Source organism: Alloalcanivorax mobilis (assembly GCF_002864685.1).
GTDB classification, from domain to species: domain Bacteria; phylum Pseudomonadota; class Gammaproteobacteria; order Pseudomonadales; family Alcanivoracaceae; genus Alloalcanivorax; species Alloalcanivorax mobilis.
This window is the reverse complement of sequence record NZ_NMQZ01000005.1, coordinates 1-113,328: the sequence shown is the minus strand read 5'-3', so window position 1 is coordinate 113,328 and position 113,328 is coordinate 1. Positions and strand designations below refer to the sequence as shown.

Annotated in this window: 104 protein-coding genes and 1 riboswitch (1 of these 105 only partly in view); of the genes, 47 read left to right on the top strand and 57 right to left on the bottom strand. The window is 65.5% G+C overall.

Going from position 1 to position 113,328, the window contains the following annotated elements:
* The 3 genes from CGS25_RS04590 to CGS25_RS04580 form a co-directional block, all read left to right on the top strand.
* Positions 1-593: the 3' portion of an FAD-dependent oxidoreductase gene (locus tag CGS25_RS04590; protein WP_101674724.1), read on the top strand. Its footprint begins 613 nt before the window's first position; 593 of the gene's 1,206 nt are visible here — the last part of the coding sequence; its start codon lies beyond the left edge, outside the window; its stop codon occupies positions 591-593.
* Positions 593-1,399, top strand: coding sequence for an aldo/keto reductase (locus CGS25_RS04585; protein WP_101674723.1), 807 nt, complete (start codon positions 593-595; stop codon positions 1,397-1,399). The genes CGS25_RS04590 and CGS25_RS04585 overlap by 1 nt, the downstream gene beginning before the upstream one ends.
* Positions 1,400-1,738: 339 nt before the next feature.
* Positions 1,739-2,422: a TetR/AcrR family transcriptional regulator gene (locus CGS25_RS04580; RefSeq protein ID WP_101674722.1), complete on the top strand. Its 684-nt coding sequence runs from the start codon at positions 1,739-1,741 to the stop codon at positions 2,420-2,422.
* 70 nt (positions 2,423-2,492) lie between these two features.
* Here the strand turns inward: CGS25_RS04580 and CGS25_RS04575 are convergent, their stop codons facing one another.
* From CGS25_RS04575 to CGS25_RS04565, 3 genes are all read right to left on the bottom strand, one after another.
* Complete coding sequence (locus CGS25_RS04575) at positions 2,493-4,427, bottom strand: TRAP transporter permease (protein WP_101674721.1); 1,935 nt, start codon at positions 4,425-4,427, stop codon at positions 2,493-2,495.
* A gap of 84 nt (positions 4,428-4,511) precedes the next feature.
* Positions 4,512-5,711 (bottom strand): TAXI family TRAP transporter solute-binding subunit, encoded by a 1,200-nt coding sequence (locus CGS25_RS04570; protein WP_101674720.1) that lies wholly within the window; start codon positions 5,709-5,711, stop codon positions 4,512-4,514.
* Positions 5,712-6,218: 507 nt separating this feature from the next.
* Positions 6,219-7,298, bottom strand: coding sequence for a phosphotransferase family protein (locus CGS25_RS04565; RefSeq protein WP_089033545.1), 1,080 nt, complete (start codon positions 7,296-7,298; stop codon positions 6,219-6,221).
* 420 nt (positions 7,299-7,718) lie between these two features.
* Between CGS25_RS04565 and CGS25_RS04560 the strand changes: the two genes are divergently transcribed.
* From CGS25_RS04560 to CGS25_RS04535, 6 genes are all read left to right on the top strand, one after another.
* Positions 7,719-9,419 (top strand): class I adenylate-forming enzyme family protein, encoded by a 1,701-nt coding sequence (locus CGS25_RS04560; RefSeq protein ID WP_101674719.1) that lies wholly within the window; start codon positions 7,719-7,721, stop codon positions 9,417-9,419.
* A 22-nt stretch (positions 9,420-9,441) separates the two neighbouring features.
* Complete coding sequence (locus tag CGS25_RS04555) at positions 9,442-10,752, top strand: 3-hydroxyacyl-CoA dehydrogenase (protein ID WP_198588693.1); 1,311 nt, start codon at positions 9,442-9,444, stop codon at positions 10,750-10,752.
* A gap of 1 nt (position 10,753) precedes the next feature.
* Positions 10,754-11,530 (top strand): enoyl-CoA hydratase-related protein, encoded by a 777-nt coding sequence (locus CGS25_RS04550; RefSeq protein ID WP_101674718.1) that lies wholly within the window; start codon positions 10,754-10,756, stop codon positions 11,528-11,530.
* 143 nt (positions 11,531-11,673) lie between these two features.
* Positions 11,674-12,924 carry an acyl-CoA dehydrogenase family protein gene (locus tag CGS25_RS04545; protein ID WP_198588692.1) on the top strand — a complete coding sequence of 417 codons (1,251 nt, stop codon included), beginning with the start codon at positions 11,674-11,676 and terminating at the stop codon, positions 12,922-12,924.
* Between the two features lie 3 nt (positions 12,925-12,927).
* The gene (locus CGS25_RS04540; RefSeq protein ID WP_089033548.1) at positions 12,928-13,707 is read left to right on the top strand and encodes an SDR family NAD(P)-dependent oxidoreductase; all 780 of its coding nucleotides are present in this window, start codon (positions 12,928-12,930) and stop codon (positions 13,705-13,707) included.
* A gap of 85 nt (positions 13,708-13,792) precedes the next feature.
* Positions 13,793-14,560, top strand: coding sequence for an SDR family oxidoreductase (locus CGS25_RS04535; protein WP_101674717.1), 768 nt, complete (start codon positions 13,793-13,795; stop codon positions 14,558-14,560).
* Between the two features lie 85 nt (positions 14,561-14,645).
* Here CGS25_RS04535 and CGS25_RS04530 read toward each other — a convergent pair whose 3' ends face one another.
* The gene (locus CGS25_RS04530) at positions 14,646-15,110 is read right to left on the bottom strand and encodes a nucleoside deaminase (protein ID WP_101674716.1); all 465 of its coding nucleotides are present in this window, start codon (positions 15,108-15,110) and stop codon (positions 14,646-14,648) included.
* A gap of 72 nt (positions 15,111-15,182) precedes the next feature.
* Positions 15,183-16,610: a bifunctional D-glycero-beta-D-manno-heptose-7-phosphate kinase/D-glycero-beta-D-manno-heptose 1-phosphate adenylyltransferase HldE gene (hldE, locus tag CGS25_RS04525; protein ID WP_101674715.1), complete on the bottom strand. Its 1,428-nt coding sequence runs from the start codon at positions 16,608-16,610 to the stop codon at positions 15,183-15,185.
* Positions 16,611-16,884: 274 nt separating this feature from the next.
* Between hldE and CGS25_RS04520 the strand changes: the two genes are divergently transcribed.
* Positions 16,885-18,057: a hypothetical protein gene (locus CGS25_RS04520; RefSeq protein ID WP_089033555.1), complete on the top strand. Its 1,173-nt coding sequence runs from the start codon at positions 16,885-16,887 to the stop codon at positions 18,055-18,057.
* Between the two features lie 4 nt (positions 18,058-18,061).
* The gene (gene lpxL, locus CGS25_RS04515) at positions 18,062-18,976 is read left to right on the top strand and encodes an LpxL/LpxP family Kdo(2)-lipid IV(A) lauroyl/palmitoleoyl acyltransferase (RefSeq protein ID WP_101674714.1); all 915 of its coding nucleotides are present in this window, start codon (positions 18,062-18,064) and stop codon (positions 18,974-18,976) included.
* Here the strand turns inward: lpxL and CGS25_RS04510 are convergent.
* Positions 18,970-20,466 (bottom strand): hypothetical protein, encoded by a 1,497-nt coding sequence (locus CGS25_RS04510; protein ID WP_101674713.1) that lies wholly within the window; start codon positions 20,464-20,466, stop codon positions 18,970-18,972. The genes lpxL and CGS25_RS04510 overlap by 7 nt on opposite strands.
* A 187-nt stretch (positions 20,467-20,653) precedes the next feature.
* Between CGS25_RS04510 and CGS25_RS04505 the strand changes: the two genes are divergently transcribed.
* Positions 20,654-21,799, top strand: coding sequence for a polysaccharide pyruvyl transferase family protein (locus tag CGS25_RS04505; RefSeq protein WP_101674712.1), 1,146 nt, complete (start codon positions 20,654-20,656; stop codon positions 21,797-21,799).
* A gap of 13 nt (positions 21,800-21,812) precedes the next feature.
* On the opposite strand, the gene CGS25_RS04500 is transcribed toward CGS25_RS04505, so the two are convergent.
* The 13 genes from CGS25_RS04500 to CGS25_RS04440 all read right to left on the bottom strand — a co-directional run bounded on the left by CGS25_RS04500 (position 21,813) and on the right by CGS25_RS04440 (position 38,231).
* Positions 21,813-22,847, bottom strand: coding sequence for a polysialyltransferase family glycosyltransferase (locus tag CGS25_RS04500; RefSeq protein WP_089033559.1), 1,035 nt, complete (start codon positions 22,845-22,847; stop codon positions 21,813-21,815).
* Between the two features lie 9 nt (positions 22,848-22,856).
* Positions 22,857-23,552, bottom strand: coding sequence for an acylneuraminate cytidylyltransferase family protein (locus tag CGS25_RS04495; protein ID WP_101674711.1), 696 nt, complete (start codon positions 23,550-23,552; stop codon positions 22,857-22,859).
* Positions 23,549-24,685, bottom strand: a complete 1,137-nt coding sequence (gene neuC / locus CGS25_RS04490; RefSeq protein ID WP_101674710.1) for a UDP-N-acetylglucosamine 2-epimerase — start codon at positions 24,683-24,685, stop codon at positions 23,549-23,551. The genes CGS25_RS04495 and neuC overlap by 4 nt, the downstream gene beginning before the upstream one ends.
* Positions 24,682-25,740, bottom strand: a complete 1,059-nt coding sequence (locus CGS25_RS04485; RefSeq protein WP_101674709.1) for an N-acetylneuraminate synthase family protein — start codon at positions 25,738-25,740, stop codon at positions 24,682-24,684. The genes neuC and CGS25_RS04485 overlap by 4 nt, the downstream gene beginning before the upstream one ends.
* A gap of 383 nt (positions 25,741-26,123) precedes the next feature.
* Positions 26,124-27,500, bottom strand: coding sequence for a lipopolysaccharide kinase InaA family protein (locus CGS25_RS04480; RefSeq protein ID WP_089033563.1), 1,377 nt, complete (start codon positions 27,498-27,500; stop codon positions 26,124-26,126).
* Position 27,501: 1 nt separating this feature from the next.
* Positions 27,502-28,347 carry a lipopolysaccharide core heptose(I) kinase RfaP gene (gene rfaP / locus CGS25_RS04475; protein WP_089033564.1) on the bottom strand — a complete coding sequence of 282 codons (846 nt, stop codon included), beginning with the start codon at positions 28,345-28,347 and terminating at the stop codon, positions 27,502-27,504.
* A complete protein-coding gene (locus CGS25_RS04470; protein WP_089033565.1) occupies positions 28,344-29,438 on the bottom strand; it encodes a glycosyltransferase family 4 protein in 1,095 nt (364 codons plus the stop codon). The genes rfaP and CGS25_RS04470 overlap by 4 nt, the downstream gene beginning before the upstream one ends.
* On the bottom strand, positions 29,435-30,466 hold the full coding sequence (gene waaC, locus CGS25_RS04465; RefSeq protein WP_089033566.1) for a lipopolysaccharide heptosyltransferase I: 1,032 nt from the start codon (positions 30,464-30,466) through the stop codon (positions 29,435-29,437). Before waaC ends, CGS25_RS04470 begins: the two co-directional genes overlap by 4 nt.
* Positions 30,467-30,473: 7 nt before the next feature.
* Positions 30,474-31,241 carry a lipopolysaccharide kinase InaA family protein gene (locus tag CGS25_RS04460; protein WP_089033567.1) on the bottom strand — a complete coding sequence of 256 codons (768 nt, stop codon included), beginning with the start codon at positions 31,239-31,241 and terminating at the stop codon, positions 30,474-30,476.
* On the bottom strand, positions 31,242-32,300 hold the full coding sequence (gene waaF, locus CGS25_RS04455) for a lipopolysaccharide heptosyltransferase II (protein WP_089033568.1): 1,059 nt from the start codon (positions 32,298-32,300) through the stop codon (positions 31,242-31,244).
* A 36-nt stretch (positions 32,301-32,336) separates the two neighbouring features.
* Entirely contained in the window at positions 32,337-33,260 is a 924-nt protein-coding gene (locus CGS25_RS04450; protein WP_089033569.1) for a branched-chain amino acid transaminase, read from the bottom strand.
* A gap of 106 nt (positions 33,261-33,366) precedes the next feature.
* Positions 33,367-36,237: a bifunctional [glutamate--ammonia ligase]-adenylyl-L-tyrosine phosphorylase/[glutamate--ammonia-ligase] adenylyltransferase gene (gene glnE / locus CGS25_RS04445; RefSeq protein ID WP_101674708.1), complete on the bottom strand. Its 2,871-nt coding sequence runs from the start codon at positions 36,235-36,237 to the stop codon at positions 33,367-33,369.
* 215 nt (positions 36,238-36,452) lie between these two features.
* On the bottom strand, positions 36,453-38,231 hold the full coding sequence (locus tag CGS25_RS04440; RefSeq protein ID WP_089034612.1) for a GspE/PulE family protein: 1,779 nt from the start codon (positions 38,229-38,231) through the stop codon (positions 36,453-36,455).
* A gap of 158 nt (positions 38,232-38,389) precedes the next feature.
* On the opposite strand from CGS25_RS04440, the gene CGS25_RS04435 reads away from it, so the two are divergent.
* The 3 genes from CGS25_RS04435 (at position 38,390) to argA (ending at position 41,874) form a co-directional block, all read left to right on the top strand.
* Positions 38,390-39,070, top strand: a complete 681-nt coding sequence (locus CGS25_RS04435) for a TIGR00153 family protein (RefSeq protein WP_089033571.1) — start codon at positions 38,390-38,392, stop codon at positions 39,068-39,070.
* A gap of 33 nt (positions 39,071-39,103) precedes the next feature.
* Positions 39,104-40,372 (top strand): inorganic phosphate transporter, encoded by a 1,269-nt coding sequence (locus tag CGS25_RS04430; RefSeq protein WP_089033572.1) that lies wholly within the window; start codon positions 39,104-39,106, stop codon positions 40,370-40,372.
* Positions 40,373-40,536: 164 nt separating this feature from the next.
* Positions 40,537-41,874, top strand: coding sequence for an amino-acid N-acetyltransferase (gene argA, locus CGS25_RS04425; RefSeq protein WP_089033573.1), 1,338 nt, complete (start codon positions 40,537-40,539; stop codon positions 41,872-41,874).
* A 30-nt stretch (positions 41,875-41,904) separates the two neighbouring features.
* On the opposite strand, the gene vapC is transcribed toward argA, so the two are convergent.
* Both vapC and vapB read right to left on the bottom strand, forming a co-directional pair.
* Entirely contained in the window at positions 41,905-42,330 is a 426-nt protein-coding gene (vapC, locus tag CGS25_RS04420; protein ID WP_089033574.1) for a type II toxin-antitoxin system tRNA(fMet)-specific endonuclease VapC, read from the bottom strand.
* On the bottom strand, positions 42,330-42,635 hold the full coding sequence (vapB, locus tag CGS25_RS04415) for a type II toxin-antitoxin system VapB family antitoxin (RefSeq protein ID WP_456297905.1): 306 nt from the start codon (positions 42,633-42,635) through the stop codon (positions 42,330-42,332). The genes vapC and vapB overlap by 1 nt, the downstream gene beginning before the upstream one ends.
* A gap of 267 nt (positions 42,636-42,902) precedes the next feature.
* Between vapB and ilvD the strand changes: the two genes are divergently transcribed.
* From ilvD to CGS25_RS04375, 8 genes are all read left to right on the top strand, one after another.
* A complete protein-coding gene (gene ilvD / locus CGS25_RS04410; protein ID WP_101674743.1) occupies positions 42,903-44,750 on the top strand; it encodes a dihydroxy-acid dehydratase in 1,848 nt (615 codons plus the stop codon).
* 20 nt (positions 44,751-44,770) lie between these two features.
* Complete coding sequence (locus CGS25_RS04405) at positions 44,771-46,096, top strand: DsbA family protein (RefSeq protein WP_101674706.1); 1,326 nt, start codon at positions 44,771-44,773, stop codon at positions 46,094-46,096.
* Positions 46,097-46,186: 90 nt separating this feature from the next.
* Positions 46,187-46,573, top strand: a complete 387-nt coding sequence (locus CGS25_RS04400) for an MAPEG family protein (RefSeq protein ID WP_089033578.1) — start codon at positions 46,187-46,189, stop codon at positions 46,571-46,573.
* A 139-nt stretch (positions 46,574-46,712) separates the two neighbouring features.
* Positions 46,713-47,420: a class I SAM-dependent methyltransferase gene (locus CGS25_RS04395; RefSeq protein ID WP_089033579.1), complete on the top strand. Its 708-nt coding sequence runs from the start codon at positions 46,713-46,715 to the stop codon at positions 47,418-47,420.
* 9 nt (positions 47,421-47,429) lie between these two features.
* The gene (locus tag CGS25_RS04390) at positions 47,430-48,458 is read left to right on the top strand and encodes a 2Fe-2S iron-sulfur cluster-binding protein (RefSeq protein ID WP_101674705.1); all 1,029 of its coding nucleotides are present in this window, start codon (positions 47,430-47,432) and stop codon (positions 48,456-48,458) included.
* 197 nt (positions 48,459-48,655) lie between these two features.
* A complete protein-coding gene (locus CGS25_RS04385) occupies positions 48,656-49,951 on the top strand; it encodes a paraquat-inducible protein A (RefSeq protein WP_089033582.1) in 1,296 nt (431 codons plus the stop codon).
* Positions 49,920-51,566 (top strand): intermembrane transport protein PqiB, encoded by a 1,647-nt coding sequence (gene pqiB, locus CGS25_RS04380; protein ID WP_089033583.1) that lies wholly within the window; start codon positions 49,920-49,922, stop codon positions 51,564-51,566. Before CGS25_RS04385 ends, pqiB begins: the two co-directional genes overlap by 32 nt.
* Entirely contained in the window at positions 51,559-52,107 is a 549-nt protein-coding gene (locus CGS25_RS04375; RefSeq protein ID WP_101674704.1) for a PqiC family protein, read from the top strand. The genes pqiB and CGS25_RS04375 overlap by 8 nt, the downstream gene beginning before the upstream one ends.
* A 38-nt stretch (positions 52,108-52,145) precedes the next feature.
* Here CGS25_RS04375 and CGS25_RS04370 read toward each other — a convergent pair whose 3' ends face one another.
* The 6 genes from CGS25_RS04370 to CGS25_RS04345 all read right to left on the bottom strand — a co-directional run bounded on the left by CGS25_RS04370 (position 52,146) and on the right by CGS25_RS04345 (position 58,170).
* The gene (locus CGS25_RS04370) at positions 52,146-53,384 is read right to left on the bottom strand and encodes a heme biosynthesis protein HemY (protein ID WP_089033585.1); all 1,239 of its coding nucleotides are present in this window, start codon (positions 53,382-53,384) and stop codon (positions 52,146-52,148) included.
* On the bottom strand, positions 53,381-54,355 hold the full coding sequence (locus tag CGS25_RS04365; protein ID WP_101674703.1) for a uroporphyrinogen-III C-methyltransferase: 975 nt from the start codon (positions 54,353-54,355) through the stop codon (positions 53,381-53,383). The genes CGS25_RS04370 and CGS25_RS04365 overlap by 4 nt, the downstream gene beginning before the upstream one ends.
* 176 nt (positions 54,356-54,531) lie before the next feature.
* Positions 54,532-55,233 (bottom strand): uroporphyrinogen-III synthase, encoded by a 702-nt coding sequence (locus CGS25_RS04360; protein ID WP_198588691.1) that lies wholly within the window; start codon positions 55,231-55,233, stop codon positions 54,532-54,534.
* Positions 55,230-56,165 carry a hydroxymethylbilane synthase gene (hemC, locus tag CGS25_RS04355; RefSeq protein ID WP_101674702.1) on the bottom strand — a complete coding sequence of 312 codons (936 nt, stop codon included), beginning with the start codon at positions 56,163-56,165 and terminating at the stop codon, positions 55,230-55,232. Before hemC ends, CGS25_RS04360 begins: the two co-directional genes overlap by 4 nt.
* Before the next feature lie 213 nt (positions 56,166-56,378).
* Entirely contained in the window at positions 56,379-57,119 is a 741-nt protein-coding gene (locus CGS25_RS04350) for a LytR/AlgR family response regulator transcription factor (RefSeq protein WP_089033588.1), read from the bottom strand.
* Positions 57,094-58,170: a sensor histidine kinase gene (locus CGS25_RS04345; RefSeq protein ID WP_089033589.1), complete on the bottom strand. Its 1,077-nt coding sequence runs from the start codon at positions 58,168-58,170 to the stop codon at positions 57,094-57,096. Before CGS25_RS04345 ends, CGS25_RS04350 begins: the two co-directional genes overlap by 26 nt.
* A gap of 215 nt (positions 58,171-58,385) precedes the next feature.
* Between CGS25_RS04345 and argH the strand changes: the two genes are divergently transcribed.
* The 3 genes from argH to CGS25_RS04330 all read left to right on the top strand — a co-directional run bounded on the left by argH (position 58,386) and on the right by CGS25_RS04330 (position 62,640).
* On the top strand, positions 58,386-59,777 hold the full coding sequence (gene argH, locus CGS25_RS04340; protein WP_101674701.1) for an argininosuccinate lyase: 1,392 nt from the start codon (positions 58,386-58,388) through the stop codon (positions 59,775-59,777).
* 821 nt (positions 59,778-60,598) lie between these two features.
* The gene (locus tag CGS25_RS04335) at positions 60,599-61,885 is read left to right on the top strand and encodes a glycerate kinase type-2 family protein (RefSeq protein ID WP_101674700.1); all 1,287 of its coding nucleotides are present in this window, start codon (positions 60,599-60,601) and stop codon (positions 61,883-61,885) included.
* A 113-nt stretch (positions 61,886-61,998) separates the two neighbouring features.
* On the top strand, positions 61,999-62,640 hold the full coding sequence (locus CGS25_RS04330) for an endonuclease (RefSeq protein WP_101674699.1): 642 nt from the start codon (positions 61,999-62,001) through the stop codon (positions 62,638-62,640).
* A gap of 80 nt (positions 62,641-62,720) precedes the next feature.
* Here the strand turns inward: CGS25_RS04330 and rnk are convergent, their stop codons facing one another.
* Positions 62,721-63,119, bottom strand: a complete 399-nt coding sequence (rnk, locus tag CGS25_RS04325) for a nucleoside diphosphate kinase regulator (protein ID WP_101674698.1) — start codon at positions 63,117-63,119, stop codon at positions 62,721-62,723.
* A 180-nt stretch (positions 63,120-63,299) separates the two neighbouring features.
* Between rnk and lptM the strand changes: the two genes are divergently transcribed.
* Together lptM and lysA are read left to right on the top strand one after the other, a co-directional pair.
* On the top strand, positions 63,300-63,464 hold the full coding sequence (gene lptM / locus CGS25_RS04320; RefSeq protein WP_101674697.1) for an LPS translocon maturation chaperone LptM: 165 nt from the start codon (positions 63,300-63,302) through the stop codon (positions 63,462-63,464).
* Position 63,465: 1 nt separating this feature from the next.
* Positions 63,466-64,707, top strand: coding sequence for a diaminopimelate decarboxylase (lysA, locus tag CGS25_RS04315; protein WP_101674696.1), 1,242 nt, complete (start codon positions 63,466-63,468; stop codon positions 64,705-64,707).
* Positions 64,708-64,817: 110 nt separating this feature from the next.
* Here lysA and CGS25_RS04310 read toward each other — a convergent pair whose 3' ends face one another.
* Positions 64,818-65,654, bottom strand: a complete 837-nt coding sequence (locus CGS25_RS04310) for a 23S rRNA (adenine(2030)-N(6))-methyltransferase RlmJ (RefSeq protein WP_101674695.1) — start codon at positions 65,652-65,654, stop codon at positions 64,818-64,820.
* Positions 65,655-65,959: 305 nt separating this feature from the next.
* On the opposite strand from CGS25_RS04310, the gene dapF reads away from it, so the two are divergent.
* From dapF to CGS25_RS04285, 5 genes are all read left to right on the top strand, one after another.
* Complete coding sequence (gene dapF, locus CGS25_RS04305) at positions 65,960-66,835, top strand: diaminopimelate epimerase (protein WP_101674694.1); 876 nt, start codon at positions 65,960-65,962, stop codon at positions 66,833-66,835.
* Positions 66,832-67,545, top strand: coding sequence for a DUF484 family protein (locus tag CGS25_RS04300; protein WP_089033598.1), 714 nt, complete (start codon positions 66,832-66,834; stop codon positions 67,543-67,545). Before dapF ends, CGS25_RS04300 begins: the two co-directional genes overlap by 4 nt.
* On the top strand, positions 67,542-68,441 hold the full coding sequence (xerC, locus tag CGS25_RS04295) for a tyrosine recombinase XerC (RefSeq protein WP_101674741.1): 900 nt from the start codon (positions 67,542-67,544) through the stop codon (positions 68,439-68,441). The genes CGS25_RS04300 and xerC overlap by 4 nt, the downstream gene beginning before the upstream one ends.
* A 61-nt stretch (positions 68,442-68,502) precedes the next feature.
* The gene (locus CGS25_RS04290; RefSeq protein WP_089033600.1) at positions 68,503-69,210 is read left to right on the top strand and encodes an HAD family hydrolase; all 708 of its coding nucleotides are present in this window, start codon (positions 68,503-68,505) and stop codon (positions 69,208-69,210) included.
* Positions 69,203-69,520, top strand: coding sequence for a YqcC family protein (locus CGS25_RS04285; protein ID WP_089033601.1), 318 nt, complete (start codon positions 69,203-69,205; stop codon positions 69,518-69,520). The genes CGS25_RS04290 and CGS25_RS04285 overlap by 8 nt, the downstream gene beginning before the upstream one ends.
* 233 nt (positions 69,521-69,753) lie before the next feature.
* Here the strand turns inward: CGS25_RS04285 and CGS25_RS04280 are convergent, their stop codons facing one another.
* Together CGS25_RS04280 and CGS25_RS04275 are read right to left on the bottom strand one after the other, a co-directional pair.
* On the bottom strand, positions 69,754-70,746 hold the full coding sequence (locus CGS25_RS04280; protein WP_089033602.1) for a ChuX/HutX family heme-like substrate-binding protein: 993 nt from the start codon (positions 70,744-70,746) through the stop codon (positions 69,754-69,756).
* Positions 70,747-70,840: 94 nt separating this feature from the next.
* A complete protein-coding gene (locus CGS25_RS04275) occupies positions 70,841-71,026 on the bottom strand; it encodes a hemin uptake protein HemP (protein WP_089033603.1) in 186 nt (61 codons plus the stop codon).
* A gap of 170 nt (positions 71,027-71,196) precedes the next feature.
* Between CGS25_RS04275 and CGS25_RS04270 the strand changes: the two genes are divergently transcribed.
* Both CGS25_RS04270 and CGS25_RS04265 read left to right on the top strand, forming a co-directional pair.
* A complete protein-coding gene (locus CGS25_RS04270; protein ID WP_101674693.1) occupies positions 71,197-71,715 on the top strand; it encodes a DUF6231 family protein in 519 nt (172 codons plus the stop codon).
* Positions 71,716-71,961: 246 nt separating this feature from the next.
* Entirely contained in the window at positions 71,962-72,744 is a 783-nt protein-coding gene (locus CGS25_RS04265) for an SDR family NAD(P)-dependent oxidoreductase (RefSeq protein WP_089033605.1), read from the top strand.
* Positions 72,745-72,761: 17 nt separating this feature from the next.
* Here CGS25_RS04265 and CGS25_RS04260 read toward each other — a convergent pair whose 3' ends face one another.
* The 9 genes from CGS25_RS04260 to CGS25_RS04220 all read right to left on the bottom strand — a co-directional run bounded on the left by CGS25_RS04260 (position 72,762) and on the right by CGS25_RS04220 (position 80,340).
* On the bottom strand, positions 72,762-73,091 hold the full coding sequence (locus CGS25_RS04260; RefSeq protein WP_198588690.1) for a DUF3325 domain-containing protein: 330 nt from the start codon (positions 73,089-73,091) through the stop codon (positions 72,762-72,764).
* On the bottom strand, positions 73,084-74,757 hold the full coding sequence (locus CGS25_RS04255) for a PepSY-associated TM helix domain-containing protein (RefSeq protein ID WP_101674691.1): 1,674 nt from the start codon (positions 74,755-74,757) through the stop codon (positions 73,084-73,086). Before CGS25_RS04255 ends, CGS25_RS04260 begins: the two co-directional genes overlap by 8 nt.
* Positions 74,758-74,779: 22 nt before the next feature.
* On the bottom strand, positions 74,780-75,076 hold the full coding sequence (locus tag CGS25_RS04250) for an iron uptake protein (RefSeq protein ID WP_089033608.1): 297 nt from the start codon (positions 75,074-75,076) through the stop codon (positions 74,780-74,782).
* 141 nt (positions 75,077-75,217) lie between these two features.
* On the bottom strand, positions 75,218-76,279 hold the full coding sequence (locus CGS25_RS04245) for a sulfate/molybdate ABC transporter ATP-binding protein (protein WP_101674690.1): 1,062 nt from the start codon (positions 76,277-76,279) through the stop codon (positions 75,218-75,220).
* The gene (gene cysW, locus CGS25_RS04240) at positions 76,276-77,193 is read right to left on the bottom strand and encodes a sulfate ABC transporter permease subunit CysW (protein ID WP_101674689.1); all 918 of its coding nucleotides are present in this window, start codon (positions 77,191-77,193) and stop codon (positions 76,276-76,278) included. The genes CGS25_RS04245 and cysW overlap by 4 nt, the downstream gene beginning before the upstream one ends.
* 1 nt (position 77,194) lies before the next feature.
* Positions 77,195-78,019 carry a sulfate ABC transporter permease subunit CysT gene (gene cysT, locus CGS25_RS04235; RefSeq protein WP_089034615.1) on the bottom strand — a complete coding sequence of 275 codons (825 nt, stop codon included), beginning with the start codon at positions 78,017-78,019 and terminating at the stop codon, positions 77,195-77,197.
* 8 nt (positions 78,020-78,027) lie between these two features.
* On the bottom strand, positions 78,028-79,029 hold the full coding sequence (locus tag CGS25_RS04230) for a sulfate ABC transporter substrate-binding protein (protein WP_101674688.1): 1,002 nt from the start codon (positions 79,027-79,029) through the stop codon (positions 78,028-78,030).
* 85 nt (positions 79,030-79,114) lie between these two features.
* A complete protein-coding gene (locus tag CGS25_RS04225; protein ID WP_089033612.1) occupies positions 79,115-79,288 on the bottom strand; it encodes a YezD family protein in 174 nt (57 codons plus the stop codon).
* A gap of 26 nt (positions 79,289-79,314) precedes the next feature.
* The gene (locus CGS25_RS04220) at positions 79,315-80,340 is read right to left on the bottom strand and encodes a porin (protein WP_198588689.1); all 1,026 of its coding nucleotides are present in this window, start codon (positions 80,338-80,340) and stop codon (positions 79,315-79,317) included.
* Positions 80,341-80,539: 199 nt separating this feature from the next.
* Between CGS25_RS04220 and CGS25_RS04215 the strand changes: the two genes are divergently transcribed.
* The 5 genes from CGS25_RS04215 (at position 80,540) to CGS25_RS04195 (ending at position 85,250) form a co-directional block, all read left to right on the top strand.
* Positions 80,540-81,349 carry an EAL domain-containing protein gene (locus CGS25_RS04215; protein WP_101674687.1) on the top strand — a complete coding sequence of 270 codons (810 nt, stop codon included), beginning with the start codon at positions 80,540-80,542 and terminating at the stop codon, positions 81,347-81,349.
* 242 nt (positions 81,350-81,591) lie between these two features.
* A complete protein-coding gene (locus CGS25_RS04210) occupies positions 81,592-82,140 on the top strand; it encodes an RBBP9/YdeN family alpha/beta hydrolase (protein ID WP_101674686.1) in 549 nt (182 codons plus the stop codon).
* A 132-nt stretch (positions 82,141-82,272) separates the two neighbouring features.
* Entirely contained in the window at positions 82,273-82,617 is a 345-nt protein-coding gene (locus tag CGS25_RS04205) for a hypothetical protein (protein ID WP_101674685.1), read from the top strand.
* Between the two features lie 66 nt (positions 82,618-82,683).
* Positions 82,684-84,537 carry a copper resistance system multicopper oxidase gene (locus CGS25_RS04200; RefSeq protein WP_101674684.1) on the top strand — a complete coding sequence of 618 codons (1,854 nt, stop codon included), beginning with the start codon at positions 82,684-82,686 and terminating at the stop codon, positions 84,535-84,537.
* The gene (locus tag CGS25_RS04195) at positions 84,534-85,250 is read left to right on the top strand and encodes a copper resistance protein B (RefSeq protein WP_101674683.1); all 717 of its coding nucleotides are present in this window, start codon (positions 84,534-84,536) and stop codon (positions 85,248-85,250) included. The genes CGS25_RS04200 and CGS25_RS04195 overlap by 4 nt, the downstream gene beginning before the upstream one ends.
* Positions 85,251-85,358: 108 nt before the next feature.
* Here the strand turns inward: CGS25_RS04195 and can are convergent, their stop codons facing one another.
* Both can and moaA read right to left on the bottom strand, forming a co-directional pair.
* The gene (gene can, locus CGS25_RS04190; RefSeq protein ID WP_089033617.1) at positions 85,359-85,997 is read right to left on the bottom strand and encodes a carbonate dehydratase; all 639 of its coding nucleotides are present in this window, start codon (positions 85,995-85,997) and stop codon (positions 85,359-85,361) included.
* 143 nt (positions 85,998-86,140) lie between these two features.
* The gene (gene moaA / locus CGS25_RS04185; protein ID WP_101674682.1) at positions 86,141-87,127 is read right to left on the bottom strand and encodes a GTP 3',8-cyclase MoaA; all 987 of its coding nucleotides are present in this window, start codon (positions 87,125-87,127) and stop codon (positions 86,141-86,143) included.
* Between the two features lie 167 nt (positions 87,128-87,294).
* On the opposite strand from moaA, the gene CGS25_RS04180 reads away from it, so the two are divergent.
* Positions 87,295-87,783 carry an FKBP-type peptidyl-prolyl cis-trans isomerase gene (locus CGS25_RS04180; RefSeq protein WP_089033619.1) on the top strand — a complete coding sequence of 163 codons (489 nt, stop codon included), beginning with the start codon at positions 87,295-87,297 and terminating at the stop codon, positions 87,781-87,783.
* Positions 87,784-88,039: 256 nt separating this feature from the next.
* Here CGS25_RS04180 and CGS25_RS04175 read toward each other — a convergent pair whose 3' ends face one another.
* The gene (locus CGS25_RS04175) at positions 88,040-90,460 is read right to left on the bottom strand and encodes a VolA/Pla-1 family phospholipase (protein ID WP_101674681.1); all 2,421 of its coding nucleotides are present in this window, start codon (positions 90,458-90,460) and stop codon (positions 88,040-88,042) included.
* A 432-nt stretch (positions 90,461-90,892) separates the two neighbouring features.
* Positions 90,893-91,777, bottom strand: coding sequence for a LysR family transcriptional regulator (locus tag CGS25_RS04170; RefSeq protein WP_089033621.1), 885 nt, complete (start codon positions 91,775-91,777; stop codon positions 90,893-90,895).
* Positions 91,778-91,883: 106 nt separating this feature from the next.
* Here CGS25_RS04170 and CGS25_RS04165 point away from each other — a divergent pair, with 106 nt between their 5' ends.
* The gene (locus tag CGS25_RS04165; protein WP_089033622.1) at positions 91,884-93,077 is read left to right on the top strand and encodes a YbfB/YjiJ family MFS transporter; all 1,194 of its coding nucleotides are present in this window, start codon (positions 91,884-91,886) and stop codon (positions 93,075-93,077) included.
* Between the two features lie 13 nt (positions 93,078-93,090).
* Here the strand turns inward: CGS25_RS04165 and CGS25_RS04160 are convergent, their stop codons facing one another.
* The 8 genes from CGS25_RS04160 to cbiB form a co-directional block, all read right to left on the bottom strand.
* Positions 93,091-94,539, bottom strand: a complete 1,449-nt coding sequence (locus CGS25_RS04160; RefSeq protein ID WP_101674680.1) for a cobyric acid synthase — start codon at positions 94,537-94,539, stop codon at positions 93,091-93,093.
* Between the two features lie 218 nt (positions 94,540-94,757).
* Positions 94,758-95,369: a cob(I)yrinic acid a,c-diamide adenosyltransferase gene (gene cobO / locus CGS25_RS04155; protein ID WP_089033624.1), complete on the bottom strand. Its 612-nt coding sequence runs from the start codon at positions 95,367-95,369 to the stop codon at positions 94,758-94,760.
* A 266-nt stretch (positions 95,370-95,635) separates the two neighbouring features.
* Entirely contained in the window at positions 95,636-96,451 is an 816-nt protein-coding gene (locus CGS25_RS04150; RefSeq protein WP_101674679.1) for an ABC transporter ATP-binding protein, read from the bottom strand.
* A complete protein-coding gene (locus CGS25_RS04145; protein WP_101674678.1) occupies positions 96,451-97,443 on the bottom strand; it encodes a FecCD family ABC transporter permease in 993 nt (330 codons plus the stop codon). The genes CGS25_RS04150 and CGS25_RS04145 overlap by 1 nt, the downstream gene beginning before the upstream one ends.
* Positions 97,430-98,335, bottom strand: coding sequence for a cobalamin-binding protein (locus tag CGS25_RS04140; RefSeq protein WP_101674677.1), 906 nt, complete (start codon positions 98,333-98,335; stop codon positions 97,430-97,432). The genes CGS25_RS04145 and CGS25_RS04140 overlap by 14 nt, the downstream gene beginning before the upstream one ends.
* 41 nt (positions 98,336-98,376) lie before the next feature.
* Entirely contained in the window at positions 98,377-100,239 is a 1,863-nt protein-coding gene (locus tag CGS25_RS04135; protein ID WP_101674676.1) for a TonB-dependent receptor domain-containing protein, read from the bottom strand.
* A gap of 122 nt (positions 100,240-100,361) precedes the next feature.
* A riboswitch (cobalamin riboswitch) is annotated at positions 100,362-100,585 on the bottom strand.
* 20 nt (positions 100,586-100,605) lie between these two features.
* Complete coding sequence (cobD, locus tag CGS25_RS04130; RefSeq protein ID WP_198588688.1) at positions 100,606-101,616, bottom strand: threonine-phosphate decarboxylase CobD; 1,011 nt, start codon at positions 101,614-101,616, stop codon at positions 100,606-100,608.
* Complete coding sequence (gene cbiB, locus CGS25_RS04125; RefSeq protein WP_101674738.1) at positions 101,613-102,548, bottom strand: adenosylcobinamide-phosphate synthase CbiB; 936 nt, start codon at positions 102,546-102,548, stop codon at positions 101,613-101,615. The genes cobD and cbiB overlap by 4 nt, the downstream gene beginning before the upstream one ends.
* A 280-nt stretch (positions 102,549-102,828) precedes the next feature.
* On the opposite strand from cbiB, the gene cobT reads away from it, so the two are divergent.
* The 4 genes from cobT to CGS25_RS04105 are packed head-to-tail and all read left to right on the top strand — an operon-like array spanning position 102,829 to position 106,930.
* Positions 102,829-103,902 carry a nicotinate-nucleotide--dimethylbenzimidazole phosphoribosyltransferase gene (cobT, locus tag CGS25_RS04120; protein ID WP_101674675.1) on the top strand — a complete coding sequence of 358 codons (1,074 nt, stop codon included), beginning with the start codon at positions 102,829-102,831 and terminating at the stop codon, positions 103,900-103,902.
* Positions 103,902-104,513 (top strand): histidine phosphatase family protein, encoded by a 612-nt coding sequence (locus CGS25_RS04115; protein ID WP_101674674.1) that lies wholly within the window; start codon positions 103,902-103,904, stop codon positions 104,511-104,513. Before cobT ends, CGS25_RS04115 begins: the two co-directional genes overlap by 1 nt.
* Positions 104,510-105,274, top strand: coding sequence for an adenosylcobinamide-GDP ribazoletransferase (locus CGS25_RS04110; protein WP_101674673.1), 765 nt, complete (start codon positions 104,510-104,512; stop codon positions 105,272-105,274). The genes CGS25_RS04115 and CGS25_RS04110 overlap by 4 nt, the downstream gene beginning before the upstream one ends.
* Positions 105,275-105,304: 30 nt before the next feature.
* A complete protein-coding gene (locus CGS25_RS04105; RefSeq protein WP_089033633.1) occupies positions 105,305-106,930 on the top strand; it encodes a glucan biosynthesis protein in 1,626 nt (541 codons plus the stop codon).
* A gap of 84 nt (positions 106,931-107,014) precedes the next feature.
* Here CGS25_RS04105 and cobU read toward each other — a convergent pair whose 3' ends face one another.
* The 5 genes from cobU to CGS25_RS04080 form a co-directional block, all read right to left on the bottom strand.
* Complete coding sequence (cobU, locus tag CGS25_RS04100; protein WP_101674672.1) at positions 107,015-107,524, bottom strand: bifunctional adenosylcobinamide kinase/adenosylcobinamide-phosphate guanylyltransferase; 510 nt, start codon at positions 107,522-107,524, stop codon at positions 107,015-107,017.
* Positions 107,525-107,542: 18 nt separating this feature from the next.
* Positions 107,543-108,442, bottom strand: a complete 900-nt coding sequence (locus tag CGS25_RS04095) for a complex I NDUFA9 subunit family protein (protein WP_101674671.1) — start codon at positions 108,440-108,442, stop codon at positions 107,543-107,545.
* Between the two features lie 207 nt (positions 108,443-108,649).
* Positions 108,650-110,179 carry an acyl-CoA synthetase gene (locus CGS25_RS04090; protein ID WP_101674670.1) on the bottom strand — a complete coding sequence of 510 codons (1,530 nt, stop codon included), beginning with the start codon at positions 110,177-110,179 and terminating at the stop codon, positions 108,650-108,652.
* A complete protein-coding gene (locus tag CGS25_RS04085) occupies positions 110,176-111,144 on the bottom strand; it encodes an NAD(P)H-dependent flavin oxidoreductase (protein ID WP_089033637.1) in 969 nt (322 codons plus the stop codon). The genes CGS25_RS04090 and CGS25_RS04085 overlap by 4 nt, the downstream gene beginning before the upstream one ends.
* Positions 111,145-111,311: 167 nt before the next feature.
* A complete protein-coding gene (locus CGS25_RS04080) occupies positions 111,312-111,932 on the bottom strand; it encodes a TetR/AcrR family transcriptional regulator (RefSeq protein ID WP_101674669.1) in 621 nt (206 codons plus the stop codon).
* Between the two features lie 133 nt (positions 111,933-112,065).
* On the opposite strand from CGS25_RS04080, the gene CGS25_RS04075 reads away from it, so the two are divergent.
* Positions 112,066-113,256 (top strand): CaiB/BaiF CoA transferase family protein, encoded by a 1,191-nt coding sequence (locus tag CGS25_RS04075; RefSeq protein ID WP_101674668.1) that lies wholly within the window; start codon positions 112,066-112,068, stop codon positions 113,254-113,256.
* Positions 113,257-113,328: the final 72 nt, after the last annotated feature.

Here is a 113,328-nt window from a genome sequence, read left to right as displayed (position 1 = left end):
TCCTGGCCGCCGGCGCCGGCAATGCCGACCTGCTGGAGCGCGCCCACAAGGCGCACCTGTTCAAAGCCGAATCCAGCCAGAGCCGGCCGCTGAAAATGATGCTGGTAAAACACAGCCTCGGCCATCGGCTCTATGCCCATTGCGTGGGCACCAGCAACAAACCCCGCCTGACCGTCACCAGCCACGAAATGCCCGACGGCGACCTGGTCTGGTACCTGGGCGGTGATCTCGCCGAGCGCGGCGTGCAACGCAGCGACGCACAACAGCTCCAGGCCGCCCGCGACGAACTCGCCACGCTGTTCCCGTGGCTGGATTTCAGCGCCGCTGGCTTCGCGGTGCTGGACGTGGCCCGCGCCGAGCCCCGCCAACATGGCCTCAGCAAACCGGACAACGCCTACGCCCGCCGCGAGCGCAATCTGATCGTCACCTGGCCGACCAAGCTGACCCTGGCGCCGGATCTCGGCGACCGGGTGGAAGCGCTGATCGACGAGACTGATCTGACCCCCGGACCGGCGCTGACGGTGCCGGAAAATCTGCCGCTGGCGCCGCTCGGCACGCCACGCTGGTTCAGTCTGTTCGAGGGCACGCACTGATGGCGTTCATGCGCCCGCTCGGCGACACCGGGCTGACCGTCAGCGCACTGGGCCTGGGCACGGTGAAAATCGGCCGCGACCGGGGCGTTAAGTATCCCAGCGCGTTCACCATTCCCGATGATCAGGCGGTCATCGCTCTGCTGGCGCGGGCCCGCGATCTGGGCATCAACCTGATCGACACCGCGCCGGCCTATGGGCGCAGCGAAGAACGGCTCGGCCAATTGCTCAGCGACCGCCGCGCCTGGGTGATCGTTTCCAAAGTGGGCGAAGAATTCGATCACGGCGAAAGCCATTTCAACTTCACGCCGGAACACGCACGCGCCTCGGTGGAACGCAGCCTCAGCCGGTTGCGCACCGATTACCTGGATTGCGTGCTGGTGCACTCCGACGGCAACGATCTGGACGTGCTCCGCCAGGGCACCCTGGAGGTGCTCGAAGAGATGAAAAAAGAAGGCAAGATACGCGCCACCGGCATGTCCACCAAAACCGTGGAAGGCGGGCTGGCAACCCTGGCGCGCACCGACCTGGCCATGGTCACCTATAACCTTGAGCAACGCGACGAACGGCCGGTGATCGACTACGCCGCCGCGCACGGCAAGGGCATACTGATCAAGAAAGCCTTCGCCAGCGGCCATCTGGACCCAGGCCATCCGGACCCGGTGCAAGCCAGCCTGGATCTAATTCTTGGCACCGCCGGCGTCGGTGCGGTGATTGCCGGCACCGTCAACCCGGATCACCTGCAAGAGAACGTCGCCAAAGCCCGCCGTGCCTGCGGCGAATCGGGTGGTTTTGGCGCTGGACGCTAGACGCTGGACGCTGGACGCTGGACGCTGGACGCTGGACGCTGGACGCTAAGATCAAAGTCAAAACCGTCGCTGGCCGAATGGCACGGCGCCTTTGCCCTGAACCTGATGGTTTTGGCGCCAGACGCCAATATCAAAATCGAGACTGGTCGCTGGCTAGGCGGAATGCCGCCCAGCCTTTCCTACAAAAAAACCCCAACCTTTCCACCGCGACGCGCAACCGCCGTCAACCCCTTATTTTAGAGGCTTTCGGCGCTCTCACCTTTCTTCCGCACGGTGCACAAGTGTGCTACCGTCAAGAAAAATTCATTCTGATCATTACGAACATTATGGAGAGCGCGCTTGCCAGCAGACCGCAAACCGGGCGACAAAAAAGCCTTTGATGGCGAGCAACTGGTGGAAGCCACCGTCGATGGTGTTCAGGACACGGCCCTTACCGAAACACGCCGCAACCAGATCTGCGATGCCGCTCTTGAGCTGTTCCTGCAAAAAGGGTTCGATTCCACCACCATTCGCGACATCTGCGCCAGCTCCGGCGTCAACCAGGCCAGCATCTACGATTACATCGCCAACAAGAACGACATTCTGCGGCGACTGCTCAACAAGCTCTGGTTCCGTCCCGATGTTCCCACCCTGGCGGAGCGTCTGGAGCAGCACACCGATACCTCGTTTAAAGACAACGTCGCCGGTTATTTTCGCGATACCTGGAGCAAGAAACGCAAAGGCACACTGCTGATCTATCGCTCCGTGCCCTACCTTCAGGAAGAGGATCGTCGAGCCATGCGCGCCCGCGATCAGGCGGTGATTCAAGCGCTGGCGGCGCAACTTCGCAAAAAAGCCCGCCTCCACGAACAGGACCGGCGGGCCGAAGTGCTTGCCAATATGATCGTGTTTCTCGGGGCGTTCGCGCCGATGCGGGATTGGCTGCATCAGGACATCGACGACGAGCTGATCCTCAACACCGTGACCGCCGGCGTCGCCGCCATGCTCAATCAGCTCGCGGAAACCGGCCCCTCAGCGGACTGACCAAAACGAAACCCGGCCAGGCCCCTTTGATGATCGTCAAAAGGGCCTGGCCTGAGCTTGGAACCCGGGCTCAGGCCTCGCCGGCCAGCGCCGGCCGCCGCCGGTTGTCCTTCCAGACCAGCGCCGCCAGCACCAGCGACACCAGCCCGCCGATTACCGTGGTGGTCAACCCCGGAAAGCTGAAGGCGAAGCCCGCGGCCGCCAACGGCAGACGCAACCAGGGCCTGACCAGACCCACACCCAGAAGGTACCCTTCCAGGCCGCCGGAGATCAGCATGATGCCGATGATGATCGACGGCAGCACATAGATCAGCGGCATCAGATCGCCCTGCAACACCAACGCCGGCTGGAACAGGAAGAACAGCGGCACGAAATAGATCACCACGCCAAGGCGCATGGCGGTGAACGAGGTCTTCATCGGCTTCGCCCCGGCGATGGTGGCCGCCAGGAAGGCGGCGGCGCCCACCGGTGGGGTAATCACCGACAACATGGCGTAGTAGACGATAAAGAAATGCACCGCCACGGTGTTGAGGCCGCCCACTTCAATGATCGCCGGCGCCAGCGTTACCGCCAGGAAGATATAGGCAACGATCGCCAGCCCGGCCATGCCCATGATGAAGCAGGCCAGCACGCCGAAGAACAGAATCATATAGATGTTGCCGCCGCCCAGGCTGACCAGCCCCGACGTCACCGAGCCGGTCACGCCGGTGATGGTGAGCGCGCTGACCACGAACGCGATGGGCAGAATAATCGCCGCCGTTTGCGTTACCAGCAGGCCGATCTGACGCACGGTCTCGTACATCCTGCGGGGCGTCATGCGGGTTTCGCGACGCAGGAACGATAAGGCGATCATCAACACGCAGGCGTACCAGGGCGCGTAATATTCCCAACGCATGTACAGCAAGCCCCACACCAGGAAGATCAGCACCAGCAGGAAGGGCCAGCCCTTGATCAGCACCTTGCGCGCCGACGGAATATCACTCTTGGCCAGCCCCTTCAGGCCGGTGCGCGCGGCGTAGGCGTCGACTTGCAGCAGCAGGCCGAAGTAAAACAGCAGCGAAGGAATGATCGCCGCCACCATCACCGTGGAATAGCCCACGCCGATGGTGATCGCCATGACAAAGGCGATGGCGCCCATCACCGGCGGCATCACCACCCCACCAGTGGAGGCGCAGGCTTCGATGGCGCCGGCGTAATGGGGCGGGTAACCCACTTTCTTCATGGTCGGAATGGTGATCGAGCCGGTACCAGCGATATTGGAAAAAATGGAGCCGGACAGGCTGCCAAAAAACGCGCTGGCCACCACCGACACCTTCGCCGGCCCGCCCCGATAACGGCCAAAGCCGGCGTTGGCCAGATCAATAAAGAAGGTGCCGGCGCCGGTGGCGATCAGAATGCCGGCGAACACCAGAAAGCCAAGAATGATCTCGGCGACAATCTTGGTGGTGATGCCCATCATGCCCTCGGCGCGAAATACGTGCGCCTCGATCATGCGGTCGAAATCGTAGGGAATGCCCATCAACAAGCCGGGCATGAAGTCCGCGATCAGCGGGTACAGCCCGAGCAGCAACACCACCAGCAGAAACGGCAGACCACCACTGCGCCGCGCCACCTCCAGCATCAGCAGCCAGATCACCGCGCCCATCGGGATCTGCGTCCAACCGGCCTGCACCATGTCCCAGGCATGGGTGGAAAAATACACGCTGATCACCAATGCCACCACGGCGGCGACCAGATCATAGACCGGTACTTTTTTCTGGCCGGAATACGCCGGCAGCGCGATAAAGGCGGCGGCGGTGAACAGCCCGATGAACAGCCAGTAATACTGCCCTTCCAGCAGGCGCTGACCGTTCCAGGTAAAACCGAAGATATAGGTCAGGCCGACCGCCAGGCCGGCGACGCTGAGAATCACGAAGACAATACTTTGCCAGGAAAACATTCCGCCCAGCCGGGTCACTTCCGACTGCGGCATCGACTCTTCAGGCAAGGGTGCGGTATCAGTCATGACGATGCACTCAAAGGAATGGGGAGAAGAACCCGACTACAAAGCGCCGCGCCGTTACCGGCGCGGCGCGTCACACCCGGGCGATCACAAACGGGACCGGAAGCCTTCAAGGCCCTCGGTGTGCTGGTCGAGAATATCCAGGAAAGCCTGGTTCTCGAACTGCACCTTAACGTCCTTCTCCCGCGCTTCCGCGATGGCCGCGTTGCGGGCCTTGGTCCAGCGATCCATCTTCGCGATCGCCTGTTTGTTCCAGACGTCGTCTTCATCAGTCCAGGCGCCGATTTCGCGCAGATATTTCACCGTGCCTTCGTGCACCGGCAGCGGAGTACGGTCCAGGTAACCGCGGAACAATTCCAGGGACATGCGCGCCGCCATCGGATGGGTACCCTGATAGGCGCTGTAGGATTGGTGGAACCACTTCGCCATGTTGTATGCGAAGTCGGTGTCCGCCTCCGCGGGCACGGCATACAGGAAATTGGAGGTGGCACCGTCGACACCACGCGCCGTGGGCACGCCCAGGCTGATCTCGGTGGGAATCAACATTGGCCGGGACTTCAGGTAGTTACTCCATCCCTCGGTGTTACCACGATCCAGAGCCAGCCAGCGAATGCCGCCCGGCGCGCCTTCCATTTCCGAGAGTACCGAACTGATCGGCGAACAGTATGCAACATCGGCCTTACCATCGACCACGGAACGGCAATTCTCCGCGTAGCTGCCGGCGGGAACGTATTGCAGTTTTTCCGCCGCCTGCTCCGGCGTCAGGCCCACGAAGGCCGGCAGTGCTTCACTCACCGCGGTGACCATCGGCGGAGAGTACACCCCCTTCGCGATGCGCACGTCGCCTTGAGCGATGTCATCAATGGATTTCAGCTTCGAATTGCCGGCCACCACGTAGCCCCAGGGGGTGTCGTTGTGGTGCCAGAGGATGCGTTGCGGCACCGCCTGCATCGCGGAATAGCCGCCAATCCCCTCCACCTGAAAGCGCATTTCGGAGGCCGACACTGAACTGATGGCGATGTCCTTTCTTTGCGTCAACCGGCGATAACGCATTGTCTCGCTGTCTTCCGGCACCACGCGCACGGTGGAGCCGCCGCTTTTCTTCAAGATCGGAGCCCAGCCGTTGGTGGAAGCGAAACTGGCGGACGAGGTGCCTGGCGTGCCGACCACCACCAGACGCGGCCAGTCGTACTCCGCACTGGTGGCGACACCCGGCACGCTCAGCGTCAGCGCCGCGGCGATGGAAAGAGCCATGCCGGTGGCATGACGAAGAGTAAATTTTTTCATCGTGATCGCTCCGTTTTTATTTTCGAATCGTCGTCTTTCACTTTGTGGATATCGAGCCTTGTCATCGCGGTATGGTTTAATCGAAAAAAACCCTGAATAGCCACACGCGCCGCGCTGCCTTTTTACTGCTTCGCTCTCCTCGGCAACACAATTAGGCTAACTCTATAGACCTAATTAATACGGCTGAAACCCAGGCTGACAGTTGTCAGGCTAAACCGCAAAAGTACCCGCCTTCAAGATCAAAATACCAAATAGCGAAAAAATAACGCCGCCCTCTTCAAGCCGTTGCGTAATCCACACGGCCGGAAAAGTGCGAACTGACAAATCGAGAGAAAAAATTAATTATTTAAAAAAGACATCAACACGGTTGCCGTAAACAGATACGGCAAAGCGAGACAAGGAACGTGAAGGGGAGGAGATAAAAGGAAAAGGCGGAAAGCGATAAAACCCCGAAGACCCGGGTGCCGGGCGCGACCGCGCCCGGCGAGGTGCGTTTTCTATTGTTTTCTATTGGTACGCGCGCGCGATGGCGGCGCCGGTTTCGGCGACGCGGCGAGCACGGGCTCCCTCGCCCACCGGGTCGACGCTGGCGCTGCTGACATTGCCCTGGGCGGCCCGGGCAGCCACACCCTGGATGATCGCCGCGCTGCGGAAGCAGGCGAACGCCAGGAACACCGGCCACTCCGGAATGCCGGCGCGGCCGGTGCGCTGGCAATAGCGCTCCAGCATGGCCTGCTCACTGGGCAGCCCCGCTTCCTCCAGGTTCACCACCCCGGGCAAATCCGCGGGCAGGCGGTAATGCAAACACAGGTAGGCAAGATCGGCGATCGGATGGCCGATGGTGCACAGTTCCCAATCCAGAATGGCGATCACTTCCGGGCGATCCGGGTGAATGATGGTGTTTCCCAGACGGTAGTCACCGTGGACGATGGCGCTCTCGTCCTGCACCTGGGAATGGTCCATCAACCAGTCACGCAGCCAGTCCATCTGCGAATAATCGAAATCCGCCGGCAGCGCCTCCTTGGAGGCTTCGTATTGCCCGGCCCAGCGCGACGTCTGCCGCGCCAGGTAATTTTCCGGGCGGCCGAAGCCCTCCAGCCCCACCGCGCGCCAGTCCACCGCGTGCAACTGCGCCAGGGTGTCGACCAGGGAATGGGCCAGCGCCGGCCGCTCTTCGCGGGGCACCGGGGTCATCGATGGCGGTGGAATAATGCGCCCGTCGACAAACTCCATGACAAAGAATTCGGCGCCGATCACCGTCGTGTCATCGCAGTAGGCCACCATGCGTGGCGTCGGCACCGGCGTGTCAGTGAGCGCCTGCATGATGCGGAACTCGCGGTCCACGGCGTGCGCCTTGGGCAAAATCTTGCCCGGCGGCTTCTTACGCAATACGTAGCGTTTGCCGGCGGCGGTGGTCAGCAGATAGGTGGGGTTGGACATGCCACCCTGGAACTGCTGAACGCGCAGGCCCTCGGCGGCCTCCGGCAAAGAAGGGGTGAGCCAGGCGGCCAGTGCCGCGGCGTCGATCCGATGTACTTCGAGGGGCTCGACGATCACCGGAGCTGAGGGATTGGCCTGAGTGTTCATAGCGTGATTCCGTCCTGTCCCCGGGGATTGCGTACACCGGGGCGCGGCGTAAAGTGGACCATCAGCCGGGCAAAACCGCCGGCAAGGGCGGCCGCGAGCCAAAACTGACGATTGTCAGGATTGAAAATACTAGGGACCCTCCGCGATGCCGTCAATGCGCCCGGTGCATCAACGCGGCGTCGGTGCGACTCACTGGTCGCGCGGACTTGACTTGACGCCGCTGTTGGTCGTAGCGTGAACCTGACAAACGTCAGCCTCCGGTTCGGCGGCACGCCGCCCGGAGCGCGCCGGAATCGGTGATCGCGGCCCGCCACAAGCCGCCAGGCGCCGTGAAAGCCGGCCCCTAATAAGGAGAAGAAACCCTTGAATAAGCTGCTCTCTGCCCCCGTTCCAGGCCGCCTTTTCGGGTCCCGCTAAGCGATGACCCCGGAGCAAGCGGCCGCGCACCTCGCCGACACCGACCCCCGTTTCGAGCTCACCGATGCCGACATCGACGGCGTGCGTTACCGAGTGTTTCGCAATGCCCCCGCGCACCTGCGTGAATTGCTGGAGGCGGCCGCGCCGGCCTATGGCGAGCGCGACGTGCTGGTCTACCAGGATGAGCGCTGGTCCTACCCGCGCCTGTGCGATGAGGTGACGCGCCTGGCCCACGCGCTGGGCCAGGATCTCAACGTGGCGGCCGGCGACCGGGTTGCCCTGGCGATGCGCAACTACCCCGAACTGCCGATTCTGATTCTCGCGATCACCGCCATGGGCGCGGTGGCGGTGCCCATGAACGCCTGGTGGACCGAGCAGGAACTGGCCTACGCGCTTGAGGATTGCGGCGCCCGGGTGGTGTTCGCCGACGGCCCCCGGTACCAGCAGATCCGCCCCGGCGCCGCGCGGCTCGGCCTGGATCTGGTGGCGGTGCGCGACGCCGACGGCGAGCGGCGCTACGCGGACCTGTTGGCCGCCCGCTCCGAAACCCACTGGCCGGACACCGCCATCGCCACCGACGACGACTTCGCGGTGCTCTATTCCTCTGGCTCCACCGGCCACCCGAAGGGCGTCAGGCTGACCCACCGGGGCGCCATTTCGGCGGTCTACTCCTGGGTCATGGCCCGTTTGATGGCGCCGCTGCTGCTCGATGAGCCGCCCCCCGCGCCGGCCAACCCACCGGCCTCCCTGGTGGTGACACCGCTGTTTCACGTCACCGCCTTGCAGTCGAATTTCCTGCAGGGTCTGGCCACCGGCACCACCATGAGCCTGATGTACAAGTGGGACGCGGAAGAGGCGGTGCGCATTATCAAACGTGAGCGGGTCACCCGCTTTGTTGGCGTGCCGACCCAATCCGCCGAGTTGATGGACGCCGCGCGGCGCATGGGCGAAAAGCTGGAAAGCCTGGAAGCCATCGGTGGTGGCGGCGCCAAACGGCCGGCGGTGCAGGTCGGGCAACTGGCCGAGGCTTTCCCCGGCGCGGCGATTGCCTCCGGCTGGGGAATGACCGAAACCAACGCCCTGGGCATCACCCTGGCCGGGCCGGATTACGTCAGCCATCCGGAAGCGGCCGGCCGGCCGACGCCACCGCTTCAGGAATTTCGTATCGTCGACGGCGAAGGCCGGCCACTGCCGGTGGGCGAGGTCGGCGAACTGACCGTGAAAAGCGCCGCCAATATGCGCGGCTATCTGAATCTGCCCGAGGCCACCGCGCAAACCCTGCGCGCGGGCTGGTTGTTGACCGGCGATCTGGCCTACCAGGACGACAACGGTCTGTTCTACATCGTTGACCGCAAAAAAAGCATCATCATTCGCGGCGGCGAAAACATCTCCTGCCTGGAAGTGGAAGGCGTTCTGCATCGCCATGCGGACGTCGTCGAGGCCGGCGTGTTCCCGGTGCCCGACCCGCGCCTGGGCGAAACCGTTGGCGCCGGCGTGCAGCTCAAAGCCGGGGCGCGAGTCAGTGAAGCGCAATTGATCGCCTTCGTGGCCGAACACATTGCCCGTTTCAAAGCACCGGAGCGCATCTGGATGCGCGCGCACACCCTGCCACGCGGCGGCACCGACAAAATCGACCGGCGCGCCCTGCGCGACGAATGCCTCGCCGCCGGCCACCCGGGCCTGCCGCTGCCGTCTACTGTCTGAACCCGACCATGGAAGCCTTAACGTGACCCATCCCGACCTGCACTCCGATGCCACCGATTACATCGCCCGCGCCAGCCGCAACGCGTGGGACCTGCCCGGTCTCGCCGAGCACACCCAGCCTCGCCCGGTGCGCACCGTGGGCATTATTGGCGCCGGCACCATGGGCGGCGGCATCGCCATGAATTTCGCCAGCGCCGGCTATCCGGTAACGATTCTGGAAACCCGGCAAGACGCCCTCGACCGGGGCCTGAAGGTGGTGCGCGCCAACTACCAGCGCAGCGCCGACCGTGGCCGCTTCCCCCAGGACGAAGTGGACGCGCGCATGGCGCGTCTCTCTGGCACCCTGGAATTCGCCGATCTGGCGGACTGCGATCTGGTGATCGAGGCGGTGTTCGAGAACATGGAACTGAAGAAAAAAATCTTCGCCGATCTGGACCGGGTAATGAAACCCGGCGCCATTCTCGCCACCAACACCTCGGCGCTGGACATCGACGAAATCGCCTCGGCCACCACCCGGCCCGGCGACGTCATCGGCCTGCATTTTTTCTCGCCGGCCAACGTGATGAAACTGCTCGAGGTGGTGCGCGCGGATCACACCAGCGATGACGTCGTCGCCAGCGCCATGGCGCTGGCCAAGGAAATCGGCAAGATCGCGGTGCTGGTGGGCGTATGCCCGGGCTTCGTCGGCAATCGCATTTTGCGCGCCCGCCAGGTGCAGGCCAACAAGCTGCTTTACACCGGGGTCATGCCCTGGCAGATCGACGCCGCCATCAACGCCTTCGGTTTTCGCATGGGCCCCTATCAAATGGCCGACCTCGCCGGCCTGGACATCGGCTGGTCCAAGGGCGCCACCACCCAGAACCCGATTCGCGACGCGCTGTGCGAAATGGACCGCCGTGGCCAGAAAACCAACGCCGGCTTTTACGATTACGACGACGCCCGGGTCGCCAGCCCCTCGCCGATCACCGAGCAGGTGATCCGCGACATCACCGGCGCGCAACCGCGTACCCTGAGCCAGGACGAAATCATCGAGATCTGTATTTTTCCGATGATCAACGAAGCCGTGAAAATCCTTGAGGACAACAAAGCGCAACGCCCCTCGGACATCGATGTGGTATGGCTGAACGGCTACGGCTGGCCCGCCGACAAGGGCGGGCCGATGTTTTATGGCGATCAGGTAGGCGCCCGCGCCGTGCTCGAGCGCATGCAAACCCTGGGCGCCGAGGACCCGGAATTCGCCCCGGCGGAAACGCTCAAGCGGCTCGCCAACGAAGGCGGCGCCTTCACTGAACTGGATTTAGGCGGGCTGAAAACCGCCGGCAAAGGAGCCTGACATGAGTGATCAATTCGTCACCACCGAACGCCATGGTCCGATTCTGCTGGTGACCATGAACCGGCCGGACGTCTACAACGCCGTGCACGCGCCGATGCACCAGGAAATGTCCGCCATCTGGGACGACTTCGCCGCCGACCCGGATCTGTGGGTGGCGGTGCTCACCGGCGCCGGCGCCAAGGCGTTCTCCGCCGGCAACGACCTCAAATACACCGCCCAGGGCGGCAAGGGCAGCATGCCGGACACCGGCTTCGCTGGCTTGTCGTCGCGCTTTGATCTGGAAAAGCCGATCATCGCGGCGGTCAACGGCTTCGCCATGGGCGGCGGCTTTGAGATCGCGCTGTCCTGCGACATCGTGCTCGCCGCCGACACCGCCACGTTCGCGCTGCCGGAAGTCAAAGTGGGCCTGTTCGCCGCCGCCGGTGGCGTGCAACGGCTGAGCCGGCAGATTGGCCGCAAGCCCGCCGTGGAGATCATGCTCACCGGTCGCCACGTAAGCGCCGCCGAAGGGCTCTCACTGGGCTTCGTCAACGCGGTGCTGCCCGCCGGCCATCTGCTCGAGGCGGCCATGGAAAAAGCCCGCGAGATCTGCGCGGTGTCGCCGTCGTCGGTGAAAGCCACCAAGCGCGTTCTCAATGGCATGGACGACCTGGAACAGCTCAAAGCGAGCCTGGCGCACAGCCGCGAAGTGATGTCGGAACTGCGCCACACCGAAGACTTCAGCGAAGGCGTCAACGCCTTCGTTGAAAAACGCCAACCGCAATGGAAAAACCGCTGAACCGCGCCGCCATGCTGGTGATTGCCAGGCACACGGCCTTCAGCTTTACCGACCCCCGATCCGCCCCGGCGGAATCGAATTCAGCCTCGCCCGCCGCCCCTGACCGGCGCGGCGAGACCCACCACCCTGAGGAGTAGACACACATGGGCAACGATACCGATCTGAACAACCTGGCGATGTCCGAAGACGCGCGCCCGCTGCTGGACGCCCTGGCCAAGCACATGCGCGACAACGTCGACCCGATCACCGAGGAATTCCATCGCCTCGGCGAAGGCCGCGCCGAGCGCTTCAGCTACGCCCCAGGCCAACTGGAGCTGCTGCAAACCGCCAAGGACAAAGACAAGGCTAGCGGCCTGTGGAACTTCTTCCTGCCCAACGCGGAAACCGGTGAAGGTCTCTCCAACCTGGATTACGCCTACATCGCCTTCCAACTGGGCAAAAACCCGCTGGCGTCACAAACGCTGAACTGTTCCGCGCCGGACACCGGCAACATGGAAGTGCTTGAGCGTGTCGGCACCCCGGAACAAAAAGAAAAATGGCTCAAGCCGCTGCTGGCCGGTGAGATCCGCTCCTGCTTCGGCATGACCGAGCCGCACGTTGCCTCTTCCGACGCGCGCAACATCGAAACCAGCGCCGTGCTGGACGGCGACGACTGGGTCATCAACGGCGAGAAATACTACATCTCCGGCGCCGGCGATCCGCGTTGCAAGATCATGATCTGCATGGTGAAGACCAGCCCGGACGCGCAGCCGTTCCGTCAGCAGTCGCAGATCCTTGTGCCCATGGACACCCCCGGCGTTGAGGTCGTGGGCCCGATGCGCGTGTTCGGTCACGACCACGCTCCCCATGGCCACATGCACATCAAGCTGGATAACGTGCGCGTACCCAAGGAAAACATTCTCTGGGGCGAAGGCCGCGGCTTTGAAATTTCCCAGCTGCGCCTCGGCCCGGGCCGCATTCACCACTGCATGCGCTCCATCGGCGCGGCGGAAAAAGCCCTTGATCTGATCCTTGAGCGCGGCATGAACCGGGAAGCGTTCGGCAAGAAAATCATCGATCTGGGCAAGAACATGGAAATCGTGTCCCGCGCTCGCATCGAAATCGAGGCGATGCGCATGATCGTGCTCAAGGCCGCCAAGGCCATGGACGTGATGGGCAACAAAGAAGCCCGCATCTGGGTGTCCATGGCGAAAGCGATGGTGCCGGAGAAGTGCTGCCAGATCATCGATCAGGCGATTCAGATTCACGGCGCCACCGGTGTCAGCCATTGGTCACCGCTGTCCGAGATGTACATGCAGCAGCGCACCCTGCGCCTCGCCGACGGTCCGGACGAAGTGCACCACAATGTGGTCGCCCGCAACGAAGTGAACCGTTACCGCCAAACCGGGGCCTGAGCCATGGTCGATACCACACTGTTCGATCTGACCGGCAAGGTGGCGCTGATGACCGGCGCCTCCAAGGGCATGGGCAAGGCGATGGCGCACGCGCTGGCCGCCCACGGCGCCACCGTGGTGATCTCCGCGCGCAAGCAGGACACCCTCGACGAAACCGCCGCCGAGATCAATAAAGCGGTGGGCGCGGACCGTGTGCACGCGGTGGCCGCCAACGCCGGCCGCAAAGAGGACCTGCAAGCGCTGGTGGAGAAAACCCACCAGCTCGCCGGCCCGGTGGACATTCTGGTCGGCAACGCCGGCGTCAACGTGCATTACGGGCCGATTTCCGAAATCCCCGACGACGCCTACGAAAAAACCATGCAGGTGAACGTGCAGGCCAACCTGTGGCTGGCCCGTTTGGTGGCGCCGGACATGATCGAAAAAGGCAATGGCTCGATGATGTTCACCGCCAGCGTCGGTGCCTTCAAACCCTCCGAGACACTGGGTTTGTACGGCACCTCCAAGCTGGCGCTGATCGGCCTGGTGCGCAACCTGGCACTGGAATACGGCCCGCAAGGCGTTCGCGCCAACGCGATCTGTCCGGGGCTGGTGCGCACCGATTTCGCCAAGGCGCTGTGGGACAACCCCGAGGCGGTGAAACGTGCCAACTCGCAGATCCCCCTGCGGCGCCTCGGCGAAGCGGACGACTTCCAGGGGCTCGCCGTGTTCCTGGGTTCCGACGCCAGCCGCTACATGACCGGGCAAGCATTGACCGTGTGTGGCGGCTCCTTTATGTGGAGTTAAGACGCGAGCACGCTTCATGCAACACGCTTGCACGCGCCTGCTTTTGCGTGAAGCGTGATGCGTGCAAGCGCTCAAAGGAGAACTTATGGATATCAAAGACCGCATCGTGGTCGTCACCGGCGCCGCCGGTGGCATTGGCCGCGCCCTGGCGCAGACTTTCGCCAAGGCGGGCGCGAAAAAAATCGTCTGCGCCGATCTCGACGGTGACGGCGCCGAGGCCACCGCCAAATTGGTGGACGGCGTTGCCCGACAGGTCAACGTCGCCGACGAAAACGACATCAAAGCGCTGATCGACGACACCGAAAAAGACCTCGGCCCCATTGATCTGTTCTGCTCCAACGCCGGCATTTCCATTCCCGGCGGGCCGGAAGTGGCCAACGACGCCTGGCAGCGCATCTGGGACATCAACGTGATGGCGCACATTTACGCCGCCCGTCACCTGGCGCCGAAGATGATCGCCCGTGGCGGCGGCTATTTTCTCAACACCGCCTCGGCCGCCGGCCTGCTCTCGCAAGTCGGTTCCGCCCCTTACGCGGTCACCAAGCACGCCGCGGTCGGTTTGGCGGAATGGATCGCGCTCACCTACGGCGACGATGGCATTAAGGTGTCGGTGCTGTGCCCGCAGGCAGTGCGCACCAACATGACCAAGGGCAAGGAAGACGGCGTCGCCAGCGTCAACGGCATGATGGAGCCGGAGCCGGTGGCCCAGGCCTGCCTGGAGGCCATCGAGAAAGAAACGTTCCTGGTGTTGCCACACCCGGAAGTGTTGCAGTACATGCGCAACAAAACCGAAAACTACGATCGCTGGATCGGCGGCATGCGCAAGCTCAACCGCATTTATAACAAGAACTGAACGGCGCTCTGACAACAGACGCCACCAGCCAATGACATTAAGCGCGCCCCGGGGCGCGCTTGCTCGCTTGACCGGTTGAAACGGATCAGCACGACGGCGCTTCGCCAATGTCTTCGTGCCAGACCTCGGGATGATCGCGAATGTAATCCGCCAGCAGGGCGACGCATTCCCGCGAATTCAGTTCGATCACCCGCACGCCGTTTTCGCGCAGCCAATGCAGGCCGCCGGCGAAATTTTGCGACTCGCCCACCACCACCGTGCCGATGCCGAATTGCCGCACCAGCCCACAGCAGTACCAGCAGGGGGCCAGCGTGGTGACCATGATGGTGGAGCGGTAATCGCGCTGGCGGCCGGCTTTGCGGAAGGCGTCGGTCTCGGCGTGCACCGACGGGTCGTTCTCCTGCACACGCCGGTTGTGCCCCCGACCCAGCAAGGTGCCATCGTGCGCGAACAGGGCGGCGCCAATCGGGATGCCGCCCTCGGCGAGCCCCAGGCGGGCTTCTTCGAGGGCCACCCGTAACAGGGCCTGGTAATCGGGGAGCGTGGTCATGGCGTGTATGCTCTGCGTTGATGGATCGCGGCCGCCTGTCGGACAGGACCCCGCTGACGCGGGCCCGTGCGCTTATTCCCCGCGGATCTTCTGCACGATGTGGGTGGTGGAAATGTCCTCGACAAAGTCGAGCACTCTCACCTCGCCCCCATAGGCCTTGACGATGTCCGCGCCCACCACCTGATCGACGCTGTAGTCGCCGCCTTTCACCAGCACCTCTGGTTTGATCTTCTCAAGCAGCGGTTCCGGAGTGTCGGTGTCGAAGGCCACCACGTAGTCTACCGCTTCCAGCGCGGCGAGCACCGCCATGCGGCGGTCCAGGGAGTTGATCGGCCGGCCCGCGCCCTTCAACCGGCGAATCGAATCGTCGCCGTTGACCGCCAGCACCAACCGGTCGCCAAGACGACGGGCCGAGTCCAGATAGCCGACATGGCCGGCGTGGATGATGTCGAAGCAGCCGTTGGTGAACACAATTTTCTCGCCCTGGGCGCGGGCGTCCTCGATGGCGGTGAGCAGCTGTTCCTCGCTCATCACGCCGCGCCCGATGCCGCCGGTGCGATGCACCGCGCGGCGCAGCTCCGGGGCCGACACCACCGCGGTGCCCAGCTTGCCGACCACGATGCCGGCGGCGATATTGGCCAGCGCCACGGCGTTCTCCAGGGTGCCGCCGGCGGCGAGCGCCACCGCCAGCGTCGAAATCACCGTGTCGCCGGCGCCGGTGACATCAAACACCTCGCGGGCGTGGGCCGGCAAGTGCAGCTCCGGTTTACCCGCTCGCAGCAGCGTCATGCCTTTTTCGCTGCGCGTGATCAACAGCGCGTCCAGCTGCAGTTCCGACATCAACGCCTGGCCTTTCTCCAGCAAGGTCTTTTCGTCCGGCACCGGCCCCACCACCGCCTCGAACTCGGCCAGATTGGGAGTCAAAAGCGTAGCCCCCCGGTAGCGGCTGAAATCGGCGCCCTTGGGATCGACCAGCACCGGCACACCGGCCTGGCGCGCCAGGCTGATCAGCGTGGGGCAATCGCGCAGCGCGCCTTTCGCGTAGTCCGAAAGCACCAGGGCACCGCAGCCCGCCAGACCGGCTTTGACCTTGTCCGTGAAGGGGACCGGGTCCTGATCCTGGAACGATTCCTCGAAATCCAACCGCAGCAGTTGCTGCTGACGGCTGATCACACGCAGCTTGGTAATCGTCGGCAGACCCTGTACTTTCTGAAAGTGGCAGGTGACATCGGCGGCCGCCAGGCGCTCCTCGAGCAGCCCGGCGGCTTCGTCGTCGCCGGTCACCCCGACCAGTTCGGCACGGGCACCGAGCGCGGCCATGTTAAGCGCCACGTTGGCGGCACCACCGGGGCGGTCTTCAAGCTCGGTGACACGCACCACCGGCACCGGCGCCTCCGGCGAAATGCGGCCGGTGGGGCCATGCCAGTAGCGGTCCAGCATGACATCGCCGGCCACCAGCACGTGGGCCTGACCAAACGGGGGGATGGGGGTGTGTTGCATCGTAAGCTCCTGTGACCGCGACGGCGAATCAGGGTGTCCAAAGGCCCGGCTTCCAAAGGGTCGGCTTTCAAACGGTCGGCTTTCAAAAGGTAGATAATGGCGCGCAGTGTAGCATAGCGAACGAGCCGGCAAGGCGGCGCGGCAGTGGATGCGAGCCGCCGGGCTGAGTACACTTTGCCGCTCGCCACCGGCATCGCCGGGCGGCGCCATCGCCCGCGACAATCAAGTGCAATTACCAAGTGCAAATCATGTGCAACTACAGGAATCGGCTGATATGACGGCATTGCGCCACAACGTGCTACAGGGGAGGTGGCTAAGACTGTGGCTGACGGTTTCGTTCGCGGTCATGTTCACCAGCGCCTTTCTGTTTCACTCCCGCGTTGCCATGCTCAATGTGGTGGATGTGCTGTTTTTTCTGCCCGCCCTGACCCTGCTCACCCGCGCTCTGGTGAGCGGCGACAAGCGGCTTTTGCTGGACCCCTGGCTGATTCCACTCTATGCCTTTCTCGGCTGGACCCTGCTGACCATGGCCTGGGCGGCGGACGCCAACAGCTCGCGCACGGTGCGCGCGGTGGTGCAGATCATTATTCTGGTCGGCACCCTGCGCTGGGTGCATGTGTATTACCGGCACACCCTTAAGCAAGCGCTCGCCAATGGCGCCATGACCTCGATGGTGATGCTGGCGGTGATCATGGTCAGCTATTACACCATTCAGCCGCTCTCCAGCCCACTGTTCAGTGAGCCCGCCAGCCTGATTTTCAATTTGCCCCAGCCCGGGCCGCTGCTCTCCACCATGGCGCTGGTGGCGCCGTCGTTCATTCTGCTGGCCCAGGCCCTGGATGAAGGCTTCAGCCCCAAGGGCGCGCGCCGCGGCACTGGCGCCCTGGTCGGCTTCACGTTCCTGCTGCTGGTGCACTGGCAAACCGGCGCCATGCTGCTGATCATGGCCCTGGGCTGGGTGCTGCTGCGCTACCGCCAGCGTTTGCTGGCCGCCCTGGCCGGCGCGGTGGCGCTGTACATGGCGCTGGACTTCGACGTATTGCGCCAGGCATCCATGTATTTCAGCCACCCGATCATCGGCAACGGGCTGAGCCAGGAAACCGGTGATTCCCTGATGGTGCAGTTGCAAAACGGCCTGCGGGTGATCCCCCACCCGGACAACGTGCTGCTGGCGGTGGTGCACAGCACTGGCTTGATCGGCCTGGTTCTGTTCGTGGCGAGCTGGGCGGTGCCCGCCTGGAAGCTCCCCGACAGCGATCAGAACCACCGCGAGGGCGCCGTGTTTCTGGTCAGCCTGCTGCCCGGCTTGCTCGCCATGCTCAGCGATGGCGCCTACCTTCTGGTGCCGTTCCACCCCAGTTGGATGAGCCTGTGGCTGCCGCTGGCGTTGATGCTCGCCTGCCTGAGCACCCGTGAAACGGTGCGCCCCCGGGCCGTGGTGCACTGACGCCGTGGGTCAACGCAAAAAACGCCCCACCGACCCTCGCGATCCGCGCCTGTGGCCGACCCGCCTGGGGCTGGCGCTGTTCTGGCTGATCGGCCAGTTGCCGTGGGACCTGCTACTGGGTATCGGCCGCTGCGTGGGGCGAATCGCCTGGCGCCTGGGCGGGTCGCGGCGGCGCGTCACGCTGACCAATCTGCGCCTGTGCTTCCCGGAGCTCAGCGAGAGCGAGCGCGAGGCGATGGCCCGGCGGGTATTTCTGAGCACCGGCGAAGCAATCCTGGAGATGGCCGGCAGCTTCCACAACCGCCGCGTGGATCTGGACAAACGCCTGCACGTAAAAGGCATGGAACACCTCGAAGCAGCCCGCGCCCGGGGCCAGGGTGTGCTGCTGCTGGGCATGCACTTCAACAGCATCGATGTGGGCAGCCGCCTGCTTGGCAAGATCTTCGAGTTCAGCGTGGTCTACCGGCCCAACGATAACCCCTTGCTGGATCGCCTGATCACCGAGGGCCGCGGCAGTTGGGTCAAGCACTCGGTGGATCGCCGCGACCTGCGCCAGACCGTGCGTCTTCTGCGCAAAGGCGAGGTGGTCTGGTACGCCCCGGATCAGGACTACGGCACCGAGCACGCCGTGTTCGTGCCGTTTTTCGGCGTGCCCGCCGCCACCATCACCTCGACCAGCCGGATCGCCAAAATGGGCAAAGCGGCGGTGATCCCTTGCGCCCATTACCGGCTGCCCGGCGGCCGCTACGAAATCGAGTTCGGCCCGGCGCTGGAGGACTTTCCCTGCGGCGACGACGAAACCGACACCCTCGCCATCAACCAAACCATCGAACGCTATGTGCGCAAGCACCCGGACCAGTACTTGTGGGTGCACAAGCGCTTCAAACACCAGCCCGAGGGGCGGCGCTCGCCCTACTGAGCCGCTGGCTGGCTATTGACGGCCAGTTTTTCGAACACCAGCACCACCTCCGAGCCTTCACTGTCGAAGCGCTCCAGAAGCTGGTACTCATTGTCCAGCCGTTGCCGGGTTTTCGCTTCGTCGGCGCGGCGCACCGCCAGCACCTGCCAGTCGCTGTGGACCTCTTGCGGCGCCAGGATCTTGTTCGAGGAGCCCCGGAAATAGGGCCGGCCGGAGTAGAAGTTCACTTGGCCATTGTTAATGTAGACCCGATCGTCGGCGGGCAGATGCTCGCCGGCCCAGGTGCCGGCCTCGCGGATCGCCAGTTTCTCCGGCCCGCGGGTGGCGATCGCCGCCGACAAGCCGTGCAGCACGATCAGAAACACCAGCAGCGCCCACAGCCCGCGATGAGCGGTACGCTCGCGCAACCGCACCAGCCCGAGATACAAAAACGGCATCAGGAACAGCATCAGCGGCACCAGGTAGCGTGATGACGCGTAGTAGTTGCGCAACAGAAACACCGTCACCAGCAGCAACCAGGTCCATGCCAGCCAGCGGTATACGCGCAACGCCGGCCCGCCATCAATGGCGCCGTGACGGCGCTCCAGCGCATAAGGCAGCAGCAGGCCGAACAAAAAGTGAATCAGTTTCGTCGGGATCAGCACCAGCAACCCGACCGCCAGGATGGCGGCGCCGTAGTCCCGGGAAAACCGGTTCAGAACCGCATCGGCCAGGGCGTCACCGGATTGGCGAAAGCCGTCGTAGATCACCAGCGGGTTGACCGTGTTCCAATAATCCCAGAGCCGGTGGCTGAAGCGCCCGCCCTCGATCACCAACAGCCCCAGCAGCAGCACGCCGGCGACCAGCGGCAACGCGAACAGGCGAATGCGCTCGCGCCAGCCGTAGCCACGCTCGAACAGCGAAAGCAGAAACAGCGGCGCGGCGATCACCGCCACTTCCAGGCGAAACAGCGCGCCCACCAGCACCGTCACGGAGAACGCCAGCGCCCAGCGCCAGGCGTGGCCAGCGGAATAGCGCAGGTAGACCCACACCGACAGCAACATGAAGAACCAGGCCGGCCAGTCGCGCAGCACATCCGGGCGATATTGATCGGTGGCCGGCAGGCTCAGCGCCAGCAACACCGCCCACCAGATATTGCCGGTGGGCACCGCCCGGTGCATCAGCACTACCAGCATCCAGGTGGTGAGCGCCGCGAACAGCAGGCTGGTGCCATAGGCGATGTGAATCAGCGGCAGCGGCAACAGCGCCTTCAAGGCGGCCAGCAGTGCCGGGAAGAACGGCCAGTCGAACAGCGCCAGGGCACTGTCCAGCCGGCCGTCGCCAATCAGTCGCGCCAGATGGATGTACATCATGCCGTCGCGGTTGAGAATCGGCGAATAGTGCATCGACACCAGCGAAAGAACCACGCTGGCGGCCATGGTCAGCACCAGGGGGAGCCGATAGTCCCAGGCCGTGACGCCTTGATCCCGCCGGAGCGGCCCTTGTGTCATAGATTTACCCGCTGGTCATCCATTAGAATATAGCAACATTCGATAACCAAACCACGTCGCCCGCTCACCGGCCGGCCCTGGTGAAGCCTCGAATTTCATCACACTGTAAACGGCCAGGCAGGACCGCCGGGGCGGAGTTCAAAAAAAACACGGAGGAGAAACGACTTTTTACCCGGGGGAACGCCCTATGTTGAGCGGCAGCAAGTTTAAAATTCTGCATGTAGCGTCCTTTATCGGCAATATTGGCGACAACGCCAGCCACTGCGGCCTCTATTCGATTCTGCACAGCGTTCTCGGTGACAACGCCAGCATAGAGCAACAGGAAATCAGAAAGTTCTACAAAAATTACCACGATGCGGACAAGCTCGCGTTCGATCTGGACTTCGTCGACCACGCCAACCGTTTCGACCTGCTGATTATCGGCGGCGGCGGTTTTCTCGATTACTGGGTGCCCGACAGCGCCACCGGCACCACCATCGACATCGACCAGCGCGCCCTGGATGCCCTGACCGTGCCCATGCTGATCACCAGCATCGGCTGCTTTCCGCACAAAGAGGTGCCAGCGGGCAATCTGCAACGCCTGGAAGCGTTCCTCGACCAGGTTCGTGAGCGTGACAATACGCGCATCGCGTTCCGCAACGACGGCTCGGTCGCCAACCTGCACCGCGAGTTCCGCGGCAAGTACCAGGGCGCCTTTGGCGAGGTGCTGGACAGCGGCTTTTTCTTTGAGCCGGAGATCCAGGCCCCGATGATGCCGGTGCCCAGCTACGTGGCCATCAATGTTTCCGACGACCAACTCGACATGCTCAGCCAGCAGCATGGCCCCATCGACAAACACGCCTACTATCAGGAGCTTTCCCTCCTGATCGAGCATTTCTCGCACCACCAGAATAAGCATGTGGTGCTGGTGCCGCACATCCACGGCGACCTGAAGGCCATTTTCTCGCTGCTCGAAGGGCAGAACGATTTTCTGAAACGCAAGAAAATCTCGGTGGCGCCTTGCATTCAGGATGTGGCCGGCGCCAATCTGGTGTTTTCCGTGTATCAGCACAGCGAACTGGTGATCGGCAGCCGCTTTCACGCCAACGTTTGCAGCCTCGCCCTGAACGCCAACACCATCGGCATGGCGGTGCTTGACCGCGTCTCGCACCTGTATCAATCCCTGGACATGGCCGACAGCGTGGTGCAACCCACCCCGGGCTTCGCCGACCGCGTGATCGGCAAGGCCAGCGATTACGAAAGGGGCAACCTTCGTATCAACGAGAACGAAATCGCCCAACAGAAAAACCGCACCACCGAATTTTATCAAGAGTTCTTCGCGCGCATCGCTTGACCAATGTCGCGGTTTACAGCAACTCCACGCCGACGCCGTTCATATAGGCGCCCAGGCTCGCCCGGCTGGGCAGGTCGACTTTATCCAAAGCAAACGAGAGCGCGCGGATGTCCTCGCCAAACAGCACCTTGGTGGTTACCAGCGCGGTGCTGTAGCAGGAGATCACCACCTCCGGTCGCAGCTCACAAAGCACCACCTCCACCGCGCCCTGTTGTTGCAATATCGAGTACTGGTCCTGGTAGAAATCCAGGTGCTCGCCGCTGCGCGGGTGCTTGCTGTAGTAGACCTGTTGATAGCCGTGCTCGCTGAGCCATTGCGCCACCTGGTCCGAGGCGGCCTTCTCTTGCCCGGCGCTGAGCCGGTTATGCATCACCAGCGGCTGCCCGATGATCAGAGCGCAGCGTTGCCTGGGCGCGCCCTCGGAGGCCGCTTGCAGATATTCCCGCGCGCCGCTCAGTTCACGGGTCTTCTCCAGCGGGTACGGCGTGGGCATACCCTGAAAGGTGTAGACCGTGCTCACCTTCGGGTCCAGACCGCCGATCAGGTCACCTTTCGGGGTGTAGTAGCGCAGCGCCGGGAACAGCAGGTGCACCGGATGCCAGCGCCGGCGGAAAAAGCGCCAGCGGTACTTCAAAGTCAAAGGCGTGATTTCCACGCTCACCAAACCGTGGGGAATCAAACAGATTTCCACGCGGGCGTGGGGAAACGCCCTCTCCAGAAAGCGGATCGCGTAATTGGAGCGTGACGTTGAAGTGCGCGGCAGATGCAGCTTAATGGCCGAGGGCACTTCGCCGCCATCGCCCACCGCGTGCGCCAGCGCTTCCAGGTTCTCGACGATGCGCGCTTTCTCGCGCCGCTTGCCGCTTTGCTTGGCGTCGTCGAAACGCAGCACCGAGCGGAAAGTGCGCTCACGGATGATCTGTGGCGCCCGCCGGCCCTGATGCACGAGAAGATTGTCACTGCCGTGCTCGTAGGTGCCGGCGATGATCTCCGAGGAGAGCACCTCAAGTTCGGTCTTGGTGAAGTAGACCGCCACCGTGCGAGTCATGGGCGCTCCTCAGGCCAGCCCGAGACGGGCGGCCAGCCGCTCGGCCTGCTCCCAGTCTTCCGGGGTGTCGATGTCCAGGTTGACCGGGCCGTCCATCACATAGGGGGTCGCTTCCGGGGTGTTAAAACTGCGCGCTTGCAACAGGTACGGCACCCGGGCGATGTACAAGGCGCCGTTATGCTCGAACGCGGCGGGCATATCCTGGCGCCGCAATTGGGTACCCGAGTTGTCGAAAAACGGCACCAGTTTGCCGCCTTCCACTTTGTACATGAACATCGGATGTTTCTTGAGACGGGCCACCGAGACGGTCAACGAAGCGCCCTCGCGAACGGTCTGTTCCAGGGCGTCGTCGATGTCGGCGGCGGTACGAAACGGCGAGGTCGGTTGCAGCAGCAACAGATAATCGTAGGGCTGATCCAGCGCCTGCAGAGCGTGCAGAATCACCTCCATGCTGCCGGTGTCATCCGCCGCCAGCGCCTCGGGCCGGGTGAACGGTACTTCCGCCCCGTAGCGGCGCGCCACCTCGAGGATGTCGCCGGCGTCGCTGGACACCACCAACCGGTCCACGTATCGCGACGCGCGGGCCGCCTCGATGGACCAGGCGATCAGCGGCTTGCCGGCGAGGGGTTTGATGTTCTTGCCGGGAATCCCCTTGGAGCCGCCACGGGCGGTGATCAGCGCCAATACGCTTTTGCCTTCGATCATGGAAACACCAGATCCTTGAAATGCTTCTGATTGGGCGTCGCCCAGAAGGCATCGTCGCGCAGCGTGTCCATGAACTTGCCGGCACTGCCGCCTTCGCCGTAATGGTAGAGTGGCGCATGGCGCTCGGCGGCCAGCGTCTCGGTGATCGCCGCGATGATGTCTTGGTGATCGAAGCCGACGTTGCGAATGCCCTCATGGACCATTCTGTTGTGCTGGCGCTTGCCCACGTTGATGGTGGGGACCGCGTAGATGGGCGCTTCGTGAATGCCGGCACTGGAGTTGCCGATGATAAAATCGGCGTGCTTGAGCAGGGTCAGAAAATATTCAAACCGCAACGACGGGAACAGACGGAAACGCGGGTGCTCCGCGATCTTCTCATAGGCTTCGAAGATGGCCTCGCAGCCCTGATCGTTATTCGGATAAATCACCACGTAATGACGGCCGCTGTCGATCAGCGCGTCGACATAACGGCGAGCGCTTTGTTTGCGCTCCACCTCGTCTTCGGTGGTCACCGGATGGAGCATGCAAATGGCGTAATCCTGGAACGGAATCTCATAGCGCTGGCGCGCCTGTTCCAGGCTCGGCAGCGCGTCGGAGAGCATCACGTCCACGTCCGGCGAACCGATCAGGAAGATGTTGTTCTCATCTTCACCGAGTTGAATCAAGCGGCGGCGGGCGGTTTCGCTGGCAACGAAATGCAAGTGCGACATCTTGGTGATGGCGTGGCGCATCAGTTCGTCGATGGTGCCGGAGACCTCGCCACCTTCCACATGGGCCACCAGGATATTGCGCAGGGCGCCCACCGTGGCCCCGGCCAGCGCCTCAACCCGGTCACCGTGCACCACGATCAGATCGTAATGGTGTTCCTGCAGGTAACGGCTCAACCCGGTGATGGTGTTGGCCAGCACCACCTCCATGGCGTCGCCCTCACTCTGGTTCATGTAGGTGAACACGTTGGTGAAGCCGGATTTGCCGATCTCATTCACGGTGAGTCCGTACTTGGACATCATGTGCATGCCGGTGGCGAAGATGCCGTACTCGAATCGCTCGGCGTCCTCGACCGAGCTGATCAGCGATTTCAGCTTACCGAAATCGGCGCGCGTGCCGGTCAGAAAAAGAATCCGCTTTTTCATTCCGACACGTCGCCCCAGCCAAGCTGCTCGTCGGCGTGGATCGCGCGGGCGGCGGTTTTGCCAAGCAAATCCTCGTAATGCTCGGAGAGAATTTCACCGGTGCCGGGGCGCTTCACCCAGAGGTTGTCCTTGGTGAAGGGTTCGCCGGCGGCGATGGCCTTGATGGTCACCACGCTGGCGAAGGCGAAATCGCTGGTGACCCGCTCTTCGGCGGCGGCTTCTTTCTTACCGCCGCGCATCCGCCAGATCAGCTCGGAGCCTTCCAGCAGTTCGCGGGTGGCGGTCTCGTCCATGGAGTTGACGATGTCCGGGCCCGGCCGCGACATGGTGTCGGTGAAGTGACGCTCCAGAATCGAGGCGCCCAGCGCCACCGCCGCGAAGCAGGCGTGGTTGGAGATGGTGTGATCGGACAACCCGATCACCACACCCGGAAATTCACGGCCCAGTTCGCTCATCGCGCCCAGACGCACCAGGTGCGCCGGCGTCGGGTACAGGTTGGTGGTGTGCAGCAACCCATAGGGAACCCCTGCCTCATCGAAAATCCTCGTCGCTTTGCGGATGCTCTCGATGTTGTTCATGCCGGTGCTGAGGATGACCGGCTTGCCAAACCCGGCGATGTGTTTCAACAACGGGTAGTTGTTGCACTCGCCGGAGCCGATCTTGTAGGCCGGTACGTTCATTCTTTCCAGGCGGTCGGCGGCGGCGCGGGAAAACGGCGTACTGATGAAAATAATGCCCTTGGACTCAACGTAGTTCTTGAGCTCCGTTTCCTGCTCTTCGTCCAGGCTGCAGCGGTCCATGATCTCGTAGATCGACACCGAAGCGTTGCCCGGGATCACTTTTTTGGCGGCGCCGGACATCTCATCGGCGACCACATGGGTCTGATGTTTGATCATCTCCACGCCAGCCCGTTGCGCGGCATCGACCATCGCCTTGGCGGTCTCCAGGCTGCCTTCGTGATTGATGCCGATCTCGGCGATCACCAGGGGCTTGTGGTCCGGGCCGATGGCCCGGCCGGCGATGCTAAAACTGGCGTTTTGGGTAGCGTTTTCCATGCTGAGCCTTTGCGCGAACGTGGTTACGGAAAGCGGCGCGGGATTCAACCGTGGCGCTCATCTTCGGGCCTGCCGGCCCCCATTGTACAGGCAGGAAGCGCGCAGGCGGGAGTGACCTAGGGCCTGTTCACACTCATTATGATGGCCGCGCCGGAGGTCGTTTTCGCGCAAACCAAGGCGCGGTGAGCGTGGTGTGGGCCGCCACACAAGCGAACCGCAACGCGGGATTGCGCGAAAACGGCCCCGGCCCTTCGGGTTGCGCCCCAAAGCGGGCCAGGCGGTGTTGCTCGTCGGTCATTTAGCATACTAACCCTCTCTCCTCGCGCCTTGCCTGGCCCGCTTTGGGGCAGCAACGCGACCATCATAATGAGTGTGAACAGGCCCTAAGCCTCCTTCGTGAAATTGCGCCGCCAGCGGGCGCGGTCCCGCTCCACCAGCGTTTCCACCTCGCCGGCGGGCAGTTCCAGTCGCATGGCGTCCAGATCCAGCACACACAGCCGCTGCGCCACCCACAAAAAGTTGGTGGCCTTGAGATCGCCGTGATTGAAATTCAGGACCTTCATCAAATCAAACACCCGCTCCATTTGCTGCTGGGCGGCGGTCAGGTCGGGGCCGGCGGGCAACTCCGCCAGGGACGGACCGGCCACATACTGACAAACGAAATAGGCGGTATCGAGCACACCGAACGGACGCCGCTCGGCATAGCCCACCGGCGCTGGCGTCGCCAGGCCGATCAGCTCCAGCCAGCGCGCGTTGCGCCACGAGCGCGACGCGCGGCTGGGCTTGAATTGCTTGCGCAGCCGGTGGCCCGGGCTCTTGGTGTTGTAGCGTTTGATCACCCAATCGTGGCCACGCCACCGCACCCGGCTGACGGTGCTGCTGTTGCCAGGCTTGAGGGTTTCACCTTCGGCCATTTGCCGATCAATGCCGGCGGCCATCAGCGCCTGGAAGTCCTCCTCCAGAGAGCGGCTGGCCATGCCGGCCAGCCCGGCCGCGCGCACCACCGCGTAATCGCTGCACTCGCGGTGGATCTTTTTCAAGGCGTGCCGATAGCGCCGCGTCCGGGCCCGGGCCAACGCCGCCGCTAACGCGTCCAGAGTGGGCGCGTCGGGGCCGTAGGCGTGGCGAATGGCATTCAGGTCAAGGCAATCCAGCGGATAGAACTGGGCCAGCAGCGCGGCCAGATTGTCGCGTTTGGCCGCCGCCGAAAGCCGCCTGCGGATCAACACGCTGCCGGCGTCGACCAGATACAGGCACGAACCGTCGATCAGAAAATTGCCCAGGTGGGCGTCACTTTGCACACAGCCCTGGCGGTGCAATTCGGCGACGAAGGCGACCAACCGCGTCACCACCGATTCGCCCTGGCCGCGCGGGTAGGCATGCGCATACACCGCCAACGCGCTCTCGCCGGGCAGACATTGCAACGTCAGCACCCGGCCCTGCTCGGTGCCACCGCTGTCACCGAGCAAGCGCGGCGCCGGTACCGCCAGCGCCTCCAGCCGCGCCAGCCGCGCCGCTTCCCGGGCGGCCTCCCGACGCGCCTTGCGATCGGCAAAGAACAGCTTGGCGATCACCGGCTCGCCGGCCAGCCGCGCGCGCGCGGTGAGCCGCCGGCCCGGCAGCAGCCGCAGTGTGCGCTCCAGAATCAGATCGCCGAAGACGGTGGCGAGGCGGGCCGGCAACCGTGGCTCGCGGCCGGCGGCGGCCAGTTCGCGCAGGGAAGTGAGGGGCTCGTCGGCTCCGGCGCTCGGCACGGCCATCTCAGATGTCCTTGCCCGGATGTTCGCTGAACGGCAGCGGAAACGCCGGCTCCTTCTCAAAGTAGCGGCGATAGATTTTCTCGCCTTCCTCGCGGCTGGCCTGCAGCAGGCGGTGTTTGTCGGCCAGCGCCCGGCGCAGCGGCATGTTGGTGTAGGCGCGCACGAAGCGCAGCAGATCGCGGTGCGTCAGGTCCAGGCGGGCGGTGGAAAAATACAGCCCACCGATGTCCTTGACGCGCCAACGGCGCGGCACGCGCCCGCGCACCTGGGAGCGATGCAGGTCAATCAGATGCAGCGCCGCGCGGCTGTCTTCCCGTTCTACCGCCGCCCGGGAAATCAGGAAGTGACCCAGATAGAAGTCGCGGTGGTTGACGCCCACGTCGTGCATTGCCTTGGCGATCTCTCCGACGCGCCGGATCAGCGCCCATTTGAACCTCGGGGCGCCGGGTTCCAGCCGCCAGCGCTCGCCCAGCTCTTCCAGGCTGAGCGTGTTGACCAGCTCATCGGTGACCAGAAACGATTCGCGGCGCGCCGGATTCAGGCCACGCTGGCCATAGCCGGCGATGGCCAGGGTATGGATGCCGGCGCCGGCCACTTTGCGAATCGCGCGCACCTCCGACAGGGCGCCCAGAATCGGCCACTTGCCCTGGCTCAGATTCTTGACGATCTCGCCCCAGCCGATGCCACCGTGGTATTTCAGAAAGTAGCGCTGTTCGTTGATTTCGAATTGCAGGGTGCGGCGCCCTTCCCGGGCCCGGTAGATCACGCCATCCTGGTGCGCGGCCCGTTCGAAAGGGTCCTCGTCATGCCAGGCACGGGCCAGGTCGTCGCGCATAAACAACGTCATCGGCGCTCCTGGCGAGGGGTCTGTTCGATGGCATCCACGGCATGCTCCACAAGATCGTAAATGTCGGCGCCGGCGGCGAACGCCCGCGAGCGCTCACGCCAGCGCTCGCGGGGAGGCTCCAGCAGCGCACCGGCGGCCTGCACCAGTTGCTCGTCGGACGGCTCGGCCAGCACCTGGCCCAGCTCGCCCTCGCCGATGTAGGGCGCGTAGCCGCACGCTTCGGTGGTCAGCACCGGCAGGCCGGCGATCGCCGCTTCCAGCAGCACCGTGCCGGTATTCTCGGCGTAGGCGGGGTGCAGCAGCAAATCGGCGCTCCACAGCCACTCCGGCACGTTATCCTGGCCGCCCATGAAGTGCACCCGCCCGGCCACACCCAGTTTGCGGGCCAGCCGCCGATAGGGGGTGGCGCGATCCTCGCCGACCACGTACAGCCGCGCCGGCGCGGGCAGGCCGGCCAGGGTGCGGATCGCCCGGTCCAGCCCCTTGGTGCGGAATCCGGAACCGACGAACAACAGCATCGGCGAATGCTCTTCCAGGCCCAGGCTGGTGCGCAGCATCGCCCGGTGACGCAGCACGTCTTCCGGCTGGGCACGGTCGCGGCGAATGCCCGGCGGCAGGTCCACGAAACGGGCATCGGCGGTGCCGTAATGGCGCTGATAGAGCGCCCGCTGCGGCGGCGAGATAGAGAGTATTCGCGCCGCGCCGCGCGCCTCGAACACCGCCCGCTCGAACGCCAGCTTGCTGCGGTAGCGCGGCAGCCAGCGGCGCGGGCCATGGTAGCGCGCCGCCAGGCAGCCGTCGGCGGCGTAGTACCAATCCAGCCCCGGCATCTTGTTGAAACCCACCACGCTGTCGAAACCGGCCAGGCGCGGCGCCAACGCGGCGGCGAAGCCGGCGTCGCGGGCATGGTTACTGCGTGCGTCCACCGGCAGCGTCACCACCTTCGGGCCCTTCGGCGTGGCGCCCTGCCATTGGCGGGTATAAACGGTGACCTGATGGCCGCGCGCCAGCGCGGCGCCGGCGATCGCCAGCATGTCGCGCTGCAGGCCGCCGTAGGGGAAGTATTCAAACAACGCGAAGGCCAGCTTCATGCGCCCGCCACCTCGATCAGCCGTTGCCACACCCGGTGCGGTTTAAGACTGCTGAAGCACGGCGGCTCGACGCCCCGCCCCAGGCTGCCCCGGTAGGTGCATTTCTCTTGCAGGCAGGGCGCGCAGGGAAATTCGGCGGCGAACGAATGCGCGCGCGGGCCCCACACACCGGTCAGGCGCGGGTCGGTGGGCCCGTACAACGCCAACCCCGGCAAGCCGGCGGCAGCGGCCAGGTGCGCCAGGCCGGTGTCCACCGCCAGGAAAGCGTCCCAGCGCATCAAGCGATCAGTGAGCTCGGTGAGCGTCAGCCGGGGCAACACGGTCACCGCCGGCAAGCCCCGGGCGATGCGTTCGGCGCGCACCCGTTCCTGCTCGTTGCCCCATGGCAAATGCACCCGGTGGCCGGCCTGTTCGGCTTGCTCGGCAAGGGCGCGCCAGAACGCTTCCGGGTAATGTTTGGTGGGCCAGGTGGTGCCGTGAAAGAACACCAGATCGGCGCTGCCGTCGAGCAGAGAGTGGGGGTCCCGGGTCCGTACCAGACCATAATCCGGATCGTCTTCCGGGGCGGCGTAACCCAGCGCCTGGGCAAACAGTTGACGCACCCGGCTGACCGCATGGCCGCCACGTGGCACCGCCAGCGGATGATCCAGCACCCGGGCGGAGAGCGGCTCGCGGGCGGAGGTCTTGTCCAATCCGAACTTGGGGCCGCGCGCCAGGCGGGTCAGGAAAGCGCTCTTGATCAGCCCCTGGGCGTCGATGACGGCGTCGTAGTGGTGCTCGCGCAGCGCGTTTTTGAACCGGCCCCACTCGCCGCTGCGCCGCGCGCGCAACGGATGGCGACGCCAGCGCCGCAGCGCGCAGGGCAGCACCCGCTCCACCGCCGGGTGGCGGCCGGCCAGGTCCGCGAATGCTTCTTCCACCACCCAGTCCACGCGCAGGCCCGGCAGCGCCCGGGCCGCGTCGGTGAGTGCCGGCAGGGTGTGGATGACATCCCCCATCGATGAGGTCTTGATCACAAGAACGCGCATTCGGGTCCTATCGTTGCGGACGTTTGGCGGCCAGCCGCCGCGCCAGCTCACGGCCCTTGGCGTGCAAGCGAGGCGTGCCCAGATAGTGGCGCAGGAACCGCAGCCCATCCCGCTCCCGCACGCCGTCGCCGCGCCTCGCCAGACTCTCCAGGTCGCGGAACAGGTGCTGCCGCCTGAACACCCGGTGGGTCTTTTCCAGATCGATGAAGCGTACATCATAGCAGCCCAGAGCGGCACGCCAGGCAACAAAAACATGCTTCGGATAGAGATTGCGGTGAACGTAGCCGCGCTCATGCATAAAACGCACGGTGCTCGCCACGTCCTCGATCAGGCGCCAACGACGCGCCACCGGCAGGGCGGCGAGCTCGATCCGGTCAAGGCTGTCGAAACCATCCAGACCCAGGCTTACCATCACCGTCAGGGTGTCGCCGGCGGCGTCGCGCAGGGTGTCGAAAAACACCGGCGGCGCCACCGGAATGCCCTGCGCCAGACAGCGGCGCAGGGCGCGGAATTCCGCGTGCAGTGTCGGCTCGCCCCACAGCGGATGGCGCGGCGTGCGGTGGTGTTGATTACGCTGGCACTTCACATAGAGGTTGTGGGTGCGGCCCTCGCCATCCGGCAATTGCACCCGGTAGACCGCCAGTTCCCCGCCGTAGCGAACATTGGGCTCGTCCACCGGCTCGCCTTTGTCGCCCTGCCACCAGGCCCGCAGGGTATCCAGGCCGAGCGTGCGCAGCACCGCGCGCCATTCCGGGTCGAGATAGGCGCGCGCCATTCAGAACGCCACGCCGGGCAATTGCTTGAGCGCCGCGATCACCCGGGCGGGCTCCAGCTGACGCAAGCAGTTGAGGTGGCCGAGCGGGCACTCACGCTGGAAACAGGGGCTGCAATCAAGGTCCAGGCGCACCACCGCCACCGCCTCACCCAACGGCGGCGTGAACCCCGGTGAGGTGGAGCCGTACACCGCCACCAGCGGCCGCCCCAGGGCGGCGGCGATGTGCATCAATCCGGAATCGTTGCTGACCACCGCGTCGCAGGCGGACAACAGGTCCACCGCTTGCTCCAGGCTGGTGACACCGGCCAACAGCGCAACCGCGTCCTGGTGCTCGGCCGGCAGCGCGTCACGGATCGATTCCGCCACCGGGCGGTCCTTGCCGGAGCCGAACAGCCACACCTGGCCGCCATTGGCGATCCAGTGCCGGGCGACCTCCGCGTAATGGTATTCCGGCCAGCGCTTGGAGGGCCCGAATTCGGCGCCGGGGCACAGGCCCAGCACCGGCCGCTGGCGATTCAGGCCGTGCGTGGCCAGGGTCGCGGCGACCTGCTCCGGGTCCACTTTCAAGCTCGGCGCGGCGATCTCCTCCAGCGCCGGCACCGCCGCCTCGGCGGGCAGAGCCAGCGCCACGAAGCGCTGCACCATCAACGGGTAACGGGTTTTGTCCAGTACGCGCACATCGTTGAGCAGGCCGTAACGCATTTCACCGCGCCAGCCGGTGCGCACCGGCACCCTGGCGAACCAGGGTATCAGGGCGGATTTCAAGGAGTTGGGCAGCACATAGGCGTGGTCGTAATCGCCGCGCAGGGCACGGCCTTCGGCACGGCGGCGACGCAGCTTCAATTCACCATGGCCGAACGGCAGTTCCAGCGGCGCGCGCACTTCCGGCATGCGTGACAGCAACGGCCGGCACCAGGCTGGCGCCAGCACGTCGATGACGCAGTCCTGGCGCCGCTTGAGCTCGGCGAACAGGGTCTGCGCCATCACCATGTCGCCGACCCAGGAAGGGCCGACCACCAGAATGCGTGTCACTGTTCTGGCCGTGCGACGATCAGACATCCGGCAAAATCCGTTTCAGCGTCCGGCGGGCAACCCTCAAGAAACGAAGGTCAGCCAGTCCTGGTATTCGTCCAGCTTGCCGCGCACCAGATCGAAATACACCGCCTGAAGTTGCTCGGTGACCGGGCCGCGTTTGCCCTCGCCAATCACCCGGCCGTCCAGTTCCCGAATCGGCGTGACTTCGGCGGCGGTGCCGGTGAAGAACGCTTCGTCGGCGATGTAGACCTCGTCACGGGTGAGCCGCTTTTCGCGCACCTTGTAACCGCGCTCCTCGGCCAGCTGCATGATGGTGCGGCGGGTAATGCCGTCCAGGCAGGAGGTCAGTTCCGGGGTATAGATAACGCCGTCGCGCACCAGGAAGATGTTTTCCCCGGAGCCTTCCGCCACGTAGCCTTCGTTGTCCAGCAGCAGCGCTTCGTCGGCGCCGCCGCTGACCGCCTCGCCCAACGCCAGCATGGAGTTCATGTAGCTGCCGGAGGCCTTCGCCTTGCACATGTTGATGTTCACGTGGTGGCGGGTATAACTGGAGGTGCGCACCTTGATGCCCAGCTCCAGCGCTTCCGGCGACATGTACGAGGGCCATTCCCAGGCGGCCACCACCACGTGCACCTGCAGGTTGTGGGCGCGCAGGCCCATGCCTTCACTGCCGTAGAACACCAGCGGGCGCAGATAAGCGTGCGGCAATTCGTTCTCACGGATGGTCGCGATCTGCGCCTGGTTAAGCTGGTCCGCGGTGAACGGAATCTTCATGTTCAGAATGTGGGCGCTGTTGAACAGCCGCTTGGTGTGCTCCTGCAACCGGAAGATGGCCGGGCCGCGCTCGGTTTCGTAGGCGCGCACGCCCTCGAACACGCCCATCCCGTAATGCAGGGAATGGGTCAGCGCATGCACCTTGGCTTCCCGCCAGGGCACCATTTCACCGTCCAACCAGATAACACCGTCTCGATCAGCCATGGACATGGCGGTACTCTCCTAAACCTGTAATCCTCAAATCCCAAAAAAATCAGGCCCGAATCAGGCGGCACGCCCGGGACGCACCGGCGGGCGAGCACACCCGGCGGCGCCGTCAGGCGTCCGGCAGACCAAACCATTGTTTCCAGATCGCTCGCACGCCTTCACGCAAATCGCGGAATTCCGTGTCGTCGACAATGGATTTCACTTTGCGCAGCGAGGCGCGATGAGCCGCGGACCGGTAGGCCAGGTAGGCTTCCCGAAGCAGACCGGCGTCCTGCGCCGGCATCAGTTCCAGGGCGGCGAGGGTTTCGAGCAGCCGCACATTATCGGTGAACCGGGTCAGTTCGCCGTGGGAAGAGGCCCATCTGAGTACGCCATATTGCACCATAAATTCGATATCGACGATACCTCCCGGGTCCTGCTTGAGGTGGAATTGCCCCTCTTTATGGGAAGACAGGTGATCGACCATCTTCTCGCGCATCGCCAACACGTCGTGCCGCAGCGCCTCCTGGTCCCGTTTTTTGCACAGTACCTCATGGCGAATCGCGTCGAACGCCTGGCGCGCCCGGTTGCAACCGGCCACCACGCGGGCGCGCACCAGCGCCTGATGTTCCCAGGTCCAGGCGTCATGGAGCTGGTATTTGTGGAACGCCTCCATCGACGACACCAACAGCCCGGAGCTGCCGCTGGGCCGCAGCCGGGTGTCCACCTCGTAGAGCTGGCCGCTCATCGTGCGGGTAGCGAGAATGTGCACAATGCGCTGGCCGAGACGGGCGTAGAACTGTTCGTTGGAGACGCTCTTCTCGCCGTCGGTCATACCGCCGGCGGCGGCATCGTGCAGGAACACCAGATCCAGGTCGGAGTTGTGGCCCAGTTCGATGCCGCCCAGCTTGCCGTAGCCCACCACCACGAAATCCGGGCTGCAGGGCTGGCCATCGTCGCGCACCGGCCGGCCATGGCGCTCCACCAGCGGCTCCCAGGCCAGCATCACCACCTGGTTGAGAACGCTCTCCGCCAGCCAGGTGAGGTAATCGCTGACTTTCATCAGCGGCAGCACTTCGGTGACCTCGGAGGCGGACACGCGCAGCAGGTGAGCCTGTTTGAAATTGCGCAGCACTTCCATCTGCTGCTCAAGATCGTCTTCCGGCACGCGCAGCAATTGCTGGCGCAGCTCGTCATCCAGTTCCGTGCGCGCCGGCGGCGAATACAGGGTGCTCACGTCGAGCAGCTCGTCGAGCAGCACCGGGTGGCGGGCCAGCCGCTCGGCGATCCAGGGGCTGGCGCCGGACAGCTTGACCAGCTGGGCGAGCGCCCCGGGGTTCTCCACCAGCAGGGCAATGTAGGCGCTGCGGCGCACCACCGCTTCGATAAAGGCGATCAGCCGCGCGGCGGTGACCGCGCCATGGCCCTGGTAACCGAGTGCCTCGATCAGCAGCGGCATCAAACGGTCAAGCCGTTCGCGACCGATGCGCTGCATGTTCTGCACCGACCGTGACTCGCGCAACTGCACCAGCAAGGCGAGCACCTGATCGGCGTCCTGCACGCCAATCGCCTGCAAATGGGCCAGCGCGTCGGCGTCGTCCACTTCGCCGAGCCACAGATCAAGCAACTCGCGGTCGGCTTCGTTGACCTCCGCTTCCTGTTGCGGATCAGCGATCACCTGACTGAAGTGAAAACGCACCTGCTCGCGGTGGCGGCGCAGCGCACGCTCAAACGCGGCGCGGGCGGAGAAGCCCATCGCGTAGGTCAGGCGCTGCCAGCCCAGCTCGTCGTCGGGCAGCCGCTGGGTCTGTTTGTCGGCAAGGGCCTGCAGGCGGTGCTCCACGTCACGCAGAAACACGTAAGCGCCGCGCAGCTCATCGATCACGTCGTCAGGCAGCAGGCCTTCCTCGCCCAGCAGCGGCAGCACCTGGATCAGGTTGGGCTGACGCAGGCTGGGCAACTGGCCGCCACGGATCAACTGGAATGCCTGAACGATAAACTCGACCTCGCGAATGCCGCCGGCGCCCAGTTTGACGTCCGCCTGGATGCCCTTGCGGTTCACCTCGCGCTCGATCAGCCCTTTCATTTCGCGCAGCGATTCGAACGCGCCGTAATCGATATAGCGGCGGTAAACGAACGGATTGAGCCGCTCGATCAGGCGCGTGCCCGCCTCCAGATCGCCAGCCACCGGGCGCATCTTGATCAGCGCGTAGCGTTCCCATTCCCGGCCCTGGGTTTCGTAGTAGCTCTCCATGGCGTCGAAGCCCACCGCCAGGGCGCCGCTCTTGCCCCAGGGGCGCAGTCGCATGTCGGTGCGAAACACAAAGCCGTCGGCGGTGTTCTGATCCAGTGCTTTGATCAGTTGCTGGCCCAGGCGCAGAAAGAACTGGTGGTGGGTGAGGCTGCGGCGGCCGCCTTCGATTTCGCCTTCGTGCTCGTAGGCGAAAATCAGGTCGATGTCGGAAGACAGATTCAACTCGCGGGCGCCCAGCTTGCCCATCGCCAGCACCACCAGCTTGACCGGATAACCGTGCTCGTCCACCGGCGTGCCGTTGCGCTCGCAGGCCCACTCGTGGAGCCGCTCCAAGGCGGTGGAAATCAGCGTGTCGGCCAGCAAGGACAGATCCGCGACCAGCGCGTGGTAATCGTCCAGGCGCGCCAGATCACGCCAGATCAACCGCACCATGTGGCGGTGGCGCAATCGGCGCAGCACCGATTTGAGGCTGTCTTCGTCGTCGCAGGCGATCACCTGGCGGCGCACATCGCCGGCCAGGGTGCCCGGGTCGAGGCGCTGTTTGAGTGGGCTTGCCGCCAGCCACTCACCGAGCCCGGCGTCGCGGATGAACTGCTCCGCCACGTAATCGGAGCCCGCCCAGACCCTGGACAGGTCGGCGAACAAAGCGTCGGGGAGTGTGTGGCCCGCCTCCTGGAAGCGCTGCCAATGCCGGGTTACCAGCACGGAGAGCTCATCGGGCAAGCCGGAATAGTCCGGTTCAGTCATGGTCGGCTATTGTCCACGGCCTGAGGGGGAAAGGCCACTGGGAAGTTGCCGCGGGAACAGGAAACAGGATGAAGAGGACAGCACAGGCCCTGCCGTCGGCGAAGCCGTGCTCCGGCGAGGGGCACGCTTCAAGCCTCATGCTTCAAGCCTCAAGCGCAAGGCTGTATCCATGAGCTCGGTAGCCTGAAGCTTGAGGCTTGTAGCTTGCCGCCGCCTCACAGCAACACATCCTGGCTGGGGGTGACGCGCATGACTTCCTCGATGGTGGTGAGGCCCCGCGCCACTTTTTGCGCGCCGCTGATGCGCAACGGCTTCATGCCGTTCTTGAGCGCCTGGCGGGTCAGCGTTTCCAGGTCCGCGTTGCGGCTGATCACACCTTTCAGCGCACTGTTCAGCGGCAACGTTTCGTACACCCCCATGCGCCCCAGATAGCCGGTGCCGCGACACTCCAGGCAGCCCACCGGGCGGCACAGGGTGTCCGGCGCGGCGATTTTGAAAGGCCGGGTCAGCTCCTGCCAGGCCGCCGCGTCGGTGGCGGTGCTCTCCTTGCAATGGGGGCACAGGGTGCGCACCAACCGCTGCGCCATCACCCCCAACACGGTGGCGGTGATCAAATAGGGCGGCACGCCCAGATCCACCAGCCGGGTGATCGAGGACGGCGCGTCATTGGTGTGCAGGGTGGACAGCACCAGATGGCCGGTGAGCGCCGCCTGGATCGCCATGTCGGCGGTGGCCAGGTCACGAATCTCACCGATCATGATGATGTCCGGGTCCTGGCGCAGCATCGCCTTGACGCCCTGGGAAAAGCTCACGTCGATGTTGGCCTGCACTTGCATCTGGTTAAAGCTCGGCTCCACCATCTCGATGGGGTCTTCGATGGTGCAGACATTGACCTCGCTGGTGGCCAGTTGCTTGAGGGTGGAATAGAGAGTGGTGGTCTTGCCTGAGCCGGTCGGGCCGGTGACGAACACAATGCCATGGGTGTGACCGGTCATCGCCGCCCAGGCGTCGCGGTCTTCACGGCTGAAGCCCAGCTGCGAGAAGCTGCGCACCAGAACGTCTGGATCGAACACCCGCATCACCATCTTTTCGCCGAAGGCGGTGGGCAAGGTGGAGAGCCGCAGCTCCACTTCCTCGCCGTCCGGCGATTTGGTTTTCAGACGGCCGTCCTGGGGTTTGCGTTTCTCGGCCACATTCAGCCGCGAAAGAATTTTCAAGCGGCTGGTGACCGCCGCCATAATGGTGGCGGGCAGTTCGTAGACATCGTGCAGCACGCCATCGATGCGAAAGCGCATGCGCCCGGTATCCCGGCGCGGTTCCAGATGGATGTCGCTGGCGCGCTGGGAAAAGGCGTATTGAAGAATCCAGTCGACGATATTAACGATGTGCTGGTCGTCGGCGTCCGGGTGGCCCTGGCCCACCTCCAGCAGTTGCTCGAAATTGGTGATTCCGGACAGCTCCTGGCCACCGGCGCGGGCGGCGCCGGCAATCGAGCGGCTCAGGTTATAGAACTCGATGCGATAGCGGCGCAGTTGCTCCGGGTTGGCGAACACCACCTGCAGCTCACGCTCGCCCAGCACCTGGTGCAGATGCTCGCGCCACTCCAGCTTGAACGGTTGATCGCAGGCCACCCGCACCCGCTCGCGGCCGGCTTCCACGGCGACAATGCCGTGGCGCTCGGCGAACGCGTAACTCATTACCCGGGTGACCGCGTCCACATCCACCTTGAGCGGGTCGATGTGAAACAGTGGCAAGCCGCCTTTTTCCGCCAGCCAGCGGGTCAGGAACTCCACATCCAACAACCGCTGCGGCTCGCTGCGATCCTCGAGCCGGTATTTGGCGACCACTTCGATCGGGTGCCAGTTAAGCTCTTTCTTGTCCCTCGGGGTGGTGGCGATGACATTGAAGTCCTCGCGGCTGACACGCTGCTCCTCAAGCAGCTCACGCATCACCCAGCGGACATCGACGTCCTGGCCTTGCAGATGGCGCGGCATATTGGTGGCCGTCACGGTGTTCCCCTCGTTACCGTTATTGTGTTCCCGGGTCATGGTAGCGCGCCGCGCGCCCACCACGAATACCGGCGTAGGCATGACCGCGCTCGTGATCTATACTCGCGCCCCAATACGCGATACGTCCGTGACAGGGTAGCCCTATGTCCTTCGGCAGTTCCATAGCCGGCCTATTCGGCCGGTCCCCGATCAAGCCTTTGCAGCAGCACTACGACACCGTGCACGAGTGCGCTCTTGGCCTGGGCGATTTTTTCGCCGCGGTCAGTGCCGAGGACTGGGAGGCCGCCAAGCAGGCGCGCCGGCGCATCGCCGACTTGGAAAACCAGGCTGATGAGTTGAAAAAGGAATTCCGGCTCAACCTGCCCAAGAGCCTGTTCCTGCCGGTACCGCGTTCCGATCTTCTGGAACTGGTCAGCGTGCAGGACAAAGTGGCCAACAAGGCCAAGGACATCGCCGGCTTGATGTTGGGGCGGCAGATGACCATTCCCGCGCCGCTGGCGGCGTCAATGGCGGATTATCTGCAGGGCGCCATCGACACCTCGGCCCAGGCCCGCAAGGCCATCGCCGAACTCGACGAACTGGTGGAAACCGGCTTCAGCGGACGGGAAATCAAACTGGTGGAAGACCTGATCGAGGATCTTGACCAGCTTGAGCGCGCCAACGACGACCAACAGATTCTGATCCGCGCGCAGCTGTTCAAACTGGAAGCGGGCCTGCCACCGGTGGACGTCATCTTCCTGTACAAAATCATCGACTGGGTCGGTGACCTGGCCGACCGCGCCCAGAAAGTGGGCGGCCGTCTTCAACTCTTGCTCGCGCGCTAGCGAGCTGTCTGCCAGCCATAGCCGAGGTTCCCTATGGAGTGGATGCTCGAACACAGCACCCTGATGCTGATCATTGCCGGCGCGTTCGGCTTTCTGATGGCCTGGGGCGTGGGCGCCAACGACGTCGCCAATGCCATGGGCACCTCGGTGGGTGCCGGGGCATTGACGGTAAAAAAGGCGATCCTGATCGCCATCGTGTTTGAATTCTGTGGGGCGTACTTTGCCGGTGGCGAGGTCACCGAAACCGTCCGCAAGGGCATCATCGAATCCGGCGCCTTCGACGCCACGCCCCATTATCTGGTGTACGGGATGATGGCCGCGCTGCTGTCCGCCGGCATCTGGCTGGTGGCGGCCTCCTGGTTCGGCTGGCCGGTGTCCACCACCCACTCCATTGTCGGCGCCATTGTCGGCTTCGCCGCCGTCGGCGTTGGCCCGGACGCGGTGCAATGGGGGGAAGTGGGCTCGATCGTCGCCAGTTGGGTAACCTCGCCATTGCTGGCCGGGTTTATCTCGTTCGCATTGATCAAGAGCGTGCAACGGCTGGTGCTCAACCAGGACGACCCGTTCGCCCAGGCGAAGAAGGTGGTGCCGTTTTATATGTTCCTGGTCGGCTTCGTGATCTCCATGGTGACACTGGTCAAAGGGCTCAAGCACCTGGGTCTGCATCTGAGCTTCGCGCAAAGCGCCGGTCTGGCGGTGATCGGCGGGCTGCTGGTGTCGGTGCTTGGCCTGATCATTCTCCGCCGCATTAAACCCGACCCGGAAGCCGACAAGGACTTCCGCTTCAGTTCGGTGGAGCGGGTGTTCGCGGTGCTGATGATCTTCACCGCCTGCGCCATGGCCTTCGCCCACGGTTCCAACGACGTGGCCAATGCGGTCGGCCCGCTGGCGGCGATCAACAGCATCATCGTCAACCAGGGCGTGATCGGCTCGGAAGCGGTGCTGCCAGGCTGGATTCTGCTGCTCGGCGCCATGGGCATCGTGTTCGGCCTGGCGATTCTGGGCGCCCGGGTGATGGCCACGGTGGGCACCAAGATCACCGCCCTCACCCCCAGCCGCGGCTTCGCCGCCGAACTGGGCGCCGCCACCACCGTGGTGCTGGCCTCCGGCACCGGCCTGCCGATTTCCACCACCCACACCCTGGTGGGCGCGGTGCTCGGCGTCGGCATGGCCCGCGGCATCGGCTCGCTCAACCTGCGCGTGATCGGCACCATCTTTACGTCCTGGATCGTCACCCTCCCCGCCGGCGCGCTGCTTTCGATTTTGTTCTTCTATTTCTTTAAGGGGTTGTTTGGAGCTTGAGGCCGGACGCTAGACGCCGGACGCTGGACGCTTAACCCGTTACTGAAGTCCATGGAGTGCTTTCTGCGGCCATGCAGGAAACACTCATGCCTTTCCGGGTCCGGGTTAAGCGTCCGGCGTCCGGCGTCTGGCGTCCGGCGCAGCCCGCTGGCTATACTCCCCCCATGCCCACCAACACCGAGAAACCCGTGTCCAACAGCAACGATCAGGTCGCCTGGTTCCGCAATTCCTCGCCGTACATCAACGCCCATCGCGGTCGCACTTTCGTGGTGATGCTCGGCGGTGAGGTGTTGGACACGCCGCGTTTGCCGGCGCTGGTGCACGATCTGGCGTTGCTGAACGCGCTGGGGGTGCGGCTGGTGCTGGTGCATGGCGCCCGGCCTCAGATCACCCAGCGGCTCGACGCCGCCGGGGTGGAAACCCGCTTCGAGCATTACACCCGGATCACCGACGAGCGTGCCCTGGAAGCAGTCACCGCCGCGGTGGGGGCATTGCGTTTGAAGCTGGAAGGGCTGTTCTCCATGGGGCTGGCCAACTCACCGATGCACAACGCCGCGATCCAGTTGATCAGCGGCAACTTCGTGATCGCCAAGCCGATGGGCGTGCGCAATGGCTTCGACTACCAACACACCGGTGAAGTGCGCCGCATTGAGGTGATGCCGATTCGCCGTCAGGTGGACGCCGGCAATGTGGTGCTGCTGTCGCCGTTGGGCAGCTCGCCCACCGGCGAGCTGTTCAATCTGAACGCCGAGGAAGTGGCGTCCACCGCGGCCATCGCCCTGGGCGCGGATAAGCTGATCCTGCTCGGCGATGGCATCCGCGTCACCGACGCCGAGAACCGCCTGCTGCGCGAGCTTTCTCCACAGGAAGCCGGCCGTCTGCTCTCCGAGGACCGCTTCGGCGAGGGCCCGCTGGAGCGCCAGCTCACCGCCGCCTGCCACGCCGCCAGCAACGGCGTGGCCCGTGCCCACCTGCTCAACGCCGAGGAAGACGGAGCCCTGCTCAAAGAGCTGTTCACCCGCGACGGCTGCGGCACCATGGTCACCCGGGAAACCTACGAAACCCTGCGCGGCGCCCGCATCGACGACGTCGGCGGCATTCTCGAACTGCTTAGCCCGCTGGAGGCCAACGGCACCCTGGTGCGCCGCTCCCGGGAACTGCTCGAGAACGAAATCCAGCGCTTCGTGATCATCGAACGCGACGGCATGGTGATCGCCTGTGCCGCGCTGTATCCGTTTGCCGAGGACAAGACCGGCGAGCTGGCCTGTGTGGTGGTGCACCCCGGCTATCGCAACGGCGAACGCGGCCTGCAAATGCTGCGTCATCTGGAGAGACGCGCCCGCGAACAGGGGCTCTCCCGCCTGTTCGTGCTCACCACCCACACCGCCCACTGGTTCCAGGAGAACGGCTTCCAGGCCGCCGACATCAAGGCCCTGCCCGCTCAGCGTCAGCAGCTTTATAACTGGCAGCGCAATTCCAAGGTGTTCTTGAAAGCGTTGTAACGGGCAGGGAACAGTGAGAAGCAGCGCCGATCAGGCGGATTCGCCGGCGCCGGGCTGAGACAACCAGTCCTCGATACGCAGGCCGGGCACCCGCTCGAACTCCCCCGTGTTGTGGGTCACCAGGATCAGGCCAAGGCTGCGCGCATGGCCGGCGATCATCTGATCGTAAGGGCCGATGGGCGTGCCCGCCCGCGCCAGTTCCGCCCGCAATTGGCCGGTGTGCATGGCGGCGCCGGGGTCGTAGTCGAGCACCGTCAGCCGGGCGGCGAACCCTTCCACCACGGCCAGGTTTTCCCGAGGCCGGGCGGAACGCTCGGTGCCATACATCAGCTCCATGAAGGTGACGCTGCTGATGCACAGTTGATCCTGACACTGTCTGAACGTCTCACGCACCGTCGAGGGCTTATTCTTGATGGTGAAGATGCAGATATTGGTATCCAGCATATACCTCAGCATCAAAACGCCTCGCGGTTTTGGTCTTCAGGCTGCAAGCGCTCCGCCATGAAATCCGGGCTGACAGCGGGGCCGTCAAACCAGCAATCCCAGGCCTCACCGGCCGGCGTGATGACACGGGCGCGGCCCACCGCGACAATCTCCACGTTCTTGACATCATCCGGGAACGCCACGGCCTTGGGCAGACGCACCGCCTGAGTCCGGTTGCTTTTGAATACGCTGGTCTTTTCCATGAGGCAGTCTCCGGGAAGGTAAGCCGACTCCCGGATTTTCAACCCCACGCGCGTATATGTCAAAGGGATATACATCACTTTCCTCCTGGCGGCATGACCGCTCAATACCCATTCCCCGGTGCACGCCGCCCGCTTTCCGACCTGGCGCCCGGCACCGCCTAAGCTTCGCTGCGTTCCCGTCCTCGTGATGGCAAGAAAAACATCTCAGCCTGGTGTCGTCTGTAGGACATTCCAGACAACTCGTGAAGGACATTGCCGATGCCCGCGTCGCGGTATTCCCCCTTCGCGGCCACGCTGCGCTACAATAACCGCCCCCGAACCCCCGGCAGCAGCGAGGTCGACATGCCCCAGTACCGCTCCCGCACCACCACCCATGGCCGCAACATGGCCGGCGCCCGGGCGCTTTGGCGCGCCACCGGCATGAAGGACGGCGATTTCGGCAAGCCGATCATCGCCATCGCCAACTCCTTCACCCAGTTCGTGCCCGGCCACGTGCATCTGAAGGACATGGGCCAACTGGTGGCCAGGGAAGTGGAAGCCGCGGGCGGCATCGCCAAGGAATTCAATACCATCGCGGTGGACGACGGCATCGCCATGGGCCACGACGGCATGCTCTATTCCCTGCCCAGCCGGGACATCATCGCCGATTCCGTGGAGTACATGGTCAATGCCCACTGCGCCGACGCGCTGGTGTGCATCTCCAACTGCGACAAGATCACCCCTGGCATGCTGATGGCCGCCATGCGCCTGAATATCCCGGTGATCTTTGTCTCCGGTGGGCCGATGGAAGCGGGCAAGACCAAGCTTTCCGAGCACAAGCTGGATCTGGTCGACGCCATGGTGATGGCGGTGGACGACAGCGTCGACGACGCCACCGTGGCCGAGGTGGAACGCTCCGCCTGCCCGACCTGCGGCTCCTGTTCGGGCATGTTCACCGCCAATTCCATGAACTGCCTGACCGAAGCGCTGGGTCTGTCGCTGCCGGGCAACGGCTCGCTGCTGGCCACCCACGCGGATCGCCGCGAGCTGTTCCTGGAAGCCGGCCGCCGCATCGTCGATCTCGCCAAGCTGTATTACGAGCAGGACATGGAGAGCGTGTTGCCACGCAACATCGCTTCGTTCAAGGCGTTCGAAAACGCCATGAGCCTGGACATCGCCATGGGCGGCTCCACCAACACCGTGCTGCATCTGCTGGCGGCGGCCCAGGAAGGCGGCGTGGACTTCACCATGGAGCACATCGACCGGCTCAGCCGCAAGGTGCCCTGCCTGTGCAAGGTGGCGCCGTCCACCCAGAAGTACCATATGGAGGATGTGCACCGCGCCGGCGGCGTGATGGGCATTCTCGGCGAGCTGAATCGCGCCGGCCTGCTGCATAACGACCTGCCGATGGTGCATTCGGCCACCGTGGCCGAGGCCCTGGAACACTATGACGTGACACTGACCCGCGACGAAGGGGTGAAGAAGATGTTCACCGCCGGCCCGGCGGGCATCCCCACGCAGACCGCCTTCAGCCAGGACACCCGCTGGGAGAGCCTGGATACCGACCGCGCCGAGGGCTGCATCCGCGATCTGCAACACGCCTACAGCCGTGACGGCGGCTTGGCGGTGCTGTACGGCAACATCGCCGAGCGCGGCTGCATCGTCAAAACCGCCGGCGTCGACGAGTCGATTCTCAAGTTCTCCGGCCGTGCCCGGGTGTTCGAATCCCAGGATTCCTCGGTGCGCGCCATTCTCGGCGACGAAATCCAGCCCGGCGATGTGGTGGTGATCCGCTACGAAGGCCCGAAAGGCGGCCCCGGCATGCAAGAGATGCTGTACCCCACCAGCTACCTGAAATCCAAAGGGCTGGGCAAGCAGTGCGCGCTGCTCACCGATGGCCGGTTCTCCGGCGGCACCTCCGGTTTGTCGATTGGCCACGCCTCCCCGGAGGCGGCGGAAGGCGGCGCCATCGCGCTGGTGCAGGAGGGTGATCGCATCGAGATCGACATTCCCAACCGCACCATCCAACTGGTGGTCAGCGACGAAGAGCTGGCCCAGCGCCGCGAAAAAATGGAAGGCCGCGGCAAACTGGCCTGGAAACCCAAGGAGATCCGCCCGCGCAACGTGTCCACCGCCCTTAGGGCCTACGCCGCGTTGACCACCAGCGCCGACCGGGGCGCGGTGCGCGATCTCAGCCAGATCGGCGGCTGAACGCCGCCCGGAGCCCAGGGATGAGCTTAAAACACGCGTTGATGCCGTTCGCCGCCGGGCTGATCACCAGCCCGGCCCGGCAGCGCTGGCGCCATCGGCTCGCCGATTGGCGCCGCCGCCTCGCCGGCCGCCCCCGCCAGGCGACCTTCTATTTTCGCCTGGACGATCCCTATTCCTGGCTGCTCGCCCAAGCGTTGCCCGCCTTCTCCAATCATTTCGCACTGGCGATCCGGCCACGCGTATTGCTCTACCTGGACCGGCAGATGTATCCCGAGCCGGAAATGCTTGAGCAGCTGGCGATCGAGGATGCCGCCCGGCTGGCCCGCTTTCATGGCCTGCGCTTCCCCGGCCACGCCCAGCGCCCCGACCCGCGGGCGTGCCTGGCGGCGACCCGTTGCCTGCTGCGTCACGAGGGCGACGAGCGTTTCTGGAGCCTGGCCCACGCCCTCGCCGGCGCCCTTTGGGAGGGCGATCACGAGCGCCTGGCCAACCTGATCGCCGAACACGGCCAACAGCCCGAGGATCAAGCCCGCCTGGCCCTGGAAGCACGCCGGGATCAGTTCATCGAGGACGGCCACTACCTGAGCGCCACCTTGCATTACCAGGGCGAGTGGTACTGGAGCCTGGAACGGCTCGACCACCTGGCACGGCAACTGGAGCATCAGGGCCTGGGCGGCGGCGCCTGGCCGCTGGATTACGGTGCCGCCAAGCGGCCGCGCCTCGACCGGCCACCGGCGGCGCCGGGCACCCGGCTGGTGCTGTATTTTTCGTTCCGCAGCCCCTATTCCTACCTGGCCTTGCAGCGCGCCTGCGCGCTGGCCGACCACTACCGGGTGGCGCTCGAATTCCGGCCGGTACTGCCCATGGTCATGCGTGGCCTGGCGGTGCCCCGCGCCAAGCGCTTCTATATTCTCACCGACGCCGCCCGCGAGGCCCGCCTGCACGGCGTGCCCTTCGGGCGGGTGTGCGATCCGGTCGGCCGAGGGGTGGAACGCTGCATGGCGTTGTGGCCGTTCGCCGAGAAAGAAGGGCGCCTGCGCGAATGGCTGCTGGCGGCGGCCACCGGCATCTGGAGCCAGGGCGTGGACGCGGCCAGCGACGCCGGCCTGAAACGGCTGGCGGAGAACGCCGGGCTGGACTGGAACCGGGCTCGCCGCTGGCTGGACGACGACCAGTGGCGCCAGCTCGCCCAAGCCAACCGTGACGCGATGATGGCCGCCGGCAGTTGGGGCGTGCCCACCTTCCAGATCGGCGACACCGCGCTCTGGGGTCAGGACCGGCTGGCACTGGTGGAACAGGCACTGCAAAACAGTGACCCGGCTCTGCCGGAGCGCCCCGCCGAATGACAGGACGGTCATTGAAACCTGGCGCCCGACGCCGGAAAGTACCCGCTGTTCACTATTCACTGTTCACCCTTAACGGTTCGCCGAGGTTTTATGACTCTTGCCTTCTGGTGCGTGCTGGTGGCCTTTCTGCTGCCCTACGCCTTTACCATGTTCGCCAAATTCCAGGGCGGCTTCGGCCCCCGCGAAAACCATAACCCCCGGGAGTTTCTCGATACCCTGGCCGGCGCGCGCAAGCGGGCGCACTGGGCCCAGCAAAACAGTTTCGAGGTCACGCCGGCCTTCGCGGCGGCGGTGATCATTGCCCAGATCGCCCACACCGCGCCCCAGAACACCCTCAATGGCATCGCCGTGGCGTTTGTTTGCAGCCGCATTCTCTATGGCATCTGCTACATCGGCGATTGGGCCAGCGCGCGCTCCCTGGTGTGGTTTTTCGGCATCGGCTGTATCATTGCGCTCTTCGTCGGTACCGGCGCCTGACCCGCGGGCATGAAACCGGCTTGCGACGCGCCCCGCGAAGCACGCAAGGCGTTATTCCAGGCGCCCTGGTGTAAAATGGCGCCAGACCCGACCGTCGCGCCGGCTCACCCGCCGCCGGACCAAGAACTAAAGGACCGTTATGTCAGCGAACGAATCCACCAACGCTTTCCTGGAAAAAGCCTGGAACGAGAAAGGCCCGAAGGTGATCAGCGGCTTCTCCAGGCCGATCTATCACAACCTGATGGGCCTGCTGAACGGCCGCCGGTATGACAAGCGCGCCTACGGCGGCATGATCCGTCACACCGAGGCGGGCATGCTCACCCAATGGGCCAGTCAGGTTCCCGCCGGTGGCGTGATCGTTGAGATCGGTTGCTACGGCGGCCTGTCCACCAGCTATCTGCTGCGCGGCCTGAAACGCAAGGGCGGCAAGATCTACGCCATCGACCCGTTCAACTCCGATCTGGAAAAGCAGGAAGAGCTGAGCGACGACTGCGTGCCGCTGGAGAACAAGCCCACCAAATCACTGGTGGAAGAGCGTCTGCGCCGCAACGGTTTCGAGGGCATGTTCGAATTGATCGAAGGCTACTCCCAGGAAGCCGCGCACGCCTGGAACCCGGAAGTGAAAATCGATTTCCTGTGGATCGACGGCAACCACGAGCAGGCCTATCAGGATTTCAAGGATTTCCAACCCCACCTGAACGCCGGCGCCCGCGTGGCGGTGCACGATGCTCACCCCCGCTACGGTTATGAAGCGGTGGTCGGCGACGTGAAGAAGATCTTCGCCGAAGGTGCCTGGGCGGACCTGGAGCACGTTAAGAGCATCATCACCGGCCGCAAGGTAGGCTGACCCGCCCCGGTGCCCCATCGCCTTACCATCAATGGGCGGCACAGCTTGATATGCGCGCCCGACACCACCATTCTTCAGACCGCCCGGGAGGCCGGTTTCGGCTTCCCGCACGCGTGCCGCAATGGGGTTTGCGAGCGTTGCCAGGGCACCCTGGTGGCGGGCGCCGTGCGTTACCTGCGGCCGGATCCCTTGACCGGCTCCAGTGTCATCCACGCCGGCCAGACCCGGGCGGACCGGGTACTGTATTGCGTGGCCATTCCGATCAGCGATTGCGAGATCGACGTGCCAGAGATTACCGCGCCGGGTGAACTGCCCGTGCACCGCGCCACCTGCCAGATCATCGGCCAGGACGCCCTCAACCACGACGTCAGCCGGATTTGGCTGCGCCTGCCCGCCGGCAAAGCGATCCGCTGGCACGCCGGTCAGTACCTGTCGCTGGAGCTGGAACACGGCAGCTATCCGTTTTCCATCGCCAACGCCCCCGGTGGCCGTGACATCGAGCTGCACGTGCGCCACGGCGAAGAAAACGACACCGCCCGGCGCATCATGGCCGAGCTCGGCGAACGCGGCACCGTGGCCGTGACCCTGCCCGCCGGCGGACGGTTTATCGACCAGCCGCCCGCGCGACCGATCTGGTTTATCTGTGGTTCCACCGGCTTCGCCCCGGTGAAAGCCATGATCGAACGGCTGATCGAACTGGGCCACCCACACCCGGTGCGTCTGTTCTGGGGCGCCCGCGTGGAAGCCGACCTCTATCTGCCCGAGCTGCCCGGCCAGTGGCAACACCAACTGCCGGACTTCCACGCCGTCACCGCGCTCTCCGACATCAGCCGCCCCGGCCACGCCCACGGCCTGGTCCACGAAGCCGCCCTGGAAGCGCTCGCCGAACCACACGCCCCCCTGTTTTACATCGGCGGCTCCCCGGCCATGGCCTGGGCGGTGTTCGATGCCCTGCGCGACGAGGGCGTCCCGGCGGAGAATATCCACTCCGACGCTTTCGACTACGCGCCGCGAGAGGCGCCGGACGCCGGACGCTAGACGCCGGACGCTTTAACCCGGGCGCCAAAAGGCGCGGCGTGTTTTCCGCAACGCCCTGGCAGAAACCACGCCAAGGGGCTCAGCAACGGGTTTAGCGTCCGACATCAGACGTCCGACGTCCGACATCAGCCCCCCAGCGTCTAGCGTCTAGCGCCGCCGATCGGCACAATAAACCCTCGCTTGCCACCGGCCCGCCCATGGACGACGTCGCGTCAAACTCACCAGCTCAATCCGCCGACATTCTGCTGCCCTGCCGGGAATGCGACCTGGTGGTGGCGGTGCCGGAGCCGGAACCGGGCCAGTGGTTACGTTGCCCGCGCTGCGCCCATCCGCTGGCCCGCTATACCCCCCACGACCAGACCAGCCCGGCGCTGGCGGTGACCGCGCTGATCATGCTGGCGCTGGCGCTGGCGTTTCCTTACATCCGCTTTGAGAAAAGCGGCGTCAGCGACAGCATGGGGTTACTGGACGCGGCCACCCAGTTGGCCGCGTTCCACGACCCACTGCTGGGCATCATTGTGTTCACCACCATCGTGGTGTTGCCGGGCTGCTTTCTGGTCGCCTTGTTGTGGGTGCACCTGAGTCTGAGTGGCCGCCACCGGCTGCCCGGTACGGCACTGCTGGTGCGCTCACTGCCGCGCTGGCAACCGTGGATGATGGCGGACGTCTTCGCCATCGCCGCGCTGATCAGCCTGATCAAGATCGCCGGCATGGCGCAGATTGGCCTTGAACCCGGCTTCTGGGCGTTCTCCGGTTTCGCCCTCGCCCTGCTGTTCACCGTGCAGCGTTTTCACCCGTTGGCGTTGTGGGCGCGGTTAGCCGGCCCGCCGGCGCCACCGGAAGGCGCCCGCGCCGGCGAGACCGCCGCCGGCCAGGGGCTGGTGGGCTGCGAACAGTGCGGCCATTTGCAGGCCCGCCAGGCCGGCCGCGCCTGCCAGCGCTGCGGGGCGCGTTTGCACCGCCGCCATCCGCACAGTCTGCAACGCACCACCGCCCTGCTGGTGGCCGCGATCCTGTGCTGTTTCCCGGCGCATTTATTGCCGATCATGGTCACCACCAGCCTCGGTAACACCCAGCCCTCGACCATCATCTCCGGGGTATTGCAGTTTATTGGCCATGGCGATTGGCCCATTGCGCTGGTGATCTTCGTGGCCAGTGTTCTGATACCCTTCGGCAAAATCATGGCGTTGGGCTGGCTGTGCCTGGCCAGCCGCCAGAACCGGCAACTGGACATGGCCGCGCAAATGCGCCTGTATCGGATCACCGAGTGGGTCGGGCGCTGGTCGATGATCGACGTGTTCGTGGTCGCCATCGTGGTGGCGCTGGTGCGGCTGGGCAATCTGCTTTCCATCCAGCCGGGCCCGGGTGGCCTGGCCTTCGCCGGCGTGGTGGTGCTCACCATGCTGGCGGCAATGAGTTTCGACCCCCGGTTGATCTGGGACCAACAACAACGGCGGAATCATGACCCAACCCTCTTCCCGCGCTCTCACTGAGCGGCTGCCGCGCCTGTCACCGGTGTGGCTGATTCCGCTCGCCGCGTTGCTGATCGGCCTGTGGCTGGTGTTCGATCACTTGTCCGGCCAGGGTCCCACGGTGACCCTGCGCCTCAAGGACGCGGAGGGCATCCAGGCCGGCAAGACCGCGATTAAAACCCGCAGCGTGCAGGTCGGGCAGGTGGAGTCGGTGACGCTTTCCGATGATCTGACCCACGCCATCGTCACCGCCCGCCTGCAAGCCGGCGGCGATCGCATGCTCAACCAGGATTCCAAATTCTGGGTGGTGAAGCCGCGCATCGGCCGCGAGGGCATCAGTGGCCTGGGCACGGTGCTCTCCGGCGCCTACATCGAGTTGCAGCCGGGCAAAAGCAAGGAAGAGAAGCGCAAGTTCGCCGTTGAGGATCAACCGCCGGTCACCGAGGCCGGCGCGCGCGGCCTGTACCTGAACCTGGACAGCGAGCCGGGCAACAGCGTCAGCACCGGCGACCCGGTCACCTATCGCAACCTCACCGTGGGCCGGGTGGTGAACACCGAGTTCGACGCCGCCAGCCAGCACATCGAACACCGCATCTTCATCGAAAAGCCCTACGACGTGCTGGTCACCGACACCACCCGCTTCTGGAGCGTCTCCGGGGTCGGCTTCGAACTGGATGCGCAGGGCTTTCGCGTCAATCTGCAATCGCTGGAAACCCTGCTCGGCGGCGGCGTCGCCTTTGGCGTGCCGGACGCCGGCGTGGCCCCCGGTGATCCGATCGCCAACGATGCGCGGTTCACCCTCTATGCCGACCAGGAATCTGCCCGGCGTGGTTTGTTCGATCAATACATCGAATACGTGATGATGGTCGAGGAAACGGTGCGCGGCCTGCGTCGCGGCGCGCCGGTGGAATACCGAGGCGTGCGCGTGGGCACCGTCGAGCAGGTGCCCTGGCATTTCACCGCCGACCAGCCCGACACCTTGACGCGTTTCGCCATTCCGGTATTGATCCGCATCGAACCGCAACGCGTCACGGAAACCACCGAACCGCTGCTCGACGACTGGCAACAACGGCTGGACCGCATGTTCAAACACGGCCTGCGCGCCACGCTGCAGTCGGCCAACCTGCTCACCGGTGCGCTGTTCGTGGACCTCAACTTCCACGACGACGCCGATGACTATGTGGCCCGGCGCTTCCAGAACGTGCCGGTGTTCCCCACCGCCCAGGGCGGTCTGGCGCAACTGGAAGGTCAGATCACCCAATTGATGAACACCCTCAACAGCCTGCCCCTGGAGCAGATCGCCAATAAACTGGATCGCAACCTGGCCGCCTCCGAAACGACCCTGCGCCAGTTCGGCGACGCCGCCGAGCGCCTGGAAGCAGTGCTCGGCGACCCGGCCACCGCGCAATTGCCGGCGCGCCTGGAGCAAACGCTCAACGCCTTGCAGCAAACCCTGGGTGGCGTGGCGCCCGGCTCCCAGGGCTACGGGCAGCTCTCCGACACGCTGAAGCGGTTGGAGCGCCTGATCCGCGACGCCGAGCCGCTGGTGCGCACCCTGCGCGACAAACCCAATGCGCTGATCTTCGACCGCGATCACGACGCCGACCCCCTGCCGAAGGCCCAAGCCGATGAGTAACGTCCACCACCCCGCCGCCCTCGTCGTTCTGTTGAGCCTGGCTCTGGGCGGCTGCCTGTCCAGTCCGGTGCCGGCGGAGCATCAATACCTGTTGCCCGGCGCGGGCCAGGCCGCCGCGCCTGGCAGCCTGCCACGGGTCGAGCTGCGGCTGGCCAGCTACCTGGACCAGGATGGCGTAATGGTGCAGACCGGGCCGGTGGAGGTGCACGCCGCCCGTCAGCATCGCTGGGCCGACCCGCTGCCCGAGCAATTGCGGCGCGCCCTGGCGGTGCACCTGGCCGGGCAGGGGCTGCCGGCGTCGGGCCGCCTGGTGGTGGAGGTGGTGCGTTTTCAGGGCAGCGGCGATGGCCAGGCCCAGGTGCAGGGAAGCTGGTGGTACCGCGACGGCACCGGCCACGAGAGCGGTGAGCGGTTTCAAGTGCAGCGACCGCTCAAGCAGGATGGCTATCAGGAGTTGGTCACACAACTGGACGCGGCCTGGGCTGACGTCGCACGGCAAATCGCCCGCCGCGTGGCCGCCAGCAACGGCTCAGGAAGCTAAGGAACCTCTGAACCCCCCCTGGCGGGCGGCGGCCCCGATCATCGACTGGCGGTGGCGTTATCCGGCAGCGGCAGCGCCGGCAGGGTGCCATCCAGATCGCGCACCCGGCGTTCCAGGGTAGCGGCCGCCTTGCTGTGATCGCCCAGCGCCAGATACAGGCGCGATAATTCCGCCAGGGCGGTGGCGCTCTGGCTGGAGTTGGCGGCGGCCTCGAAAAAGCTCTGCGCCTTGCCCCACAGGCGGGCTTTCAGGGCCACCCGGCCGGCGGTGACCAGCACCGCGGCATTGCCGGGGCGCTCCACCAGCCACTGCTCCAACCGCTGCAGCAGCTCATCGGCGGAGCGGTCATCGATGGCTTCCAATACCGGCGGCAGGCGGTCGTCCCAGTCGCGGGCCAGCTGCTCGCGCACCAGGGTCAGGGCGGTGCGGCCATCGCCAAGCTGGGCCACAAAGCCGGCGTAACGGGCCACCATGGCCGGGTCCTGTTTCAACGCCGTGGGCACGCTCTTCCACAGTTGTTGCAGCTCGCCCAGGCGCTGGCCGGCGTCGTTGAACCCCGGCTTCTGCGCGGTCTCCTGCACCCGTGCCAGCCAGGCCCGCCGCTCCCGACGCACCACCGCGGCGTCACCCAGGTGGCGGCGCAATACCGGCAGCAATTCGCACAGCTCGCGCCAATGCCGCTGGCGCTCCAGCACGTCCGCGTACAGCGCCAGAATGCGCCGGTTGCGCGGCGCCTGCTCGACCAGCTTTTTCAGCACCACGCGCGCTTCGTCCGGGCGGCCATCCTCCAGCGCGAAGCGCGCCCGCATCAAACCACTGACGCGCTCGCCACGGCGCTCACCGGCGGCCTCCATCAGGTAGCCTTCCAGTGCTTCCCGGTCACCGCGCTCGTGGGCGCACTCGGCGGCCAGCAACCAGGCCGCCAGCGGCCAGTCACCGTGCTCACCGGCGGCGCCCAGCATGCGCTCGGCCTTGTCCAGATCACCATCCAGCAGATGGATAAAGCCCGCCTTGAGCCGGCGCAACGCGCGGCGGCGGCGGAAACGGCGGGTGGCGCGCACCGGCTCGGCCAGGTTCCAGGCCAGATTGCCGAGCAGGGTCAATACCACCAGGGCCACCGCCAGCACCAGGGCCAGCAGTACAGTGAACCCCAGGGTGGTCTCCATGCGCCAGCTGTCACGGATCACCAGCACATAACCGGAGTCAGCGGCCATCCAGCGTCCCAGCGCGGTGGCGGCCAGCAGCGCCACCACGATCAGCAGCAGGGCCTTTTTCATTGGCCGGCCTCCTTGCGCTTGAGCTCGCGAACCGCCGCCAGCCCGGCGCCGATTTCCGGCAACGCCTGGCGCACGTCGCTGCTGTTCAGTTCATCAATGGCGCTGCGCATCTGCCGCACCCGGCCCTGATCCGCCGGGAACCACTGGGTGAGCGTGCCGCGCACCTGGGCCAGGGCCTGTTCATAGGCGTCGGCGCGCCCCTGCATCAGCGCCAGTTGCGCTTGCTGCAGGCTCGCGTCCAGGGTCAAACGCACCAGAGAGGCCTGGGTGTCGGTCAGCGGCAAGGGCACTTTGTCGTCGTAGTGACGCACGTTGACCGGCAGATGGCCGAGTATTCTGTGCCACCAGGACGGGGCGCCCTGGCCTTCGGCGCCGCTGTCGCTTTGCGGCGGATTGGCGCGCGCTGGCACCGCCAGCTCCGGCACCAGCGCCTGCAAGGCACCAAGGCGCAACACCATGGCCTGGACATCCACCTGCAGCGCGCCGCTGAGTTTTTCCATGTCCACCGCCAGGGCGCGGCGGGCGGGCAGCGCCTGGGGGTCGTCCAGCCGTGCCAGGGTATCGTCGGCGGCTTTGAGCAGGCGCCGGGCGGCGGCGGCGTCACCGGTGAGCAGCAGCCGCTGGCTGGCCAGGCTGGCCAGGGATTCCGCCTCGTTGATCAGCCACAGCCGCTGGCCACCCTGCTTCATGTCGGTCATCGCGGCGCGCCCTTCGGCGAGGCTCGCCTCGAAACGGTCCTGTTGATCGCGTAGCGTGGCCATCGCCGAGGCCTGGCGGCGCTGTTGATCCTCCAGAGTCTCGCGCAGGCTGGACACCTCGCGGCTCAAGCCAGCGCGGTCGCTCTCCAGGCGCAGCCACTGCTGCCAGCCCCACCAGCCGGCCACGGCCAGGGCAGCAACCACGATAATCACGATCAAGATCGGCCAGAGGCTCACGCCCCGCTGGCGGGAAAGGTGGCTTTGCGGCGTCATGGAGTCTCCTTTTTTGTTTCTCCGCGCCTCGCCAGGCGCCCGTCGTTCCCATCGGTGAGGCACAGGATACTTGAGTTATCACACCTGGCGACAGTGATGTGGCCAATCAGGCCCGCACAACCCGCCGGGCACCGTGGTCCCGATGGCCAACCCGCCACGGCATGAACCTAAACGCATCATGGCGGCGGCAAGGCGGCGACCATGTCAATGTCGTGGGCGCTGGCGGCCACCACCACCGGCCCGGGGTGCGCTTCACGCACCCGCGCGGCGATCCGCTCGCCGGCGGCGATCACCCGCGCGTCGGCGGGCACGCTGGCCGCCATGGCCAGCCAGCCCTCGACACTGGTGACCATCACCGTGCCGGTGCCGTCCGGCCAGGCAAACCCCGGATTGGCGCGGCGCCGATAACAGGGCAGCACATCCACCCGGGCGCCGCGCTCACGCAGGCGCGCGGCCAGCCAGTCGCGGCCGCTCTCGCCACGGCAGATCAGAATGTTCCGCTCGTTGACGTCGGCCAGGCAAGGCAACGCCAGCACCGCCTCGGAGTTAAAGCCCCGCTGCGGCAGTTCCGGCGTCAGGCCGGCGTCACGGAGCACCGCCGCGGTGGCTTCGCCCACCGCCAGCCAGTGCACGCCCACCGGCCATTGCGGCCACAGGTCGGCGATCGCCGCCACGCCGTGGGCGGCGGCGTTGGCGCTGACGAAAAACACCGCGTGGTAGAGATCCAGATCCAACACCCGGCGGCGGTCCGGGTCGCCCAGCGGCAGCGGCGAGATCAACAGCGCCGGACTCACCAGCGGCTGGTGGCCGGCCTCACGCAGGCGCCTTGCCAGGCCTTCGGTCTGGCCATCCGGGCGGGTAATCAGCACCCGGCTCATGGGCGCTGGTAAAGCGCCTGCAGAATGCGGTCGGCGCCCTGGCCGAGCAGATCCTCGGCCACGCCAACGCCAAGGGCCGCCGCCTCGCCGCGCGGCGCCCGGGCCTCGGCGCGCAGCACCGTCTTGCCGTCTTCGCTGGCCACCAGGCCACGCAGCCACAGCGTGTCGCCCTCTTCGCGCAACGCGAACCCGGCGATCGGCACCTGGCAGCCGCCTTCCAGGCGCCGGTTCATGGCCCGCTCGGCGGTAACCCGGTCCCAGGTGAGCGGGTCGCTGAGCGGCGCCAGCAACGCGCTCACCCGCTCATCATCGGCCCGACATTCAATGCCCACGGCGCCCTGCCCCACCGCCGGCAGCAGTTCTTCCGGCGGCATTTCGTAACGGATTCGTGCCTGCATCCGCAGCCGCTTCAGCCCGGCGGCGGCCAGGATAATGGCGTCGAACTGGCCGTCGTCCAGTTTACCCAGCCGGGTCTGCACGTTACCGCGCAGGCTGGCAACCTGCAGATCCGGCCGCAGCGCCAGCGCCTGGGCCTGGCGGCGCAGGCTGGAGGTGCCCAATCGGGCTCCCTGGGGCAGGCTCATCAGCGCGTCGTGATGATTGGACACGAAGGCGTCGCGGGGGTCTTCGCGCTCGCAAATCACCGGCAGTGCCATGCCCTCGGGCAGCTCCATGGGCACATCCTTCATGGAATGCACCGCGATGTCGGCGCGGCCGTCCATCATCGCCTCTTCCAGTTCCTTAACGAACAGGCCCTTGCCGCCGATCTTCGCCAACGGCGTATCGAGAATCTTGTCGCCCTGGGTCTTGATCCGCACCAGCTCCACGCTCAGCCCCTGATGCAACGCTTCCAGCCGCTGTTGAACGTACTCCGCCTGCCAGATCGCCAAAGGACTGGAACGGGTGGCGATGCGCAGAATATCGGCGGGCATGGCAAGCTCCTTGCTGGAATGGGGAGGCATAGTCTAACGGAAAGCGGCGGACGGGCCGATGGGGGAACACGGAACGGGTTGCAGGGAACGGGGAGGCCATGCCGTGACAGATGCTTCTGCGCTAGAAGCAAGCTGCAAGCCTCAAGCTACAAGCCAAAAGCCGTGGGCGGCAAGGTGGGTCTACGTAGCCGCCCTTGCAGCTTGTTCCCCGGCCTAGCCGCGCCGTCCCAGTGCCCGGCGCAGCCCGGGCATATGCCGGCGGCTGACGCTGAGCGGCTTGCGCACTCCGCGCAGATGCACCTCGTAGCCACCCCGGCGACAGGTTTCCATGCTTTCGATAAAGTGCAACGAAGCCAGGGTGCTGCGATGGATGCGCACGAACAGGTCGCCGAATTCGCCTTCCAGGGTCTTGAGCGGTTCATCGAGCAACACATGCCCGCCGGGATGGTGAGCGGCGACGTATTTCTGGTCGGCCTGGAAATAACGCACGTCTTCCACCGGCACCAGTTCCAAGCCCCGATGAGTGCGGGCGCTCAGGTGGCGGCGGCGTTCCGGCCGGTGCGCCGCCAGTTTGTGGGTCATCTCCGCCAGTTGCAGGCGGTTCAGCGAGCGAGCCTTCTCCAGCGCGCGATTGAGATCCTCGCGGCCCACCGGTTTAAGCAGATAATCCACCGCGTGCACGCGGAACGCTTGCAGGGCGTGATCCTCGTAGGCGGTGCAGAAGATCACCGCCGGCGGGCTGTCGAGCAAGTCCAGATGGGCGGCGGCCTCGACGCCGTCCATGTCCGGCATGCGAATGTCCATCAACACCACATCCGGGTTCAGACGGCTGGCCTGTTCAATCACTTCCCGGCCATTGCTGGCCTCGCCCACCACCTCCATGTGAAAACGTTCCACCAGGCGCCGCAGCCGCAGCCGCGCCAGGGCTTCATCGTCGCATACCAGTATCCGCATCCGGCTTTCTCCCCTTGTCCACCCGCCGTCCCAACGGCCAGGTGATCAGCACTTCGAATTGTTGTTGTTCGGCGCGGCAATGAAAGGTCACCGCGGTGCCATGAATCGCCTCCAGGCGGTGGCGGATGTTTTCCAGCGCCATGCGATTGCCCTCATGCCGGTTGCCTCCCGGCGGCTTTGGGTTACTGACGTGCAAACTGACACGCCCGTCGGCTTCGCGCACCGACACCGTTACCAGGCCGCCTTCAGTAAGCGGCTGGATACCATGATAAATCGCATTTTCCAGCAACGGCTGCAAGGTCAGAAGCGGCACGCTCACGCTCGCCGGGTCCACCTCAATGTGCCACTGCAAGCGCAAACGCTCACCCATGCGCAATTGCTCAATGCGCACATAGCGCTCGCACAGCGCCAGTTCCTCGGCCAGCGAAACCGGTTCCGCGCCTTCCTTCAGGCTGGCGCGGAACAATCGGGAAAGGTCCTCCACCGCCTGTTCGGCGGCGTCCGGATCGACCGCGATCAAGGTGGCGATGATATTCATTGAATTGAACAGGAAATGCGGACGGATGCGCGATTGCAGCGATTCGATCCGTGATTTCAGCGCCGCCTGTTCCTTGAGCTTGAGCTGCTCCTGCACATAGAAGTAGCGCATCACCAGACCGGCGACAATGGCACTGATCAGCACATTGGCGACCACGTCCCGGTGCCAGGCACCGCCGGCGCCACTGCCGGAGATCCACCCCAAAAGGTGGCGCGCGAACACGCTGAACAGCAGCGTATCCAGCACCACAACGCCGACCACCGCCAACCCCGCCCAGGCCGCCGGCAAGCGGTTGAAACGCGCGCGCATCTGGCACACCAGCGCCGCCGAGGTGAGGCCGATCCACTGAATCAACAGTGACGTCAGCGCCAGCCGTTCGAAACTGAACGGCGCGTAGTAACTGCCCACCAGCGCCATCACAATCGCCATCAGCTCGCACACCACCACCAGCACCAATACCGCGCGGGTGGCGCACAGGTCGGGCAAGAAAGCGTTTTGGCTTGGCTCGGTCATGGTTGCTCTTATTTGTCGGGTACGAAGCCGGCATGCCGACGGGAAGTTTAAAGTTAAAAGTTAAAACGCGGCGACCAGCCCTGCCGCCGGCACGGCCGTGCCCGCGCTTGTCACTTGTAACTTTAAACTTGCTCCTGGGTTTGCCTACGATACCACCGCCCGCCGGTGCTATACTGCGCGCCCTGTCTATTTCAGTGCCGGACGTGAGCAGCAAGATGAGTGACCAGCAGCAAAACAAACTCTGGGGCGGCCGCTTCAGTGAGTCCACCGATGCCTTCGTGCAGGCGTTCACCGCCAGCGTCGCCTTCGACCAGCGCATGTATCGGCAGGACATCCAGGGCTCCCAGGCCCACGCCACCATGCTCGCCGAAGTGGGCGTGCTCACCGATGACGAGCGCGACGCCATTGTTCAGGGGCTGGACGAAATCCGCGCCGAGATCGAAGCCGGCGAGTTCCAGTGGTCGGTGGCCCTGGAAGACGTGCACATGAACATCGAGGCTCGGCTTACCGACAAAATCGGCATCACCGGCAAGAAGCTGCACACCGGCCGCTCGCGCAACGATCAGGTGGCCACCGACATCCGCCTGTGGCTGCGCGACGAGATCGACCTGATCGGCACCGAAATGCTGCGCCTGATGACCGGTCTGCTGGATCTGGCCGAGCGCGAAGCGGCCACCATCATGCCCGGCTTCACCCATCTGCAGACCGCCCAGCCGGTCACCTTCGGCCATCATCTGCTGGCCTGGTTCGAGATGCTCAAGCGCGACCGGGAACGGCTCGCCGACTGCCGCAAGCGGGTCAACCGCATGCCGCTGGGCGCCGCCGCCCTGGCCGGCACCACCTATCCGATCAACCGTCAGCGCACCTGCGAACTGCTCGGTTTCGACGGCGTCTGCGAAAACTCCCTGGACGCGGTCGGTGATCGGGATTTCGCCATTGAGTTCTGCGCCCTGGCGGCGTTGTGCGGCACGCACATGTCGCGCATCAGTGAAGAACTGGTGCTGTGGACCAGCGCCCAATTCAACTTTATCGACCTGCCAGACCGTTTCTGCACCGGCAGCTCGATCATGCCGCAGAAGAAAAACCCGGACGTACCGGAACTGGTGCGCGGCAAGACCGGGCGGCTGAATGGCCACCTGATCAGCCTGCTGACCCTGATGAAAAGCCAACCGCTCGCCTACAACAAGGACAACCAGGAAGACAAGGAACCGCTGTTCGACGCGGTCGATACCCTGGCCGGCTGCCTGCGCGCCTTCGCCGACATGATCCCGGCCCTGGAACCCAACCGGGAAGTCATGCGCGAAGCGGCCCGCCGCGGCTTCGCCACCGCCACCGACCTGGCCGATTACCTGGTGCGCAAGGGCATCGCCTTCCGTGACTCCCACGAGATCGTCGGCAAGGCGGTGGCCTACGGCGTGGAAAAGAAAAAGGACCTCGGCGACATGTCGATTTCCGAGTTGCGCCAATTCAGCGACCAGATCGACGACGACGTGTTCGAAGTGCTGACCCTGGAAGGCTCGGTCAGCGCCCGCAACCACATCGGCGGCACCGCCCCGGATCAGGTGCGCGCGGCGGTAAAGCGCGGGCGCGAGTTGCTGGCCGGCTGAGCGGCTGTTTTTACCCCTCTCCCCTCAAAGCGGAAGGGGCCGGCTGGAGAGGCCGGAGACTTTCCAACCGACCCAGTCTTGTACAAACCCTCCTGGCGCGTCCCTTCTCCCCGCGAGGGCGGAAGGGACCGGCTGGAGAGGCCGGAGACTCTCCAACCGGCCCGGTCTTGTACACACCTCCAGGCGCGTCCCCTCTCCCCTCAAGGCGGAAGGGACCGGCTGGAGAGGCCGGAGACTCTCCAACCGGCCCGGTCTTGTACACACCTCCAGGCGCGTCCCCTCTCCCCTCAAGGCGGAAGGGACCGGCTGGAGAGGCCGGAGACTCTCCAACCGGCCCGGTCTTGTACACACCTCCAGGCGCGTCCCCTCTCCCCTCAAGGCGGAAGGGGCCGGCTGGAGAGGCCGGAGACTCTCCAACCGGCCCGGTCTTGTACACACCCTCCTGGCGCGTCCCTTCTCCCCTCAACGCGGAAGGGGCCGGCTGGAGAGGCCGGAGACTTTCCAACCGACCCAGTCTTGTACAAACCCTCCTGGCGCGTCCCTTCTCCCCTCAACGCGGAAGGGGCCGGCTGGAGAGGGCGGAGACTTTCCAACCGACCCAGTCTTGTACAAACCCTCCTGGCGCGTCCCCTCTCCCCTCAAAGCGGAATGGGCCTGCCGGAGAGGCCGGAGATTCCCCAACCGGCCCGGTCTTGTACACACCCTCCTGGAGCGTCCCCTCTCCCCTCGAGGGAGAGGGACAGGGAGAGGGGGAGGGGGAGGGGGAGGGAAAGAAAGCAACCCCCTGTGCAACCCCGCGCCACTGTGCTTAATTGCCCTTCATGGACAACCCCAAAGCCTTTCTGAAAAGCCTGTTCGACGCCGCCGTGGCGGCGGCGCTGCCGGAGCGTTGCCTGCCCGCGCACCTGCCCGAACCCGCCGCTGGGCGCACGGTGGTGATCGGCGCCGGCAAGGCGGCGGCGCGGATGGCGGCGGTGCTGGAAAAACACTGGCTGGAGCAACACGGGCGCAGCGCCTCGGAGACACTGAGCGGCCTGGTGGTGACCGCTTACGGTCAGGCGGTGCCGACCCGATTCATCGAGGTGCTGGAAGCGGCCCACCCGGTGCCGGACGAAGCCGGTGAACGAGCGGCGCGGCGCATGCTGGAAAAGGTGGCCGGCCTCACCGCCGATGATCAGGTGATCGCGCTGATCTCCGGCGGCGGCTCGTCGTTGCTGCCGCTGCCGGCACCGGGACTGACCCTGGACGACAAACAAACCCTGGGCCGGGCGCTGTTGCGCAGCGGCGCCACCATCGGCGAGATCAACACGGTGCGCCGCCATCTTTCCGCGATCAAGGGCGGCCACCTGGCGGCGGCGTGCCACCCCGCCGCCGTCACCACCCTGTTGATTTCCGATGTGCCTGGCGACCGCCCCTGGGAGATCGCCTCCGGACCCACCGTGGGCGATCCCACCACCTGCGACGAGGCCCTGGCCATCATCGACCGGTATGCCATCGAGGTGCCCTCTTCATTGCGTGCCCATCTGAAAAGCGGCCGTGGGGAAACCTTGAAACCGGGCGATGCGCGGCTGGCCGGCGGCCAGACGCGCATCATCGCCAGTGCCCAGCACGCGCTTGAAGCGGCGGCGGACGCCGCCCGCGCCGCCGGCATCACGCCGCTGATCCTGGGCGACGCACTGGAAGGCGAGGCCCGTGAACTGGGCCGGGTGATGGCCGGCATCGCCACCCAGGTACGCCGCCACGGCCAGCCGCTGCCGGCCCCCTGTGTGCTGCTCAGCGGCGGCGAGACCACCGTCACCGTGCGCGGTGAGGGCGTCGGCGGGCGCAACGTGGAAGCCCTGCTCGGCTTTGGCCTGGCGCTCACCGAACACGCCGGCATTCATGCCCTGTTCGCCGACACCGACGGCATTGATGGCGGCGCATCGACCGCTGGCGCCCTGTGGACACCCACCACCCTGGAGCGCGCCCACCAAGCCGGCCTCGACCCACGCGGCGCCCTGCACAACAACGATGCCCACCCATTCTTCGCCACCCTGGGCGATGACCTGGTCAGCGGCGCCACCGGCACCAACGTCAACGATTTCCGGGCGGTGCTGATCCTGCCCTGATCGTCGGTCGAGGTCCGCTCCATCAACGACTGTAAAAATCCACCGCTGGTGCCGGAATCCGCTTGGCCACGGTTCTATTCTGGTCAGGTTTCTCGACAACATCCGGAGGCCTTATGTCCACGCAATCACAACGCGTTCAGGCTCTTCTTCATCGCCACGGCCGCACCTTCGCCGCGGAGCTGGGCGCCCCGCTGGAACGCAATACGCCTTCCCCATTGTTTCAGCTTTTGTGCCTGTCGCTGCTGACCAGCGCGCCGGTTCAGGCCAGCGTCGCGATGAGCGGCGCCCGGGCGCTGGCCAAAGCCGGCTGGAAAAGTCCGCGTAAAATGCGTGAAAGCACCTGGACGCAACGCACCCGGACACTCAATGAATCCGGCTATGCGCGCGTTGATGAAAAAACCGCCAGCCAGTTGGAGGAAGTCACCGACGCCCTGATGACTCGCTACGCCGGCGACCTGCGCAAGCTGCGCGCCGAGGCCGATGGCGATCCGCAAGCGGCGCGCCGGGCCTTGCAGCGGTTCAAGGGAATCGGCGCCACCGGAGCGGGTATTTTTTTACGCGAGGTGCAAACCGTCTGGCCGGAGTTCTATCCCTATGCCGATCAGGCGGCGCTGAAGACCGCCGGGGAGCTTGACCTGCCCAGCCGCGCCGACGATCTGGCCCGACTGGTATCACAAAGACGCTTCCCGGAACTGGTCGCCGCGCTGGTGCGCACCCGCTTGAACAAGGATCTGGCCGCGATCCGGGAAGCCTGACAAACACGGTGACAAACACGGGACACTCAACTCACACCGCTCCGAAACGAGCGGTGTGAGTGTTTACCTGCTGTGCGGTTTCACAAATCGAAATCGCCAGCCGCTTCAGGCTGGTACTCGATCTCCAGAATGCTCAAGCGCAGGGTGCGCCCGTTCGGCCCCGGCCAGTCGATGCTCTGCCCCACCGACAATCCCAGCAGCGCCGCGCCCACCGGCGCCAGCACCGAAACACAATCGGGCCGCCCGATGTCGCGCGGGTAGACCAGCGTCACCGCCCATTCCCGGCCACTGGATTGCTCCCGGCAGCGGACCCGGGAGTTCATCGTCACCACGTTCGCCGGCACCGCCGCCGGCGCCACTACGGTGGCGCGCAGCAGTTCCTCCTCAAGGTCGGCGCTGGCGTCGTCGGCAAGTTTCTCCAACAGCGGTTCCAGGCGGCTGACATCCAGGCTCGATACGGTAATCGGCGGCGGCAACATGATTTTCTCCACAATGCCCGGTACCCGGGCAGGCAAAAAAAGGGCGCTCCGATGGAACGCCCGCGTGTACCACGGATAGTAGTCCGCCGCGCCGCGAAGAGCCAGCCGCGCGCATCGTCGGCCGGCGGAGAAACCGCTATACTGCCCGCTCTCGGACCTGTTCCCGTTGGAGGGTGTTCAATGCGTGTAGTTTGCTTGCTAACACTGGCACTGCTGGCCGGTTGCGGCCAGAAGGGGCCACTGTATTTCGCGCCCAAGGAGCCGGCCAAGGCGGCCCCGCCAACGCAACAGGCCACCCCGGCAGCGGATCGGGAAGACGATAACGACGACTCGGATCAGGATTGATATGGACCCCTTCCCCTACCGCGGTGGCGAACTGCACGCCGAAGAGCTGCCCCTGGCGTTGCTGGCGGAGCGTTTCGACACGCCGTTGTACGTCTATTCCCGGGCCGCGCTGGAACAGCACTATCGTGCGTTCGACGAGGCCTTTGGCGATCACCCGCACCGGGTCTGCTACGCGGTCAAGGCGAACAGCAATCTGGCGGTTTTGAATGTGCTGGCGCGCGCCGGCGCCGGCTTTGATATCGTCTCCGGCGGAGAGCTGGAGCGGGTGCTGCGCGCTGGCGGCGCACCGGACAAAATCGTGTTCTCCGGAGTGGGCAAGACCGCCGGCGAAATGGCGGAAGCGCTCAAGGCAGGCATTCATTGCTTCAACGTGGAGTCCGCCGCCGAGCTGGAATTACTGAATCTGGTGGCCGGTGAATTGTCGATGCAGGCGCCGGTGTCGATTCGCGTTAACCCGGACGTGGACGCCCAGACCCACCCGTACATTTCCACCGGCCTGAAAGAAAACAAGTTCGGCGTCGACATCAAAAAGGCGCCGGCGCTGTACCAGCGTGGCGCCGAGTTGCCGCACATCCGCATTATCGGCATCGACTGCCACATCGGCAGCCAGCTGACCCGGCTTGATCCCTTCGAGGATGCCCTGGAGCGGGTGCTCAAGCTGCTCGACGAACTGCAGGGCCTGGGCATCGAGATCCAGCACCTGGACCTGGGCGGTGGTCTGGGCGTGACTTACCGCGACGAAGCACCGCCGGCGCCGGCGGATTACGTGGCCGCCCTGCTCAAGCACATTCCCGGCGACCTGCCGGTGCACATTGAGCCGGGCCGTTCGATCGCCGCCAACGCCGGCGTTCTGCTCACCAAGGTGCTCTATCTCAAGCCCACCGAACACCGCAATTTCGCCATCGTCGACGGGGCCATGAACGATCTGCTGCGGCCCAGCCTGTACGCCGCCTGGCAGGAGATCGTGCCGGTCACGCCCCATGAAGCGGACTGCCGCGATTGGGACATCGTCGGCCCGGTGTGCGAAACCGGCGACTTCCTCGGCAAGGACCGCGCCCTGGCCCTGGAGCCCGGCGACCTGCTGGCGGTGCGCTCCGCCGGCGCCTACGGCTTCGCCATGGCCAGCAACTACAACAGCCGCAACCGCGCCGCCGAAGTCATGGTGGACGGCGATCAGGCGTTCCTGGTGCGCGCCCGCGAAACCATCGAGGAACAACTGAAACTGGAATCGTTGATTCCCTAGCAACAAAAAAAAGTTGAAAGTTGAAGGTTAAAAGTTGAAAGAAGCACGCCGGATACGTACAAGCCGATTGGCAACGCCCCTTCAACTTTTAACTTTTAACTTTCTCCTTGTTACTCCTCCCCATACCCTTTCACCATCCAACCCCCGCCGCCTTGCGCCAGCGCCTTGTGCAACACCGGCAGGGCGGTTTCCATTTTCTTGTCCAGCCCCCAGGGCGGGTTGATCACCACCATGCCCGAGCCGGTCATGCCGTGGGCGCTGCCCGGTTGGCGCACGTTCAGTTCCAGGCGCAGTGCCCGGGTGCCGAGCGCCACCAGGCGCTCGGCGTAGGCGTCCGCGCGGCGCCGGCCGATCACCGGGTACCAGATCGCGAAGCAGCCGGTGTTGAAGCGGCGCAGGCCCTCGACCAGACCGGCCAGGGTATGCGCTTCGTCACCCTCCAGTTCATAGGAGGGGTCCACCAGCACCAGGCCGCGCTTGTGCGCCGCCGGCAGCAGCGATTTCAGCCCCCGGTTGGCGTCGTCATGGAACACCCGGATGCGCTCGTCGCCCTCGAACAGGGCCGCCAGCACCGGGTAATCGCTGTTGTGCAGTTCGGTGATCTGCAGCCGGTCTTGCTCACGCAGCAGTTCCGCGCTGATCGCCGGTGAGCCCGGGTAGCGGCGCAACGGCCCACCGTCGTTGAAGCCGGCGATCAGATCCAGATAGCGGTCGATCACCTCCACACCGGTCTGCCGGCCGTATAAACGGCCCACCCCATCCTGATATTCACCGGTCTTCTGCATGTGCTCCGAGGCCACTTCATACAACCCGGCGCCGCCGTGGGTGTCGTGCACCACCAGCGGCTTATCCTTGAACTGCAGGTAATCCAGAATCGCGATCTGAACCAGATGCTTGAGCACATCGGCGAAATTGCCGGCGTGGTAGGAATGGCGGTAAGAGAGCATGGGGCATCCGAAAGAGTGGGAGCAGGCATTGTAAACGAGCTGCGGAATGGGGCGATATCGATACAGGATGCAGGATACAGGATTCAGCGCGGGAAAGGCCGGAGCCGCCGAAGCGCTCACAGCCGCGCGGTGGCGCTGGGGTCGTGGCCTCCGTCTGCGCCGGGCGCGCGGGCATGGCCTTCCCGTACGCCAGAACTTCGCCCGCGCTGAATCCTGAATCCTGAATCCTGTATCCTGAATCCTGTATCCCGCCCCCGGTTCCCCCTACAATACCTTCACCGCAGACCTTCCCCGGAACCGGTTCGATGAAACTCCAGTTCACCAAAATGCACGGCCTCGGCAATGACTTCCTGGTGGTGGATGGCATTCGCCAGCCCCTGCCCGAGGACGGGCCGCCGCTGCCCGAGGCGGAGCTGCGGCGGCTGGGTGATCGCCACTTCGGGGTCGGTTTTGATCAGATGCTGGTGGTGCAGCCCAGCCGTCATGACGGCGTCGATTTCCGTTACCGGATTTTCAATGCCGACGGCTCCGAAGTAAGCCAGTGCGGCAACGGCGCGCGCTGTTTCGCCCGCTTCGTGCGCGATCAGGGCCTCACCGACAAGCACGAGATCACCGTGGAGACGCGCGCCGGGCGCATGCTGCTGCGGGTCACCGACGACGGCCTGGTGACCGTGGACATGGGCGCGCCCCAATGGGCGCCGGCGGACATCCCGATGATCGCCAAACAACAGGCCGACACCTACCTGCTGGTGGCCGGGCAAAACGCCTATGAAGTGGCGGCGGTGGGGCTCGGCAATCCGCACTGCGTGATGCTGGTGGAAAACGTGGATTCCGCCCCGGTGGCCACGGTCGGGCCGCTGCTGGAGCGCCACGAGCAGTTCCCCGAGCGCGTTAACGTGGGCTTTATGCAGATCGTTTTGCGCAGCGAAATCCGCCTGCGGGTGTTCGAACGGGGCGCCGGCGAGACACTGGCCTGCGGGTCGGGCGCCTGCGCGGCGGTGCTGTGCGGCCAGCGGCGTGGCTTTCTGGACAGCACCGTGACCGTGCATCTGCCCGGCGGCAGCCTGCAGGTGCATTACGCCGGCGAAGGCGGTGTGCGGATGACAGGCCCGGCCAGCCGTGTCTATGATGGCGAAATCCAGGTGCAACTGACGACCCCGGGCGAAGGAGCCGCTGAATGACGGACGACAAGCAAGCCGGACCCGATCAGGTGGCCGCCTATCTGCGCGATCACCCGGAATTCTTCCAGCACCGCCCCGAGCTGCTGGAGCTGATGCGCCTGCCCGATCCGCGCGGGCCAGCGGTGTCGCTGCTGGAGCGCCAGGCGGCGATCCTGCGCGAGCGCAATCAGGAACTGCGCGAGCGCCTCAACGGCCTGATCGACGTGGCCCGCGAGAACGACAAACTGTTTGAACACACCCGCCGCCTGACGCTGTCCTTGCTGGAGGCACGCACCAGCGACAAGCTGTTCCGCCAGTTGCTGCGCAGCCTGGAAGAAGAGTTCCGTTGCGACGCGGTGGCGTTGTTGCTGCACGATCGCGAAATGCCCCTGCTCGGCGAGGTGCGCAAGCAGGTGCGTTTTGTCGATGGCGAGGAGCTGCCCAGCGCCCTGGCGCCGTTGCTGCGCACCGGCAAGGCGCTGTGCGGTGTGCTGCGCAAGGAAGAGCTGGAAGCGCTGTTTCTGGACCAGGCGGAGCCGATTCACTCCGCCGCCATGGTGCCGCTGGACCACAACGGCCGCCTCGGCGTGCTCGCCATCGGCAGCCGCGACGCCATGCACTTCCGCAGCTCCATGGGCACGTTGTTCATCACCCACATTGGCGAGGTGCTCAGCCGCCGCCTGGTGGAAGTGGGCCGCACCAGCAGCAGCCGCCAGGCGCAGCGCGCCTGACCGTGGACGACGCCATCGCCGCCTTCGTGCGCCACCTGGCCAGCGAGCGGCGGCTCTCCCCCCACACCGTGAACCATTACCGGCGCGACCTGGAACGGGCCGCGCCGCATCTGCCCCGCCCCTGGTCCGCCACCACCGGCCACGACGTTCGCGCGCTGGTCGCGCGCCTGCACCGCGAGGGCCTGGGCGGGCGCAGCATCCAGCGGCTGCTGTCCACCCTGCGCACCTTTTACGGTTTTCTGATTCGCGAAGGCCAGGCGCGCGACAACCCGGCGTTGGATATCCGCGCGCCGAAAAGCGGCAAACGGCTGCCCAAAGCACTGGACGCGGACCAGGTGACCCACCTGCTCGACAGCCCCACCGGCGAAGGCCCCCTGGCGTTGCGTGATCAGGCCATGCTGGAATTGCTGTACGCCTGCGGGCTGCGTCTGGCGGAGTTGATCGGGCTGAATCTGAACGACGCCGACCTGGTCGAAGGCCGCGTCACGGTCACCGGCAAGGGCAACAAGACCCGCCGGGTACCGATGGGGAAGCCGGCCCAGGCGGCGTTGCGCCAGTGGCTCAAGGCGCGCCCGGCGCTGGTCGCCGATCCGGACCAGCCGGCCCTGTTCGTGAGCCAGCGGGGCCGGCGCATTTCACCATCGAGCGTGCAGCAGCGCCTTAAACGCAGCGCCCTGACGCGCGGCCTGGAAGATCACCTGCACCCGCACAAGCTGCGCCATTCGTTCGCCACCCACCTGCTTGAATCCTCCGGCGACCTGCGCGCCGTGCAGGAACTGCTGGGCCACGCCAATCTGAGCACCACCCAGGTGTATACCCACCTGGATTTTCAGCACCTGGCCCGGATCTACGACGGCGCCCACCCCCGGGCGCAACGAAAAGAGGACGATGAGTAAGCCCTCACATCGTGCTCAACGGAGGATTCCTCGCCCCGCCGATCACCGCTATGATGCCAGCATGACCGGACTTCGACTCATCACATTCGACCTGGACAATACCCTGTGGCCCGTGGACGAGGTGATCCGCCAGGCGGAACGTACCTGCAGCGACTGGATCGCCGAACGCCACCCCGACGCCGCCAGCGCCCTCACCGCCGAGCGGGTGCGCGCGGTGCGTGACCGCTTGGTGCGCGAGCGCCCGGCTTACCTGAACAACCTCACCGAACTGCGCCGCGACGCCATGGCCTTCGCCTTTATCGACGGCGGCTTCGAAGAGCGCGAGGCACGCCACATCGCCGCCGATGCCTTCCTGGTGTTCCACGAAGCGCGCAACCGGGTGACCTTCTTCCCCGGCGCCCTGGAAGTGCTGGAAACGCTCACCGACAGCTACACCCTCGGGGCGCTCAGCAATGGCAACGCGGACCTCAAGCAGATTGGTATCGCCGAGTTGTTTGCGTTTCACCACTCCGCCGAGAGCATCGGCATACGCAAACCCGAACCGGATATGTTCCACGCCGCCCTGCGCACCGCCGGCGTTAAGCCGCACCAGGCGCTGCACGTGGGCGATCACCCGGTGGAAGACGTGGACGCCGCGCGCCGGCACGGTTTCCATTCGGTCTGGGCCAACCTGATCGACCTGTCCTGGCCGCAAGACCTGGACAGACCGGAGCATCACATCCACCATCTGCGCGAACTGACCGACTTGTTGCCTCTTTTCGATGACTGATACCCGCCTGCACCTCACCCGCCTGCTCGACGACATGCAAGACGAACTGCAACGTCTGGACCTGTGGGAAACCTTGCCCCCGGAACCGCAAGCGTTCGAAAGCGCCACGCCGTTCTTCGCCGACACCATGAATTTCAGCCAATGGCTGCAGTGGGTGTTCATCGCCCGCTTCCGCGCCCTGCTGGAAGCGGACCACCCGCTGCCCGCGCAATGCGACGTGGCCCCGCTCGCCGAAGAAGCCCTGCGCGGGCTGCAACAGCCCACCAACGAGTTGATCGGTTTGATCCGCGAATTCGACGGGCATTTTTGAATTGCGAGGATACAGAGAGGCCGTGCCGGGTCAGATGCTTCTGCGTGTCGGTGGAGGAGGGGCAGGCAAGCTACAAGCCGCAAGCCGCAAGCCAAAAAGCCGTAGGCTGAGGGCACGTAGTCGCACTTGCAGCTTGCTTGCCCTTCTCCACGGAGCGCGGCTTTATCGACGGCATGGCATAGCTGTTCTTTTCAAACTGCCCCCTATTCTCCCGTGCCCGCCGCCCCGCGGCGTCACGCCATCAACATCCCCGGCCGGCCTTCGCGGATCAGGCTGTCGCTGAGCAGCGCCAGCCAGCGTTCTTCGTCGTCGCCGGCGGACAGGGTCCACAACCAGCGGCCTTCCACATCCAGCGCCTCGAGCGCGGTGACCACGCGGCCCGGGCCGGGCCGGCGCAGGCGCCAGACGCTGGCGACGCGGCCCATGTCCAGCGACATCAGCACGCCGTTGTGGGCCAGATGGCACTGGCCGCCCTGCCAGCGTGGCGCCGACCAGGGGGCGGTCAGGCACAGGCGCACGCCGGCGTTGCCGGTGCAAACGGTGAGCGCTTCGCCGCGCTGGCTGGCGGTGGCCAGCAAGGCGGGCACCGTCTCCAATCGCGCCGGGCAGGCGAATTTGTCGCGCACCGCCTGGTAGAGCACCTCGCGGCGGTCATCAAGCTGGCGCAATAGGGCGCGAAAACTGTCGTCGTCGCCGTGCGACCAGAGCCGCTCCATTTCACTGACCAGCAGGCCCGGTGCGCGCGTCGCCCGGCGCGGGCTGAACGTTTGCCCGAGATGGCGCTGATCCGGGTGCAGCATGGCGCACACCAGTTCCTCGAACGCCAGGCCACCGCTCTCCGGAGCCACCGCCATCTGTTGAAGCGGCTGCCCGAAACGGTCGAAAAACAACAGGCTGCGAGGGGCCAGGTCCGCCACCGGCGCCAGCACCGCCATCACCGATTGCCATTGGCTCATATCCAGATGATGGCTGAGCCGGCACTGTTCGCCCCGACATTCCAGGCTCCAGTCGTCGTCCACCAGGGCCGGGTAACGCATCGATTGCGACACCCGCGCGCCGGGAGCAAAAGTGGTCACCACCAGCGCTCCCAGGCGATAAAGCCCCTTGAGAATCGCCGGCGGTTCGTCCTGGAGACGCAGCACCCGGTCGCCGAGGGACGCACGGCATTGGCGCAGCATGGATGACGATGAAACGGGAGCGGGGGGAACGAGGGCGGTGACCGTCATGGAAGGCCTCCTTGCACTAAGACGGAAATCCAGGGTGTGGGCAGCTGGCGGCGGCGGGCTTTCCACGGTCAGGGAGAACGGTGATTGCGGGGCGCTACTTGGTCAGGATCAGGCGGTCGTTGGCGGTGCGGCGCAGCAAATAGCGTTCACCGCCGTGTTCGATCCACAGCTTACCGTCACGGTTGAGCAAGGCCCGGCTGGCGACGCTGCTGTCACCGGCGATGGCGATGCGGCGTTGAGCGGGGGCCGCGGCTTTTGGAGCATGGATGACTTGGGACATGAGCGCCTCCTTAAATGTGGTTGAGAATCATTATCAACATGCTTCCTGATCCCCGTCAACCCTCTTATCGCTGCCCGTCAAACAACTTTTAACGTCCGTGACGCCTTTCCCGCTCCTTGAGCGCCGCCCGGCGCTGGAGCTTGCCCACGGATGCCCTTAGACTCGAAGCCATGAATACAGCCATCACACCCGAAGCCATCCGTACGCCCCAGGAAAAACTGGCGGCGATTCTTGACAGCCATCAACCCAAAACCCTGCTGACCCTGAGCCTGAACCCGGTGCCACTGGCGGAGCACTGGTGCGCGGATCATCAGTGCCAGCTGACCCACATCCAGGAACAAAACCCGTTCCCGGCACTGGACCGCATTGACCGGGTGGACATGGCGATCGTCGCTGATCAGCTTGAATACATGAGCCGTCAGGACGGCGAGGCCTTGCTTGGCCTGCTGCGCAACCTGCACACCGACTCCATGGTGGTGGTCTATCAACCACGCCTGGCTCCGGAAAAGCTGCGCTGGCCACACAATGGTTTTCTGGCGCTGGGCTGCCGCGAAGAAGGCCATTTCGCCGAAGACAACCGCGCGCTGGATCTCTACAGCTACGACCTGGTCACCTACAATTTCCAACGCAGTTGGAACAACCCGCGCTTCTGGGCCAACCCGGAGCATTGGGGCAAATACTGGTGGTAAAGCGCTTCGCGGCGCGCGCTTAGGCGCGACGCGCTGCAAGCTGCAAGCTGCAAGTTAAGAGAAAAACAACAACACGGTGCAGCAAGGGGATGCGCGTGGCCGCGGATTTATGTCGCGCGCTTTCTCGCCCGCCACATTCGGATACACCTTTTGCCGGTCTCGGGCTGCCCGCTGCTTCAGCGCTTGTGGTAGCGTCGGGGTTTCGACCTTCGCCACCTTCATCCTTTGCCACCTTCAGGAACCCCCATGAAAATAAAAGACGCCGTCGCCATCATCACCGGCTCCTCGTCGGGCATTGGCGCCGCCATCGCGCGCCTGTTCGCTGAGCAGGGTTGCCACGTGGTGATCAACTACAGCCGCAATGAAGAAGGCGCCCGCGCGGTGGCCACGGAGTGCGAAGCCCTGGGCGTGAAGACCCTGGTGGTCAAAGCCAACGTCGCTGAAGACGCCGACTGCCGCGCCCTGGTGGCGGCCACCATGGAGGCCTTTGGCCGCCTGGACATTCTGATCAACAACGCCGGCACCACCCGCTTCTGCGCGCACCATGATCTGGACGGCCTGAGCAAACAGGATTTCCTGGATATTTACAGCGTCAACACCGTGGGCGCCTATCAGATGGCGCGCGCCGCCGAAGCGCCGATGCGCGAGGCGGGCACCGCCCACCTGGTCAACATGGCGTCCATCGCCGGCCTCGCCGGGGTCGGCAGTTCCATTGCCTACGCTGCCTCCAAGGGCGCGCTGCTGACCATGACCAAATCCCTGGCCCGGGTGCTGGGGCCGCAGATTCGCGTGAACGCTATTTGTCCGGGCTTCGTGCAAGGGGAGTGGCTGGAAAACGGCTTGGGCAAGGAGGCCTACGCCGCCCTGCTGGAGAAAACCAAAGCCGGCGCCGCGCTCAACGACGCCGCCTCACCGGAAACCGTGGCGATGGCGGTGCTGGGTTTGATTATCGGTGGCGACCTGAGCACCGGCGAAGCCTTGTTGGTGGACGGCGGCAGCCATCTGAACGCCAGCGGCGTGCGCCGCTGAGTTCACGCCCGCCCCGCTCAGACGCGGGCGCGGGCCGGTCGGCGTGCCAGCAGAATCGCCAGCCATTGGGCGCGCCACGCCAGGGTAAACGCGATCACCAATGCCGCGCCGGCCAGAGCCATCACCCACACCAGCGCGGCCATGCTGGGGTGGTCGACCTTCAGGCACAGCACCAGCGACACCGTCAGTGCCAGCGCACCCAGCGCGCGCAGGCCCAGCACCGTGCTGTTGCCCCGTGGCGTCCTGCCGCGCACCTGTTTCCAGTGCACTTCCATGGCCAGGGCCAACCAGCCCATGCCCACCACGTTGCTCAGCAAGGCCATCAGTAACATCAGATTATCAGGCATGAACCACCTCACCGGCGGCGCTCTCGTCGGCGGCGCGCGCCGCGCGCCGGTCACGGCGCTTGAGTTGGCGAGCCGCCCACAGCGCCAGCACGGCGCTGCCCAGCAGCGCCAGATCAACGCCGGCCACCGGCCAGTAGCCGGCGCTTAAAGTGCGCCACAGATGGTCCCCGGTGGTGATCCAGTTGAGTGCGACGGCGCTCACCGCCAAAACGGCAACCGCCCGGCATTGCTCAATCCAAGCCGGCGCCGTGCGCACCGCGCTGACCGGCCCCGAGCGCCAGAAGGCGTGCGCCATCGCCAGTGCCCACACAGCCCAGAAACAATACTGTTCCCAATCGCCGCGCGCCGGCAGATTGGCCGGCAGCAGGCGGTTGGCGATCAGAATGCCCAGCGTGGCGATCAGCATGCCGGTGACGGTGGTCACCGCCAGCGCTTCCACCGTGCGCGCGCCACTGACACCCTTCTGGGCATGCTGGCGTTTGCGCTTTTTAACGAAGAACAGGAAACCGGTGGCGATGCACACGCACCCGGCCAGCCCGCCCAGCACATACAACCAGCGCAGCAACCAATGGCGAAAATGCTGCAAATGCAGGCCGGTCAGGAACTCGCCGATGTTCTCCACCGCCGAGGGCACCGGGTCTTCGCGAATCACCTCGCCGGTGGAGCCGTTGAAGTGAATGCCCTCGCCGGTAAGCGCGATGCGGTCGGTGCCAGCGCGATAGCCGCTCACGTAGCTGTTGGCGTCGCCCACATGCTGCACCGCCAGAAAACCGACGTCGCCGGCCATGTCTTTCGATGCCCAGCGGCGCTGCGCTTCGGCCACCATCGCGTCCACCGAGGCAATTGGCGCGGCCACGCCGGCGCGTTCATGGGGTAACCCGGTTTCCTCGGCCTCGATGATTTCGTGCAGATCGTGCAACGGCTCAAGCTGCGTATGGGTCACCGGAAAATACATCCCAGCGAAGATCACCAGCCCGGTGAACGCGAACATGAAATGAAACGGCAGCGCCACCACGCCGGTGAGATTGTGCAGGTCCAGAATGCGCCGCTGGCTGCTTTTCCCGGGCCGGAACGTGAACAGCTCACGAAACAGCTTGCGGTGCATGACCACCCCACTGACCAGCGCCACCAGCATGATCAGCGCCGCCAGGCCAACGATCCAGTAACCCAGATCCTTCCAATGAAAATTGAGGCTGTAATGCAGCGGATAGAAAAACTGGCTGCCGATCTTCAGATGATCGTCCGGCAGCGATTCGCCGGTGCGTGGATCGATGGTGCGGTTGCCCCACACCAGCTCTTCCGGGTCCTTGGCGTTGGGCACCTGATAACCGGCGAACACCCCCAGCACCGGGTCCCGGTGGGTGGTGTAGGCGCCCCAGCGCACCGGCGTGTCGAAGTGCTCGGGCATCGGGCCATCCACGCGCGGGCGCATCGCGGCCACGCTCTCCGGGCTGGGCTGCATGCTCTCGAACACCGGCTTCAGGATGCGGTCGAACGAGGGCATCGGCTGCGGCTCGAAACGGGATTCGGGGATCGCCCAACGGTCGATCTCCCGATCAAACACCGACAGCGAGCCGAAGAAAAACACCACCATCAACACAAAGCCGAGCACCAGCCCGAACCAGGTGTGCACCCACGCCATGGCAAGACGAAAATTCTGAAACATGCTCTGTTCTCCTTGCCGCCGTTTACACCAGTGCGTGCTGAATCAGTGACGCCAGCGCCGTCATCAGCGCGCCACCGCCCACCAGCACCAGCCATACCTGCCGCATTTCACGGGCCGCGAAACTCCACAGGAACACCCCCAGATACAGCAGCAACGCCAGCATCGAAAACAGATGCTCGGCGTCGTGAAACGACATGCCCACGGCAAACATCCCCGCCACCCCCAGGGCGATGAACCCCCAGGCGAACACATAGCCGCCCAGCAAGGCGGCAGCGGTGCGCGAGACGATCTGTCGGCGAAATACGGTGGCGCTGGTCATGGCGTGGTATCCCGGGCGCGGGGGCCCGTTGATCGGTGGCTTTATTCAGGCGAGAACGATACTTGATTGCGAATAGGAATTAAATCTACTTTCCGCCCCATATCATTCGCCCCCCCGGGCCGATAGTCAGATAAACGCCGCTTACACCGGCGCGTCGGCGAACACGCGCGCCGCGCGCGGGCGCGCGCGCACCGCGTCACCCACTTCGAATGGCCACTGCCCGCCGCTGTGCGGAAGCTCCACCTGCAGGGATTGCGCCTGCTCCGGCGAGCGCACGCTGACCCGCAGCGAGGCGCCCACCTGGGCGACGCTTTCCACCCGCGCCGCCAGACCATCGCCCTCACCGCCGCCACTGAGTTCGATGTCGTGGGGGCGAATGTAGCCAGTCACCGCGCGCGGTTCGCTCTGGGCGAAATCCGGGGCCGGCACGCGCAGCCCGGCGAGCTCCGCCCAACCGCCGGCGGCGCGGCCGGAGAGCCGGTTGGCGTCGCCGATAAAGCCGTACACGAACGGCGTTGCCGGCGCGTTATAAATCTCGCGGGGGGTACCCACTTGTTCAATGCGACCCCGGTTGATGACGACAATACGGTCGGCGACTTCCATGGCCTCTTCCTGGTCATGGGTGACGAAGATCGAGGTCACGTGCAGTTCGTCGTGGAGCCGGCGCAGCCAGCTTCGCAGGTCCTTGCGCACGCGTGCGTCGAGCGCGCCAAAAGGCTCATCGAGCAGCAGCACACGCGGCTCCACCGCCAACGCCCGGGCCAGGGCGATGCGCTGGCGCTGGCCACCGGAGAGCTGATCCGGATAGCGGTCCGCCAGCCAGTCCAGTTGCACCAGTTCCAGCAGCTTGTGCACCCGCTCGGCGATCTCCTGCTTGTCCGGCCGATTGCGGCGCGGGCGCACCGTCAAACCGAACGCCACGTTGTCGTACACGCTCATGTGCCGGAACAGCGCATAGTGCTGAAACACAAAACCCACGCTGCGCTCGCGCACATGGGTGGCGGTGGCGTCACGGCCGGAGAACAGCACCGCGCCGCTGTCGGCGAATTCGAGCCCGGCGATGATGCGCAGCAAGGTGGTCTTGCCGCAGCCGGAAGGGCCCAACAACGCCACCAGCTCGCCGCTGTTGAATTGCAAAGAGACGTTATCCAGCGCTTTGAATTGTCCGAACGATTTATTCAGATCGCGCACCTGAATGCTCATAATTCCTCCTGGCGGGTGGCCGCGCGTGCGGAGCGCTCCCGGTCCCTTTGATGTTTGAATTCCAGCGCCGATTTGGCCACCAGGGTGACCACCGCCAGCAGCGCCAGCAGTGATGCCACCGCGAACGCCGCCGCGAACTGATATTCGTTGTAGAGAATTTCCACGTGCAACGGCAGCGTGTTGGTCTTGCCGCGAATGTGCCCGGACACCACGCTGACCGCGCCGAACTCGCCCATTGCCCGCGCGTTGCAAAGAATCACGCCGTACAACAAACCCCATTTGATCGACGGCAAGGTGACGCGCCGGAAGGTTTGCCAACCGCTGGCGCCCAGCGTCAGTGCCGCCTCTTCGTGGCTCACGCCCTGCTCCTGCATCAGCGGAATCAGTTCGCGGGCAACGAACGGGAAGGTAACGAAAATGGTGGCCAGCACGATGCCGGGCACCGCGTAGATGATCGACAGATCGTGCGCCTCCAGCCACGGCCCCAACCAGCCCCGGCTGCCGAACACCAGCACATAGATAAGACCAGCGATCACCGGCGACACCGCGAACGGCAGATCGATCAGCGTGATCAGCACCTGCTTGCCACGGAACCGGAATTTGCTGATGCCCCAGGCGGCGGCGATGCCAAAGATCACGTTCAGCGGCACCGCGATGGCGGCGGCGATCAGCGTCAGCTTGATCGCATGCCAGGCGTCCGGCTCGGTCAACGCGGCCAGGTACACGTCCCAGCCTTTGGAAAATGCCTCGCGGAACACCAGCACCAGCGGTACCACCAGAAACACCGCCAGGAACAACAGCGCCAGGCCGGTCAGTGCCCAGCGAAGCCACGCGCCTTCGCCCACCGCGCGCCGGCTGACGGCGGCGGCGGTGAAGGCCGGCGCGACGGCATTGGCAACCCCCGAATCACTCATCTCAACCTCCCCCCTGCCGGCGCAGGCTCCAATACTGCAGGGCGTTGATCGCCAGCAGCAGCAGGAACGAAAACAGCAACATCATGACGCCCAGTGCCGAGGCACCGGCGTAGTCGTATTGCTCCAGCTTGCTGTAGATCAGCAGAGGGGTGATTTCGGTGCGGTACGGCATGTTGCCACTGATGAACACCACCGAACCGTATTCGCCCACGGCGCGGGCGAAGGCCAGCGCGAAGCCGGTCAGCAACGCCGGCACCAGCGCCGGCAGCAGCACCCGCCGAAAGGTTTGCCAGCGGTCGGCGCCGAGGCTGGCGGCGGCTTCTTCCAGTTCCCGCTCCAACCCGGCCAGCACCGGTTGCACGGTGCGCACCACGAACGGCAAGCCGATAAACGTGAGCGCCACCACGATGCCGGCCGGTGCGTAGGCGATCTTCAAACCCAGTGCTTCCAGCGGCCCGCCAAACCAGCCGTTGCGCCCGTACAAGGCGGTCAGCGCGATGCCCGCCACCGCGGTGGGCAACGCGAACGGCAGGTCCACCAGGGCGTCGGCGATGCGTTTGCCGGGAAACGAGTAACGCACCAGCACCCAGGCCACCAGCAGCCCGAACACCAGGTTAATCAGCGCCGCCGTCAGGGCGGCGCCAAAGCTCAGTGTGTAACTGGCCACCGCCTGGGGATGGCTGACCACCGCCCAGAACCGCTCGCCGCCCAGCGAGATCCCCTCGGCGGCCAGAGCCGCCAGGGGGATGAACACGATCAGGCTGGTGTACAGCGTGGCGTAGCCCAAGGACAACCCGAAGCCGGGTATGACTCGGTTTCTCGACATCATCGGCTCTACTCGCTGGGCTTATAGATCTGATCGAACACACCACCGTCGTTGAAGTGGGTCTTCTGGGCTTTTTGCCAGCCACCAAAAACGTCGTCCACGGTGATCAGGTTGACGTCCGGAAAGGCGTCGGCGTACTTCTTCGCAATCTTGGGATCGGTGGGCCGGTAATAATTCTTCGCCGCGATCTCCTGCCCCACCGGGGTATACAAGTATTCCAGGTACGCCTTGGCGACGTCGGTGGTGCCGTGTTTTTGCGCGTTCTTGTCCACCAGCGTCACCGGCGGTTCGGCAAGAATCGACACCGACGGCACGACAATCTCGAAGTCGCCTTTGCCCAGCTCATTGATCGCCAGCAACGCTTCGTTTTCCCACGCCAGCAGTACATCGCCAATGCCGCGTTGCACGAAGGTGGTGGTCGAACCACGGGCGCCGGAATCCAGCACCGGCACCTGTTTGAACAGCTTGGTGATGTAATCCTTGGCTTTTTCTTCGGAGCCGTACTTGTCTTGCGCGAACGCCCAGGCGGCCAGATAGTTCCAACGGGCGCCACCGGAGGTCTTGGGGTTGGGGGTAATCACTTCGACCCCGGGTTTGATCAGATCGTCCCAGTCGTGCAGGCCCTTGGGGTTGCCCTTGCGCACCAGGAACACGATGGTCGAGGTGTACGGCGCACTGTTGTGCGGCAGGCGTTTTTGCCAGTCCTTGGGCAGCTTGCCGGTCTTTTCCGAGATGGCGTCGATGTCGTAGGCCAGCGCCAGGGTGACCACGTCGGCTTCCAGCCCGTCGATCACCGCCCGGGTCTGTTTGCCGGCGCCGCCGTGGGACTGCCGCACGGTGAGCGGCTCACCGGTTTCCGCCTTCCAATGTTTGACGAATTCCTTGTTGAATTGCTCGTACAGTTCCCGGGTCGGGTCGTAGGAAACGTTGAGAATTTCCCGCGCCGCCAGCGCCGGGGTGGAGACCACCAGCCCCAGGGCGGTGGCGGCGATCAATGTTTTCCAGTTCATGGCATAGCCTCCAATCGTGTTACCAATGATTCGGAGACCTCCGGCGGTCCGGTCAGCCTTTTTTCGCGACGCTCAACAGCAGCGCTTAGCGCTGCTTGTCGAAGCGGTATTTTTCCTTGCGTTCCACCTGCACCACGCGGCCTTCGTGGACGATGATCTCCACGGCGCCAAAGCGCAGGTCCTTCACCAGTGACGTCACCAGCCCGGCCAGATCAAGTTCTTCCGGCGCCGATGGGCGGTGAGAAGAGGGTTGGCTCATGGTCGTGTCACTCCTTAACGTTGTCCCTAGAATTTATAGATCAGACCGGTGCCGGCGGCATGGTCCTCGCTGCCGGCCTGATCCCGTTCGAGCTGGGAAAGATAAACGAACGCGGTGGCGTTCCTGGCCAGCCGGTAGTCCGCCCCCAGCGCCCACAGCGAGAGTGTTTCGTCGCTCTCTTCGCCGCGGTTTTCTCCGCCCTGAACTTTCAGGGTGATGCGCTCATCCAGGTGCCAGGCGGCGCTGAGCAGATAGCCCCGGTCTTCCAGGTCGCTGCCGGACGCGGCGTCCTTGGCCTGCTGGTAGAGCGCGCCCAGTTCCAGCGCACCCCACCGATAGCTGGTCACCGCGCGCAGCAGATCCGCGCGCACAATGCCATCCACCGAGCGACGCGCCGCCTGATCCTTTTCGTAGGCCAGTGCCGCGTATAGGCCGTCCCGTTCCCAGGTGAGCGCCGCGGACACGGTGTCCGCCAGGCCATCGTCGGGTTCGCCATCGTCGTCCACGTCGTCCTGCTCGCCCGGCGAAAAGGCACCGTGCACGGTCAGGCCACCGAACCACTTGGGGCTGATGTACTGCACGCTGTTGCTGTTGCGGGTCTGGCCGCCAAGAAAGTTGTCGATATCGGCGTACAGATCGTTGAACTGATCCACCTTGCCTTCGGCGGATTTCAGAGGGCTGTCGATGTTACCGGCGATCAGGGTGCCGAAGCCGCCCTCGAGGCCGGCGTAGAGATTCCGTTTGGTGAAGGTTTCGTCGTCGTCGCCGTCCACGTCGATGCCGTATTCCAGCAGGTAAATCGCCTTCAAATCACCGACTTCCAGATCGAAGTCCCCTTTCACACCCAACCGCGACGCGTTCGAGTTCAGTTCCCACTGGTCCACGGTGCGCGGGCCGGCCAGGCTGGCCCCCTCGAAGTCGATGTTTTCCAGCGACACATTAATCTTGCCGTAGACACTTGGCACCGCGGCGGCGGTCAGAGGCCAGGCCCCGATCAACGCCAGGGACGGCCCCCAGATCAACGCCTTGCCAAGCGCGTTTCTATTCGTCATTTCCTGTTCTCCAGACAGCGGTAAGCATTATTGATCGGCCTCCCGCTGCCGGGTGGGCCCGCCGAAAACGCCGGCGATGACAAATCCTAATAGGGATCCCAAAAGACCCAAAAGTAATATATTTCTATTGAATTATTCTTTTTAAGTATATGAAGCCAGCGCTATTCTGCCTCCCGCATTCATTTTCCGGGAGGCCGTCATGCCGCTCACCGAGCTGTTGCACTACTTCAATCAGGAGCAGCGCCGCCAGTACGGCGCCCACATCGCCCCCGAGCAGGCACTGCGCATGGACCGGGGCCGGGTCAGTGCCGACTACGCCGGGCTACGCCTGGGCACCCGGTTTCAGCCGCTGCTGCCGTTGCACCCGGATCAGCCCTACGGCCACGAAGCCTTGCTGACCGTCGAAGGGCGCGCCGGCGCCTTGAGCCCGTCCGCCGCCTTTATGCTGCCCACCACCGGCGAAGAGTTTGTCTATCTGGATCGCCTGTGCCGCACCGTGCACGCGCTGAACTTCCTGCTGCAGCCCAACAGCGGCGGCCTGCTCGGGCTCAACATTCACCCTCGTCATCTGGCCAGCGTGCGCGGGGATCATGGCCTCGCGTTCGAGCGCATCCTGCGCCAATGCGGCCTGCAGCCCGAGCAAGTGATGCTGGAGATCCGTCACGACGCCAGCCTGGACCCGGCGGACCTGGCCCGGGCGGTGGCCAGTTACCGCCAGCATGGCTATCGCATCGCTCTGGACCATCTGGCGGCGCCGGCGCGCCCGGCGATCTGGCGGGCCATCCAACCGGACATGGTGAAGCTGGCACCGGCCCTGGGCCAACGCCCCGACGACCGCGACCGGGTGCTCGATCAGGCGCAACGGCAAAAGGTGGCACAGCGTTTGCTCATAGGGGTGACGTGTGACGACGCCCAGGCGTTGGCGCTGACCCATGTGCAGGCGGACCGGGTGGCACCGCCGACCGCCAACCTGAGCGGCCCCACCTGGCGGCGCGGCGCGTTCCCCTGAGCCCGGGGGCAGGCCAAATCGGCGGGCTGCGCATGACGGGCCCGGGTGAATTGTCATCATCGCGACCCGGCTTGGTAAAAAAGCCATAAAGATCGGCGGGTAAGCTCGGCGCCTGTGCAATGCACGGCTATGCTGTCGCGCGATTCTCACGCCCCAGTGAGTAAAGTGCGCCAGCGTCTGACTACCCGCCGTTGAATAAGGCCGGCAAAGGCCAGCAAAGGCCAGCAAAGGAGAGCACCACCATGGCACCCGTTCCGTTCGAAGGGATTCTGATTCCCGGCCTGTACGGCAGCGATGAAGGGCACTGGCAGAGCCTCTGGCAAGCCCATATGCCCTGGCTGCGCCGCATTGAACTGGAGAGCTGGGAGTGCGCCGACCTGGACGCCTGGCAAGACGCCATCGAACACGCCAACCATGATCTGGAAGAACCCGCCGTGCTGATCGCCCACAGCTTCGGTTGCATCGCCGCCGCCGCCTGGGTGCGGCGCCACCCGGATCGGGTCGCCGGCCTGCTGCTGGTGGCGCCGGCCTGGCCCGACGCGGATACTCGCCCCGGCGACCGGCCAGACCCGCTGCCGGTACCGGCCCGGATCATCGCCAGCACCAGTGATCCGTGGATGGACATCGATGAAACCCGTGCTCTCGCGCGCCGCTGGGGCGCCGCGTTCCGAAACGGCGGCGACCTGGGCCACATCAACACCGCCGCCGGCGTCGGCGAGTGGCGCCAGGGGCTCGACGACCTGCGCTGGCTGCTGGCCCAACGCAGCGCCCCCCAAGCACTGGCGGGATAGGGGCAGTGTTCAGTGTTCAGTGTTCAGTGTTCAGTAAGGTTCCGCTTTTCCCTGAAAACTGAACACTGAACACTGAAAACTCCCTACGCCCCCCTTGACCCCCGGGCTACCCCAGGGTTCCATGCTTACCCTATGGCCCCGTCCCCGCGTCATCGCCATTTTCTTTTCATTACCGTGCTGATCATGGCGTGGAGCCTGTTGGTGCCCGGCCCGGCGCGGGCGATGCACTCTGGCGGGCCGGCCATGCCCTGCCACGGTGCGGATGTCGGGCACCGGTCCCACGCTGTCGATCTTTGTCAGCATGCCAATGCCAGCGCCAACGCCTGCCATTGCCCGCAGGCGTGCCAGGCCGGCGCCCTGCTCAGCGACGCGGCCATGGCCACCGCCCCGGCTCCACCCGCCACCCCGGTCATAAGCCTTCCCGGTCTCCCTCTCACCGGTTTCTCCACCAGCCCCTGGCGCCCTCCCACCTCCTGACGTTCGCGCGTTTCTTTACAGACCTAATCCACTGACGCACATCGATATCCGATCAGGAGTTTGATCATGGACTCGTTTCCGATTTCCACGGCGCGGCGGCGTTTCGTGCAGGGCATCGCCCTGGGCGGCGCCGCGCTCGGCCTGGGCCTCTCGCCCCGGCAACTGCTGGCCACTCAGAGCCAGACCGGTGCCCCCGAACTCAGCGGCCGCCATTTCGCCCTCACGATTGGCAATACCGGAGTGAACCTCACCGGCCGGCGCGCCAACGCCGTTACCGTCAACGGCACCCTGCCCGCTCCGACTCTGCGCTGGCGCCAGGGCGACACCGTTACCCTGGCGGTCACCAACCACCTGGCCCACACCACATCGATCCATTGGCACGGCATTCTGTTGCCGTTCCAGATGGACGGCGTGCCCGGCATTTCCTTCGCCGGCATCGCCCCCGGTGAAACCTTCACCTACCGGTTCCCGGTGGTGCAAAGCGGCACCTACTGGTACCACAGCCACTCCGGCTTCCAGGAGCAACGCGGCCTCTATGGGGCCCTGGTGATTGACCCCGAGCAGCCCGACCCGGTGGACCGGGACTATGTGGTGGTGCTGTCCGACTGGACCGATGAAGACCCGGACCACCTTTACGCCACGCTGAAAAAACTCAGCGATTATTACAACTTCAATGAGCGCACCGTGTTCGACACATTGCGCGACTTCCGCGAAAAGGGCGTAGCGCAAACCCTGCAGGACCGGCGCATGTGGAACCGCATGCGCATGAGCAGCCGCGATCTGGCGGACGTCACCGGCTACACCTACACCTACCTGACCAACGGCCATACCCCCAATGGCAACTGGACCGCCCTGTTCCAGCCCGGTGAGCGGATCAAGCTGCGGTTTATCAACAGCAGCGCCATGACGTTCTTCGACATCCGCATTCCCGGCCTGGACATGACCGTGGTGGCGATGGACGGCCAGCCGGTGGCGCCGGTGCGCTTCCACGAGTGTCGCCTGGGCGTGGCGGAGACCCTGGATGTGATCGTCACGCCCACCGAAAACCGGGCCTACACCCTGTTCGCGCAAAGCATCGACCGCTCCGGTTTTGCGCGCGGCACGTTAACGCCAAACCCGGCGTTGAGCGCCGCCGTGCCCGCCATGGACGCCCCCACACCGTTGACGCCCCGGGACATGGGCATGGCCGGTATGGACGGTATGGACGGTATGGACGGTATGGACCACGGCCAGATGACGACGATGGAAAGCGACCATCACGCCATGGCCAGCATGGATCACAACGGCATGCACGAAATGCATTCTGGCCAGGCGCCACGCTCGGTGCCGTTCGCCACCGACGCGCACAACCCGGACCTGCCACCACGGAGCAGCGTCGATCAACACGCGCGGTCCGAGCATGGCCCCGGGGTGGACATGCGCGCCCACCAGCCCCAGGCGATGCTTGATGACCCCGGCTTCGGCTTACGCGAGCGGGATTGGAAAGTGCTCACCTACGCCGACCTGGAAACCGCCGGCGGCGCGCCGGACAGCCTCACCGCCGATCGCGAAATCGTCTTGCACCTGACCGGCAACATGGAGCGCTACATGTGGAGCTTTAACGGCATCAAGTTCGCTGATTCGGTGCCGCTTGAGCTGTATCTCGGCGAGCGCGTCAGAATCACCCTGGTCAACGACACCATGATGACCCACCCGATCCACTTGCACGGCATGTGGAGCGACCTGGAGGTCGGCCATGGCAAGCTGTTGCGCAAGCACACCATCACCGTCAAACCCGGCGAGAAACTCAGCTATCTGGTACGCGCCGACGCCGAGGGCGGCTGGGCTTACCACTGCCATTTGCTGTATCACATGGAGGCCGGCATGTTCCGCGAAGTGCGGGTAGTCAAAGCGGCCACGCACGGGGAGGCAAACGGATGAAAATCGGACTCATGCTTGCCACCGCGGTCACCACGCTAATCGCCCTACCCGTTCATGCCATGGACAAAACCGAACCCCGGTTCACCCGCGTGCTGATTGATCAGCTTGAGGTTCGTGACGCGGATCAGGGCATGGTCGGCGCCTGGGACGCCAGCGCCTGGTACGGCGGCGACATCAACAAACTGTATCTGGCCAGTGAAGGCGAGCGCCTGATGGAGCACGGAGGGGAAACCGAAAGTTTCGAGACCCGCGCCGCCTGGAGCCACGCCTTCTCGCCTTTCTGGGACTGGAAGCTCGGTGCCCGCCGCGACTGGCAGCCGGACCATCCCAACCGGGATTGGGCCAGCGTCGGCCTGCAGGGCCTGGCGCCCTATTGGTTCGAAACCAGCCTTGATCTTTTTATCGGGGAACGGGGGCTCAGCAATCTGCGCCTGGAAGCGGAGTACGATCTGCTGCTGACCCAACGGCTGATCCTGGCCCCGGAAATAGAGACCAATCTCTACGGTAAGGAGGACACCGACCTGGGCGTCGGTGCCGGCCTGACGGACATCGAGCTGGGCCTGCGGCTGCGCTATGAAATACGGCGCGAATTCGCCCCCTACATCGGCCTGCACTGGCAACGGCAATTCGGTGACACCGCCGGCTTCACCCGCGAACGCGGCGGCGAAGTGGAACAGACCACGCTGGTGGCCGGGTTCAGGATCTGGTTCTAATAAAAGTGTTCAGTGTTCAGTGTTCAGTGTTCAGTGTTCAGTGTTCAGTGTTCAGTAAATTCTGGCTTTTCCCTGAAAACTGAAAACTGAACACTGAAAACCGTCTTTTTAAACGCTGTAACTGTCCGCTTCCAGCTGACGCAGTTCCTGATTGCTCTGCACGCCCAGCTTCAGGTCACTGAGGTGACCGTCGGCGATCGAATAAATCCAGCCGTGCACGTTCAGCTTCTGGCCGCGCCGCCAGGCTTCCTGGACGATGGTGGTGTTGGCCACGTTGACCAGTTGGCGCTCCACGTTCAGTTCGCACATGCGGTCCACGCGCGCCTGTTCGTCGGGCAGTTCGCCCAGCGATTTCCGGTTGCGCAGATACAGCTCGCGCACCTGGCGCAGCCAATTGTCGATCAGGCCATGGGGCTCATCTTCCATGGCGGCGCGCACACCGCCGCAACCGTAGTGGCCGACCACCATGATGTGCTCCACCTGCAGCACATCGACGCCGAACTGGAGCACCGACAGCAGGTTGAGGTCGGTGTGATTGACCAGATTGGCCACATTGCGGTGCACGAACAACTCGCCCGGCATCAGCCCGACGATCTCGTTGGCCGGCACCCGTGAATCGGCGCAGCCAATCCACAATAATTTCGGTTGCTGCTGACCCACCAGTTTCTCGAAGAAACCCGGGTGTTCGCGTTCAATGCGGTGGCGCCACTCTTCGTTGTTGTCAAAGAGTTCGGGAAGGGTTTTCACTGGGCACTCCCTTGTCGACTATTGGCTATCGGCTATCGGCTGTATCGGAATCCGGGCACATGATGCCGCACTCGGCGGGCGCTGCCACGTGGAATTTGGTCTCAAATATTAACAGACCTGGCGTGCCCCTTGCGCGGGCAGGGTCAACCGCCGGTCATGTTCATGAAGCGCACCACCTGCTCGCCGTCCGCCAGGTCGAAGTGGTGGCGCTCGGGCTTGATCTCCATGCCCTGATGCAACGCCGCGATCAGGGGAGCGTCATGCTCCGGGTGCGCGCGCATCACCGCCCGCAAATCAACACTGTGCTCCTGGCCCAGACACAACAGCAGGCGGCCCTCGGCGGTCACCCGCACCCGGTTGCACAGGTGGCAGAAGTTGTGTGAGTGCGGAGAAATAAAGCCGATGCGGCTGGCCGGATAGCCGCTCGCCCGCCAGTAACGTGACGGCCCGGCGGTTTCCGCCGCCAGCGGCACCAGCGAGTAGCGCCCGGCCAGCCGCTCGCGCAGCTCCACGGACGAAACAAAGGCGTCCGCGCGGCTGTGCTCGCCGATCTCGCCGAGGGGCATTTCCTCGATAAAGGCGATGTCCAGGCCGCGCTCCAGGGCGAAGGCGGTGAGGTCAGCGACTTCGTCGTCGTTGCGGCCCCGCAGAATCACGCTGTTCAGGCGAATACGCTCGAACCCGGCCTGGCACGCCGCGTCGATGCCGGTCAGCACGTCGCTGAGCCGGCCGGTCCGGGTGAGCGCCCGGAAGCGCTCCGCATCCAGTGAGTCCAGGCTGATATTGACGCGGCGCACGCCGGCCGCGCGCAGCGCCCCGGCCTGGTCGGCCAGGCGCGCGCCATTGGTGGTCAGGGTGAGCTCATCCAGGCCCGGCAAACCACCCAGCTGTTGCGCCAGCCAAAGCAGATTCTTGCGCACCAGCGGCTCGCCGCCGGTGAGGCGGATCCGACGCACCCCCTGGGACACCAGAACGCGACCCAGCCGCGCCAGCTCCTCCAGGCTCAACACCCTGGCGCGGGGCACGAAGGTCATCTCTTCGGCCATGCAATAGACACAGCGAAAATCACAGCGGTCGGTCACCGACAGCCGTACGTAGTCAATCGTGCGTCCAAAACGATCCTGCAACATACACAGACGGTAGCAAGGCGCGCGCTGAGGCGCCAGCGACGCGATGCCCGCGGCGGCGCCCGGCGCGCCGGTTGGTCAAGGCCGTCGGCGGGCTGTTACCATAGCGGGCAACTGGACGTCGGCAGGACCGCTGGCGTCGGCCATTCATCAACCCGAATAGGGCCCTCATGCAAATTGCTGACAACAAGGTAGTGGCGTTCCACTACACCCTGACCAACGCAGCCGGCGAGACCATCGATTCATCCCATCAGCGTGAAGAGCCGCTGACCTATCTGCATGGCCACGGCAACATCGTGCCCGGCCTGGAGAGCGCGCTTGCCGGCCAGGAAGCCGGCGCCAAGCTTGAGGTCACCGTTGCCCCCGAAGAGGGCTATGGCGAACGCCACGAAGGCCTGATCCAGCAGGTGCCCACCTCCGCCTTCGAAGGCGCCGACGACAACCTGCAGCCGGGCATGCAATTCCAGGCGCAAACTGAAGCCGGCCCGCGCATCTTCACCATCACCGCGGTGGAAGGCGACCAGGTGACCGTGGATGGCAACCACCCGCTGGCCGGTGAAACCCTCAACTTCAACGTGGAGATCACCGAAGTGCGTGACGCCACCGACGAAGAGCAGGAACACGGCCACGTGCACGGCCCCGACGGCCACGAGCACTAAGCGCGTTTCAGGCCCATCAAAAAAGCCACCTTCGGGTGGCTTTTTTGATGGTGAAGAGAAGCAGGAAACAGGCGTGGGGACAGCCAAAACCACGCTGCTTCAGAGCAAAAGCGCGGTGCCATTCGACCCAAAAGACGTCGCTGGCACGGCCTGCTCCCACGCGGCTCCGTTGCCGGTAGCTGTTTTTCCGTAGGAGCAGGCCGTGCCAGCGGCGGTTTATGTCTTTTGCGTTAAACCGCTGAGATCAAACAACCCCTCAATTCGCCCCGATCAGCACATCCGGAGTCTGCACCTGAATCAGCGTACCGTCGCTGCCCAGGAAGCTGCCCATCTGCGTTTGCATTTCGGTGGTCACGGTGGCGTCCACGCTGGGGTCCAGCAGGGAGCTGTGGGCGCCGGCGTTAAAGCGCGCCACACCGCTCACGCCTTGCGCATTGGCCACGGTGGCGACGATCGGGTCCAGGCCCATGGCGGCGATCAACGGCTCGGTGCCGGACAACGGCGCGCCGAATTCGGCATTGCTGTTGGGGATCACCTGGTCGCCCGGGTTATCGGGGCTGCCGTCGCCCACCACTTCATGCACCAGCACCGCCGGCGTGTTGGCGGTCAGAGTGGCGCCATAGGCGATCGGATCAGCGGCGTCGACGATGGTCTGGGCGGCGAACACGAACTGCGGCAGGAACGCTTCGTAGACCGCCGCCACCAGATCGTCGTAGCCGGCGTCGCCGGGCTGCAGGTTGTTGGTGTTGGCGTCGGCGAGCGCCGCCTGGAAGGTGGCGGATTCCACCAGGCCCGCGCGCACCGTATCGGCGAACGCCGGCGAGAACGCGAACACCCCTGCGAGACCGGCGCCGGGCACCGACAGACCGGCGGCATTGAACTGGAACAGGCCGGACACATCGCTGCCGTCTTCCGGGTTCAGGGTCGGCGTGTTGCCCACCGCCACCGCCTGCACGCCGACAATGGAGCCCAGCGACACGCCGAGATAACGGGCGCTGCTGCCATCCAGTTCGCCGCCGGGGACGGTGGCGGAAGCCAGCGCCACGCGCAGGGCGAGCTGGTCGATCACGCTTTCGCGCAGGTTATCGCGCACCGTGGCCAGGCTGGCCAGGTTGGCGTACAGGCTCACGTCGCTGGCGACCACCGGTGCGTTGGGGCCGCCGCTGGTGGCGGAGATGTCGATGACGTCGTTGCCGTCCACATCGATGCCCCGGCTGCCGTGCATGGGCAGGTCGATGGCGACCATCGCCTGGCCTTGCGCCGCCAGGGTGCCGGCGATCGCCAGGCCGGTTTCCTTGTAGGAGGTGATGCCGTGGCCATACACCGTCACCGGCCAGCCAACCGGCCCCTCGGTGAGCGGGTCGAGCCCCATTTGCGCGCGAATCGCGTTCGCGATGGTGGCGTCAGGGACGGTGATCAGCACGTCCACGGTCTGCACCGATTGCACCGCCGGCACCGGGTTGAACTGGGTCATAAAGCGGTTGGGGTCAACGCTGTCGCCTTGGTCATCGGTGAAGCTGGCGCCGATCAGCAAGCTCGGGTCGGCGAGCGCGGCACTGGGATCAATACCCTGGTTCGCCGCCTGCTGGCCATAGTTGGACTGGCTCAGCCGGCCCTCCTGCAACGCCAGCAAGACCGCCGCCGGGCTGTCGCCCGCCGCGATCCAACGGGACGAGATGGCCGGGCACGCGGTGGCCAGATTCTGCGGGTCGCACTCGCCGTTGCCGATCTTGGCCGGGGTCGGGAAGTCGAGGAAATAGGGCAGTGTCAGTTGCGCCTGATAGACCTTGGCGGCGGAGGCCAGTTGCGCCGCCGGTGAACCGGCTTCGATGGCGCCCTGGGCAATCAGCAGTTGGGCGGCGGTGAGGCCGGTGTCCACCGGCGTGCTGAGGCTCAGCACCTGGTTGCCGAGCGCGCCCAGCAACGCCAGCTTGGCGCCGGCCAGCACATCAATGGTGCTCTCGGTGGTGAACAGGCCGGAATAAGTGACCGTGTTCTTGGCCACGCCGGATTGCTCAAGCAGGCCTTCGTAGCTGTTCACCGCCTGCTGCAAGGTGGCCTCGGAGCTGCCCGGCTCGCCGCCGGCGGCGTTCTGCTTGAGCAGATTGTAGGTGCTGTCGCCGAGCACCGGATTGCCTTGGGTGTCCTGCAGCGCGGTGGTGGTGGCGATCACATAGGAGGTCTTCGCCTTCAGCGGCTTGAGCGGAACCACCGCGATGCTGTCACCGGAGAAGCTGGCCACATAGTCGCTGCCGTAGGTGAGGGTATCGCTGAGCTGGCAGGCGGCGATCGGTGACAGATCCGGGCAGTCGCTGCCGCCGCCGGCGGTCACTTCCAGCAACACCACGCCGTTGGCCTGTTGGATCGAGCCCTGCGGAAGGCTGGTGTTGGCCGGCACGTCCAGGTCGATGGTGAACGGCGTGCTCACCGACCAACCGTCCAGGCTGGAGAGCACGCCCTGGGGATCGAACGGGTTGGTCTCGTCGGCGCCGGGAATGTTCAGCGTGCCATCGGTGGTGCCGCTCTTCAGCAAATCGTTGGGAATCGGCAGAACACCGCCGGCCGGGTCGTAGCTGATGCGGGCAGCGGGCGCCACCGGGTCGTTGTCGCCACCGCCGCCGCACGCGCTCAGGCCCGCGGCCGCCAGAATGGCCAGAGTAATCAATGATTTATTCATGACGTTCCCAGATTATTGATGTTGTTCGTTATGGGCGGCTCCGTGGCCACGCCAGCGTGCCGGCATGGTGGAGACATCGCATCGGAATACGGAGGCACGCCGACGTCGCGGATTCGGCCACGACAACGCCTGGTCCGCGCCCGCCTCCGCACCGCTCGGCCTGATGCCCGGCCCCGCTCCGAAGTACGGATCAGTCTAAACATTTGCCCCGTGTCGCGCGACAGCTACGCATTTTTTCAAAAAAACACATAACTCTTTGAAAAAGTTAAAAATTCACGCCTTAAACGAAGCGTTTACCTCTGAAAAAGTCGCGTTCTCAGCCATCATTTTACTTTTTGAGTGGCGCTTTTTTTTGAAAAAAAGCCTGTTTTTCAGACGCCGCCTGGATTCTTTAGCGCCACTTTCGCTGTCACGGCGCACACGACCGGGCGGTCACGCGACGCTCCGCGCCTCTGGCATCCACTCCCCTTCCATGAACACCGCCAGCGCCCGGCTCCAGGTGCCCTTCGGGGTGCTGGCGATCACCGTGGTCACCCGCGCCAGATCATCCGGCAACTCGGCGATGTGCAATTGAAAGCGCTGGCGGTACTGGCCAACGGCGGATTCCGGCAACACCGCCACGCCCATGCCCGCCGCCACGCAGCCGACAATCGCATCCAGGCTGCCGAATTCGTGAATGCGCGGTGCCGGCGCGCGCTGCCCGGCCAGCAGCATTTCCACCGTCTGCCGGTAACCGCAGCCCTGCCGGAAGGCCAGAAAGGGCGTGCGCGAAAGGGTCTGGCGGTCCGGCAGCCCGCCCTGTAAAGGGCGGCCGCTGACCAGCACCAGGCGCTCCTCGAACACCGGTTTCATCAGCAAATCGTCCCCCTCTTCGCCTTCCACGGCGAGAAACGCCGCGTCCAGCTGGCCGGCGCGCAGCGCCTCGATCAGTTCGGCGCTGGTGCCGGTGCGCAGGTGCACGGCGATCGACGGCCAGCGGCGCGCGAAGGTGGTCAGCAAACGCGGCAAGTGCACCGCGGCGGTGGTTTCCATGCTGCCCAGCCGCAGTTCGCCGGCGGGCTCGCCATCGGCACGGAAGCAGGCACGCGCCTGGGCATGCAGGGCGCCGATACGGCGCGCATAATCGAGCAATTGATGGCCGGCGGGGGTCGGTGCCACCGGCGTGCGCCGGCTAAGCAGGGAGACCTCCAGCTCCGCTTCCAGTTTTTTGATGTGCGCGGTGACGTTGGATTGCACGGTATGCAAGCGCTCGGCGGCGGCGCTGAAGCTGCCGGTCTCCACCACCGCGGTGAACATTTCCAGAGAGCGAATCAACATGACGAGGCCCTATTTCAAATATCGATAGACGGCATCTTAAAAAATCATTTCCAGTGATAAAAGCACTCTGTTTTACTGCCGCCCTGATCCTCAGCAAGGACCGCTCATGACCGCTCCCCGCCCTCTCTCCGCCGGCCGTCTGATTGTGATGGGCGCCGCCGCCACCCTGGTTGGCGTCGGCCTGGGCCGTTTCGCCTACGCGGCCCTGCTGCCGGGGCTGATCGAAGCGGGCTGGCTGAGCCAGGCGGACGCCGGCTATGTGGGCGCCGCCAACCTGCTCGGCTATTTGTTCGGTGCGCTGCTCGCCAGCCGCGCCGCCCGCTGGCTGGGCGCCGGGCCGGTGATCAAGGGCTCGGCGCTGTTGATCGGCATCGGCTTCGCCGCCAATGCCTGGGCTGGCCCGGTATGGTGGTTCACCCTGTGGCGCTTCGTGGCCGGCGCCACCGGCGCCTTTCTGATGGTGGTGGCGCCGTCGCTGATCGCCCGCCAGTTGCCCGAATCCAAGCGCAAGAAGGGCACCACCTGGGTGTTCGCTGGCATCGGCATCGGCGTGTTTCTGTCCGCCACGCTGGTGCCCGCGCTGATCCAACAGGGGCTGGCGTTCGCCTGGGCCGGCCTGGCGCTGGTGTGCCTGCCGGCGATCTGGTTGATCTGGGTGCGCTGGCCAGCACCGCCCAGCGCCGCTCAGCAGCCGACGGCGCCGGCCCAGGGCGCGGGCCTGCTGCTGGCGCTGGTGTATCTGGGTTATTCCCTGGATGCGGTGGGCTTCGTGCCGCACACCGTGTTCTGGGTGGACTACCTGGAGCGCCAGCGCGGTTTCACCACCTTCGCCGCCGCCCTGCAGTGGGGCACGTTCGCGCTGGGCGCCATCGCCGGGCCCTTTCTGGTCGGTGCGCTGGCCCGCCGCGTCGGCTGGCACCGCACCCTGGTCACCGCTCTGACACTGAAAGGCAGCGCCGTGCTGCTGCCGGCGCTGGTGCCCGGCCTGGCCGCCATCAGCGTGTCGTCGTTCGTGGTTGGCGCCATGATCCCCGGCATGGTGGCGACCACCGCCGGCCGTATTGGCGAACTGGTGTCACCGGATCACCAGACCCTCGCCTGGGGGCGCGCCACCGCCCTGTTCGCCCTGGCCCAGGCCGGCTCCGCCTATCTGATGGCGGCGCTGTACGCCCACGCCGACAACAGCGGGCTGATCTTCCAACTCGGCGGTGCGTCCCTGCTCAGCGGCGCGGTGATCGTACTGCTGTCACCACGTCTGGCCGGCCGCCAGGCCGACCGGAACAGCGAAGCCGCCGGGTAACGCCGGCGGCGGTTCAGCCCAGGCCGAGCGCCTGGTCCAGCAGGGCACGGTCAAGGTGCGCGTCGATCATGTCCGCCAGGCGATCCAGTTGTGATTCCCGGTGGGCCGCGTAATCCAGCGCTTCGGCGGACTGCGCGCCGAGCCGGGCGAGCAGGGCATCGCAGGCGTCGGGCTGGTCGAACAGGCCGTGCGGGTAACCGCCCAGCACCTGGCCGTCGTCACTGATCGCGCCATCGGCGCGGCCGTCGATGTGAAACAGCGGGCGCGCCAGCGCCGCGCCGGTGGTCACGCCATTGTGGATCTCGTAACCGTGCACGGTCTCGCCGCCGGGTTGCAGGCGGGCGTTCACCCGGCGCAGTTGTTTGCCCGGCACCAGGGTGGTTTCCATGTCCAGCAGGCCCAGCCCGGCGCTGCTGCCGGCCTCGCCTTCCAGGCCCTGGGGATCGTGAATCGCGCGCCCCAGCATCTGAAAGCCACCGCAAATGCCCAGCACCCGGCCGCCGTAGCGTAAATGGCGGACAATCGCCCGGTCCCAGCCCTGTTGGCGCAGCCAGGCGAGGTCGGCGCGGCTGTGTTTGCTGCCCGGCAGCACGATCACGTCCGCCGCCGGGATCGGCCGGTCCGGCCCGACCAGCAGCAACTCCACGCCGGGGTGCAAACGCAACGGATCAAAGTCGTTGTGATTGCTGATGCGCGGCAACACCGGCACCGCCACGCGCAGGGCCCCGGCGCGGTGCTCACCGCCGCCGGCCACCGCGTCCTCGGCGTCCAGCAACAACCCCTGCAAGTAGGGCAACACGCCGAACACCGGCTTGCCGGTGCGCTGTTCCAGCCAGTGCAGGCCGCTGTCCAGCAACGCAGGATCACCGCGAAAGCGGTTGATGATAAAACCCTGAACGCGCGCCTGTTCGCTGTCCGAAAGCAGCGCCAGAGTGCCCACCAGTTGCGCGAACACGCCACCCCGGTCGATGTCGCCCACCAGCAACACCGGGCAATCGGCGGCTTCCGCGAAGCCCATGTTGGCGATGTCGTTCTCGCGCAGATTGATCTCCGCCGGGCTGCCGGCGCCTTCAGCGATGATCACGTCGTAACGGCTGGAGAGATCCCGCCAGGCGTCCATCACCGCCGCCCGGGCGGTGCGCTTGTAATCGTGATAGGCAAGCGCCTCCATGTTACCCAGCACCTGGCCGCGCACGATCACCTGCGCGCCGCGATCACTCTGCGGCTTGAGCAGCACCGGGTTCATGTCGCTGTGCGGCGCCAGCCCGCAGGCCAGCGCCTGCAACGCGGTAGAGCGGCCGATCTCACCGCCGTCCACCGTCACCGCGCTGTTCAACGCCATGTTCTGCGGCTTGAACGGCGCCACCGCCACCCCGCGCCGCGCCAACCACCGGCACAACGCCGCCACCACGGTGCTTTTGCCCGCGTCGGAGGTGGTGCCTTGGATCATCAAAGAAGTCATGGAGAATCAGTTACAAGTTGAAAGTTAAAAGTTGAAACGCGGTCGAAGCACTATGAAGAACTAAAAGTGGGGTAGGCGCGACTAGACGCGTGGTGTCACCGGTCGGCACGAAGCACCCAGACAAATTCTCCAGCACCACGAAGCGCGGTTGCTACCGTTTCCAGCCGGCAGGGCCTGACCGCGTTTTAACTTTTAACTTTTAACTTTCAACTCGCCCCTCACAACTCCACCCCCTTCTGCGCCCGCACGCCAAGATCCTTGAACGCATGCTTGACCACCTTCATCTCAGTGACGGTGTCGGCCAGTTCGATCAGCGGTTTGGGGGCGTAGCGGCCGGTGACCACGGCGTGTTGCAGGTCCGGGCGCGCTTGCAGGTCGTCGAGCACGGTGTCCAGGTCCAGATAGTCGTAGCGCAGCGCGATGTTCAGTTCATCCAGCAAGACCAGCTGATAGGCCGGGTCGCGCAGCATCGCGCGGGCGATCTCCCAGGCCGCTTCGGCGGCGGCCACGTCCCGTTCGCGGTCCTGGGTGTCCCAGGTGTAGCCCTCGCCCATGACGTGGTAATCCACGTTGGGCAGATGACGGAAAAACGCTTCCTCGCCGGTGCTGAAAGCCCCTTTGATAAATTGCACCACGCCCACTTTCATGCCGTGGCCCAGGGCTCTTGCCGCCATGCCAAAACCGGAGCTGCTCTTGCCCTTGCCCGGCCCGGTCAGCACCAGCAGCACACCCTGGTCGTTCTGGGCGCGGGCGATGCGCTCCTGCATGATTTTTTGCTTCTTGGCCATCCGCTCGGCATGGCGCTGCGGGGTCTTGACGTCGTCTCGCATTAGGGCCTGTTCACACTAATTTAGATGGTCACGTTGCCGCCCCAAAGCGGGCCAGGCAAGGCGCGAGGAGAGAGGTTTAGCATACTAAATGAACGACGAGCAACACCGCCTGGCCCGCTTTGGGGCGCAACCCGAAGAGCCGGGGCCGTTTTCGCGTAATCCCGCGTTGCGGCTCGCTTATGTGGCGGGCCACATCGCGCTCACCGCGCCTTGTCTTGCGCGAAAATGGCCTCCGGCGCGACCATCAAAATGAGTGTGAACAGGCCCTAGTCATCACCTTTGCAAAAATCCGTGGAACCGGCGCCGGCCGGCTTCGTCCGCACCGGTACGAACACCGGAGCGCCGTCCACCTCGGCCACCGCCAGAGGTTGCCCGTACAGCCGCTCCAGTGCCTCGGGCACCAGCATGGTGGCGGCCGGGCCATGACACAGCCGGCCGTCCGGATACAGCAACAACACCTGGTCGCACCAGCGCGCCGCCAGATTCAGATCGTGCAGGCACATCAAGACCGAGCGGCCCTGGCCGGCCTGCTCCGCCAGCAGCCGCATCACCGCCACCTGGTGGTGCAAATCCAAATGGTTGGTGGGCTCATCGGCCAGCCAGACCGACGGTGTTTGCGTGAGCGCGGTGGCGATCGCCACCCGTTGCCGTTCACCACCGGAAAGCGTACTCACCAGGCGCGCCGACAACGCGCTCAGATCAAGACGCGCCAGGGCGTCGCGGGCCAGCGCCAGATCTTCAGCGCTCTCGGTGCGCCACGGCGCCAGCCAGGGGTGGCGCCCGATCAACGCGGTTTCCAGCACCGTGGCCGGGAAGCCATCCTGGCGTTCCTGGAACACCACCGCCAGCCGCTGCGCCAACGCTCGCCGCCGCCAATCATCCACCCGACGCCCCTCAAACAACACCTGCCCGGCGCGGGGCGCGCGCAACCCGGCCAGGGTGTGCAGCAGGGTGGTTTTGCCGGCGCCATTGGGGCCCAACACGGCCCAGCGCTGGCCCGGCTCGATGCTCAGATTGAGCGCCGCGCCACTGGCCCGGCCGGGCACATCGATGATCAGGTCACGGGCCTCCAGCACGCTCATCAGCGGCTCCGGTACAGCAGATACAGGAAGCAGGGCACGCCGAGCAGCGCGGTGATCACCCCCACCGGCAACTGCTGTGGGGCCATCAGGGTGCGCGCCAGGGTGTCCGCCAGAGTCAACAGCGCGCCGCCGCCCAGTACGCAGGCGGGCAGGATCACGCGCTGGTCGTTGCCCAGCACCAGACGCAACAGATGCGGCACCACCAGGCCGACGAAGCCAACGCTGCCGGCGGTGGTCACCGCCACCGCGGTGAGCAGGCTGGCGAGCACATACACCAGTGCCTCCAGAGGTTTGACCGAAACACCCAGAGCGGCCGCCTGCAACGGGCCGCGCGCCAGCACATTGAGGCTGCGGCCGGCCGGCACGGTGAGCAGGCAAACCACCACCAGCACCGCCCAGGGCAGGCCGGGGTTGCCGGCGTAGGTGAGGTCGCCCATCAGCCAGTAGAGCATGCCGGGCAGGCGCTCCGCCGGCCCCAGGGTAAGCAGAAAGGTGACCACCGCGCCCCAACCCGCCGCCACCACCACACCGGTGAGCAGTAATCGGGTCGGGGTCCAACCGCCGACGCCATGGGCCAGGCCGAACACCAGCAAGGTCGACACCAGGGCGCCAGCGAACGCCGAGCCCGACACCAGCGCGGTGCCGGCGCCGGCCAGCATGGCGCCCAGCGCGCCCACCGCCGCGCCGCCGGACAGCCCGAGCACGTAAGGGTCGGCCAGGGGATTGCGCAACAGCACCTGCATCAGGCCGCCGGCCAGGGCCAGCAGGCCGCCGGTGGCGAAGGCGCTGAGCGCGCGCGGGCCGCGCAGGGTAAAAATCAGATCGTGGTGCAGGCCGCTGCCGCCGCCGGTGAGCGCGCCCCACAATTGCCCGGGCGACATCGCCACGCTGCCCACCGCCACCGACACCGCCAGCGTGGCCAGCCCGGCCAGCGCCAGCAACGCCAGCGCCGGCCAGGGAAAGCGCGGCGCGCGCGGCTCAGCGCCGGCCACGGGCGCTCTCCAGTTGCCCGCACAGCCGTTGCGCGCCGTCCAACAGGCGCGGTGTCGGCCGTTGCAAGGTGGACGGCGGCACGAAGAACAGAGTGTCCCGGCGCACCGCGGTGAGCGACGCGAATTTACGCCAGGGCTTCAGCCAGGCCGGGTTTTCCTCGCCCATGCCGCCGGCGACAATCGCCTCCGGGTCCGCGTCCAGCACCGCTTCCCGACCGATACGCGGGGTCAGCGCGGGCAGATCGGCGAACACATTGCGGCCCCCACACAGCTCGATCACCTGGCTGATCAAGTGCTCGCCGTTCACCGTCATCAGCGGCTCTTCCCAGACCTCATAGAACACCGATACCGGCGCGGCGTCCCGGTAGCGTTTGGCGAGCGCGTCGATGCCGTCGCGAAACCGCTGCGCCCGGACGCCGCCCACCGCTTCGCTGCCGGCCAGCGTGGCGAAACGCTGCAGCGTGCTCGCCACGTCATCAAAGCGGCGCGGCTCGCTGTAGTACAGGGTTTGTCCGAGGCTTTCCAAGCGCTCGGTCTGGGCGCGCGGATTGCCGCTGCGCCAGGCGATGATCAGATCCGGCTTAAGCGCCAGAATGCGCTCCAGGTCGAGCCGCTTGTAACTGCCCACCCGGGGAATTTTCTTGGCCGCCTCGGGGAAATCGCTGAAGCCCACGGCGCCTACCACCCGCTCGCCGGCGCCGGCGTCGAACAGCAACTCGGTGGCCCCCGGTGACAACGACACGATGCGCTGCGCCGGCTGCGCCAGACACACCTCACGGGCGGCGTCGTCGGTGACGCAGCGCGCTGGCGCGGCCGGTTCGGCGCATACCGCCATGGCCAGCACGGTGAGCGCCAGCCCGACACAACAACGGAAATGAACAGGCCGAATCATGGCGCTCCTTATAATGACGCTCCTTGGGTGCCGGATAGGCTCTAGCGAGTGTCGTAACGCAGGCTCAGAAACATTGCCCGGCCGGGGTTCAGATAATCCCAGCCGCTGAAGTTACGGCTGGTGGTGTATTGCCGATCAAAAAGATTCCTGACCGTGAAGCGGGTCGACCAGCCCGGCGCGAACCGCCAGCCGGCGCGCAGGTTGAGCATGCCATAACCAGGCAGCCGCTGATCGTTGGCGGCGTCGTTATACCGATGATTCTGAAAAATCGCCGAACCGCCCAGAGTGACGTCGCCGAGCGTGCGATCCAGGTCCAGGCGCAGGCTGCGCGTGGCACGGCGTTGGAGCACATTGTCGGTTTCCTTGTCGCGGGGGTCCAGCGCGGTCACCGCCGCCACCAGCCGCCATTGATCCAGCTCCACGCCAGCGGACAACTCGGCGCCACGGATGCGCGCCTCGTTGACGTTGTACGGTGCGTAGCGGCCGTCACGGGTGGCGTAATCGATCAGGTCGTCGACGTCGGTCTGGAACAACGCCAGATCCCAGAACCAGTTCTGGTACTGACCACGGGCGCCAAGCTCGCCGCTGCGCGAACTCTCCGGATCGAGCGCTTCATTGCCAAACCCCGGGTAGTAGAGATCGTTGAAGGTCGGAGCCCGGAATGCGCTCGCATAACTGGCGCGCAGCCGGTGGTGGGCGTCGAGCTTATAGCCAAGGGCCAACGCCCCGGTGGTTTTACCGCCAAAGGCTTCGTTGTCGTCGTAGCGCACGCTGGTCTGCACATCGGCGGGGCCAAAGTTCAGCAGTGCCTGAACGAAGGCCGCGCTGTTATCACGGCGGTCTTCCAGATAGGCGGTACTGCTGTCGATCTGATCGCGCAGAAACTCCGCTCCGGCCACGAACTGATGGGCGCCGAACGCGAACGTGTTGCGCCAATGGACGATGCGGGTGCGGGTGTCGAATACGCTGTCGTTGACGCCGTCGGTGTAGTTTTCGTTCTGATCCTTCGCTTCGCTGATCTGCAACCGGCTGACCCAGGCGTCGGTCAGCGGCATATCGGCATACACCGACGCCACCTGCATGACGTAATCGGTGTTGGTGTCCTGGGCCGGGGTACTGCCTTCGAATTCGGTGTTGCCTTGAGCGCGCAGGCCAGACACGCCAATCTCACCGCCGTTGTCGAAACGGTGGCTGAGCCGGGCAACGCCGGAGGTGTTGTCGTAGCCGCGATCCTCACTGTGTTCCCGAATTTCGGAGCCGGCGGTGCGGAAGCGATCCACACCCACCGACAGCCGGGTGCCGTTCTGCTCGGTGGCGAAGCCGGCGCCCACTTCCTGGGAGCCGAACGAACCGCCGCCCAGTTCGATCCAGCCGCCGGGCCGTTCGCCGTTGGGGGTGAACACTTGCACCACCCCGCCCAGGGCATCGGCACCGTACAGGCTGGCGCGCGGGCCGCGCACGATTTCCACGCGGTCGATCAGCGATGGCGGCAGGAACTGCCAGGAGGGGCTGCCGGCGGTGGCTGAGCGTAACCGCACGCCGTCCACCAGCAACAAGGTGGAGCTGCTGCCGGTGCCGCGCATATAAACACTGGTGGTCTTGCCGAAGCCACCGTTACCGACCACATCGACGCCCGGCTGGCCGAGCAGCACATCGGTGAATTGGGTGGGTTGCTGTTCGCGCAGTTGTTGCTCGTCGATCACCGTGACCGAGGTCATCGAGGCTTCACTGGTCTGGCTGGTGAGAGTCGGGGTCACCACCACCGGATCGAGATTGAACGCCAGTCGCGGCGGCTCATCGCTCGATGCACTTGAAGATGATGGTTCGGTTTGCGCTTGCGCCCCCAGAGACAGCAAGCCGATGGCCACAGCGCCGCCGGCCATGGCGAAAGGTTTCAATAACATGAGTGTCGTTCCCTTGGCCGCGCTCACCCGCACGGCAAATGGTGATAGCCGCGGCGGTCACGCAGGGAGGTATCGGGAACGAAGAAGAGAGTCCGGCCCACCCCGCCGTTGCCCGCCGCAACGCCTGGTGTTCCTTTCTGGCCGGTATCCGGGCTAATGAGCGGAAATCACTTCCTCCAGCGACCACCTTCCCGTGTCGTCGACACAGTGGCTGCGACCGGTGTCATCCCGGTTCGCGGATCGCGGTTCACTCAATCACCGTTGCGGGGGCAGCGTTGGTTTCACACCAACTTCCCGTTTAAACCACGCCTTGACGGGCGCGGTCACCTGAAAGTGGCGCGAAAGTAGCAAGCGGAGAGGGGTTGGTCAATAAAGGCTTGGCGAATCCGCCAGCGCCCGTTCCAGGCGCCGCCACTCGCTCTCTTCGCCCGGCAACCCGAAACGCAGCGCCGGCGGATCATCGAAACCGCGCACCAGAATCGCCTGGCGGGCCAGGTGATCGGCGATCCGGCGCGCCCGGGGCGTGCGGCAATACACAAACAGATCGGTGTGCCCGGCGGCGGGCAAGCGGTGGCGCTCAAGCAGAGCCTGCAGCCGCTCGCGGCTGATCGCCAGCCGGCGCCGGTTACCCCGCTGCCAGGCCTGATCCGCCAGGGCCAACGCCGCCACCGCCCGCGCCGGGCCGCTCATCGCCCAGGGGCCGAGCTTCTCGCTCAACGCCAAGCACAGCGCCGGCGGCCCCAACAGCGCCCCGGCCCTGACCCCGGCCAGGCCGAAGGTCTTGCCCAGCGAGCGCAACACCAACAACCCGGGCTCGCCGCAATACGGCGCCAGACTCAAGTCGGGGTCGTCCAGAAACGCTTCATCGACAATCAACCAGCCGCCGCGCGCGGCCAGCCGCTGGCGTGCGTCCAGTAACGCGGCCCGGGGCAGCCATTCGCCGGTGGGATTGTTGGGTTGAACCCACACCAGTGCATCCACTTGCTCGGCCAGCGCCGGCAGCCGGTGCGCGCTCATCGCCACCACCGTGTGGCCGGCGTCGCGCCAGCGGCGCGCGTGCTCGCCGTACCCCGGATAGGGCACCGCCACCGTACCCGGAGCGCGCAACCCGGGCAGACTTTGAATCGCCGCCTGGGTGCCGGGCAGCATCAGGCAACCGGCGGTGGCTGGCGCGCCAGCCCAGGCGCGCGCCAGATCCTCCAGGCCATCGTCCGGTTCGGGCAGGCGCCGCCACACGTCGGGCGCCAGGGCCGGCACCGGCCAGCCGTGCGGATTAATGCCGGTGGACAGGTCCAGCCAATCCTCCGGCGGCCGCCCCCAGCGGTCGGCGGCGGCACGCACGCCGCCGCCGTGCTCGGCGAACCAGTCCGCGCTCACAGCGTCATCGCGCTGGCGGTGAGCACCAGCAGCACGCCGATCATCGCCACCAGCAACCACAGCAACAGGGCCCGGCGCATCAGCACCACGGCGGCCTCGATGCTGTCGGCGCCGGCCGGCGGCCCCTCGCCCAGAATCGGCCGCTCCTTGCGCCGGCCATGGTAGGGGGCGGCGCCGCCCAGGCTGACACCCAAGGCACCGGCGCCGGCCGCCATCACCGGCCCGGCGTTGGGGCTTTGCCACTGGCGCGCCTGGCGGCGCCAGCAGCGCAGCGCCGGCCAGAAGCGCCCGGCCAGCGCGTAGCCCAGCGCGGTGAGCCGGGCCGGAATCCAGTTGAGCAGATCGTCGAGCCGGGCCGCGGCTTTGCCGAAACGTTCGAAGCGGGCGGTGCGATACCCCCACATGGCGTCCAGGGTGTTCACCATCCGGTGCGCCACCACGCCCGGCAAACCGGCGACCAAAAACCAGAACAGGCTGGCGAACAGCGCGTCGGCGCCGTTCTCGAGCACCGATTCGGTGGCCGCCGTCGCCACCCCGGTGGCATCCAGCTCGCCGGTATCGCGGCTGACCAGACGCGCCACCGCCTGGCGCGCCGCCGGCAGATCACCGGCGGCCAGAGGCAACGCCACGGCGCGGGCGTGTTCGGTCAGGCTGCGCGGCGCGATTACCAGCCACAGCACCAGCGCCTGCAGCGGCCACAACAGCCACACCGGCGACCACGCCTGGGCCAGCGCCGCCAGCAACACCGGCGGCGCGCACAGCACCAGCACCGCCAGGGCGCCGTCCAGAAGCCCGCCGCCGTTGGCGCGGTTCCAGCGTTGTTCGAGCCGCTGCGCCCAGGCACCAAACAACACCAGCGGATGCGCGCGGCGCGGCTCACCAAAGCGCAGGTCCATAAGCACCGCGATCACGCAGATCGCTGTCGCGGACATCAAAGCCATGCCTTCCTTTCTCCGGGGAGCCTATCAATCCCCCCCTGGATTTCCCGGTTGCCGGCGAAGCGTGTGCGCCGCCAGCATTCAGCCCGGCCACGCTCGCGGACGGTTTGTCGACGGCAGTCTAAACGAGCGACGAAGTCACTCCCAGCGGCAAACGCGCGCCGTGCCCGGGCCCGCCTTGACCCTCCCCGCCTTGACCGTTCCACCTTGACAGAGCCCGGCCCCGCGGCGGAGCATTCGCCGGGCTGTTCACCGCTGCTCTGGATACCCCACCGTGACCGATACGCCGCTTTGGCAAACCCCGATTCCCGCCCTAGACCAGAATCATCTCGCCCAGGCGCGACAGCGTCAGGATGGCCTCACCAAACCGCCTGGCTCGCTGGGCCGGTTGGAGCAACTGGCGATCACGCTGTGCGCGCAACAGGCCTGTGAGCGGCCGTCACTGGAGCGCGTTCGGATCGCCGTGTTCGCCGCCGATCACGGCGTTTGCGCCGAACGGGTGTCGGCGTTTCCCCAGGCGGTCACCGGCCAGATGATCGCCAATTTCGTCGCCGGTGGCGCCGCCATCAGCGTGATGGCCCGCCACCTCGGCGCCGAGCTGGAAGTGATCAATCTGGGCACGGCCACCCCGCCGCCCACCAGCCAGGGCGTGGTCGATGAACGGATCGCCGCGGGCACCGCCAATCTGGCGCGCGGGCCGGCCATGAGCCATGCGCAGTTGCAGGCGGCGCTGGCCGCCGGTGATCGCGCCGCCGGGCGTGCCGCCGAGGGTGGCGCGCAGTTGCTGATCGGCGGCGAGATGGGCATTGGCAATACCACCAGCGCCGCCGCCGTGGCGTGCGCGCTGCTGGCCGAACCGGCCGAGCGGCTGGCGGGCCGGGGCACCGGCCTGGGCGACGACGGGCTGCGCCACAAGATCCAGGTGCTGGAAACGGCCCTGGCGCGCCACGGCGAATCGCGCGAACCGCTGACGGTGCTGGCCTCCCTGGGCGGGTTCGAGATCGCCGCCCTGGCCGGTTTTCTACTCGGCGGCGCGGCCCGCCGGTTACCGATCCTGGTGGACGGTTTCATCGTTTCGGTGGCGGCCCTGGCGGCGGTGCGAATGCAACCGGACCTGCTCGCCTGGCTGCATTTCGGTCACCAATCCGCCGAGCCCGGCCACGCCCGGGTGCTGCGCGCTCTGCAAGCGCAGCCCCTGTTGGATCTGGGCATGCGCCTCGGCGAAGGCAGCGGCGCCGCCGTGGCGGTGTCGCTGCTGCGCGCCGCCTGCGCCTTGCACAATGGCATGGCCTCGTTCGCCGAGGCCGGCGTCAGCGAATCACACCCCGCCGCCGGAGACGCCCCTTAATGACCCACGCCACCACCTGGTTCGATCTGATTCGCCACGGCGAACCGCAAGGTGGACGCCGTTACCGGGGCCATCTGGATGACCCGCTCAGCGACACCGGCTGGGCGCAGATGCGCGCCGCTATCCGCGCCGACGATCAGTGGGACGCGGTGCTCAGCTCGCCATTGAGCCGTTGTCGGGCCTTCGCCGAAGAGATCTCCACCCGCCGGCAGTGCCCTCTGCACGTGGAACCGGACCTCAAGGAAATTTCCTTTGGCGACTGGGAAGGCCATACCCTGGAGGCTCTGCAACGCGACGACGGCGAACGGTTGGCCGCGTTCTGGGCCGACGGCGAACGACACCCGCCGCCCAATGGCGAAAACCTCGGCGACTTTTATCGCCGGGTACGCGACGCCTGGCGCCACTGGAGCGCCACGCTGAGCGGCCAGCGCGTGTTGCTGGTGGGCCACAGCGGCATGATCCGCATGGTGCTGGCCGACGCGCTGCGCCTGCCACCGGCCCACGCCATGGCCAGCCTGGTGGTGCCCTACGCCGGGCGCAGCCGGTTGCGCATCGACGACACCGACCACGGCCGCCTGATCAGCCTGGTCCATCACGGAGTGCTGCCATGAAGCGCTTTCGGGTTCGCCATCGGGGACTGCTGCTAGCGCTGGCGCTGCTCACCCGGCTGCCGGTGCGGTTGGCGCCGCCGCCCCAGGAACACGAACACGGCGAAGCGGTGGCCGCCTACCCGCTGGTGGGGTTGCTGATTGGCGCTCTGCTGGTGGCGCTGGCGATGCTCGGCTTCTGGCTGGGGCTGCCCCACGGGCCGTTGGCGTTGCTGCTGTTGATTCTCTGGGTGGGCCTCACCGGCGCCCTGCACCTGGACGGCCTGGCCGACAGCGCCGATGCCTGGCTGGGCGGCCAGGGCGACCGCGAGCGCACCTTGAAGATCATGAAGGACCCGGCCTGTGGCCCCGCCGGCGTGGTCAGCCTGGTGTTGGTGTTGCTGGGCAAGTGGGTGGTGCTCAATGGTCTGCTCGACCTGGGCGCGCTCACCGCCATCGGGCTGGCGCCGTTACTGGGCCGGGCGGCGGCGGCGTGGCTGTTCATGGCGCTGCCCTACGCCCGCGAACAGGGCCTGGGCAGTGCCGGCGCCCGCCATTTGCCGCGCGCGGCGGTGACCCTGACGGTGACCCTGGCGGCCCTGGCGCCGCCGCTACTGGCTGGCGCCGCCGGGTTGGCGATGCTGGTGGCCACGGCACTGGTGTGCGCCGCCGGCGTCACCCTGATGCGCCGCCGGCTGGGCGGCTTCACCGGCGACACCGCCGGCGCCCTGGTGGAAACGGTGGAGCTGGCCGCCTTGCTGGCGGCGGTGCTGTACACGGTATAGGCATAGCGTATCGGGCACGGGAGCTCGGACATGAGACGGCGGGATTTTCTGCGGGCGCTGGCCCGCGCCAGCGGCGGTATGCTGGCCTTTTCTCCAACCCTGGCGTTGGCCCTGAATCAGGCCGCCCGCGCCTCCAGGCTGACGCCGCGCGGCCCCGGGCAACGGTTCGATTACGCTTGGTTGAAAGGCGAGGCCCGGCACCTGTGCGGCCAGGATTACCGCTCGCCGCGCATGGCGCTGCCGGAATCGATCCGCGATCTGACCTGGGATCAGTACCAGGCAATCCGCTACGACAGCGATCAGGCCCTTTGGGCGGACGACCCGGACACCCCTTTCCGCCTGCAATTTTTCCACCTCGGCCTGCACTTCACCACGCCGGTGAAGATGTTCGAGGTGAGCGACGGCGTCGCCCGCCCGATTCCCTACCGCCCTCGCTTGTTCCGGTTCGACGGCGCCGGCGTCGATGCCGGGCGGCTGCCCGACGGCCTGGGCTTCGCCGGCTTTCGCCTGCACCCGCGCGGCGACTGGCAGCGCGACATCGCCGCCTTTCTGGGCGCCAGCTATTTCCGCGCGGTGGGCGCATCGAAGCAATATGGTCTGTCCGCCCGGGGCCTGGCGGTGGACACCGGCCTGCCGCGCCCGGAAGAGTTTCCCGAGTTCACCCGTTTCTGGTTCGAGCACCCGCTGCAATCGGAACCGCGCCTTACCCTGCATGCCCTGCTCGACTCGCCCAGCGTCACCGGCGCCTACCGTTTTGTCATCGATGGCCGGGGCGAAACTCTGCGCATGGACGTGGACAGCGCCCTCTACCCACGCACCGCCATCGAACGGCTCGGCGTGGCGCCGCTGACCAGCATGTACCTGGTCGGCGAAAACGACCGCGACGCCGGCTGGGACTGGCGCCCGGAAATCCACGATTGCGATGGGCTGGCCCTGCACACCGGCAACGGCGAATGGATCTGGCGGCCGCTCAGCAACCCGCCACGGTTGCGCGTCAATGCTTTCGCCGACGACAACCCGCGCGGGTTCGGGCTGCTGCAACGGGACCAGAATTTCGACCACTACCAGGACGACGGCGCCTTCTATGATCGCCGTCCCGGGGTCTGGGTGGAGCCTCGATCAGGCTGGGGGCGCGGCGCCGTGCAACTGGTGGAGATCCCCACCCGCGACGAAACCTTCGACAACGTGGTGGCGTTCTGGAACCCGGAGAAGCCGGTGCGGCCGGGCGAAGAATTGCTGTTCGCCTACCGGCTGCACTGGGGCGCCCGACCGCCCCAGTCGCCGCCCCTGGCCCGCTGCGTGGCCACCCGCACCGGCCTGGGTGGCGTCATCGGCCAGCGCCGCGACCATTTCAGTTGGCGCTTCGCGGTGGATTTCAGCGGCGCGCCGCTGCCGCTCAATAAGGCCGGCGTGGAAGTGGTGCCGGTGATCAGCCACTCCGCCGGCCGCGTGGAAATCACCTCCGCGCGGCCCCTGCACGCCATCAACGGCTACCGCGCCCTGTTCGACGTGGTGCCCCCGGACGACGACCTGACGCCCATCGACCTGCGCCTGTACCTGAAACGCACCGACACCGGCGCACCACTTACCGAAACCTGGATTTATCAGTGGTCGCCACCGCCCATGGATCAGCGCGCGCTGCACAATCCGGATTGACTCGGAGTACCGACGTGGGGAGCAGGGAGCTGCAAGCGGAGCAACGTAGTGTGTTTGGAGCTTGCGGCTTGAAGCTTGCCGCCCTTATTTCAACACCAACGGCAATCCAGCGGCGACCAGAATCACCTGTTGGCAGTGCGCGGCCAGGGCCTGGTTGAGCCAGCCGAGCTGGTCGGTGAAGCGACGAGTGAGCGGGTCCATGCCGATGGTGCCGAGGCCGACTTCGTTGCTGACGATCACCACCGGGCCGGGGTAATCGTCCAGGGCGTGCTGAAAGTCCGCCCGTTCCCGCGCCATTGTCTCGTCGCCGGCGTGCAGCAGGTTACTGAGCCACAGGCTCATGCAATCGATCAGCAGACAGGGGTATTGAGCGCGGTGATCGCGCAGCACCCGGCCCAGCGCCAAGGGCTCTTCCACCAGGCTCCAACGCGCCGGCCGGCGCTGGCGGTGTTGGCGGATGCGCTCCGCCATTTCCAGGTCACCGGCGGTGGCGGTGGCCACGTACACCACCGCGCCGCCGCTTTGCCGGGCCACCTGCTCCGCCTGGGCACTTTTGCCGGAGCGGATGCCGCCGAGAATCAGAGTGTGTGCCATGGCCCGCTCCTGTCGCCGTTAACGGATCGGCAAGCACTCGGGTAGAGCCTCGCCCACGCTGCGCGGCAGAATACCCAATTCGTCGAAAGAGGGCATGTCGGGCGCGGCGATGTTGTCGTATTGCAGCAGATAAACCTGGTCGCGGGTCAGTGGCGGGCTTGGCAACAGGCCCAGCCCGGCGGCCAGCCCATGCCACAACGGGAACGGCACCGGTATCAGTGGCCGGCGCCGCCGCAGGTGCGTCAGCACTCGCCGCTGCAGATCCCGGTAGCGATAAACGGCGCCACCGCCCAGTTCGTAAAGCGGAGCCGGCGCGGCCTTGCGGCACGCCAGGATCGCCAGGCCACGGGCGACGTCTTCCACCCAGACCGGCTGCAAGCGGGTGTCGCCTCGGCCAAACAGCGGTACCACCGGCAGGCGGGTCACCATCGCCAGCGACGCCAACAGCGCGTCGTCGGCGCCAAACAACGCCGCCGGCCGGATCAGGGTGGCGGGTTGAAACTCGCCGCGCACCGCCTGCTCGCCTTGGGCGCGGGCACGCACATACGCAGAGGGAGAGGCCGGGTCAGCGCCGATTCCAGAGAGATGCAGCAGGCGGGGCACGGCGGCGTGGCGCACCGCCCGGGCGACGCGCGCCGCGCCCCGTACATGCACGGCGTCAAAGGTCTGACCGGCGCGCTCCACATATAGGGACACCGCGTTGATCACCGCGCGGCTACCGGCCACCGCCTGGGCCACCGCCGTCTCGTCGGCAATGTCGGCGCTCACCCGCTGCAGGCGGGTTTCATCGTTGAAGTGCACGGCGTCCGGATGGCGGGCCACCAGCCGCACCGGTTCGCCCGCCGCCAGCAGCGTCGCCACCAGCCTGCGGCCAAGGAAACCGGAGCCGCCGAACACCGTGATCGGGGGAACGTCCATGACCCCATGCTAGGACAATTACCGTGGCCACGACAGGGGGCGTTGTCCGCCCTTGCCGGGCACGCTTGACGCTCCGGAAGACATGAATTGGGCCCCGGTCTTGCGTTGTTGCACAAGAGGGCCGGAGGTCAGACGAACCGCCGATCCACCGTGCTGGGTTTAGCGTCCGGCGTCCGGCGTCCGGCGTCCGACGTCAGACGTCAGACGTCAGACTCCCCGATTGTATTCCGCCCAGTAGGGTTCGCGCAGTTTGCGTTTGAAAATCTTGCCGGAATCCTCGCGCGGCAAGTGCTCGGCGAATTCAATATGGCGGGGGATTTTGAAGCGACTCAAGGTGCCGGCCAGTTCTTCTTTGATGCGTCCCGGTTGCAGGTCGGCGCCTGGCATCGGTTCCAGGTAGGCGCAGATCGCTTCGCCGAATTCCTCGTCGGGAATGCCGAACACCGCGCAGTCCTTGATGCCCTCCAGAGCGAGCAGTGCCGCTTCAATTTCGGCGGGGTAAATATTGACGCCGCCGGAGATGATCATGTCGCGCTTGCGGTCACACAAAAACAGGTAGCCGTCTTCGTCCAGCCAGCCCATGTCGCCCAGCGTGATCAACTCACCACGGGAAATTTCCGCGCGCTTGTCCTCCAGGCCGATGTAGGTGAAGTCGGGCATGCCACCACAGCGCAGGTAGATTTCGCCGGTTTCGCCGGGGCCCAGTTCGGTGCCGTCGTCGGCGAAAACATGAATCTCCGCGCCGGGCAGCCGGCGCCCCACGGTACCGGGTTTGAGCAGGGCGTCCTCGGCGTTGTTCCAGGCCGCCAGACCGCTTTCGGTGGAGCCGTAATACTCGTTGATCACCGGCCCCCACCAATCGATCATCGCGCGCTTGACGTGCGGCGGGCAGGGCGCGGCGCCGTGCACCACGAAGCGCAGGGAGGAAACGTCGTAACGCTGGCGCACCGCTTCCGGCAACCGCAGCAGGCGCACGAACATGGTCGGCACGATGTGCATGTGGGTAATGCGATGGCGCTCGATCAGCGCCAGCATTTCTTCCGCGTCGAAACGCGCTTGCAACACGATGTCGGCGCCATGCTGCACCGCCAGGCGCGCGTAGCCGTTGGGCGCGGAGTGGTACATGGGCCCGTTCATCAACACCCGGAACGGCGGCGGCTCCTGAAAGCCATAGGCGAACACCGCGTCGGTGGGGGGCGCGTCCGGCGCGGCGGCCTGGCGCTTAACACCCTTGGGCCGGCCGGTGGTGCCGGAAGTGTAGATCACCGCCGCGCGGGTCGCCTGCACCGGGTTGTCGATGCGCGGCTGGCGCGCCAGCCAGGCGTGCCAATCGTGCGCGCCGGGCGGATTCGCCGGCGAGATGTCGGCACGGTAAGCCCGTTCGATTTCCGCCGGGGTTTCCACCACCAGCACGGTGATCCCCGCCGGCAGCACCGGGGCCACCTGCGGCAGCAGATCCCGATGCACCAATAGCGCCTTGGCCTGGCAGTCGTTGAGGATGTAACCGGCTTCGTCCGGAGTGGAGTGCCAGTTCATCGGCACCGGGTAGGCGCCCACCAGCAGCGCGCCCTGGGTGGCTTCGAAAAAGGCCACGTCGTTGCGCAAAAACAGTGCCACACAGTCGCCTTCGCCGATGCCCAGGCCGCGAAACCCGCTGGCCGCCCGTTCACTGTTTTCGCCGACTTGATCGAAGCCAACCACCCGCTCGCCAGCGATCAGACGCGCCGCGCCGCTCATGCCGGCACGCCCAATGCCTGGCGGGCCTGCTCATATTCGCGGGCCAGACGCGCCACCTCTTCACCGGCCGGGCGCACTTCATCGACCACGCCGATGCCCTGGCCGCAGCCCCAGATGTCTTTCCAGGCCTTGGACTTGCTGCTGCCGCCGGAGCCGAAGCTCATTTTCGAAGGATCGCTTTCCGGCAGATTGGCCGGGTCCATGCCGGCATTGATGATCGACGGCGCCAGGTAGTTACCGTGCACGCCGGTGAACAGGTTGCTGTAGACAATATCCGAGGCGTTGCTGTCGACGATCATCCGTTTGTACCCTTCGTCGGCATTGGCCTCTTCACTGGCGATGAACATCGAGCCGATGTAAGCCAGGTCCGCGCCCATCGCCTGGGCGGCCAGAATCGAACGGCCATTGGCGATGGAACCGGACAGCGCGATCGGGCCGTCGAACCATTGCCGCAATTCCTGGATCAGAGCAAACGGCGACAGCCGCCCGGCGTGGCCGCCGGCGCCGGCGGCCACCGCGATCAAACCGTCGGCGCCCTTCTCGATCGCCTTGCGGCCGAAACGGTCGTCGATCACGTCGTGCATCACCAGGCCGCCCCAGCCATGCACCGCCTTGTTGAGGTCTTCGCGGGCGCCCAGGGAGGTGATCACCATCGGCACCTTGTATTTGCCGCACAGCTCCAGGTCCTGCTCCAGGCGGTCGTTGGTCTTGTGCACGATCTGGTTGACCGCGAACGGCGCCGACGGCTGCTCCGGATGGTCGCGATCCCAGGCCGCCAGTTCCTCGGTGATGCGATGCAGCCACTCGTCCAGTTGCGACAGCGGCCGCGCGTTCAGCGACGGGAACGAGCCGATCACGCCGGCCTTGCACTGGGCGATCACCAGATCCGGGTTGGAGATGATAAACAGCGGTGAGCACATCACCGGCAGGCGCAGGCGGCGGGTGATTTCCACGGGTAGAGACATAGTCGTGTCCTTGCATACAGCGCCGGCGGCTCGCGGCCGCCAACGTTCAGGGTGTCTGGTGGTTGGCCCTTTAGCGGGCCCGGGCAACGCCACGGTAGCGCGTTTCCGGGCTAAAGATTTACACCGTATATTTTAAAAGATCAAGTCGGACCGCCGATTCGGTTGACCTAAGCGCTCAAACTGGGTGGTGAAGTCTGCATGCCCGCGTAGAGCGTACGCATGATCTTTTCCCGCAGGGTGCGGGCGTCGATGCCCCGATCCAGACGGCCGGCCAGCTCCAGCACCACGATGCCGTGCAAAGTGGCCCAAAACATATAGCCAATCAATTGGGCGTCGCCGCTGAGCAACCCCTCTTCGATCATCAAGCGCACATAGCCGACCATGGTTTCCTGGGCGCGGACGTTGGCTTTCACCAGCTCGGGGAAACGCTCTTCGTCGGGCTGGGTGAAGGCGAACATCAGTTGGTAGGTGGCCGGATAACGCTTGGCGAAACGCACGTAGGCGTCTCCCACGGAGCGCCCCTTGGCGCGAATGTCCGGCGCCCGTTTGACCGCCCGCTCCAGCGACGAGGCGAACTTGTTGTAGGCGACGGCGCGCACGGTGGCGAGGATCTCATCCTTGTCGCGGGAGTAGCGATAAGGCGTCATCGCGCTGACCCCCACCTCGGCGGCGAGCTGACGCATGGTCACGTTCTGCGGGCCGCGCTCGGTGAACAAGCGGGTGGCGGCGTCGCAAACGCGGGCGCGGAACTCGGCGACTTCCTGATCCGTTTTGGGCTTCTTGGCCACCGTGATGCCTCTCCAGAGCAGCGGATTCCCGGAACCGGGAAACCGCGATTATGATGAATAATTTATAGTGTAAATGTTTTAAGCTCCCTAAGAAGTCATTCTGGCCAATCACGACAAGAAACGGGAGAGAACCATGTCAGATTCCGCCCCGGCGAGCGCGCCGGCCAACCCTGAAGGGCCGCTGAGCGGCATTCGCGTGCTCGATTTCGGCCGCTATATCGCCGGGCCTTTTTGCGCCGCCCTGCTGGCGGAATTCGGCGCCGACGTGATCCGCGTGGAGCGCCCGGAAGGCGGCGAAGACCGTTTTCTGATGCCGATCGCCCAGGACGGCACCGGCGCCCTGTTCATGCAGATGAACCGCAACAAGCGCTCGCTGGCCCTGGACCCGAAATCGGACACCGGCCGCGCCGCCACCCGCCGGCTGATCGCCAGCGCCGACATCGTGATCGCCAACCTGCCACCGGCGACCCTGAAAAAAATGGGCTTGGATTACGACACCCTGCGCGCACTGCGCGAAGACATCATCCTGATCAACCTGACCGCCTACGGCGACCAGGGCCCCTGGCACACGCGGCCGGGGTTCGACGGCGTCGGCCAGGTGATGACCGGCGGCGCCTGGCTGACCGGCGAGAACGGCACGCCCCGCCGCGCCCAGGTCAACTGGGTGGATCATCTGACCGCCAGCAACGCCGCCTTCGGCGCGGTGCTGGCGCTGTTCGAACGGCAACGCAGCGGGCGCGGCCAGGAGGTGCGCGGCGCCCTGTTGCGCTCGGCGCTGTCCGCCAATGCCCCGACCCTGATCGAGCAGGCCACCGTTCAGCGTGACCGCCAGCCCTGCGGCAACCGCGGCCTGGGCTCGGCACCCAATAATCTGTTTGAAGCCCGCGACGGCGGCTGGCTGGTGATGCAGACCGTCGGCCCGACCCTGTTCGAGCGGCTGGCCCGGCTGGCCGGTTACCCCGAGTGGCTGGAAGACCCGCGCTTCGACACCGACGAATCCCGCGTGGTGCACGAAATGGCCATGCTCGAACCGCTCGCTGAGTGGTGTCTGCAACAGGAGCGCGACGCCCTGGTCGAGCGCCTGTGTGAAGCCGGCATCCCGGCGGCGCCGGTGCTCTCGCCCAGCGAAACCCTGCAACATCCGCAGGTGCTGGCCACCGGCCAACTGCAGGAAATGGCGATCCCCGGCATGGCCACGCCGGGCCTGGTGTCCGCCGCGCCAATCAGCCTGCTGGGCACGCCCGGCAGTCTGCGCCGCCCACCGCCCGGCATCGGCGAGCACAACGACGAAATCCTCGCGGAATTGGGCCTTAACGCGCGTTGATAATGGATACAGGGTTCAGGATGCAGGATACAGGCGCGGCAGAGGCTTCGGTGTCCGGCGAGGCCGTGCCCG

Bases quoted from the DNA above. Each gene is read 5' to 3' on its own strand.
- CGS25_RS04585 (WP_101674723.1), top strand. From the start codon at position 593: ATGGCGTTCATGCGCCCGCTCGGCGACACCGGGCTGACCGTCAGCGCA.
- CGS25_RS04575 (WP_101674721.1), bottom strand. From the start codon at position 4,427: ATGACTGATACCGCACCCTTGCCTGAAGAGTCGATGCCGCAGTCGGAA.
- CGS25_RS04570 (WP_101674720.1), bottom strand. From the start codon at position 5,711: ATGAAAAAATTTACTCTTCGTCATGCCACCGGCATGGCTCTTTCCATC.
- CGS25_RS04565 (WP_089033545.1), bottom strand. From the start codon at position 7,298: ATGAACACTCAGGCCAATCCCTCAGCTCCGGTGATCGTCGAGCCCCTC.
- CGS25_RS04560 (WP_101674719.1), top strand. From the start codon at position 7,719: ATGACCCCGGAGCAAGCGGCCGCGCACCTCGCCGACACCGACCCCCGT.
- CGS25_RS04550 (WP_101674718.1), top strand. From the start codon at position 10,754: ATGAGTGATCAATTCGTCACCACCGAACGCCATGGTCCGATTCTGCTG.
- CGS25_RS04545 (WP_198588692.1), top strand. From the start codon at position 11,674: ATGGGCAACGATACCGATCTGAACAACCTGGCGATGTCCGAAGACGCG.
- CGS25_RS04540 (WP_089033548.1), top strand. From the start codon at position 12,928: ATGGTCGATACCACACTGTTCGATCTGACCGGCAAGGTGGCGCTGATG.
- CGS25_RS04535 (WP_101674717.1), top strand. From the start codon at position 13,793: ATGGATATCAAAGACCGCATCGTGGTCGTCACCGGCGCCGCCGGTGGC.
- CGS25_RS04530 (WP_101674716.1), bottom strand. From the start codon at position 15,110: ATGACCACGCTCCCCGATTACCAGGCCCTGTTACGGGTGGCCCTCGAA.
- hldE (WP_101674715.1), bottom strand. From the start codon at position 16,610: ATGCAACACACCCCCATCCCCCCGTTTGGTCAGGCCCACGTGCTGGTG.
- CGS25_RS04520 (WP_089033555.1), top strand. From the start codon at position 16,885: ATGACGGCATTGCGCCACAACGTGCTACAGGGGAGGTGGCTAAGACTG.
- CGS25_RS04510 (WP_101674713.1), bottom strand. From the start codon at position 20,466: ATGACACAAGGGCCGCTCCGGCGGGATCAAGGCGTCACGGCCTGGGAC.
- CGS25_RS04505 (WP_101674712.1), top strand. From the start codon at position 20,654: ATGTTGAGCGGCAGCAAGTTTAAAATTCTGCATGTAGCGTCCTTTATC.
- CGS25_RS04500 (WP_089033559.1), bottom strand. From the start codon at position 22,847: ATGACTCGCACGGTGGCGGTCTACTTCACCAAGACCGAACTTGAGGTG.
- CGS25_RS04495 (WP_101674711.1), bottom strand. From the start codon at position 23,552: ATGATCGAAGGCAAAAGCGTATTGGCGCTGATCACCGCCCGTGGCGGC.
- neuC (WP_101674710.1), bottom strand. From the start codon at position 24,685: ATGAAAAAGCGGATTCTTTTTCTGACCGGCACGCGCGCCGATTTCGGT.
- CGS25_RS04485 (WP_101674709.1), bottom strand. From the start codon at position 25,740: ATGGAAAACGCTACCCAAAACGCCAGTTTTAGCATCGCCGGCCGGGCC.
- CGS25_RS04480 (WP_089033563.1), bottom strand. From the start codon at position 27,500: ATGGCCGTGCCGAGCGCCGGAGCCGACGAGCCCCTCACTTCCCTGCGC.
- rfaP (WP_089033564.1), bottom strand. From the start codon at position 28,347: ATGACGTTGTTTATGCGCGACGACCTGGCCCGTGCCTGGCATGACGAG.
- CGS25_RS04470 (WP_089033565.1), bottom strand. From the start codon at position 29,438: ATGAAGCTGGCCTTCGCGTTGTTTGAATACTTCCCCTACGGCGGCCTG.
- waaC (WP_089033566.1), bottom strand. From the start codon at position 30,466: ATGCGCGTTCTTGTGATCAAGACCTCATCGATGGGGGATGTCATCCAC.
- CGS25_RS04460 (WP_089033567.1), bottom strand. From the start codon at position 31,241: ATGGCGCGCGCCTATCTCGACCCGGAATGGCGCGCGGTGCTGCGCACG.
- waaF (WP_089033568.1), bottom strand. From the start codon at position 32,300: ATGTCTGATCGTCGCACGGCCAGAACAGTGACACGCATTCTGGTGGTC.
- CGS25_RS04450 (WP_089033569.1), bottom strand. From the start codon at position 33,260: ATGTCCATGGCTGATCGAGACGGTGTTATCTGGTTGGACGGTGAAATG.
- glnE (WP_101674708.1), bottom strand. From the start codon at position 36,237: ATGACTGAACCGGACTATTCCGGCTTGCCCGATGAGCTCTCCGTGCTG.
- CGS25_RS04440 (WP_089034612.1), bottom strand. From the start codon at position 38,231: ATGCCGCGCCATCTGCAAGGCCAGGACGTCGATGTCCGCTGGGTGATG.
- CGS25_RS04435 (WP_089033571.1), top strand. From the start codon at position 38,390: ATGTCCTTCGGCAGTTCCATAGCCGGCCTATTCGGCCGGTCCCCGATC.
- CGS25_RS04430 (WP_089033572.1), top strand. From the start codon at position 39,104: ATGGAGTGGATGCTCGAACACAGCACCCTGATGCTGATCATTGCCGGC.
- argA (WP_089033573.1), top strand. From the start codon at position 40,537: ATGCCCACCAACACCGAGAAACCCGTGTCCAACAGCAACGATCAGGTC.
- vapC (WP_089033574.1), bottom strand. From the start codon at position 42,330: ATGCTGAGGTATATGCTGGATACCAATATCTGCATCTTCACCATCAAG.
- vapB (WP_456297905.1), bottom strand. From the start codon at position 42,635: ATGTATATCCCTTTGACATATACGCGCGTGGGGTTGAAAATCCGGGAG.
- ilvD (WP_101674743.1), top strand. From the start codon at position 42,903: ATGCCCCAGTACCGCTCCCGCACCACCACCCATGGCCGCAACATGGCC.
- CGS25_RS04405 (WP_101674706.1), top strand. From the start codon at position 44,771: ATGAGCTTAAAACACGCGTTGATGCCGTTCGCCGCCGGGCTGATCACC.
- CGS25_RS04400 (WP_089033578.1), top strand. From the start codon at position 46,187: ATGACTCTTGCCTTCTGGTGCGTGCTGGTGGCCTTTCTGCTGCCCTAC.
- CGS25_RS04395 (WP_089033579.1), top strand. From the start codon at position 46,713: ATGTCAGCGAACGAATCCACCAACGCTTTCCTGGAAAAAGCCTGGAAC.
- CGS25_RS04385 (WP_089033582.1), top strand. From the start codon at position 48,656: ATGGACGACGTCGCGTCAAACTCACCAGCTCAATCCGCCGACATTCTG.
- pqiB (WP_089033583.1), top strand. From the start codon at position 49,920: ATGACCCAACCCTCTTCCCGCGCTCTCACTGAGCGGCTGCCGCGCCTG.
- CGS25_RS04375 (WP_101674704.1), top strand. From the start codon at position 51,559: ATGAGTAACGTCCACCACCCCGCCGCCCTCGTCGTTCTGTTGAGCCTG.
- CGS25_RS04370 (WP_089033585.1), bottom strand. From the start codon at position 53,384: ATGAAAAAGGCCCTGCTGCTGATCGTGGTGGCGCTGCTGGCCGCCACC.
- CGS25_RS04365 (WP_101674703.1), bottom strand. From the start codon at position 54,355: ATGACGCCGCAAAGCCACCTTTCCCGCCAGCGGGGCGTGAGCCTCTGG.
- CGS25_RS04360 (WP_198588691.1), bottom strand. From the start codon at position 55,233: ATGAGCCGGGTGCTGATTACCCGCCCGGATGGCCAGACCGAAGGCCTG.
- hemC (WP_101674702.1), bottom strand. From the start codon at position 56,165: ATGCCCGCCGATATTCTGCGCATCGCCACCCGTTCCAGTCCTTTGGCG.
- CGS25_RS04350 (WP_089033588.1), bottom strand. From the start codon at position 57,119: ATGCGGATACTGGTATGCGACGATGAAGCCCTGGCGCGGCTGCGGCTG.
- CGS25_RS04345 (WP_089033589.1), bottom strand. From the start codon at position 58,170: ATGACCGAGCCAAGCCAAAACGCTTTCTTGCCCGACCTGTGCGCCACC.
- argH (WP_101674701.1), top strand. From the start codon at position 58,386: ATGAGTGACCAGCAGCAAAACAAACTCTGGGGCGGCCGCTTCAGTGAG.
- CGS25_RS04335 (WP_101674700.1), top strand. From the start codon at position 60,599: ATGGACAACCCCAAAGCCTTTCTGAAAAGCCTGTTCGACGCCGCCGTG.
- CGS25_RS04330 (WP_101674699.1), top strand. From the start codon at position 61,999: ATGTCCACGCAATCACAACGCGTTCAGGCTCTTCTTCATCGCCACGGC.
- rnk (WP_101674698.1), bottom strand. From the start codon at position 63,119: ATGTTGCCGCCGCCGATTACCGTATCGAGCCTGGATGTCAGCCGCCTG.
- lptM (WP_101674697.1), top strand. From the start codon at position 63,300: ATGCGTGTAGTTTGCTTGCTAACACTGGCACTGCTGGCCGGTTGCGGC.
- lysA (WP_101674696.1), top strand. From the start codon at position 63,466: ATGGACCCCTTCCCCTACCGCGGTGGCGAACTGCACGCCGAAGAGCTG.
- CGS25_RS04310 (WP_101674695.1), bottom strand. From the start codon at position 65,654: ATGCTCTCTTACCGCCATTCCTACCACGCCGGCAATTTCGCCGATGTG.
- dapF (WP_101674694.1), top strand. From the start codon at position 65,960: ATGAAACTCCAGTTCACCAAAATGCACGGCCTCGGCAATGACTTCCTG.
- CGS25_RS04300 (WP_089033598.1), top strand. From the start codon at position 66,832: ATGACGGACGACAAGCAAGCCGGACCCGATCAGGTGGCCGCCTATCTG.
- CGS25_RS04290 (WP_089033600.1), top strand. From the start codon at position 68,503: ATGACCGGACTTCGACTCATCACATTCGACCTGGACAATACCCTGTGG.
- CGS25_RS04285 (WP_089033601.1), top strand. From the start codon at position 69,203: ATGACTGATACCCGCCTGCACCTCACCCGCCTGCTCGACGACATGCAA.
- CGS25_RS04280 (WP_089033602.1), bottom strand. From the start codon at position 70,746: ATGACGGTCACCGCCCTCGTTCCCCCCGCTCCCGTTTCATCGTCATCC.
- CGS25_RS04275 (WP_089033603.1), bottom strand. From the start codon at position 71,026: ATGTCCCAAGTCATCCATGCTCCAAAAGCCGCGGCCCCCGCTCAACGC.
- CGS25_RS04270 (WP_101674693.1), top strand. From the start codon at position 71,197: ATGAATACAGCCATCACACCCGAAGCCATCCGTACGCCCCAGGAAAAA.
- CGS25_RS04265 (WP_089033605.1), top strand. From the start codon at position 71,962: ATGAAAATAAAAGACGCCGTCGCCATCATCACCGGCTCCTCGTCGGGC.
- CGS25_RS04260 (WP_198588690.1), bottom strand. From the start codon at position 73,091: ATGCCTGATAATCTGATGTTACTGATGGCCTTGCTGAGCAACGTGGTG.
- CGS25_RS04255 (WP_101674691.1), bottom strand. From the start codon at position 74,757: ATGTTTCAGAATTTTCGTCTTGCCATGGCGTGGGTGCACACCTGGTTC.
- CGS25_RS04250 (WP_089033608.1), bottom strand. From the start codon at position 75,076: ATGACCAGCGCCACCGTATTTCGCCGACAGATCGTCTCGCGCACCGCT.
- CGS25_RS04245 (WP_101674690.1), bottom strand. From the start codon at position 76,279: ATGAGCATTCAGGTGCGCGATCTGAATAAATCGTTCGGACAATTCAAA.
- cysW (WP_101674689.1), bottom strand. From the start codon at position 77,193: ATGAGTGATTCGGGGGTTGCCAATGCCGTCGCGCCGGCCTTCACCGCC.
- cysT (WP_089034615.1), bottom strand. From the start codon at position 78,019: ATGTCGAGAAACCGAGTCATACCCGGCTTCGGGTTGTCCTTGGGCTAC.
- CGS25_RS04230 (WP_101674688.1), bottom strand. From the start codon at position 79,029: ATGAACTGGAAAACATTGATCGCCGCCACCGCCCTGGGGCTGGTGGTC.
- CGS25_RS04225 (WP_089033612.1), bottom strand. From the start codon at position 79,288: ATGAGCCAACCCTCTTCTCACCGCCCATCGGCGCCGGAAGAACTTGAT.
- CGS25_RS04220 (WP_198588689.1), bottom strand. From the start codon at position 80,340: ATGACGAATAGAAACGCGCTTGGCAAGGCGTTGATCTGGGGGCCGTCC.
- CGS25_RS04215 (WP_101674687.1), top strand. From the start codon at position 80,540: ATGCCGCTCACCGAGCTGTTGCACTACTTCAATCAGGAGCAGCGCCGC.
- CGS25_RS04210 (WP_101674686.1), top strand. From the start codon at position 81,592: ATGGCACCCGTTCCGTTCGAAGGGATTCTGATTCCCGGCCTGTACGGC.
- CGS25_RS04205 (WP_101674685.1), top strand. From the start codon at position 82,273: ATGGCCCCGTCCCCGCGTCATCGCCATTTTCTTTTCATTACCGTGCTG.
- CGS25_RS04200 (WP_101674684.1), top strand. From the start codon at position 82,684: ATGGACTCGTTTCCGATTTCCACGGCGCGGCGGCGTTTCGTGCAGGGC.
- CGS25_RS04195 (WP_101674683.1), top strand. From the start codon at position 84,534: ATGAAAATCGGACTCATGCTTGCCACCGCGGTCACCACGCTAATCGCC.
- moaA (WP_101674682.1), bottom strand. From the start codon at position 87,127: ATGTTGCAGGATCGTTTTGGACGCACGATTGACTACGTACGGCTGTCG.
- CGS25_RS04180 (WP_089033619.1), top strand. From the start codon at position 87,295: ATGCAAATTGCTGACAACAAGGTAGTGGCGTTCCACTACACCCTGACC.
- CGS25_RS04175 (WP_101674681.1), bottom strand. From the start codon at position 90,460: ATGAATAAATCATTGATTACTCTGGCCATTCTGGCGGCCGCGGGCCTG.
- CGS25_RS04170 (WP_089033621.1), bottom strand. From the start codon at position 91,777: ATGTTGATTCGCTCTCTGGAAATGTTCACCGCGGTGGTGGAGACCGGC.
- CGS25_RS04165 (WP_089033622.1), top strand. From the start codon at position 91,884: ATGACCGCTCCCCGCCCTCTCTCCGCCGGCCGTCTGATTGTGATGGGC.
- CGS25_RS04160 (WP_101674680.1), bottom strand. From the start codon at position 94,539: ATGACTTCTTTGATGATCCAAGGCACCACCTCCGACGCGGGCAAAAGC.
- cobO (WP_089033624.1), bottom strand. From the start codon at position 95,369: ATGCGAGACGACGTCAAGACCCCGCAGCGCCATGCCGAGCGGATGGCC.
- CGS25_RS04150 (WP_101674679.1), bottom strand. From the start codon at position 96,451: ATGAGCGTGCTGGAGGCCCGTGACCTGATCATCGATGTGCCCGGCCGG.
- CGS25_RS04140 (WP_101674677.1), bottom strand. From the start codon at position 98,335: ATGATTCGGCCTGTTCATTTCCGTTGTTGTGTCGGGCTGGCGCTCACC.
- CGS25_RS04135 (WP_101674676.1), bottom strand. From the start codon at position 100,239: ATGTTATTGAAACCTTTCGCCATGGCCGGCGGCGCTGTGGCCATCGGC.
- cbiB (WP_101674738.1), bottom strand. From the start codon at position 102,548: ATGTCCGCGACAGCGATCTGCGTGATCGCGGTGCTTATGGACCTGCGC.
- CGS25_RS04115 (WP_101674674.1), top strand. From the start codon at position 103,902: ATGACCCACGCCACCACCTGGTTCGATCTGATTCGCCACGGCGAACCG.
- CGS25_RS04110 (WP_101674673.1), top strand. From the start codon at position 104,510: ATGAAGCGCTTTCGGGTTCGCCATCGGGGACTGCTGCTAGCGCTGGCG.
- CGS25_RS04105 (WP_089033633.1), top strand. From the start codon at position 105,305: ATGAGACGGCGGGATTTTCTGCGGGCGCTGGCCCGCGCCAGCGGCGGT.
- cobU (WP_101674672.1), bottom strand. From the start codon at position 107,524: ATGGCACACACTCTGATTCTCGGCGGCATCCGCTCCGGCAAAAGTGCC.
- CGS25_RS04095 (WP_101674671.1), bottom strand. From the start codon at position 108,442: ATGGACGTTCCCCCGATCACGGTGTTCGGCGGCTCCGGTTTCCTTGGC.
- CGS25_RS04090 (WP_101674670.1), bottom strand. From the start codon at position 110,179: ATGAGCGGCGCGGCGCGTCTGATCGCTGGCGAGCGGGTGGTTGGCTTC.
- CGS25_RS04085 (WP_089033637.1), bottom strand. From the start codon at position 111,144: ATGTCTCTACCCGTGGAAATCACCCGCCGCCTGCGCCTGCCGGTGATG.
- CGS25_RS04075 (WP_101674668.1), top strand. From the start codon at position 112,066: ATGTCAGATTCCGCCCCGGCGAGCGCGCCGGCCAACCCTGAAGGGCCG.